Here is a 115,343-nt window from a genome sequence, read left to right on the forward strand (position 1 = left end):
CTACCGGCAGGAGGATCCCGTCAACGACGCGCGCGGCACCAGGCTCGACCGCGCCGCCGCCCGCCCCGACATGCTCACCGACGCGCCCCAGCTCAACATCACCAACGTGATCGCCCCCAACGGCGGCCGCATCTACGTGGACCACGCGCACCCCGAATACTCGGCTCCCGAAACCACCGACCCGTTCCAAGCACTCGCCTACGACCACGCCGGCGACCGGCTCATGCTCGCCGCCGCGCAGGCAGCCAGCGCTGAAACCCCCGAACTCAAGGCGTCCGGGCATCCGGTCGTGCTCCACCGCAACAACGTGGACGGCAAAGGCGCCAGCTGGGGCACACACGAGAACTACATGATGCGCCGCGACGTGCCGTTCACGGACGTGGCCTCCCTGATGACCGCGCACTTCGTCTCCCGCCAGATCTGGGCCGGCTCCGGACGGGTCGGCATCGGCGAGACGAGCGAACGGGCCGGCTACCAGCTGAGCCAGCGCGCCGACTACATCCACGCGAAGATCGGCCTGCAGACCACGTTCGACCGCCCCATCATCAACACGCGCGACGAATCCCACGCCACCGACGACTACCGTCGCCTCCACGTGATCGTCGGCGACGCGAACCGCATGGACGTGCCGCAGGCGCTCAAACTCGGCGTCACCTCGATGCTCCTGTGGACGCTCGAACACGCGCGCGAGACCGACTACGACCTCGACACGCTGCTCGGCTCCCTCCAACTCGCCGACCCGGTCGAGGCGATGCACACCGTCTCCCACGACCTGACGCTCGCCGCGGCTCTCCCGCTCGAAACCGGCGGCACGACCACCGCCTGGCTCATGCAGGTGGCCCTGCGCCGCGCCGTCTACGAGGTCGCCGCCGCCACGCTCGGCACCGACACGGCCGGAGAACCCGCGTGGGAGGACCGCGAGACCCGCAACATCATGGCCATGTGGGGGCAGGCGCTCGCCGACACCGCCGCCATCCGCCATGCCGATGACGACCGGCGTCTCACGATGAAGGCGGAAGGCTCACGCGTCGAATGGCTGCTCAAATGGCAGCTGCTCGAGAAGCTGCGCCGCAAGATCGCCGCCAAAACCGGTGCCGGCGATGGGGACGTCGCCTCATGGGCCGATTCGCGCCTCGCCGCCGTCGACCTCTCCTGGGCGGCGCTCGACCCGACGACATCCGTGTTCGCGAAGCTTGCCGCCGCGGGAAGCGCCGAGCGTCTCGTCGATGACGACGCGCTCGCACACGCCGCGGCGAACCCGCCCGAGACGACACGCGCCTGGCTGCGCGCCGCGCTCGTGCGCACGTTCCCCGCCGACGTGGTCGCCGCCAGCTGGTCGCATCTGACCGTGCGCAAGCCGGGTGCCACCGGAAGCGACGGCGGCGCGACGGCCGCGATGCCGATGCCCGAGATCTACGGCAACGCGTCGCCGGCCGAGGCGACGAGCGTGCGCCCCGGCGACCTCGTCAGCCTCGACATGTCCGATCCGCTCGCATACCGGAAGGAGAACGTCGAGACCGCGCTCGCCGAGGCGGGCGACGCCGCGTCGCTGCTCGAACGGCTCGCATTGCGCCGGTAGCCGACGCGGCGGCACTGGAACGGCGGCGAGCGGCGGTCGGCACCGTTCAGATGCGGCGGCATCGCAGGTCGCACGACACCGCCACAAAACACCGATAAGATGGTGAACCATGGCACAACAGGAGAATCTGCGCGACCTCGCGATGAAGGTCGCCACCATCGCACAGGCCGCCGGCAAACACGCCCTGCAGGATCAGATGGCACCGCACGACATGCTCGTCTCCCGGGAGAACCCCGGCGAACAGGCCAATGTGGAAGTCGACGGCCGTCTGCTGCGCTACATGTCCGGCCGTCTCGCGGACATGGAGCACTTCGACGGCTTCTGGCAGACGCGTCCGTCGAAATCCCGCCCCGGACAGCGCTACTGGTGCGTCGGCAAGATCGACGGCGCCATCAACTTCATCCGCAACATGAGCGAATGGGCGATCACCGTATCGCTGTTCGAGTTCAACGAGGAGGGTTCCGCGCAGCCGATCCTCGGCGTCGTCCACGCGCCGGCGCTCGGCGAGACGTATCTCGCGGCGAAGGGTTCGGGCGCGGTGCGCATCCGCAACACGCCCGTCGGCGAGAAGCGCGAGAAGGTCATGCCGTCCATGACCTCCTCGCTCGACGGCGCGGTCGTGAGCTTCGGCATGTCCTATCTGCCGGGAGAGGCGGACCGTGCGCTCAAGACCGTCGCCGCGCTGGCCGAAGGACGTCCCGCCGACATCAAGCGCGTCGGCCCCGCCTCGCTCGACTTGTGCAAGGTGGCCGACGGCACGTACGACGCGTACTTCGAGCCGATGCTGCACGAATGGGACATTCCCGCGATCTCCGCGGCCGCCGTGGTCGTGTGGGAGGCGCAGGGCACGCTGCGCCGCTGGAACGGCAACGGCATCCACTGGCGTCGGAACAACGACGTCGTCTGCACGAACGGTCTGATCGACCGCGAGCTCAAGCCGTATCTCATCCAGCGCGACGGCGAGTGAGCAAGGGAACGGAAGGAATCATCATGCCTCAGGAATTCGCACGGGCGAACCAGTCGCAGCAGGTCGGGCAGACCGAGGACCAGCAGGAGACGACGACCGCCGCGCAGCAGTCCGACGTCGAGTTCGACGCGCTCGACGCGGTGCTTGACGACATCGAATCCACGTTGGAGACCAACGCCGAGGAGTATGTGAACAGCTTCGTGCAGAAGGGCGGCGAGTGATGCCGCAGCTGCGCGACAGCGGCACGCGCGCCGCCCATGAGGCGGGAGCGACGCCGTCCGTCGAACTCGACGGCTTCATGCGCATCTTCGGCATCGAGACCGAATACGGCGTATCCGTCACGGGCGCGGACCGTCCGGTGGACGCCGGACAGGTCGCGATGACCATGTTCCAGCCGGTCGTCTCCCGCGCCCGTTCGACGAACACGTATCTCGACAACGGTTCGCGTCTCTATCTGGACGTCGGCTCCCACCCGGAATACGCGACCGCCGAGGCGCGCGACCCGCTCGACGCGCTCGCGCAGGATGCCGCGGGCGAACGCGTGATGGCGTCGCTCGCCACCGACGCGCAGCATCGTCTGCGTGAATCGCACGGTGCCGGCGCGACGATCCACGTGTTCAAGAACAACGTGGACTCCGCCGGGCACGCGTTCGGATGCCATGAGAACTATCTCGTGCGCCGGTTCGTGCCGTTGGAGACCATCGAGAAGCAGCTGCTGCCGTTCCTCATCACCCGGCAGCTGTATACGGGTGCCGGACGGTTCACGCCGGACGGCTTCCAGATCACGCAACGCGCCGACTTCCTTGATGAGGCGGTCTCGTCCGCCACCACACGCTCGCGCCCGATGGTGAACACGCGTGACGAGCCGCACGCCGACCCCGAATCGTTCCGCCGTCTGCACGTCATCATCGGCGACTCCAACCGTTCCCAGTGGGCGACGTGGATGAAGCTCGCCGTCACGCATCTCGTCCTGTGCGTGATCGAGGACGCGGTGCGCCGCGGAATCCCCAGCGGATTCGAGGATCTCACGTTCGATGACCCGGCCGCCGCGAACCGTTCGGTCAGCCGGTGGCTGGACGCGGGGGAGCGGGATGCCGGCATGTCCGATCCGCTTGCGATGCAGCGGCGTTACTTCGACGTCGTCGCCGCGTTCGTGCGCGACCGGCATGATGTGGTCGCCGCGTCCCTGCCGAAAACGGATGTCGACGCCGTGCTCGCCGACTGGCAGTGGGCGTTGGATGCGCTGGAACGGCGTGATTTCGCCGCGTTGTCGACGCGCGTCGACTGGGCGGCGAAACACCGGATCGCCGCCGCGATGCGCCGTCGTCGCCCGGATCTGGATTTCGCGCAACTGGAACGGCTGGAACTCGACTATCACGACGTGGCCAACGGTCGGCTCTACGGTTCGCTCGTCGCGCACGGCGGACTGCGTGAGACGCTGGACGGCGCGACCGTGGCCGCCGCGAAGCACGAGCCTCCCGCGGACACGCGTGCCGCCTTGCGCGGCGCATTCGTGCGTCGTGCGCTCGACACGGGCGTGCAGTTCTCCTGCGACTGGACGACGCTGGTCGTCACCGCGCCGACCCGCCGCGAGGTCACGCTGCTCGACCCGTTCAGCGCCGAGCCGACCGACGCCTACGGCAAGCTGATGGCCGCGCTGGGCTGAGACGCGTTCCTTCGCGCGCGTTTCCGCGCAATCTCCGCGCTCCCGCGCACCCCGCGCATATGCAAGGGCCCGCACCGATAGCATGTCGGTGCGAGCCCTTGGAAAACCTATGCTGCTACGCCGTGAGGCGGAAGACTCACTTGTTAGTGACGGCCTTCTTCAGCAGGGAGCCGGCGGAGATGCGCACGCCGTAGGTGGCGGGGATCTCGATGGTCTCGCCGGTGCGCGGGTTGCGGCCCGTGCGAGCGGCGCGCTTGACGCGCTCGGCGGAGAACAGGCCGGTGAGCTTCAGGCCTTCGCCGGACTGCATGGCCTCGACGAACACATCCTGGAAGGCGTTGACGGCGGCCTCGGCCTGGGCCTTGGTCAGGTTGGACTTCTGGGCGATCTTCGAAACGAGATCAGACTTGTTGTATGCCATGAACAGCATCCTTCTTTGTCCGGGGACCGGCAACTTGGCCACCGGTCCGTTTATTTCATCAATGATGATAGCGCATGATGAGGCCAAACGCCGCATTTTTCAACGATTTCACGTGTTCCACAAGCGATTTTCACGGATTTCGCATCTCGCGGCGAAATCACACGAGATTGCGCTTGTCCAGCCACTTCATCGCCAGCGCGCCCAATGGGATGCGCAGCCAGTAGAAGACGACGCGGTGCAGCAGCGTCGCGGACAGGGCGGCGCCTTGCGGCACACCCACCGCGGCGAAGGAGACGGTGAGCGCCGCCTCCACACCGCCCAGGCCACCCGGGGTCGGCACCGCCGAGCCGAGCGCGTAGGCGAGCATGAACACGAACGTCGTCTCGATTGGATTCGTGTTCACGCCGAACGCGAGCAGTGCCGCCCAGAATGCGAGTCCCGTGACCATGTTCTGCAGCAGTGCGCCGGCCACGCTCACCGACAGCTGCGCCGGCTGTCCGAGCACGTCGAGCAGCTGGTTGAGATACCGTTTGACGATCGGCACGACGCGCTGCATGACGAGATGGCGAACCGCCGGAACCATCATCGCGACGGAGAACACGACGACGATGATGCCGAACACGATCGCCAGCGTATTCGTCGGAATCATGCCGGAGAACGTGTTACGCCCGGTGAACAGGCCGATGATCACGACGATCACCGCGTAGGTCGCATAGTAGACGACGAGCGCGGCACTCATGATCGCGGTCGCCGCCGTATTGCGATAGCCGGATCGGCGCAGGAACTGGAGGTTCACGAACGAGGGGCCCACGCCGGCGGGCATCGAGACGGTCGCGAAACCGCCAGCCACCTGGCTCATGAACACGCCCACCGGGTCGCGGCGCTCACGGTCCATGAGCGCGCCGAGCGAAAGCGACGATCCAATCCAGCCGCACAATCCGAACGCCATGCAGACGAGCGCCATGGTCGGATTCGCATTGCGGACGGCGGCGATGATCTCGTCGGGGCGCATCTGCGTGAATACGACGACCGCGGCGACGATGAGCAGCACCATCGTGACCATCGACCGCAGCGAGAACCGTGCCAGCGGCACCGACTCCACGGGAATATCGGCGGCGTCGTCCCGTGGAGTCGTGGCGGACGTCCCCGGCTCGCCGTCCGTCGCGGTGACGGTCGCGGCATCGGTCGTGCCGTCGTCGTGACGCGGCGTGACCGCCTTGCGCAACGCCGCGAGCGTCGACTTGTCCCACGAGTCCAACGTGCGCGTCGGGGAAGGCACCGCGATCTTCTGGATGAACGGCGCGATCGAGGCGAGCGTCGCCTCGTCCCAGGCGTCGCGCGCCGCCGCGACCGCCTCGTCCACGCCGATCAGCGCGGCGAACAGAGCGAGCAGCTGCACCTTGTCCAACGCGATGTTCGCGGGCGAGGACGCGGCGTCGCCGTTCTGCCATCCGGCGATTACCGGAGTGCCGTCCTCGAAGCGCGACAGCACGCCCGGCGTGATGCGCCGGTGCGTGTAGCCGCGCCGGTTCGCAACGGACAGATACCGCATGTAGTCGACGGCATCGGCGCGCGTCATCGTATTGAGGTTCGCCGCTAGTTCCGTCGTATGCGCGTTGAGCACGAGAATCGCGGACTCCTCCGTATCGGCCACGGCATACGGGGTGGGGGCGGGGAGCTTCACGTTGTGCAGGCCGAGCAGCATCGACAGATGATGCTGGACGGCGTCGCGCGCCGAACGGTCGCGGCGCATCGCCACGCCGGAGAAGCGCAGCCAATTCCACAACTGCTTGAGATAGCCGGCCGTATGCGTCTGCGCGTCCAGCACGGACACCGTGTACCGGCCGCCGTCCGCGGTCTGGAGATCGTAGATGCGTGAGCCCTCGACCAGATCGTCGTCCAGCGAGGCGCTGAGCGCGCGCACGCCCGGCGTCGGATCGTCGCGACGTACCAGCGACGACGGGTCAAGCCCCACACCACGCAACGCGGTCGCGAGATCCTCGCCCCACACGCCCTTGTTCTGCGTGCCGACCGCGAATCGGATGAGCATGCCGATGGTGCGTCCGCAGGCGAACGAAACGAGCATGCCGGTGACCGAATGCCATGAGAGCACCACCATGACGGCGGCCACCGCATACATGATGTTCCAACCCCATTTGACGCTCGAACGCGTGCGTCGAGGGCCGGCCACGGTGAGGAACGTCGCCATGCCCGCATACATGTTCGGCAGCAGACCGGAACCGAACGAGGTCGCGGCGGACGCGAGCGACAGGGCGAGCGTCCTGTCCGCAAGCCCGCTGATCGCGACCGACGCCAGCCACGCCGTGCCGTACCCGGCGAACATGGCGAGCGCGGAGACGGCCGCCTGCAGCCATTCGCGGCTGAGCAGCAGCTGGCACAGCACCATGACCACGATGACGAGCGTGGCGAACTGCTGGATCACGGTCGAGGGGATGCCGGCGAGCCAGTTGATGGCCTGGGCGGCGGTGTGCGCGTCGGATTCGACGCCGCGCGTCATGCCGCCCATGTATACGGCGAACACCATGACGACGGCCGCCAGTCCGAGGGACATGGCGGCGCGTGTCAGATCACCGAAGTCGTGTGTGCGCCTTGGCGCCACATCGTCGATGTGCGTGGACATCGGTGGGTACGACTCCTTGCGGAATCAGCGGTCGAAGGCGACGAGCTTCGAGGCGACGCCCGTGTACGTGGCGGGCGTGAGCGCCTTGAGGCGGGCGGCGGTTTCGGGATCGAAGGACTGCTGGTCGATGAACGCCTCGACCTGGGCCTGGTCGATCGTGTGGCCGCGCATGAGCTCCTTGACCTTCTCGTACGGCTTCTCCATGCCCGGCAGGCCACGCAGCTCGCAGGCGCGCATCGCCGTCTGGATGGGCTCGCCGAGCACCTCCCAGTTCTCGTCGAGCTCGCGCGTGATGACGTGCTCGTTCGGGTGGATGGACTTGAGGCCGCCCATGAGGTTGGTCAGGGCGAGCTGCGAGTAGCCGAGCGCGGAGCCGATGTTGCGCTGCGTGGTCGAATCGGTCAGGTCGCGCTGCCAGCGGGATTCCACCAGCGTGGCGGACAGCGTGTCGAGCAGCGAGCAGCTGATCTCGAAGTTGGCCTCGGCGTTCTCGAAGCGGATCGGGTTGACCTTGTGCGGCATCGTGGAGGAGCCGGTGGCGCCCTTGACCGGCACCTGGGCGAACACGCCGCGGGAGATGTACATCCACACGTCCACGCACAGGTTGTGCATGATGCGGTTCGCGTGGGAGATGGTCGAGTAGAGCTCGGCCTGCCAGTCGTGGGATTCGATCTGCGTGGTCAGCGGGTTCCAGGTCAGGCCCATGCGGTTCTCGACGAACTCGCGGGAGACGGCGACCCAGTCGACGTCCGGGCAGGCGGCCAGATGCGCGCCGAACGTGCCGGTCGCGCCGTTGATCTTGCCCAGGTACTCCTGGTTCTCGATGTGCTTGAGCTGGCGGTTCAGACGGTAGACGTAGACGGCGAGCTCCTTGCCGAGCGTGGTTGGCGTGGCCGGCTGGCCGTGCGTGAGGGACAGGAGTGCGAGATCCTTGTGCTCCTCGGCCTTGGCGGCGAGATGATCGATGATCTCCCTGAACGCCGGGGTCCATACGTTCTCGACGGCGTTCTTCACGCAGCGGGCGATCGACAGGTTGTTGATGTCCTCGGAGGTGCAGGCGAAGTGGACGAGCGTCTTGAGACGGTCGTTGATGTGCGTCAGGGAGGCCGGGGCCTTGTCGAACTGGTCGTCGATGTAGTATTCGACGGCCTTCACGTCATGGTGCGTGACGGCCTCGTGCGCGGCGTGCTGCTTGATGCCCTCGGCGCCGAAGTCCTCGGGGATGGACCTCAGGAACGCCTTCTCCTCCTCGGTGAACGGTTCGACGCCGTCGATGATCGGCTGGTCGCCGTTGCCTTCGAAGCCGTTGGCCAGCAGGATCATCCACTCCACCTCGACGCGCATACGCTCGCGGTTGAGGGCCGGTTCGCTCATGTATTCCACGAGCGGGGCGGTGGCGTTGTGGTAGCGGCCGTCGAGCGGCGTCAGTGCGATTGCGGGGGAAATATCGGTAAGCTTCATAACTCTTTAGGGTACTTGCAGCCGTGAACCGCTCGAAACGGTGCGATTTGTGATGTTGTGTGCGGTTTTCCTGTGCGAAGTTGTGCTGTTCGCGGTTCGGGGTCGGCTTGGGGCGGGATGCGGTGGAATGCGGTGGGATATGGTGCCGCCCCACGCAGCCGAGGTCGTTCACGTGTTCGTATCCGAAGCCCGTATACTGACAGACGGCGTTCCCGCCCGAGCCGCGCAGGTCAAGGAACGTCTTCGTGGATCACTGTGCGCGGCCGAGACCGGCAAGGGGAGTACCATGTCCGTTCAGCAAAACAACCATTCATCCAATCGTTCCGATCGTTCCGATCGTTTCGGGCGTTCCGATCGTTCCGTCTCCGCGGCGTCGGTGTCCGATGAGACCCGTCTCAAGTGGCGTCCGCTCGACATCGCCGTCGGTGCCACGCTGGGCGTCGCATGCGGCGTGATTTTCTGGGGATTCAACTTCGCGTACATGCCGATCTCGTCGTTCCTTGGCGCCGTGCTGCCGGGACTTGCGAGCGTGACGCACGCCATGTGGTATTTCTCCGGCACGCTCGCCGTGCTCGTGCTGCGCAAGCCCGGTGCCGCGCTGTACGTGAACGTGGTCGGCACGCTTGTCGAAACCGTGATCGGCAGCCAGTACGGCATCGGATTCGTGATCGTGTCCGCCCTGCTGCAGGGCGTGTTCGCCGAGATTCCGTTCTTCCTGACCCGCTACCGCGTGTTCAACCTGCCGGTTTCGATCGCCTCCGGTGCGATGGTCGCCATCGAATACGGTTTCTACCTGCTGTTCTTCCGCTACCAGGGTGTGGCGATTGCGAGCCCGCGTGGCATCGTGCATCTGATTTCCGAAGTGACCGGTGGCGTGGTGCTGAGCGGCGTCATGCCGTGGTTCCTCATGCTCGCGCTCGCCGCGACCGGCGTGCTCGACCGCCTCGCCTCCGGCCGTGCGCTCCTGCGCGCCCGTCCGCAGGCTTGACCCTCACAGCCGTCCCCCTGATGGTGCGTTGACGCAGCTCGACTGTGCCTGCTGAACTCGGCTCCCACCGATGAAGAGGCTGTCGTCGTAGTTGACTACTAGGGGAGCGACGGTTGGTATGCAAAAGCGGCGGGCCTTCTTCCCAAAGGCCCGCCGCTCGTATCAATGCGATCCGATACGGTCGTTTATAGTCGTTTGGCCGTTCCGGCTCAGATGCCGAGCGCCTCCTTGGCTACGGACTTCACCGAATCGCCGACAAGCTCGGCCGTATCCGACTTCGCCTGTTCGATACGGCCGAAGAACGCATCCGCCTCCTCGTAGGTCAGCGGATGACCCGCCTCCTTGGCGATCGCCATGACCTCGTCGATGGTCTGCGCCGCCGCAAGCTTCTCGTCCAGTTCCTCTTCGCTGATGCCAGTCATAGTAGACTCCTTGCGTTTCGTACCACGGCCGTCGCACGCACGCCATCGGCATCGGCGTATGCCGTGGATTTCAAGAACCCCGCCCTCGGGATTCCCCGGCTGGTTCCTGTTCTAGTCGTTTCCCGCTCCGATGGGTAGCGTTCCCGTCGGCGTTTCCTCTCGTCCCCGTGTTTCCTCCCTACCTCGCGCGGTTTCCTCCCCGTCCTGCACGGTTCCCTCCCTACCGTGCACGGTTCCCTCCACGGTTTGTTACGGATTGTCGTGGCAAGTCAAGGAGCGAGCCGTGATTGCCGGGGAGCGAGTCGTGCAAGGGCCGGAATGAGTCGTGCCGGGCGTGGAACGATGTCGTCAGGCGGGAGTGGGACGTGTTATGCCGGGGTAGGGCACCATCACGGGCGTGCGGTGCTAAAGGCGCGGATGCGAAAGGTGGCAGACGGACATGGATGATGACGAACGGCGGTGGATCGACGGAACGCTGGCACGACTCTCGCATTCCGCGTTCCGTGCGAAATTCGCGTTGACGGACAAGGACCGCGCCTATGCGCGCGCCAAGGGGAAAGCGATCATCGACCGGCATGCGCGCGAGATGCTGCGCGCCCGCGTCGGCGATGCGATTCCGAAGAACGATGGACGGCAGACGCCGTGGCGCGGTCATCCGGTCTTCACCGCGCAGCATGCCACCGCCACCTGTTGCCGCGGCTGCATCGAGAAATGGCATCACATTCCCAAGGGCCGCGAGCTCACCGATGCGGAGGTGAATCGCCTCGCCGACCTCGTCATGGCGTGGATCGAACGCGACCTCGTGAACCATCCGGTGCAGCCGGGCGATACGATGCCGATATGACAATGATGACAACACATGAAGGAACCGATGGGACCGATGGAGCCGGCCGGTCCGCCGTTTCCTCCGCATCCATCAAACCGGTGTCGGATGCATGTGACGTTCCCACGGGCATGACGGTCCGTCACGCGGCGACGGCCGACCTTGACGCGCTCGACGCAATCGAATCCGCGTGTTTCCCGGATGCCGAAGCCGCGTCGCGTGAATCGTTGCGCGCACGGCTCGCCTCCTATCCGGAAGGATTCTGGCTGCTGACACGTGACGGTGACGGCGGAATCGTCGCGTTCGTCAACGGATTCGCCACTGACCGCCCCGATTTGACGGACGACATGTACGACGATGCGGCGCAGCATGACCCGCATGGCGCGTGGCAGATGATCTTCGGCGTGGACACTGCGCCCGCCTTCCGGCATCGTGGATTCGCGAGCCTCGTGATGCGCCGTGTGATCGCGGATTCGCGCGCTGCCGGTCGTAAGGGACTCGTGCTCACATGCAAGGACCGGCTCGTCGGCTTCTACGCGCGCTTCGGATTCGTGGACGAAGGCATCTCCGAATCCACGCACGGCGACGTCGTCTGGCATCAGATGCGCCTGACGTTGAAAAAGTGACCCCGGACGGGCTCGAACCGTCGACCTTGAGATTAGAAGTCACATGCTCTATCCAGCTGAGCTACGGGGCCAAACTCAATGAATTCTAATGGTGGAGCGGGTTTGGCGCAACCCCGGCATCGGTGTGCCGCACCCTCCGTGCACCCTAACGCACCCGTCGTGCCCTCCGCGTGCCCTTAGCGATCGAGCGTTTCGCGGATGCGTCGCACGACCGCCTCCACGGTCAGCCCGTAGCGTGCGTTGAGTTCGGCGAGTGGCACGCGGTCGGTGAACTCCTTCGTCGCGCCGAAGTTGAGCACGCGCATGCGCCCGCCGTCCGCGCCTCCGCGGTCCGCGTCATCAACGGCGGCGCCGGGATGGTTCGCATAGTATGCGGTCACCTTCTCGCCCCAGCCGCCTTCCAGCTGTCCGTCCTCCAACGTGACGACGAGACGATGCCCGTCGCGCAGCGCGTCGAGCGCCGCGATATCAAGCGTCGTGCACTGCCGCGGGTCGATGAGGGTCGCGTCGATGGGGGAGTGGCCGCCGTCGCCTTCACCGACGGCATCGGTCGTGTCCGGCGCAGCCAGCGCCTCTATCACCCGTTCGCCCAACGGATGCGTGTTGCCGAGCGCGAGCACCGCCACGTCGGAGCCCGCGTGGTTCATGCGGTACGCGAGCATGTCCGACGCGCCGTCGCCCGTGAGATCTCCGCGAAGCACCTCTTCGGGCGAGGATTCGCGTCCCAGATTACGTTCGCGGTCGAGGATCGCCTGTCCCGGCACGCGGATCACCACCGGGCCGTCGGGCGGATTCGTCGCGCCTGCGGCACCGATCATGCCGACAGTACCGACAGCGCCGCGAGCGCGACGAGTGCCGTCGCCGTTCGCGGCATCGGTCGGCATGGTCGCCCAGGCCAGCGCGTCGAGATAATCGCGCGTCGAGGTGGGCGCGAGCATCGTCACGCCCGGGATGTTCGCGAACATCGCGATGTCGTATGCACCCGAATGCGTGTTGTCCGAACCGGACAGGCCGCCGAGGAAGTCGAGCACCGTTACGCGGGAACGGTTGAGGCTCATCTCTTGGAAGAACTGGTCGTAGGCGCGCTGGAAGAACGACGCGGTGGTCGCCACCACCGGAGTGCCGCCGGCGCGTGCGATGCCGCAGGCGAACGTGACCGCATGCGATTCGGTGATGCCGCAATCCACGTAGTGCGCGCCCGCGCGTTCGCGGAAATCATGCGTGATGCCGTTCGATCCGGGCGTCGCCGGTGAGATCACGACGAGTCCCGGCTCGTCGGGGAAGCGGCGTTCCAGTGCCGCCATCGCGAGTTTGCCGTAGTGCTTGCGCGGATCGTCCGGGCGGCCCAGCGCCTTGTCCGGTGTCTGCCAGTGCGATGCTTCGCATTGGCCTTCGTGCGGCGCGGAGTCCGGCAGGTCGCAGTGGTCGGATCGCCACGGCTCGGCGTGCGCGACGTTGCCGGTCGTGGCGATGCCGGTGTCGCTCGACGCGCCGTCAAAACCGCCGGTCGCGGCGACAGCGTCCGGGGAGACCTGATCGTCCGGGGAGACCTGAGCGACCGGACCGCCCGCGAATCCGGCGCCCTTCAACGTATGGATGTGCACGACGACCGGGTGCCCGATATGGCGGACCTCCTCGAACGCCGCGACCAGCGCGTCCACGTCGTTGCCGCGCGCCACATACCGGTAGTCGAGGCCGAACGCGCGGAACAGATTGGGTTCGGCGGTGCCGCCCGATTCGCGCAGACGCGCCAAGGGGCCGTACATGCCACCGAAATCGCCGGCGATCGACATTTCGTTGTCATTGAGCACGATGATGAGGTTGCCGCCCTGCTCGGCCGCGTTGTTCAGTCCCTCGAACGCGATGCCGGAGCTCAGAGAGCCGTCGCCGATCACCGCGACCACGTCGCCGATGCCCGCGTCGTCGGTCCCGTCGGAGGCCGCAAGCGCCATGTCGCGCGTCTTCGCGAGACCGCAGGCGAGCGAGATTGACGTGCCGGTGTGGCCGAGCGTGAACTGATCGTGTTCGCTTTCGTCCGGGTTCGTGAACCCGGTCACCTCGTCGAAACGCGCCGGATCGAGGTATGCGCCGGCACGGCCGGTGAGCATCTTGTGCACGTAGCTCTGGTGCGACACGTCGAACACGATGCGGTCGTGAGGGGAATCGAACACGCGGTGCAGTGCGACCGTCGCCTCCACCATGCCGAGGTTCGAGCCGATATGGCCGCCGTGCGCGTGGCCGTAGGCGAGCAGCGTGGACCGGATGTCGCGGCACAGCCCGTGGAGTTCCGCGCGTGAGAGCGCCTTGACGTCGTCGGGCCCCGAAATCCGCTCCAGAATGCCGTTCGTCATACGCGTGTCTCTCCTCCCGACTGACTACCTTCCGCCGACGTAAGCCTAGACGCATCGGCCGCTCCTGTCCGCGTGCCACGCGGCGATACTCCCAACATCTCCGTAAATCGGCGTGTGCGCGTGCGACAATAATGACGGAAAGTGAACCGTCGCGCGGTGGTGCGTGACGGCGCCGCAACGAAAGGAACGCCGATGAAGGCCGTATACGCATCCTGCGTCAACAACGCCGACCCGCTCGCCGCGCTCGCCGTGGGCGAGATGCCCGAGCCGGAGCCGAGACCGTTCTGGTCGACCGTGTCCGTCAAAGCCGCGACCGTCAACCATCACGACGTGTGGAGCCTCAAGGGCGTGGGACTCTCCGACAAGCAGACGCCGATGATCCTCGGTACCGACGCCGCCGGAATCCTCGACGACGACGTGTCGGGCCGCGGCGGGCTCAAAGCGGGAAGCGAGGTCGTGCTCTACACGTTCGTCGGCACCGACGGCGCGGGCGTGGCTCCGGGGGAGCGGCGCACGATCCTGTCCGAGAAGTATCCGGGCACGATGGCCGAACATGTCGCGGTGCCGTCCGCGAACGTGTTCGCCAAGCCCGCGAACCTCGACTTCGCCGAGGCGGCGGCGCTCGGCACCAGCTGGCTCACCGCCTATGCGCTCGTGTTCACGGCGGCGAACGTCAAGCCCGGCGACACGATTCTCGTGCAGGGCGCGGGCGGCGGCGTGTCCACCGCGGCGATCCAGCTCGCGCACGCGGCGGGGCTGGAGGTGTTCGTCACGTCGCGTTCCGAAGCGAAACGCGAACGCGCGCTGGCGCTCGGCGCGGACGCGGCGTTCGAGTCCGGCGCGCGTCTGCCGCGCAAGGTCGACGCAGTCATCGAATCCGTGGGAGCCGCCACGTGGTCCCATTCCGTGAAATCCGTGCGTCCGGGCGGCACGATCGCCATATGCGGCGCGACGACCGGCGACCAGCCGGGCGCGGAGCTCACACGCGTCTTCTTCCAGGACATCCGCGTGCAGGGCAACACGATGGGATCGCGCGAGGACTTCGCACGCCTGCTGCGCTTCGTCGAACACGCCGACCTGCATCCGGCGATCGATTCGACGTTCGCCGGACTCGACGCCGCGCCGGACGCGTTCCGCCGCGCGATCGGCGGCGACGTGTTCGGCAAGGTCGCGCTTACCGTGTGAGCCCGTCGCCGCGCCGGGGTGGCGGGGGAGTACAGTGAAACCACATTCTCAATAACGTGGAGGTAATGATAATGACGGACAGCAAGCCCGAAGTGGCCGTCGTCATGGGATCGTCCAGCGACTGGGAGACCATGAAGCGCGCCTGCGACATCCTCGACCAGTTCGGCGTGGCCTATCACAAGCAGGTGATTTCGGCCCACCGCACCCCGGAGCTCATGGCCGACTTCGCGCATAACGCGCGCGCCAACGGCCTCAAGGTCATCATCGCCGGCGCGGGCGGCGCCGCCCACCTGCCCGGTATGATCGCCGCGCAGACCACGCTGCCCGTCATCGGCGTGCCGGTGCGCTCCCACGCCCTGTCCGGCTGGGATTCGCTGCTCTCCATCGTGCAGATGCCCGGCGGCATCCCCGTCGCCACCACCGCCGTCGGCAACTCCGGCGCCACCAACGCCGGCCTGCTCGCCGTGCAGATGCTCTCCGCGTTCGAGCCCGATCTGGCCGACAAGCTCCAGGACTACCGTGATTCGCTGAAGGAGAAGGTGGCGGAATCCAATGCCCAGCTTGTTTGAGGAAACGCACGGCGCCACGCAGATGCTGCAGCCGGGCGCGACCATCGGCATCATCGGCGGCGGCCAGCTCGGCCGCATGATGGCCCTGAGCGCCAAGTACATGGGCTTCCGCATCGGCGTGCTCGACCCGACCCCCGACTGCCCGACCGCGCAGGTCGCCGACTTCCAGGTCGTCGGCGAGTACGACGACAAGACCGCCATCCACGATCTGGCGGAGAAGTCCGACGTGCTCACCTACGAGTTCGAGAACGTGGACGCCGATTCGATCGACGAGGTGCGCCACCTGGTCGCCGCCCCGCAGGGCACCGACCTGCTGCGCGTCACCCAGGACCGCATCAACGAGAAGACGTTCATCAACAAGCACGGCATCGAGACCGCCCCGTGGCGCGAGGTCAACGACTTCGACGAGCTCGAGGCCGCCATCGACGACCTGCACTACCCGTGCGTGTTGAAGACCCGTTCCGGCGGCTACGACGGCCACGGCCAGCACGTGCTGAGGAACGACATGGATCTGGAGAAGATCCGCGCGCGCGGCGACCGCGGCGGCGGCTTCCCCCCGTCCATCCTCGAAGGTTTCGTCGACTTCGCGTTCGAGGCGTCCATCCTCGTGTCCGGCAACGGCAAGGACTACGTGACGTTCCCGATCGTGCGCAACGACCACCGCAACAACATCCTCCACATGACGATCGCGCCCGCCGAAGTGAGCCCCGAAATCGCGAAGACCGCGCACGAGATGGCGCTCGCGCTCGCGAAGGGCTTCGAACTGGCCGGCACGCTCGCCATCGAGCTGTTCGTCACCAAGGACGGCCGCGTCATCGTCAACGAGCTCGCGCCGCGCCCGCACAACTCCGGCCACTACACGATCGAGGCGTGCTCGTTCGACCAGTTCGACGCGCACATCCGCGGCATCGCCGGCTGGCCGCTCATCCAGCCGAAGCTGCTCAGCCCCGCCGTCATGGTCAACGTGCTCGGCCAGCACGTGCTGCCCACGCGCGCGCAGATCGCCACGCATCCCGAATGGAACGTGCACGACTACGGCAAGGCGCAGCTGCGCCACAACCGCAAGATGGGGCACATCACCGTGCTCACCGACGATACCGCGCGCACCGTGGACGAGCTCGAGGCGACCGGCTGCTGGGACGATCTCAAGCCCTACGCGCGTCCGTTCGTGCAGCCCGCTGTGTCTGGTGTCTCCGATGCGTCCGGCGCAGCCGGATCCGAGACGGAGGCGTGACCCGCGTCCATGGCTGAACACATCGAACGTCAGACCAAGCAGAAGGACGCGATCCACGCGGCGCTCGCCGGGTGCGACGAGTTCATTTCCGCACAGGACCTGCACCGGCGCATGCAGGATGCCGGCTCGCGCATAGGCCTCGCCACCGTGTACCGGCAGCTGAACGCGCTCGCCGACTCGGGCGCGGCCGACACGATCCGGCTCGACGGCCAGCAGCTGTTCCGCCTGTGCGGCGACGACGGGCACCATCACCATCTGGTGTGCCGTGAATGCGGCAAGACCGTCGAGATCGACCCGCCCAGCGAAGCCTGGCTGCGCAAGGTCGCCGAGGGCCACGGCTTCACCGTCGAGCGTCATACGCTCGAGGTCTTCGGCCTGTGCCCGGAATGTCGGGAGAAGGCGAAGGAGACGGTCTGAACGGTTCCGGCCTGTTCCGAACGGCTTCGGCAGGCAGTGGGTTCCAGGCAGTGGATTCCCGTCGATAAGAGGGGTGCGGTTCTTGTGAACCGCACCCCTCCTGCGTTATCGGCGTGTACTGCGATCCGTCCGCTGCGGCGGAGGAGTCGTGGTGGACGATCGTGTCCCGCGAACGGTGGGAATCAGTTGTCGGCGTGTGCGTATTCGTTGGACAGTCCGGCCGTGACGTCGGTGAGCGTGTTGGATCCCCTGTCGTAGGTGAACGTGCGGGTGCCGCCCTCGTTGTCGGTCAGCGTGTAAGTATATCCATCATCGGAGCTCACCTGATAGACGACCGTCTTTCTGTCGGGACTCAGCGACATCCATTGGATGCTCGTCGCCTGCCCGTCCGCGAAGGTGATGCTCTCGCGGTACCCGCCGGCGCCGGCGGCGAAGAAGAACGCGCCCTGCGGCCCCTCCGCGGCCTTGCGCGCCTTCTCCTCGGCGTCCGCCTGCTGCTTCGCGGCGATGGACGAGTTGACCTTGCCGATTGCGTCGGTCAGCGACTTGGTGGCCTTGGTCATCTCCGCGGCGCTGGGCTTGTCCTTGTTCACGGTCTTGCGCGCGTCATCGATCGCGGTCTGCAGATTCGACCGCGTGGATTCGTCGGCGACCTGACCGGCGGAACTGTCGAGCACGTTCTGTGCTTGGTCGATTGCGTCGTTCAGATCGTCTTGGGCGTTCTTCAGCGTCTTGGCGTCGATGCTGGCGTTCACGTCCTTGATGGACGACTCCAATTGCCGCTGCAGCGCGCGGTTGTCGCCGGCGAGATCGTCGAGACGTCCCTTCGTGGATTCCAGTTCGCTGGTAACCAGTCCAGCGTCGCAGATCGGCGGGTTGGTGTCGGTGGCGGTCTTGCTCGCGATGAGCTTCTTGAGCTTGTCGAGCGAATCCGTCGAGCTCATCGTGCTTTCGTCCGTGGAGGAGAGGGATTTCGCCTGTGCGAGGATCTTCGCCATCGCGTCGTGCGTCTTGTCGTATTCCTTGGCCGCGTTCCGGCAGGCGGTCATCGCAGCGTCGCGCCGATGATTCGACCACAGCAGGTAGCCGCCGATTCCGGCGACGATCAAGGCTGCGGCCGTGACGGCGGCGATGATGGTGAGACGGCGCTTGTCGCCGGTGGATGGACCGGAGGCTGCGGGAGTAGGTGCGGAGCCGGGCTGCTGCGCCATCGGCCGTTGCGTCCGCGACGGTGGTTCCGGTTGTGACTGTGGTTCCGGTTCCGGTTCCGGTGTGAGGGTTTCCTCGGTTGCCACGGCGGCGAGCGGTGCGAGCGGCGACGGTTCGATCGCCGCGGGCAATGCCATCAGTGGAGCCGTTTCGGTCGGTGCTGGCGGTTGCTTTCCGATGGCTGCGGCAGCGGCTGCGGGTGCGGGTGGTTGCGGTACGGGAGCCGGCGCGGGGAATGGTACGGGTGTCGGCACGGATGCCGGAGCGAATGCGGGTGCCGGTACCGGTGGAACGGCCTGTTGCGACGCCGGTGCGGGGGCATCGGTGATGGTCGCGTCGCCGACCGGTCGCGATGGGGTCGGCATGGGCGGATCTCCCGCGTTTTGGGGGAGCGGTGCGGGTACAGGCGGCATGGTCGTCGTGGGCGCTGGCGTGGGAGCCGGTGGCAGGTGTCGCATGACTGTGGTCTTCCTTCTTCATCCGCGGTGTGCGGTCTCGCAAGTGATTCTATGGCGATGTGTCGTCGGCGATTGCTGTGCTGATGCGATATGGGCGGCCGGCGGGATTCAGCTGTGTGCTCCGGTGGAAGGCAGCTGCGCGACACGCCGCAAAAGTGCTAATGATAATAGTTCTCAATATGTGTTATAGTGTGATGCGTCACACGAGACGGCCGGGAAGACGGCCGCGTAGAGAGGAATCACCCATCATGCCCATGTCGACCACCATCACGTCCGCCGTCAGGCGAGGATTGGCCGCCGTCGCCGCGATCGCGACGCTCTGTTCCGTCGCCGCCTGCGGTTCGGGAGCATCCGCCGATGGCGCATCCGCAGGCAAACTCGCCGTCGTCGCCTCGATCAACCAGTGGGGCTCCATCGCCGAGGATCTCGGCGGCGACCACGTCGACGTCACCGCCATCATGTCCAAGACCAACGTGGAGGCGCACGACTACGAGCCGACCGCGCAGGACGTCGCCCGGATCGGTTCCGCGAAGGTCGCGATAGTCAACGGCGCCGGCTATGACCCATGGGCGTCCAAGGCCGTGGAATCCACGGACGCCGCGCTCGTCGACGCGGCCGCCGCCGGCGGCGTCAAGGAAGGCGACAACCCGCACGTGTGGTTCTCTTCCAAGGTGCGTTCCGCCGCCGCCGACGCGATCACCGCCGCCTACAGCCAGGCCGACCCCTCCCACAAGGACGACTACGAGCAGCTCAACAAGGACTGGCACGCCAAGGAGGACACGCTCGAATCCAAGATCGAGAAGATCTCCGCCATGACCGCAGGACTGTCATACGCGGCCACCGAATCCGTCGCCTGGTACCTTGCCGACGACCTCGGCATGATCGACGCCACGCCGAAAGGCTACAAGCAGGCGGCCGCCAACGAAAGCGAACCGACTGCGGCCGACATCAAGGCGTTCCAGGATGCGCTGGAGGACGGTTCCGTCAAGGCGCTCGTCCTCAACACGCAGGAAACGAACTCCACCACCGATCAGATCACGTCCGCCGCGAAGGAAGGTGGCGTGCCGGTCGTCGAACTCCCCGAACAGATGCCGCACGAGTACGGCGACCTGATCGACTGGATGGACGCGCTCGTCGACGATTTCGCCTCCGCTGCGAAGTGAGACACGCGAAACGACGCACGCTTCCCGGGTGTCTTGGGCCGTGTTTCGGCCCGAGGCACCCTTTGCGTTAGGGTGAATGGTTGGAAAACGTAAGGAAACCGTCGTCGCACTGGTCATTCCAAGGTTCGACGGCGAAAATGGGCGGTTGTATGTCACACGGAACCGAGCGTATGGGTGAATCAAGCAGTATGAAGCAGCACGAATCGCACGTCAACACCGAACATGACGCCACACGTGAGGCGGATCTCGGGAACGCGCATGGCATGAAATCCGGCATCACGCGCCTGTGGCGCGAGCCGAAGCCGTTCCCCGGCTGGCTGTATGCCGTGCTGTTCCTCGTCTTCGACATCGCCGTCGTCGCGATTCTCGAAGTCGGCGTCACCCTCGGCGCCTCCTCGCGCGTCACCCTGTCCAGCCCGGAGGTCGGCTGGGACTTCGTCGGCAAGATGTTCAACCTGCGCGAACCCAATTTCGTGTTCCTGCTCAACATCCTGCTCGTCGGCATGATCTACCTTGCGCTGCTCATGATCTTCAACCGGTTCTGGATCGCCACGCCGGTGCTCGTGGCCGTCGCGATCGTCGTCGCCGTCATCGAACATTTCAAGATCTCCATCCGCTACGAGGCCGTGCTGCCCTCCGATCTGAACTTCCTCAAGGCGGACGCCGGCAACCTCATGGGATTCATGCCCGCCGGCGCGCATTGGACGATCCTCGCCGCCATCGCCGTGTTCGCCGTGTTCGTCGCCGTGTTCATCGCGCTCGACCACATCGACGCACGCCGCGGGCGCATGTTCCGCGGCTCCGACCGTCAGACGAAGTCCGTGAACGCGGTCGCGCGTCTGCTGCTCGTCCTGCTGCCCGGACTGTTCTTCGGCCTGTACGCGATGCAGGTGAGCACCGTCGGCAGTTGGGCGAAGAATCTCGCCACCGTGATGGGCGACAAGCCGTCCATGTGGGATTCCGTGTACGACGCGCAACGCAACGGTCCGCTCGTCGCGTTCATGCGCCAGGTCCACCCCAAGGTGATGGACAAGCCGTCGGACTATTCCGAGGAGACCATGAAGCAGGTCGCCGCACGGTACCGGAAGGCCGCGCAGAAGATCAACGCCACGCGCGACAACGATCTCACCGACTCGACCGTCATCTACGTGCTGTCCGAATCCTTCTCCGACACCTCGCGCGTGCCCGGACTCAAGGTCAACAAGGATTCGATGCCCCGCATCCGCCAGATCAAGGAGAACACCACCTCCGGTCTCATGCTGTCCTCCGGCTACGGCGGCGGCACCGCGAACCTCGAATACATGGGGCTGACCGGCCTGTCGATGGCGAACTTCGACTCGTCGCTGACCAGCCCCTACCAGCAGCTCGTCCCCGGCGAGCATTGGACGCCGACCATCAACCAGATGTGGGGTGCGCCGAAGAACTCGATCGGCCTGCACCCGTACGAGTCGTCCATGTACTCGCGCGCCACCAACTACAAGAAGTTCGGGTTCTCGCACTTCTACACGTTGACCGGCCCCGACGTCATCTCCCATCAGGACCGCATCGACGACAGCCCTTACGTCTCCGACGCCGCCACCTACCAAAGCACGCTGGAGGAAGTCGGGAAGACCGATGCCGACCAGTTCCTGCAGGTCATCACCATGCAGAACCACATGCCCTACCACGCGTGGTATAAAGACAACGATTTCACCGCCGAATCCACCACCGGCACGCCGCTCGGCAAAGACGAGCAGGAGTCCATCGAGACCTACCAGAAGGGTCAGGCGATCACTGACGAGGCCACCGCCGACTTCCTCGACAAGCTTGACAAGCTCGACAAGCCGATCACCGTCGTCTTCTACGGCGACCACCTGCCCGGCATCTACTCGTCCGCCAGCGAGGACGACGACAACTCGCTCGCCCTCCACCTGACCGACTACTTCATCTGGTCGAACAAGGCGTCCTCGTCGCAGGGCGAGAAAATCGACAACGCCGACTACTCGTCGCCGAACTTCTTCGTCGCGCAGGCCGCCGAACACATGGATGCCAAGGTGTCGCCGTACCTCGCGTTCCTCACGCTCATGCACCAGCGCGTCTCCGCCATGGAACCGCCGGTCGTCAACAAGATCCAAGGCTGGGACCGTATCCCGGAGGGTCAGGCGATCTACCTCGACAATGCGGGCAAGCCGATGGCCGAAAGCGACTTCGACAAGGAGACGAAGCAGCTGCTGGAGGACTACAAGCTCATCCAGTACGACATCACCGACGGCCACGGCTACCTCAAGGACACCGACTTCATGACGTTGCCGTAAGCGGCGCGCATATGAGGGATCGCGAATGAGGAATCGTGGTGAGTCGTATGAATCATGTGAAGGCGTGCGCCCAATGACTTCCGGCATCGAAGCGACGTTCGCCCGTCTCGAATCCGCCTACGCGTCCGGCCGCACGCGTCCTCTCGCGTGGCGGCGCGCGCAGCTCGACGCGTTACGGCGCATGGTGAACGACCACCGGTCCGATCTCGTCGCGGCGATTCGCGCCGACCTCGGCAAACCGGCGGCCGAGACCATGCTCACGGAATTGAACCTGATCGCCGCCGAAACCCGGTTCGTGCGCGATCATCTGCGCGCATGGACCCGGCGTCGGCCTGTCGCGATGCCATTGGCGCTCCAACCGGCCGCAGGCTGGACCGTGGCCGAGCCGAAAGGCGTGACGCTCATCATCGCGCCATGGAACTATCCGGCGCTGCTGCTGCTCGAGCCCTTGGCCGACGCGCTCGCCGCCGGGAATGCGGTTTGTCTCAAACCCTCCGAACTCGCCCCGCGGACATCCGCGCTGATCGCCCGTCTGGTTCCGCGATACCTCGATCCGGACGCGGTGGCCGTGGTCGAAGGCGGAGCCGCTCAAACCGGCATGCTGCTCGCGCAGCCGTTCGACCACGTGTTCTACACGGGAGGCGAACGCGTCGGACGCATCGTGATGAAGGCCGCGGCAGAGCACCTCACGCCGGTCACGTTGGAACTCGGCGGCAAGTCGCCGGTGTTCGTCGACGGTACCTGCGATCTCGCCGTGGCCGCGCGGCGCATCGCGTGGGGGAGGTTCACGAACGCGGGGCAGACCTGTGTGGCTCCCGACTACGTGCTCGCCACACCGGATGTGGCGCATCGGCTGGCGGAACGCATCGCGGTGGCCGTACACGAGTTCTATGGGGAGGATCCGCGGCGTTCCCCCAATTACGGGCGCATCGTCAACGATCGTCATGTCGATCGACTGTGCGGTCTGCTGCCCGCCGGAACGGTTCCCGCGCCGGCCTCGGCTCGTCCGGTGTCGCCGTTGGTCAAAGCGGCGTCCGTGTTCGGTGCCGCCGCGGACATGGTGGGACGTAGGCTCGGCATGGGCGGTGGCGCCTCTCGTGCGGCCGATCCACGTGCGGCTGATCCGGCCGGGCGGGTGGTGTGTGGCGGCGTGGTCGACCGCGAGACGCGCTACGTGGCACCCACCGTGCTGTTCGGCACGTCGCCGGACGCGCCGGTGATGCGTGAAGAGATCTTCGGCCCGATCCTGCCGATTCTGGTCGTGCGTGACGCGGATGCGGCGATCAGGTTCATCAACGCACGGCCGCGCCCGCTCGCCGCATACGTGTTCTCGCGAGATCGTGCGACCCGTCTCGCCTTCGAGCGGCGCACGTCGTCGGGCGCGCTCGGCTTCGGGCTTCCGCTCGGCCATCTCATGTCCGCACGGCTGCCGTTCGGCGGCGTGGGTGCGTCCGGTATGGGTGCCTACCACGGGAAGACCGGATTCGACACGTTCAGTCACATGAAAACGGTGACGGTGAAGCCGTCGCACCCCGACACGTTGCGTCTGGTCTACCCGCCGTTCGACGCGGTGACACGTCGCGTCATCAGGTTGCTGCGCCGATTGGGCTGATTCTTGATTCCGTGCTCATGAATAACGCCGCTGAGTGATATTCAGCGGCGTTATTCAGCGGAGCATTCCTCACTTCAGGGCTTTGAAGCCGATGTCGTGACGGTAGAACATGCCGTCGGTCGGCAGCGCGTCGATGACCGCGTACACCTTGTCCTGCGCGTCCTTGATGGTGGGGGCGGAGGTCTCGACGAACAGCACACGGCCGGAGGAGGCGACGAGCTCGCCATCCTCGTTCTTGGAGACGCCCGCGTAGTAGACGTGGGAATCCTCGTCGACGGGGATGGTGGGGATCTTCGCGCCCTTGACGACGTTGGTCGGGTAGCCGTCGGAGGCAAGGACGACACCGAGTGTGACGCGGTCGTCATCCCACGTGAACTCCGGGGTCTCGCCGTCGAGAATCGCGCTGATGCCGGCGGCCAGGTCGGAGGTGAGCTTCGGGAGGACGACTTCGGTCTCCGGGTCGCCGAAGCGGGCGTTGAACTCGATGACCTTCGGGCCGTCCGCGGTGGCGATGAGACCCGCGTAGAGGATACCGGTGAACGGCGTACCCTCGTCGGCCATGGCCTTGACGGTGGGGCGCACGATCGTCTCGATCGCCTCGTCCACCACGGACTGCGGGATCTGCGGGACCGGGCTGTATGCGCCCATGCCGCCCGTGTTCGGGCCCTTGTCGCCGTCGTAGGCGCGCTTGTGGTCCTGGGAGATCGGCATCGGCCAGAACTCGGTGCCGTTGACGAAGCTCATCAGGGAGAACTCCTGGCCCTCGAGGAAGTCCTCGATGACGACCTTCGCACCTGCGTTGCCGAAACGATGGTCGATGAAGATATCGTCGAGCGCGGCGACGGCGGTCTCGACGTCCATGGCGACGGTGACGCCCTTACCGGCGGCCAGACCGTCGGCCTTGACGACGATCGGAGCGCCGTGCTCACGCACGTAGGCGACGGCCGGATCGAGCGCGTCGAAGGTCGCGTACTTGGCGGTCGGAATGCCGTGTCGCTCCATGAGCTGCTTGGCGAAATCCTTGGAGCCTTCGATCTGGGCGGCGGCCTTGTCCGGGCCGAACGCCTTGAGACCGGCGGCGGCGAAGTCGTCCACCAGGCCGTCGATAAGTGGCACTTCGGGGCCGACGAACGCCCAGTCGTAGCCGTTGTCCTTCATGAAGTCGATGAGCGCCGCGTGATTCGACTCGGCGATGTGCGTGGTGCGGATGCCGTCGAGCTCCATGCCGGGGTTGCCGGGGGCGACGGTCACCTCCTCGACGCTGCCGCCGCGCTGAAGCGCGTGCGCGATGGCGTGTTCGCGCGCGCCGGAACCGATGACCAGAACCTTCTGACCCATTTGCAAAGTCCTTTCACATGGTTGCGGCTCCCCTGGCGAGGGGAGCCGTGGAACGGGTTTTACTTGAGCGTGATCTGCGTGCCGTCGGCATCCTGGACGATGGAGCCGAGACGGTAGCCCTGCTCGCCGTTGGCCTCGAGCAGCGCGATGGTCTCGTCGGCGCGGTCGGCGGGGACGGCGAGCACCATGCCGATGCCCATGTTGAAGATGTTGTACATCTCCATGTGGTCGATCTCGCCGGCCTTCTCCAGCACGTCGAAGATCGGCAGCACGGGCCAGGAGCCGAGGTTGATCTCGGCGGCAAGCCCGTCGGGGATCATGCGCGGCACGTTCTCGATGAAGCCACCACCGGTGATGTGCGCGACGCCCTTGACGACGCCCGCATCGAACAGGGGCTTGAGGGCCTTCACGTAGATCTTGGTGGGGGTGAGGAGCACGTCGCCGAGCTTCGCGCCGCCGAGCTCGTCCAGCTCGGTGTCGACGGTGTAGCCGGCCTGCTCGAACAGGGCCTTGCGCACGAGGGAGAAGCCGTTGGAGTGGATGCCGGTGGACGGCAGGCCGATGAGCACGTCGCCCTTGGCGATGCCGGAGCCGTCGACGATCTTCGACTTCTCGGCCACGCCGACCGCGAAGCCGGCGAGATCGTACTCGTCCTCGTCGTACATGCCGGGCATCTCGGCGGTCTCGCCGCCGATCAGGCCGCTCCCGGCCTGCACGCAGCCGTCGGCCACACCGGCGACGACCTGCTCGAGCAGGGCCGGATCGTTCTTGCCGCAGGCGATGTAGTCGAGGAAGAACAGCGGTTCGGCGCCCTGGGCGGCGATGTCGTTGACGCACATGGCGACGCAGTCGACGCCGATGGTGTCGTGCTTGCCGACCATCTTGGCGACGACGAGCTTGGTGCCCACGCCGTCGGTGCCGGAGATGAGCACCGGCTCCTGGTAGCCGAGGGAGGCGAGGTCGAACAGGCCGCCGAAGCCGCCGATGCCGCCGACCACGCCGGGGCGGTTCGTGCGGGCGACGTGCGACTTGATGCGCTTGACGACTTCGTAGCCGGCTTCGACGCTCACGCCGGCGTTCTCATATGCTTTGGGCATTGGGGTTGGGCCTTTCTTGGGGCTGATGGGGTTGGGGCTTGTTTACTGTCGGACGTTTGTCAGGCGTTGTCCTGCGGACGGTCCTCGGGCTGCACGGTGTACTCGTTGCCGATGTACTTGCTCTTGTACAGCGCGAATTCGGGCAGGCGCACGCGGTCCTCGGGGGTGAGGGACTTGAGGAAGTCCTCCTCGTAGTCGTCGAGCGCGGTCGGGTAGTCGCCGTTGAAGTAGGCGACGCACAGGCCGCCGTACGGGGCGTCCGCGCCGAGGCCGATCGATTCGACCAGGCCGTCGAGCGACAGGAAGGCGAGCGAGTCGGCGCCGATGTACTCGCGGATCTCCTCGACCGACTTGTGGCCGGCGATCAGCTCGCGCGTGGTGGAGATGTCGATGCCGTAGAAGCACGGGTACTTGAGCGGCGGCGAGCTGATGCGCATGTGCACTTCGGCCGCGCCGGCCTCCTTGAGCAGCTGCACGATGCGCTTCGACGTGGTGCCGCGCACGATCGAATCGTCGATGACGACGACGCGCTTGCCCTTGACGACGCTGCGCACGGCGGAGAGCTTCATGCGCACGCCCTGTTCGCGCAGCTCCTGCGTCGGCTGGATGAACGTGCGGGCCACGTACTGGTTCTTGATCAGGCCCATCTCGTTGGGCAGGCCCGCGGCCTCGGCGTAACCGGACGCGGCGGACAGCGAGGAGTTCGGCACGCCGATGACCATGTCGGCGTCCACGCCGGATTCGGCGGCGAGACGCGCGCCCATGCGCTTGCGGGCGGAGTGGACGTTCACGCCGTAGATGTCGGAGTCGGGGCGGGCGAAGTAGATGAACTCCATCGAGCAGATCGCGAGCTGCGTGTTGTTCGTGTACTGGACGATGCGGTAGCCGTGCTCGTTGACGACGACGATCTCGCCCGGGCGGATGTTGCGCACGAGTTCGGCGCCGACCACGTCGAGCGCGCAGGTCTCGGAGGCGAGCACGTAGGCGCCGTTCTTCATCTTGCCGAGGGAGAGCGGGCGGAAGCCGTTCGGGTCGAGCGCGCCGATCATCGCGTCCTCGGTCATGAGCAGGTAGGCGAAGCCGCCGTGGACGGTGTTGAGCGCCTCCTTGAGCTTGTCCATGAAGGTGCGCTGCATGGAGCGGCGGATGAGGTGCATGAGCACCTCGGTGTCCGAGTTGGAGTGGAAGATCGCGCCTTCGTCCTCCAGCTTGCGGCGCAGGGACGGGCAGTTGGTGAGGTTGCCGTTGTGGCACAGCGCCACGTCGCCGTCGTGGAAGCGGAAGATGAACGGCTGGATGTTGTCCGTCGTGCCGGAGCCGGCGGTCGCGTAGCGGACGTGGCCGATCGCGCGGTCGCCCTTGAGGCGTTCGATCTCGCGTTCGTCGCCGAAGACCTGGGTCAGGAGGCCCAGGCCGCGGTGTCCGGTGAGGTGGCCGTTGTCGTTCGCGACGATGCCGGCGCCCTCCTGGCCGCGATGCTGCAGCGCGTGCAGTCCGAAATAGGTGAGTCGTGCGGCGTCGGGATGGCCCCACACGCCGAAGATGCCACATTCCTCATGAATGTCTTCGAGTTCAGCCGACAAGCCAAAGCTCCTTTTCAAACGTGGTCAGACATGGAGTTCACTACCCGTTCACCCTACCAATCGCCGGCTACATCATGGCGGCGCGTCGCGGCTGTGTCCGTGAGATGCGGATGACTGCGGATGACGATGACTTGCGCTGAGAGCATTACCGTTAAGAAGAAGCCCCGGTATCCCGCAGAATACCGGGGCGAGTTTAGGAAACCGTCAATCCCATATCTGGACACGTACCACGTCGACGGTCCCGGACAACTTATTCCATGTCCAAGGGCCTCTTTTTGCCGTGGTCACGTAATGACCGTTCTGGGAATATCGAATCTGGCCTCCGCCAATCGCCAGAGTGCGCCATTGTCCTACATTGCCCCATCGACCGGCTCGGATGCCGGCGTTTTTGAAGCCCGCGACATCGGCTCCGCTTGGAGTCATCAGACACAGCGTGAATGTGTCGCAGTAGCTTTGATAATCAATGTAGGGGGTGCCGGTGTCTTGATGCAAAGCCACCTTGGTAATGGTTCCCGTATCGACATCCTCCCATACGTCCTTTGGTGTGCTTGACAGGAGAAAGTCCGTCAGTTCCTGTTCAGTGTGGATGTTCAGCGAGGATTCAACCAGAGTGGGGCCGACCTGGATGAACTCTGGTTCGTTCGGCTGTGTGGGTTCATCGGCCATGGCTGCGGGTGCCATCAGCAAGGCGATTACACCGATGATGGCCATGATAATGTGTCTGATGTGCTGGTGCATGATTATTCCTTTCATCCGTTGGATGGGTCGTCAGTCCGGATAATCCCGATTCAATTCAATCCTGTTTTCGGTGCGTAGAACAGCGTGTGTAATGAATTCCACTACAGAGGGTGCGTGCAGTGAAAGTGGCGTCCCCATAGGGTATGGATGCGACGAGATGCCAGATTGAAGAATCCTTCTCCTCGATTCGGCAGTGCCCTCCAGCCTTATAGAGAGCATCGCAATAATATTGCATCCCAAGGTGTGTAGACATATACTTTGATTTTATGTCCTTTCTGTGATTTGTTAGAGATATTTGAATACCATTGTCATCGGTTGCTATGATGATTGCATAGCCGAATTCCGGATTTGCATATTTGGCGATGTTGATGAATATTTCGTTCAAAAAATCAGTTAACAGTAGTTCGTTGTGCGGGCTTATCTCATGATTCGATGAGTCGGGGAGTATGGCAATGCCCCGTATATGCAATTGTTCAAGATGGGACTGTTTCGTATTGACTAACGCCTTGAGATGTCGAATCCACGGTACTTCGATACCGTCATCGTATTTCACTTTTTGCTGGGATTCTATATCGTTGAATCTTTTCGGAGGCTGATTGTCGAAAGTGCGGATATTGCCGTTGGAGGGTGAGTGCATGGATTCGATGAGCTCACGTGTGTTGGCTATGGCTCGTAAAAGGATGGTTTTCAGTTCTTTCGTTTCTGACATATAGTCCACGTCATCGGAATCCGAAGCAAGGATGGCGTCGATATGCATCATGGCGTATGAAAGATCATTGGCAACCGAATCGTGGAGTTTATGGGCCGTGGCTGATCGGTGTTGAGCGCTTTGTAGGCGACATTCGGTGCGTAAGGCTCGTTCCCGCCAACGTAGGGAATAGCCCAGCAAGCATACCAGTATATAAACCGTGATGAGCGTTATGATGTTGGAGGTGGAGAGGAAATATATTTTCCCACAGGCGTATGCTGCGGATATGTCAATCGAGATGGCGATGGGGGTCGCGATAATGCCTTGAATGATATCCGTATAGGACAGAACGCCAACCGAGATATATAGGGGAATCGAGAATGTGCTGGCGAATATCACCGGGGTCGGCATGAGAAGGTATGCAATGGCGCTGGATGCTATAACGGCCCATGCTCCCAGTGCGGGTTGGACGCACATTCCCACCAGTGAGGCAATCGCCAGAATCGTCATTATCAGTTGGGGTGTCGCCGAATTTGAGTCAAATGATAGTAGACGACTTTCGTCGCTGATGAGAAGACAGGATGTGATTGTCGCAAGAAGGGTGATCCAACGATGTCTGATACAACGCGTCTTTGCGATTGCATGATTTGCAAGGTCGTTAATCCAGCGAGTGATATTTCGCACAAATTCGCAGTGCCTCATAACGGTTCTTGGCTCCCAATTTTCGTATTGCCCGGGTTACATGGGTGGAAACGGTGTGGGGGTTCATCCCAATGATTTCCGATATTTCCCGTAATGAATAGTGTGCGTTGCATAGACGGAGTATCTGTATTTCCGTTTCCGACAGTTGGCCGATTGTCGGGTTGGGGTTTGAGCAAACCAAATCATGCGCGGTTTTTGCGTCCATGAAGGGGCCGTTGCGGTCGATCGGTAGGCCGTGAGCGGCAATGGGAATCGCCGACAATAGTTTTGCGATGATGCTATTGCTTTTGTCGAGTATGCCTTGGGCTCCGGCGTGCGCCAATTCGGTTTCGTAATGTTCGATTGGATATGCGGTGATGCCAATGATTCCAATGGCTGGAGTTCTTCTTCGGATGGCTTCGCACAGTTGTACGCCCGACATGAGGTTAAGGACGATGTCCGTTATCAGTACATGGGGGACATTCTTTTCGAATAATGTTTTTTGAAGGGCCACGTCCGAGTCCTTCTCCGCCCAGATGACATCGATGCCCATATGTGTGGCCAGCGCCGCTCTCATCCACTGAAGCACGCATGCGTCATTGTCTACCAGCGCGACGCGGATCGGCGTAGCGTCGGAACGTTGGAATGTGCGGTTTGGGTTTGGCTGAGCCATGGCTCCTATGATAACTGCCGGGTAAGCACAGGGGCGTCGACGTGTAGTTATCTGACTTACATGGACCTCGCAACACGAATCGAACAGATGTTTGATTTTATGGTATCGTGGCAGTGTTGAGTTGTGGATATTCGAACGTTTGTTTGATGATGGGAGGTGGCGGTGATGCCGATGGCCGATGATTCCGGGCGGGGCCGCGTCTACCTCGCCATCGACCTCAAATCCTTCTATGCGTCCGTCGAATGTCATGCTCGTGGCCTCGACCCGTTGACGACGAATCTCGTCGTGGCCGACGAGACACGCACCGACAAGACGATCTGCCTCGCCGTGTCGCCGTCGCTCAAGGCGTACGGGCTGCCCGGCCGTCCGCGCCTGTTCGAGGCGAAGGAGCGGCTGCGTCGCGTGAACGCCGACCGCGCGCTCGCGGCCCCCGGCCGCCGGCTGATGGGGGAGTCGTGCGACGCGCGCGATCTGGAACGATCGCCGCGGCTCAAGGCGTCGATGATCATCGCCCCGCCGCGGATGGCGAGATACCTCGCCGTCAGCGGGAGCATCTACGGCATCTACCTCAGATACGCCGCCCCCGAGCACATCCACGTGTATTCGATCGACGAGGTCTTCATCGACGCCACGCCGTATCTCGCCGCGCTCGGCATGACCCCGCACGAGATGGCCATGACCATCGTGCGCGACATCCTGGGCGAGACCGGCATCACCGCGACGGCCGGCATCGGCACGAACCTGTACCTCGCGAAGGTCGCGATGGACATCGTCGCCAAGCATATGCCGGCGGATGCGGACGGCGTGCGCGTCGCCGAACTCGACGAGGCGTCGTACCGCCGCCTGCTGTGGGACCATCGCCCGCTCACCGACTTCTGGCGGGTCGGGCGCGGGTACGCGCGCAAACTCGAGAAGGCGGGGCTCATGACGATGGGCGACGTCGCGCGGTGCTCGGTGGGGCGCGCCTCCGACTACTACAACGAGGATCTGCTCTACCGCATGTTCGGCGTGAACGCGGAACTGCTCATCGACCACGCGTGGGGGTGGGAGCCGTGCACGATCGCCGACATCAAGTCGTATGAGCCGGACGCGCACAGCACCAGCATCGGCCAGGTGCTCACCGGACCGGCCGACTGGAGCACCGCGCGGCTCATCGCCAAGGAGATGGCCGATGCGCTCGCGTTGGACCTCGTCGGCAAAGGCGTGCGCACGAACCGGCTCACGCTCGTCGTCGGATACGACGTCGGCAGCCTCGACGCGGGCCTGCTGGACGATTGCGAGGCGCCGGAGACAAAACGTCTGGCGAGACGCGCCGCCGAGTCCTATCACGGCCCGGTGGCGGTCGACCATTACGGTCGCAAGGTACCCAAACCGTCGGCCGGTTCGATCGGATTGGGGGAGTTCACGTCCTCGTCGGCGCGCATCCGCGAGGCGATGACGCTGCTGTTCGAACGCATCGTGGACCCGAGGCTGCTGGTGCGCCGGCTCACCGTCGTCGCCGACGATCTCGCCACGGACGGGGAGCTCGCCGCCGGCAAACGCTATGAGCAGCCCGACCTGTTCGATGCGGATGCCGCGGCAGGCGGGGATGCCGGGGAATCCGATGCCGTCCGGCCCTGTGGCGATGCCGGCGGGGAATCCGACGCCGGGACCGACCGCGACGCGGTGGACCGCGCGCTGCTGGCGATCAAACGCCGGTTTGGGAAGAACGCGGTCGTCAAGGCCATGAACATGGAACCCGGCGCCACCGGCATCGAACGCAACAACCAGATCGGAGGACATCACCGTTAAGCGGACAACCCGGTGGGTTGTCCGTAGGTGATGTGCGAGCCGACAGGCGAGCCTGCGTATGCGGGTGCAGCCCGTCCTTACCGACAGGAGACCGAGCGCCATGGCATTGCATGAGACACACCGATACGACGACATCATCGATCTGCCACACCACGTGTCGCGACGGCATCCGCCGATGTCGCGGCACAAACGCGCGGCCCAGTTCATGCCGTTCGCCGCGTTGACCGGCTACGAGCAGGTCATCGAGGAGACCGCGCGCCGCGTCGAGGAGACCGTCGCCGCCCGCGACTCCCAGTTCGACCGCGACTTCGGCGCGTGACCATGGAACGGGTGCGGCTCATGCGGTCGCGGTCAAGCATCCGACCGTGGCTCGGCTGCGAACGGTGACGCGGTGTACTCTGTGTCGGCATCGGATCGGACGGGAAAGGAGGCGCGGGAATGACCGAGGCGGTCGTGATGCTCGCGTTCTGCGCGACGCTGTTCGTAAGCGTCGCGCAAGGCTGGTCGATCATCCCCGCGCTGCTGATCGGCATGGTGCTGTTCGTCGGATACGGGTTGGCGCGTGGCCGGAAGCTGTCCGCGATGACGCGCCGTGCCGCCGGCAGCATCCGCGCCGCCGGAATGATTCTCGTGACGTTCGCGCTGATCGGCATGCTGACCTCCCTGTGGCGGGCCAGCGGCACCATCGCGTTCATCGTCGCCCACGCCTCGTCCCTGATCCACGGCGTGACCGTACTGCCGCTGACGTTCCTCCTGTGCTCGGCGATGTCGATGCTGATTGGCTCGTCGTTCGCCAGCGCCGCGACCATGGGTACGATCTGCATGTCATTGGGCTTGTCGATGGGCGCCCATCCGGCGATGCTCGGCGGCGCGGTGCTCGCCGGCGTATACGTGGGGGATCGGTTCTCCCCGGTCTCCACCAGTGCGTTGCTCGTCGCGCAACTCACGCACACAAATCTGTTCTCCAACCTCGGGCGCATGCTGCGTACCGGAGCGGTGCCGTTCGCGTCGAGCTGCATCGTCTATGCGGTGGCCGCCGTGACCGGCATCATGTCCGGGGACGGAACGTCGTCGGCCGTCTCCGGAGGCGTCCCGATCGCCGGATTGTTCGCGAAGGCGTTCGACCTGCATTGGCTCACCGTGACGCCGGCGATCCTCGTGGTCGTCATGGCGTTGCTGCGTGTCGGCGTGCGGCTGACGATGCTGGCAAGCATCGCCGTATCCGCGGTGGTATGCGTCGGCGTGCAGCGCATGACCTGGCCGGAACTGCTGCGTCTCCTCGTTTCCGGATACCATGCCGTCGATCCACATGTCGGCGCGTTGCTCGACGGTGGGGGCATGATCTCCATGGTGAACGTGGCGGCGATCGTATGCATCTCCTCCGCCTACGCGGGCATCTTCGCCGAAACCCGCATGCTCGCCCGATTGCGGCATGCCATCGACGCGTTGGGCTTCCGCATCGGCGCGACCGGCGCGACCACGGCCGTCGCGGCAGGTGCCGCGGCGCTCTCCTGCAACCAGACCCTGACAATCATGCTCACCCACCAGCTCTGCACGGGACTGTACGGTGACGACGAGGCGGCGCGCGGCGCGTTTGCCGTCGACCTGGAGGATTCCGCCGTCGTCATCGCGCCGCTGGTACCCTGGTCGATCGCCGGCGCGGTGCCGTTGGCCACGATAGGCGCGCCCACCGTGAGCATCGCCGCCGCGACGTTCCTCTATCTCCTGCCGCTCACCCGGCTTCTGGCGTCGGCCATACGCAGGCATCGGCGTGCGACGGTTCCCACGGAATGCGGCGAGTCCGGAGAACTGCGGGATGATGACGCTATCATGGCATCCGTATGACGTGATGAGGATTTCCACGAAAGGACGATCGACGATGGGCATGAGAACGGGAACGATGTTGGCCACCATGATGCTGTGCGGTGCGCTCGCCATCGGACTGGGCGCATGCGGGTCGTCGAACGCCTCCGCCGCGAACGGATCGGCGAACGGCTCCGCGAGCAGCTCGCAGACCGACGGGGGCTCCTCCAAGAAGTCCGAACAGTCCGAACAGTCCAAACAGTCCGACAAGACGGATTCCTCCGATTCCTCCGATGCCTCGGCGTCGGCATCCGCCACTCCGGTCGACATCACCGGCACCTACGAGTTCTCTGATTTCGGCAAGGACTGCACGAAGGACTGCAAGATCACCGTCACCGTCAAGGACGGTATGATTTCCGCCGTCATGTCCGACGACTTCGGCAAGTACCCGTACTGGTACGGCACCGTCGATTCGGAGTCCATCGCGAAGACCGGCAAGTGGACGAGCAAGGCCGATTCGAAGTCCGCGCAAGGCAAGAAGGTCACCAAGTCGGAATTCGGCTCCGAGGACTCCACCAAGGTGTTCACCTACGACGCGAAGGCCAAAAGCATCAACTTCGATCTCAAGTTCTACGTGCGCGTCAACCACGTGAAGGCCAAGCTCATCGGCTGAGCCGCCGGCGTCGTGGTCGGCGAGCCGCGTCGATGACGAATCACCCGCCGATGAGCCCCGCCGCGGCGAACGCCTCGCGATAGACGGCGACGAGGTCGTCCAGCCGCATCGACGCGTTCGCCGGACTCGTCGACGGCAGCGGCGTCATCGGCACGTCGAGGCCGGCCGCGTCCAGTAGCGGCGCGATGAGACGCCGATACAGCTGCGCCGCCTTGCCGCCCGTCGTGAAGACATGCGCGATCGGCGCGTCGCGTAGGATCGGAACGATGTCGTTCGGCACCGCATTGCGGATGGTGGAATCGCTCGCCCCCGTGATGTCGCATGAGGCGATCACATCCCACAACGCCACGTGATGCCGCAACGCGAACGCGCGGCGCGAAGCGGGGGAGTCGCCCACACGGTCGGAGGGGTCGGAGGGATCCGCGAACAGCGCCTGAAGCACCGGCCAGAACCGGTTGCGCGGATGCATGTAGTAGAACGCCGCCTCCCGCGACTTCGGACTCGGCATCGACCCCAACACCAACATCCGCGACGAATCATCCCACACCGGCCCGAACCCATGCTCCACACGCACCATGCCGCCCATGATAATCGTGTCGCGTGTTGCTGATGCGTAGGGGACTTTGTTTAGTCGGCTTTGACGGCCTCACGGAGTGTGATTCGTTTACCCGTGGACCACCATGAGCCGGGCGAGACACGTCGAATCATCGGGGAGGATGACGCTCACGCCGCCCGAATACCCCTCGAACGGCAACGTGGCCTTGGGGCCATCTGTCGCCGCGCAGGTCAAGGTGTCCGTCGACAACTACGAGGTCGAGGACTGACGTCCCCCGGTTCATCGACCGAGCCGCAGACCTCATGGGAACACCAACGTAGTCTTGGTGAAAGGTTACGCTTTCATTATCTCGCGCCCAGTAGATGAACGAAGGAGACGTATACATGGGCAAGACCGTCAAAGTAATCATCGGCGTCGTGATTATCGTCGCATGCGTTGCGACGGGAGTGTTCGGACGCAGCATCATCGACGGGTTCCTCAACCCGCATCCGACGCTCACCAACACCGTGGTTGCCAAGCAACTGGAAAAGATCCAGGATCTGACCACGGCGAAGGAGACCGATTTCGGGTTTGAGAAATACGATGAGGGCGGTGTCGCGTTCATCAACAAGAAGTCGTTCACGATGTTCTACTCGTATGAGGCCCGTGCCGGCATCGACCTCGGCAAGGCCGACATCTCCGTCGATAATGAGAAGAAGACCATCGACATCACGCTGCCCGCGCCGACGATCCAGTCGGTGTCGGTCAATCCGGACACTTTGCAGTTCTTCGATCAGCAGTCGTCGATACTCAACTCTTCGGATGTCGGCGATGCGGCGACCGCGTTGCAGGACGCCAAGAAGAGCGCCGAGAAGAAGCTGAACAAGGGCGAGCTGCTGACCACCGCCAACGAGCAGGCCAAGGACGTCATCGAGCGTATGTATTCGCCGATCGCCGAGACGGATGGCTACACGGTGGACGTGACCACCACCGACCCGAAGTCGTGAATCGGGAACCGTAGATATGGAAAAGGGGAGACCTTCGGGTCTCCCCTTTTCCATACGGATGCTAGATCATCAGGCGGCGAAGTAGTCGACGCCGGCCTCGAAGATCGGCTGGTACTTGTCGCCGGGCACGTTCACGTACAGGCCGTTGCCGGAACGCTCCGAATGGCCCATCTTGCCGAACACGCGTCCGTCCGGGCTGGTGATGCCCTCGATGGCGAGCACCGAACCGTTCGGGTTGACGTCCAGGTCCATGCCGGGCACGCCAGCCTCGCTCACGTACTGCGTGGCGATCTGGCCGTTGGCCTTGAGGCGCGCGAGCGTCTCGTCGGAGGCGACGAAACGGCCCTCGCCGTGCGAGATCGCGACCGTGTGCACGTCGCCCACGGAGGTCTTCGCGAGCCACGGGGACAGGTCGGAGGCAACGCGCGTGCGCACGAGACGGCTCTGGTGGCGGCCGATCGTGTTGAACGTCAGCGTCGGGCAGGTCGCGTCCATGTCGACGATGTCGCCGAACGGCACCAGACCCAGCTTGATGAGCGCCTGGAAGCCGTTGCAGATGCCGAGCATGAGGCCGTCGCGGTTCTTCAGCAGGTCGCGCACCGCCTCGGTGACGGCGGGGGCGCGGAAGAACGCGGTGATGAACTTGGCGGAGCCGTCCGGCTCGTCGCCGCCCGAGAAGCCGCCCGGGATCATCACGATCTGGCTCTTGCCGATTTCCTCGACCAGCTTGGCGGTGGACTCGGCCACCGCGGCCGGCGTGAGGTTGTTGACGATCAGCGTGTGCGCCTCGGCGCCCGCGCGTTCGAACGCGGCGGCCGAATCGTACTCGCAGTTGTTGCCCGGGAACACGGGGATGATGACGCGTGGGCGCGCCACGCCGGAGCCGACGTACACGGTCTTCTTCACACCGGCCTCGGCCGCGTGGAAGTCGATGGTCTCGACGGTCTCGGTCTTCTCCGCGCCGTGGGAACGGTACGGGAACACGGATTCGATGCCGCCCTCCCACGCGTCCTGCGTGGCCGCGAGGCCCAGCGTCTCGCCGGCGGCCGTGAACTCGTAGGCCTCGGTGGTCACGCCGATCTCGCCGACCTCGACCAGGTTGGAAACGGCCGGGATCTTCTCGTTGTCCTTGAGCTCGACGATGAACGAGCCGTACGCCGGCTTGAACAGGTCGTCGAGCGCGATGCCGTCGTTGAGCGCGACGCCGATGCCGTTGCCCACGGTCATCTTGAACAGCGCCTCGGCGGTGCCGCCGTAGCCCGGCGTGGAGACGGCCAGCGCGGTGCCGAAGTCGGTGAGCTCTTCGACCAGGCCGAACGTGTCGAGCAGCGCGTCCTTGTCCGGCGTCAGGCCGTCGGCCAGGTAGCGCGGCGCGATGCGCACGATGCGGTGGCCGGCGCCCTTGAACTCGGGGGAGGTGGCGCGCTTCATGTTGCCCACGGCCACGGCGAAGGAGATCAGCGTCGGCGGCACGTCGAGGTCCTCGAACGAGCCGGACATGGAATCCTTGCCGCCGATCGCGCCGGCGCCGAGATCGATCTGCGCCATGAGCGCGCCGAGCACGGCGGCCATCGGCTTGCCCCAGCGTTCCGGCTCGTCGCGCAGCTTCTCGAAGTACTCCTGGAAGCTCAGGTACGCCTTCTCATGCTCGAAGCCGGCGGCGACCAGCTTGGCGAGCGATTCGACGACGGACAGGTAGGCGCCGGTGAACTGGTTCTTCTCCATGATGTACGGGTTGAAGCCCCACGCCATCGCGGAGGCGGTGGTGGTCTCGCCGAACACGGGGAGCTTGGCGACCATCGCCTCGTTCGGGGTGAGCTGCCTGACGCCGCCGAACGGCATGAGCACGGTGCCCGCGCCGATCGTCGAGTCGAAGCGCTCCGACAGGCCCTTGTTGGAGGCCACGTTGAGGTCGGTGACGAGCGCGTGCATGCGCTCGGCGAACGTGCCGGTCGTCCACGCGGCGGGCACCTCGTACGCCTGCTGCGCCTCGATGTGCACGGCCTGGTGCTTCGGCGCGCCGTTGGAGGCGAGGAACTCGCGGGTGAGGTTTACGATCTCGTCGCCGTTCCAGGTCATCACCATGCGCGGGTCCTCGGTCACGGTGGCGATTACCGTCGCCTCGAGGTTCTCCTCGCGCGCGTAGCCGAGGAATTCCTCGACGTCTTCGGCGGCGACGTCCACGGCCATGCGCTCCTGCGATTCGGAGATCGCCAGCTCGGTGCCGTCGAGACCCTCGTACTTCTTCGGGACGGTGTTGAGGTCCACGTACAGGCCGTCGGCCAGCTCGCCGACCGCCACGGACACGCCGCCCGCGCCGAAGTCGTTGCAGCGCTTGATGAGACGGCACGCGTCGCCGCGGCGGAACAGGCGCTGCAGCTTGCGCTCGACCGGCGCGTTGCCCTTCTGCACCTCGGCGCCGTCGAGTTCCAGCGATTCGACGTTGTGGGCCTTCGAGGCGCCCGTCGCGCCGCCGATGCCGTCGCGTCCGGTGCGTCCGCCGAGCAGGATGATCTTGTCGCCGGGGGCCGGGGTCTCGCGGCGCACGTGGTCGGCCGGGGTGGCGGCCACGACCGCGCCCACCTCCATGCGCTTGGCCACGTATCCCGGGTGGTAGATCTCGTCTACCTGGCCGGTGGCGAGGCCGATCTGGTTGCCGTAGGACGAGTAGCCGGCGGCCGCGGTGGTCACGAGCTTGCGCTGGGGGAGCTTGCCCTCCAGCGTCTCGGAGACCGGCACGGTCGGGTCGGCGGCGCCGGTCACGCGCATCGCTTGGTACACGTAGGAACGGCCCGACAGGGGGTCGCGGATGCAGCCGCCGATGCAGGTGGCGGCGCCGCCGAACGGCTCGATCTCGGTCGGGTGGTTGTGGGTCTCGTTCTTGAACAGGAACAGCCAGTCCTGCATCTCGCCGTCGACGTCCACCTTCACCTTGACGGTGCAGGCGTTGATCTCCTCGCTCTCGTCGAGACCGGTGAGGATGCCGTTCTTCTTGAGCCACTTCGCGCCGATCGTGCCCATGTCCATCAGGCACAGCGGCTTGCCTTCGCGGCCGAGCTCGCGGCGCAGTTCGAGGTAGCGCTCGAACGCGGCCTTCACGACCTCGTCGTCGATGGCGACGTCGGTCAGGATCGTGCCGAACGTCGTGTGACGGCAGTGGTCGGACCAGTAGGTGTCGATGACCTTGATCTCGGTGATCGTGGGTTCGCGGCCCGCCTCGGCGAAGTACTTCTGGCAGAACTCGAGATCCGCCAGGTCCATGGCGAGACCGCGCTCGTCGATGAACTTCTGGCCGGCTTCGGCGTCCATCTCGTTGAAGCCGGCGATGACCTCGACCTTGCCGGGCGTCGGCACGGCGGTCTTCAGCGTCTCCTTGACGTCGAGGGACGCTTCGCGCGCCTCGACCGGGTTGATGACGTAATGCTTGATCGCCTCGACGTCCGCCTCGGTCAGGTCGCCTTCGAGGGCGTACAGCTTCGCGGAGCGCACGGTGGGGCGCTCACCCTGCGAGATGAGCTGGATGCATTCGCTGGCGGAGTCGGCGCGCTGGTCGAACTGGCCGGGCAGGAACTCGGTGGCGAACACCTTCGCCGCGCCGAAGTCCGGCAGGTCGTTGGTCACGTCGTCCACCTGCGGCTCGCTGAACACGGTGGGAGTGGCCTGGGCGAACAGCTCGGCGCTGATGCCCTCCACGTCGTAGCGGTTCACGATGCGCACGGACTTGAGGCCGGCGATGCCGAGGATGGTCTTCAGCTCGCCTGCGAGCTGCTGCGCCTCGACGTCGAAGCCGGGCTTCTTCTCCACGTACACGCGGAAAACCATGAGGGTCCTTTCGTTATCAGGTTCTTAAACGGGCTGGGATGGGGAGTGATATGAATATGGCCCCCGCCGGCGGGGCTGTCCGCGAAGCGGACTGGGGGTGGTCTTCCGGTTCGTTCCCGGACAGCCACCCTCAGTCAGCCTGTGGCTGACAGCTCCCGCCGGCGGGAGCCAACGGTGTCACTCGGCGCGTTCGACGCCTTCGGCCTCGGCCAGCTTGACCAGACGGCCGTAGATCTCCTCGTACGCGGGGATGATGTTGCCCAGGTCGCGGCGGAAGAGGTCCTTGTCGAGGTGCTCGATCTTGCCGGACTTGTCCTTGAGGTCCCACAGGCGGCAGGTGTCCGGGGTGATCTCGTCGGCGAGCAGGATGGTGCCGTCGGAGGTCTTGCCCTCTTCGATCTTGAAGTCGACGAGCTGCACGTCGATCTTGGAGAAGATGTCCTTGAGCGCCTCGTTGACGGCGCGGGCGATGCGGGAGATCTCGGCGAGCTCCTCCTCGGTCACGAGGCCGAGCGCGATGAGGCCGTCGTCGTTGATGAACGGGTCGCCCAGATCGTCGGACTTCACGCAGAACTCGAGGATCGGCTTCTTGAGCGGGGTGCCCTCCTCGACGCCGTAGCGCTTCGCGAAGGAGCCGGCCGCGGTGTTGCGCATGATGATCTCGAGCGGGAACATGTCCATCTTCTTGACCAGCTGCTCGGTGTCGGAAATGCGCTTGATGAAGTGGCTGTCCACTCCACGGGCCTTGAGCAGGTCGAAGATGACGGAGGTGATGTGGTTGTTCAGGTTGCCCTTACCGGCGATCTGCTCCTTCTTCTCGCCGTTGAAGGCGGTCGCCTGGTTCATGTATTCGACCCAGAGCACATCGGGGTCGTCGGTTGCATACATCTTCTTGGCCTTGCCCTTGTAGAGCATTTCCAGTTTTTCCATTATCGCCTTCCAAATAGTGCTTGTGAAGCGGAATTTCTGGGTGAACTAACGGTAAAAAGGGTAGCAATCGCCGGTGACACGTCAAAGCGTGTCGTGGCGGGGTTCCGGCGCTGTCCGCCGTCTCATGCGAGCAGCGTTTCGGCCGTCGACTGGTCGGTGACGAGCGCCGAGATGAATCCGCCGACCAGACACGCGCGGATGGCCGGCGCCTTGACCGGTCCCCACGCCACGCCGATGACCAGCGGGATGCGTTTGAGCCGTTCGATGTCGACGGAGATCGTGCGGTCGCATAGGTCGGTCCTCACATGCCGTCCGTCGGCGTCGATGTGATGCCCGCAGATGTGCCCCACCACGCCGGCGCGGTGCAGTTGCGCCGCCTTGCGTTGGTCGATGTACGCGTCGAAGATATGCCCGGAGCGTTCGGTCGTGACCGCGCCCACGCCGACGATCGCCACGTCGGCGCCGCCGCCGAGCGCCAGCGTCGTCGCGATCTGCGGCTCCTTGCGCATCGCGTCCGCCAGCGCCGCGTTGGACAGGATCATCGGCACCGGCAGGATGGTGAACGATCCGCCGATGCGTTGGGCGAGCATACGGCAGATGTCGGGGGAGTCGGTCATCGGATTGTTCGGGCTCAGCGAGCCGATCATCTGCGCCACGTTCGATTTCGGCCAGTCGCATACTGGTATCTCGCGCACGGTGGCGGCCACCGCATTGCCGTTCGACACCGTGATCAGCGAGTCCGGCGCGCACGTCTCGGCGAACAGCGCCGCAGCGTAGCGCGGGATAATCGTGCGGGGGTCCTCGTCGGGCCGGACCTCGGCCACGCGCGCATGCTTGAGGCCGTACTTGCGTTTCAGTCCGTCCTCCAAGGCCCGCATGCGTTCGAGCGTGTGCCCGATGGTGATGTGCACGACTCCCGATTCCCGCGCCTCCTTGAGCAGGCGCGAGACGGTCGGCCGGGAGTATCCGATCTCCTTGGCGATCTCGGATTGCGTGCGGTCGTCCAGGTAGTAGGCGCGGGCCACCTTGAGCATGAGATCGATGTGCCGCCGCGACGTCTCCGTCGCAAGCAAAGTGTCGTCGGTGAACATATGTTCATCATAGCTTGTTATCCGCGGTTTTCTCAACGGGTTTTCGTGAATCCTATTTGTTGAATTTTCTAGGTTTTTCTGTTGGTTGCATCGCTGAACCGTTGTGCTGGTGAACATCGGTTCATCGACGCTCTGGAATCCTCGGCGTGTCGCACGTAGATTGATAACCGTCAACCAAGCCGAGGGGACGATCCCAAGGCGGGAACCCGATACCTCACAGCAGCAGGTACGAGCACAACACAAGACAAAGGAGTACAACCATGGCATTCGCACGTACGATCTTCGGCGACGTCGACCCCAGCACCCTCGGTGTGGTGGACTGCCACGACCATCTGATCCGCGTCGGCGCGGGCGAGGTCTACATCGACGGCGACCACCAGCTCGATTCCGTCGAGAAGGCCATCGAGGAGGGCGGCTACTTCGCCGAGGCGTCCAAGAAGTGGAGCCCCAACGGCGGCACCGTCGTCGACATGTGCCCGATCAACTGCGGCCGCGACCTCAACAAGCTCGCCGAAGTGACCAAGGCCGTCGACGGCCTGCAGGTCATCGCCGCCACCGGCTTCCACCGCGAGCACGTCTACCTGGAGACCCAGTCCCACTGGATCAACCGCTACGACGTGGACGAGGTCGCCGAGCTGGTCATCGCCGACATTCGCGAAGGCATCGACAAGAACGACTACTCCGGCCCGATCGTCGAGCGCACCCCGTACAAGGCCGGCGTCATCAAGGTCGGCACCGCGTACGGCAAGATCACCAAGTTCGAGCGCAAGTGCATGGAGGCCGCCGCCATCGCCGCCATCGAGACCGGCTGCCCGATCAACACGCACACCACCTACGGCACCTGCGGTCTCGAGCAGGCCGAGGGCTTCCTCGAGCTGGGCGTGCCGGCCAACCAGATCGCCATCGGCCACATCCAGCGCAACGCCGACGTGTACTACCTCGAGCAGATTCTCAAGCTCGGCGTCTACCTCGAGATCGACGGCACCAACCGCATCAAGTACCAGCCGGACTCCAACCGCATGATGGAGCTGAAGGCCTTCTACGAGGACGGCTTCGCCGACCGCATCCTGCTCGGCACCGATTCCGGCAAGCGCGGCTACCAGAAGGCGTACGGCGCGACCTCCGGCGTCGACTACAACCCGGCCGTCGACGGCCCGCGCATGGTCGACGAGGGCTTCGACCGCGAGTACATCGACAAGCTGCTCATGAAGAACGCCCAGGAGTTCTTCACCTTCAAGAAGGAAGGCTGATCCGCCATGACCGACGCAACCGCCACCCCCACGCTCGCCCAGCCCCGACTGCAGATCGCCCTCGACACCACCGACATGCCGAGCGCCCTGCGCCCGCTCAACCGGGCCATCAGCCAGATCGACGTCATCGAATGCGGCACCATCCTCATTATCGCCGAAGGCCTCAAGGCCGTGCGTGAGATCCGTGCCCTCTACCCGGACAAGACGATTCTCGCCGACGTGCGCATCGCCGAAGCCGGCGCGCTCATCGCCCGCAACTGCTTCGAGGCGGGCGCGAACTGGGTGTCCGTCGTGGCCGGTGCCTCGCTGACCACCGTCGAGCAGGTCGTCAAGGTCGCCAATGAATACGGCGGCGAGGTGCAGATCGAGCTCGGCGAGGACTACGATGCCGACAAGGCCCGCAAGTGGAAGGAACTCGGCGCCAAGCACGTCATCGTCCACCGTTCGCGCGACGCCGAGGTCGCCGGCACCCTCACGTGGGGGCCGAACGACGTCGAACGCATCAAGGAGCTGCACGCCATGGGCTTCACCGTCACCGTCACCGGCGGCGTGAACGTCAAGGACATCCCGTTCTTCAAGGGCGCGCCGGTCGGCGTGATCATCTCCGGACGAGGCATCGTCAAGGCCGATGACCCGCTCGCCGCCGCCACCGAGCTCAAGAACACCATCAACGAGGTGTGGCCCGTCTGACCGGCGTGAGCTGCCCTTTCCCTACCGAGAAGTCAAAGAAAGGGACATCCCCCTAGCCCGGGGATGTCCCTTACCTGAAAACTCCCGAAACATTCCGATCCCAAGAATTTCCCATCACGATTATAGCCACAAGGAAGTGCGTCATGACCGCAAAAGCCACCGCAAACGCCGACAAGTCCCCCAAGTACGACCTCTCCACCATCGGCGAAGGCCAGATCCGATTCACCGTTGACCGCGGCGAACGACTGATGTTCACCCGCTCCGTCCACATGAACCCCGCCTGCTCCGAGGCCAACGTCGCGGGACTCCTCTCCCAGCTCGGCCGCGAGACCCTGTGGACCAGCTCCCTGCCCGAAGGCGACCTCGGCGACTACATCCTGGCCGAATACCGTTCCGTCGGCGTGCACATGGACACGATGGTCCGACGCCCCGGCGGCCGTACCGCCCTGTACTTCATGGAGCCCGGCGAATACCCGATGCCCGCCAACGTCATCTACGACCGCGAATGGACCACCTTCCGCGCAACCGGCATCGACGACTACGATTGGGACGAGATTCTCAACGCCAAGGTCATCTTCCTGACCGGCATCACCGCGGCCCTGACCGACACCACCGCCGAAGTCGTGCGCTACGCCGCCGAAGAGGCCGTCAGGCGCGGCGTCGAGGTCATTCTCGACGTGAACTTCCGCCGCAAGTTGTGGAGCGGCGAGAAGGCGCGCGAGGTCCTGACCCCCATCGCCGAGAAGGCGAGCGTCCTGTTCTGCTCCATCGCCGACGCGGAGAAGGTGTTCGGCATCACCGGCACCCCCGAGGAGGTCACCGCCGAACTGCAGAACCGCTTCGGCTGCAAGTACATCGTCTCCACCAACCACACCGACGGCCCCTACCTGCGCGGCCGCGAGGGCTTCTACCCCTACCGCACCACCCCGGTGAGCGTCATCGACCGTCCGGGCGCCGGCGACTCCTTCGTCTCCGCTACCATTCACGGCTACCTGTCCGGCAACATCCGCGAAGGCGTCAAGTGGGGACAGTACGCCTCCAAGGTCGCGCTCACCCACAAGGGCGACCTGACCCGCGTGCGTCCCGGCGAACTGGACATCCCGCTCGGCACCGACATCGACCGCTGATCCGCGGGAGGAAACGAACGACATGACCTCCGCGCCCATCACCGCATACGAGCAGATCGACTCGCGCCCGCTCACCGGGCACCAGAAAAGTCTCGTCGCGCTCGCCGTCGTCGGCAACATCGCCGAATTCTTCGACATCTTCATGGTCGGCTTCGTCATCGCCCTGCTGACCGGAGCCTGGAACCTCACCGGCGTCCAGGCTGGCGTCATCACCTCTTGCACCGGATTGGGCACCGTGGCCGGCTCCATCCTGTGGGGACGTATGTCCGACCGCATCGGCCGCCGCGGGTCCTTCCGATGCTGCGTGATCTTCTTCCTCGTGTTCACCGTCCTCACGCTGCTCATCCCCGACGGCGCATGGTATCTGTACGCCATCTGTCGCGTCGGCGTCGGCATGGGCGTCGGCGGTCTCAACATCACCTCCATCCCGTACGTGCAGGAGTTCGTGCCGTCCAAGCAGCGCGGACTGCTCACCGGACTGGCCTCCGTGTTCATCCCGATGGGATTGCTGCTCGGCTCGGTATGCCAGCGCATCGTCGGTGACAACTGGCGCGTGCTGGTCTCGTTGAGCCTGGTGTCCGCGCTGCTGCTCATCTGGATCCACTTCGTGCCCGAGTCGCCGCGCTTCCACCTGCTGCACGGCGATGCCGGTAAGGCCCGCAAGTCGCTCGCCTGGGCGATGGAGATCCCCGAGGGCGAGGTCGGCGCGCTGCCCGAGATCAAGGTCGAGCGCAAGGCCTCCTACGGCGAGCTGTTCTCCCACCATCTGCGCCCGCTCGTCATCGTCTCCCTCGGATCGTTCTGCTTCATCCTCGGCAGCTTCGCCATCCAGTCGTGGGGCCAGACCCTGCTCAAGGACGGATTCGGCTTCGACACCGAGATGGTCGCCTACCTGTTCATGGGCGTGGCCGTGGCCGACTGCATCGGACGCTTCGGTTCCGCGTGGCTCGCCGACCGCATCGGCCGCCGCTGGACGATGTTCATGTACGGCATGATCGGTGCCGCCGCCTGCTTCGCCGCCGCTCTGTTCCACGACTCCGGCTGGGTGTTCTACGTCGAGGTGCTCGTCATCATGATGTTCGCCGACGGCGTGTTCGGCATCATCAACGCCTTCGGCTCCGAACAGTTCTCCAACGACGTGCGTTCCACCGGCATCGGCCTCGGCTACGGTCTCGGCGCGATCGCGAAGATCGTCGGCCCCTCCTTGATGGGCGTGCTCGTCGGCGGCAGCGCCGTCTCGCAGAACATCAGTCTCGGCGTGATCACCACCGCGTTCACCTTCTTCGGCTGCTGTCTCGTCGTCGGCGCGATCGTCTACCTGTTCGCCCGCGAGACCAAGGGCAAGAACCTCGAATCCCTGTGACGGGCTCCCCGCCGATTCCAGATCCGTCATATCCGACGGTATCCGTCATATCCAACCGCACATCTACGAATCATTCCCGTAAGGACTCATCATGACAGTCAATGCCGTAGGCATCTACGAAAAGGCCCTGCCCACCGGGCTTACCTGGGAGGAGACCTTCGATCTCGTCCACGATCTGGGCTTCAACTTCCTCGAATTCTCCATCGATGAAAGCGACGAGCGCCTCGCCCGCCTCGACTGGACCGACAAGGAGCGCGCCGACTTCCGCAACGCGATGTGGAGGACCGGCAGCCGCATCAACACCCTGATGCTCTCCGGACACCGCCGCTTCCCGCTCGGATCGGCCGACCCAGCCGTCCGCGCCAAGGCGCTCGACATGATGGCCAAGGCCATCGACCTCGCCGTCGACCTCGGCGTGCGCAACATCCAGATGGCCGGCTACGACGTCTACTACGAGCCGAAAACCGAATCGAGCCGCGAATGGTTCATCGAGAACCTGCGCACCTGCGTCGAGATGGCCGCCAAGAAGATGGTGATGCTCTCCATCGAGACGATGGACGACCCGTTCCTCAACTCGCTGAGCAAGGTCGACTACCTCAAGACCCAGATTCACAGCCCGTTCCTGCAGGCGTACCCGGACGTCGGCAACCTCACCGCATGGCCCGAGAACGACGTGGCGCACGAGATCGAATCGAACATCGACAACATCGTCGCAGTGCACCTGAAGGACACCAAGCCGGTCACCGCCGACTTCCCCGGACAGTTCAAGGAGGTGCCGTTCGGCGACGGCACCGTCGACTTCGAGGCCGTGCTGCGACTGTTCAACCGTCTCGGATACAACGGCAGCTACACGGTGGAGATGTGGACGTCCAAGGCCGCCGACCCGATCGCCGAGGTTAAGGCCGCCAAGGCCTACTTCGACGGTCTGTTCGACCGGATCGGCATCACCCAGGAGCCTATCCTCCGACGCGCCGCCTGACCCATACCCAACAATCGAAAGGAAAATCCAATCATGGTTACTTTGGCTGATTACGGTCCCGAGGTGCGTGCCGAGGTCAAGCAGGTGCGTGAGGTCGTCGCGAGCCTGCATGAGCAGCTGATCAAGTGGAACCTGGTCGTGTGGACCGCGGGCAACGTGTCGCAGCGTCTGCACACCGCGGATCTGATGGCCATCAAGCCGTCGGGCCTGCGTTACGAGTACCTGACCCCGAGCTCGATGGTCGTGTGCGATCTGGACGGCAACGTGGTCGACGGTTCCGAGGCGCCGAGCTCGGACACCGCGTCGCACGCGTACATCTACCGTCACATGCCGGACGTGTACGGCGTGGTGCACACGCATTCGACGTATGCGACCGCGTGGGCGGCGACGGGCCAGAACATCCCGTGCGGTCTGACGATGATGGGCGACGAGTTCGGCGGCCCGGTGCCGGTGGGTCCGTTCCGTCTGATCGGCTCCGAGGCGATCGGCGAGGGCGTCGTGGAGACGTTGAAGAAGTATCCGAAGTCGCCGGCGGTGCTCATGCAGAACCATGGTCCGTTCACGATCGGCAAGGACGCTGAGGGCGCGGTGAAGGCCGCGGCGATGACCGAGGAGGTCGCGCACACGATGTGGGCGGCCCGCCAGCTGGGCGATATCATCCCGATTCCGCAGGAGGACATCGACAAGCTCAACGACCGCTACCAGAACGTCTACGGCCAGCACTGATCCGGCGGAGTGTCCGCGGCGTTGCTCCTCGGTCGGCGTACCTGTTGCGCTTCGCGCAACCGTCGCGGCAAGCCGCTCCCCTCGCCTATGGACAGTCCACTGGGCTGTCCATTAGACGGCTCGGCGCCTTCCCTCGGTGCGCCTTGTGGACACACGCCAGATAAGTGCTGACTGCGCCAGCGGTGATATGCACTAATTCGTCTTCCATGGAAAATGTGTGCGGATTGACGGGACATCAAACGCGCCTCCCCAACATTAAAAACGCCGGAATCTCAACGATTCCGGCGTTTTCGTCTATGTGCGTTTCCGTGCTATCGGCATGCACAAGTCATGGGCAAGGCCGATTCAGTGCACACGGCGTCGCGCGTCAGCGCACCTCGATGTCGAGCGCATCCGCCACACGGCCCGCCCGCGCCCTCGCATCGGCCTCGTTTTTGCCGGTCGCCAGCGCGACGGCCATGCGGCGATGACCGTGCACCTCCGGCTTGGCGAAGACGCGCAGGTCGGTGCCGGGCTCGGCGAGCGCGCCCGCCAGATTCGAGAATTCCGCCTCGCCGTCGCCCGCGACCACGATCGCATGGCTGGCCGCGACGGAGCCTTCCGGCAGCGACAGCGCGACATGCCCCGCCGTGACCGGCAGGCCGAGGATCGCGCGCGCGTGCAGCGCGAACTCGCTCAGGCGCTGCGAGGCCATCGTCACCATGCCCGTGTCGTGCGGGCGCGGCGAGACCTCGTTGAACAGGACCGAACCGTCGGTCAGTACGAACAGTTCCACGCCGAACACGCCCCAGCCGGTCTCGCCGCTCGCCTGCGCCTTCGCAACCAGTCCCTCGACGGCCGTGCGCGCGATGAGACCGGCCTGCGCGAGCACCTCCTCGGACGAGGTCGCCGGCTGCCAGGACTCGCGGTAGTCGCCTGACTCCTGACGCTGCCCGATCGGCGCGCACGTCACGATGCCGGCGCTCGACGAGACCGTCAGCACGGTCAGCTCGTAGTCGAGCGGCGCCAACGCCTCGACGATCACGCGCGACACGTCGCCCTCGCCGGCGGCGCGGCGACCCTCCTGCGCCTCCGTCCACGCGGCGTCGATCGCGTCGGCGGAACGCACGACGGACTGGCCGTGACCGGACGAGCTCATCACCGGCTTGACGACGCACGGGTAGCCGACCTCATCCGCGCCGGCACGCAGCTCCTCCAAGGAACCCGCGAAACGGTACGGCGTGGTCGGCAGTCCCAGTTCCTCATGCGCGATGACGCGCAGACGCTCGCGGTCCATGCAGATCGCCGCGATCTCGGCGCTCGGCACCACCTGCACGCCACGTGCGGCCGCGTCGGCCAGCTCGGCCGTGGCGATTGCCTCCACCTCGGGCACGACGATGTCCGGCCTGACCTCATCGAACAGGGCCTTGAGCTCGTCGGCGTTCGCCATGTCGAGCACGCGCGCCTCATGCGCCACCTGCTGGGCCGGCGCACCCGCGTAGGAGTCCGCGGCGCACACCCACGCGCCCAGACGCATCAGTTCGATCGTCACCTCCTTGCCGAGCTCGCCCGAGCCGAGGAACAGCACGCGCGTCGGATGCACGCCCAGCGGCGTGCCCAGCACGCGGCCGGAAGCGGGGGAGTGGGAATCGGACAGGGAATCAGGGGAAACATTCACGCTATCGGTCATGCGTCACATTCTCCCATCGTGCCCCGATACGCCGTGCCGTCGCGTGTCCCCGCCACGCCGGCACGACAGGTCCATTCGACGTACGCCCGCTGATAACCCTCCATAACTACCGTGTATAGACACGCCGTTGCCACGCGCCGGTCCGCGGCGTACCGTGAATACCACCGATCGGTTGGGAATAAACGATCGGGCCAACGTTTCCTGAAGGGGAAGAAGGGAGTTGGAGCATGGGGAAAGGGAATCCGTCGCCCGCGGGGAATCCGATCGCGAATCTGATCTCACGCAGGGCGGCGGCGCTCCCTCCGAATCCGTTCGCCCAGGCGGACGCGCGCACCGCCGCCGCGATCCGTGCCGGGCATGACGTCATCGACCTGTCCAAAGGCAATCCCGACGGCGCGCCTCCCGTGTTCATGCAGGACGCGCTCGCCCACGCGGCGCACGACCCGTCACTGTTCCGCTATCCTGCATTCGACGGCATCCCCGCCTATCTCGACGCCATCGCGCACTGGTACGACACGCGTCACGGCGTCACGCTCGACCCGCGCACGCACCTGCTCGCCACCGCCGGCGCGTCGGTGGGCATCGCCACCGTCATCGAAGCGCTCGTCGACGAAGGCGACACCGTCGTGGCCGTCGACCCGTACTATCCGCAATACGAGGGATCCACCGCCGTCGTCAAGGGGCGTTTCGTGACGATTCCCGCGGACCCGGCCCACGGCTACCTGCCCGATCTCGACGCCGTCTCGCCGCGTCTGTGGGACGAGGCGAAACTGCTCATCCTCAACTATCCGAACAATCCGACCGGCGCGGTCGCCACGCCGGAATTCTACGGGCGTGTCGTCGCGCTCGCCCACGAGCATCGGTTCGCGGTGATGAACGACTTCGCCTACGCGGGCATCGAATTCGGCAGCGAACCCTCTCCCAGCATTCTTGAGACGCCCGGCGCGTCCGACGTGGCCGTGGAGCTCGGTTCGTTGTCGAAGATGTTCATGGTCGCCGGGTGGCGAGGCGGCTGGGTCGCCGGCAACGCCGACATCCTTGCCGCCGCGAAGGCCGTCCATCAGCAGACCACCGTGCTCGCCCCCAGCGTCGTGCAGCGGGCCGGCGCGGTCGCGCTGAGCGGCGACCTGCGTTCCGTGACGGCGCTCGGCGCGCGTTATGGTCATCGCGCGCAGGTGCTCGCCGACGGGCTTCGCGACGCGGGAATCGACGTGGCGCCGCCGCGCGGAGGACTGTTCCTGTGGGCGCGAGTGCCGGATGATTTCCGCGTGTCGGATGGAGGCGTATCGGACGGAGACACGTCGGATGGAGGTGTGTCGGGCGGAGGCGTGTCGGACACGTTCACCGCGTGGCTCATCGAGCACGCGGGCGTGGCGGTCATGCCCGGATCGTGCTTCGGCCCCGCATCGGACGGATTCGTGCGCTTCAGTCTGCTGAAACCTGAACGCGACCTCTATCAGGCGATATCGCGCATCACGCACGCGCTGCGCGCGCAGTCCTGACAAGTCCTGACAGGCGTCGGGCGTGGCGTTCCCGCCTCCGCCGCGGCGAGACGCGTAAGTCCCGTGAAGTCATAGACTGGAGCAATGCGCGAACAGGACACGGAGAGGAACGAGAGGTCGTCGATTGATGCAGAGAGCATTGCAATCGGCAACGTGACGGATATCGAGGAGGACATCGACCGTCCGCTGACGATCGCGCTGGTGGTCGACACGGTCGGCAATCAAGGCAACGGCACATCGAATTCGGCGCTCCAATGGGCGGCCGAACTGGAACGGCAAGGGCATCATGTGCGTCTCGTCGGCGTCGGCGCGCCTGAATATCCGGCCCGCGTCAACCGGGTGCCGCTCGTCTCGTGGGTGGCGGCCAAACAGCAGATGCAGTTCGCCGAACCGAGCGACACGCTGTTCCGTACCGCGTTCCAGGGTGTCGACGTCGTCCACATCTACATGCCGTTCAAATTCGGGCGTCGCGCCGCGAAGATCGCCCGTCAGATGCACATCCCCGTGACCGCCGGATTCCATCTGCAACCGGAGAACGTCCTGTATTCCGCGGGACCGCTGCGCTACATCCCCGGCATGGAGAAGTTCCTCTACTGGCTGTTCCGCCAATGGCTGTACAAGCGCGTCGACCACATCCACACGCCCACCGAGATGACCGCGAGCCTGCTGCGCGAACACGGCTACAAGGGCACAATGCACGTGATCTCCAACGGGTATTCGCCGCGGTTCACCGCGCGCGAGCCGCTCGACCCGGACGCGCCTGCGCACGTGCCGTTCCGCGTCGTCGCGTCCGGGCGTCTCGCCCATGAGAAGGACCAGATCACGCTCATCAAGGCGATCTCGATGAGCCGGCACGCCAGCGACATCCAATTGGTGATCGCCGGCACCGGTCCGCTCAAACGCTATCTCACGTTCCGCGCGAACCGTCGCCTCAAGCGCAAGGCGGATATCGGCTTCCACCGCAACGCCGACATGCCGGCGCTGCTGCGTTCATGCGACCTGTTCGTGCACTGCTCGATCGCCGACATCGAATCGGTGAGCGTCATCGAGGCGATGGCGTGCGGCCTCGTGCCGGTGATCGCCGCGTCCGAACTGTCCGCGGCGAGCCAATTCGCGCTGACGGACGCCTCGCTGTTCCCGGTGCGCGACGCGGCGATGCTCGCGCGCCGCATCGACTGGTGGATCGACCATCCGGACGAGCTCGCGCGGTGGGGCGAGGTCTACGCCGAGCACACGCGCGAGCATTATTCGGTGGAGGCGTCCGTCCACCGGTTCGTCGACATGGAACGCGAGGCGATCGCTACAGCAGGGCGATAAGACGATCGGTCTCCTCGTCCGTGGTGGCCCAGCTCGTGCAGATGCGCATCACCGTATGCGCGTCATCCGCCTTCTCCATGAAACCGAGACGCACGTCACGTTCCAGACGTTCGATGGTCGGCTTATCGAGCGTGACGAAGATCTGGTTGGTGGGCGCCTCGAACGTGAGCGTGTAGCCCTTCTCGCGCAACGCGGCGCGGATGCGGTCCGCCTGCACGTTCGCATTGCGGGCGATGCGGAAGTAGAGATCGTCGGTGAACAGCGCGTCGAACTGCGCGCCGAGCAGGAATCCCTTCGCGAGGAGGGCTCCATGCTGCTTGATCTCGGTGAGGAAATGCCGCGGGGCGGCGGAACGTGCGTCGCGATTCGTGAACACGACGGCCTCGCCGAACATCGCGCCGACTTTCGTGCCGCCTATATAAAAGACATCGGCGATGCCGGCAAGCTCGGGCAGGGTCATGTCGCAGCCGGTCGCGGTCAGTCCGTAGCCAAGACGCGCGCCGTCGACGAACAGGGGCATGTCGTAGCGGTGCGCGACGTCGGCAATGGCCTGCAGTTCGGATTTCGCGTAGATCGTGCCGTACTCGGTCGACATGGAGACGTAGACGGAACCGGGGAAGACCATGTGGTCGTGGTTGCCGTCAGCGTAGAAGGTTGCGCAGTATTCATCGAGCTCGTGAGGGTCCATTTTGCCGTCGTGGTGGGGGAGCGTGAGCACCTTGTGACCGGAGTATTCGATGGCGCCCGCCTCATGCACGTTCGGATGCCCGGACTCGACGGCGACGACGCCCGCATACGGCGGCGTAATCGCGTCGATGACGACCTGATTGGCCTGCGTGCCGCCGACCAGGAACCAGATGTCGGCGTCCGGCAACGCGCATGCTTCGCGGATGCGCGTTTTGGCACGCTCGCAGATCGGGTCGGAGCCGTAGCCGGGGTAGAGGCCGTCGTTGAGGCGCGTGATCGCGTCGATGACCGCCGGATGGGCGGCACGGGAGTAATCGTTCTCGAAGGAAAGCATGATGACGAGTGTAGGGCGTGGGGCGTTCCTATCGGGCGTTACGCTCAGCATTCGTCTGCGGACTGTACTTCCGGATGCAGGTCGTGTCTCGTGACGTTGGATTCCCGGATTCGGGGTGATGGCTGCAGGTCGAGTCTTCGCTGAACAACAAAAGACCCCGAGGTTTTCCTCGGGGTCTTAGTGGGGTGGCTAACGTGGCTCGAACACGCGACCTTCTGAACCACAATCAGATGCTCTACCAACTGAGCTATAGCCACCATTGTTCTCGACCCGCTCGCGCCGGTCGGCAACGAGTGAATACAATACAGGACTTTTCGCCGTTGTCCAACTACGGCGTGTCGCGCTTGATTTCAAGGGTTGGGGTCAAATCGGACGGTCGTGGTGTGGCGGGCGATTGTTCGGCCGTTCATGTGGATACCGTTCGTGGGACGGCATCCATGCGGGATCTGCCGCTCGGACGTTCGGCGTATATCCGGTCATGGCCGTCGGCGGGTCGCGGCGGCGCGGCGGCATGGTGGGCCTGCGGCTCGGCCGTGCGGCCGTGTTCGCTTACGTGGATTCGCCGTTCGTCGTTCGCCGTCCGACGTGGTCGCGTATGCCGCCGGCTTGCCGTGCCGTGGGGCTACCGCGCCAACCGCTCGCATGTGCACATGGCAACGGTCACATTGTTCATTTATGTTCATTTCAATAATGACAGCAAGCCCTACTGCTTATTGGTATTTCGGCGTGTCGCCTTACATGCGATGTTCGGTTTTTGGTATACTTCCAAGTGAAGGCCGGAGTTTAAGATCGGCCGGGAATCCGGCAGGTCGCAACGAAGCGCAGAAAGCCGTAAGGCCGCAGGCGCAACGCCTTCGAACTGATAATTGAACAGCGATCGATGGTGAATTCACCGAGGTGCGGCATGGAAGCACGGCGCAGGCGTCGGGCCGCGAAGCAAACACGTGTACTGGTTAATGAGTGGTTCATCATTGCAAAGAGGCCGCGCAAGGTGGCGCGGCGAAACAGATAGCGTACCATCGCCTCCTTCCCCATTACAGATGGCTCCCCGGAACTTCTTCCCTTCGGTTCCGGGGAGCCATCTTCTTGTTGTCGGGCGTATTCTTCGCAGTAGACCTCGAAATAGTGGGATTCTTCACTTTGATGGTTCTTCGGGGTATAGGCAAAATGTGGGGCCAGCGGTTTAGTCGTTCTTCGTATTTTGTCGTGTATGTCCCATACGGCTCCGGCCTTCGTTTCGGCACCGCGTTCTTCGGCCTGTGGGTGCCGGTATGTCCCTTGCGGCTCCGGTCTTCGTATCTTCCTCCCACGGGCGGGGGCGACGTGCACGAGCCGCGCTTTTATTTCCCTCCCGCTGGCGGGAGGTGGCGCGTAGCGCCGGAGGGTGGTCCGACCCAAGGTGTCGGGGCGGTGGAGTCCGGCCCCCGCATTCGGCACCCATCGCCCCACGTATTGTCCGCCACCGAAAATGACGGGCCTGAAGGTTCCCATGGCGTTCTGTGGCTGATTCGGTGCGGCTGATTCGGGATTCCGGGATTCAGGGGCGTGGCCTGTACTCTGTCTGTTCGCGGCCTGGGATGGTGCGTCAGGTTTGGGGGTGTGCGTGGCGGGTGTGTTTCGTCTTGCCGTTGGTGTCCGGCTTGTTCGTCCCGTTCGAGGGGTATCGGGGCTTTTGTGGCGTTCCGGTCTTTCGGTTCCCGTGTTTCCCATTGGAGCGGCCCACGATCCGGAGCCGCTTCCCCTCTTCGGTGGGACGCCGTATCCTCCCCGGTGGGACGACGCATGCCGATATCCGCTTCGGCGTCGCAAATCCCGGAGATGAGCGGCGTCGTCCGGGATTCCTGACGCTGGCAGCTGGTCGGCGTCACAAATCCCGGAGAGCGTCCCATCATCCCGGCAGCGGGACGCTGGGACGCTCTCAGCGTCGCATATCCCGGAGAATGGCCCTGTCGTCCGGGATTTCTGACGCTGGGTTCCGTGCTCAGTGTCCCGGATTCGGGAGATGAGCGGCTTCGTCCGTAATCCGGGATGCTGAGCCGCTCCCAGTGTCCCGGATTCCGGAAACGGGCGGCATCATCCGTAGCCCGGGACGCTGAGCCGCTCCCAGCGTCCCCAATTCGGGAAACGGGCGGCGTCGTCCGTAATCCGGGATGCTGAGCCTCCCCCAGTGTCCCGGATTACGGACGATAGGGCCGTTCTCCCGAATCCGGGACTCCGTACGCTCCCAGTGTCCCGGATTCCGGAGATAAGCGGCGTCGTCCGGGATTTGTGACGCTGGTGGCGAACTCCTGGGGTGATGCGGTGGGCGGCCCTCGGGCCGGGGGACGTTCTCAGGCTAGGGGACGTTCTCGAGCTCCACTCGCTGTGCCGATTCGTGCCGAAGGGCGCGACGATGCTCCACTACACGACGTGCGGAATCCATGCCGAGGGAGCAGTCAGGGGTGACGGTGCTCCACTACGGCATGCGGGGATCGTGATGCGGGACCGCGATGCCCCGCTCGTCGCACCGGTCCGTGCCATGGGGCAGTCGTGGGGATGGCGGTACGCCACGACGGCGTGCGGGGATCATGTTGTGGGGAGGGTGGTGCTCCACAACAGGGTCGTGGAAGGCGGTTCGTGGGAGTTGTGGCGCGATTTGAGGGCCCGGCTGCTCCACAACGCGCGGTGGGAACGATACCGGCGGCTGTTGTGGAGCGGGGCCGCTCCACAACAGGGGCGGGAACCGGGGTTCCGGTGAGTTGTGGCGCACCATACGGGCCCGGAACACTGAAAAACAGGGGTTTCCGCGGGGGTTGCGGCGGGATGCCGCTCCACAACGGGCTCTCCGGCACGTGTTGTGGAGCAGCCCGGCCGGAACGCGGGGCACAGGGGGCCGCGCGCCGCGCGCGTCCGCCGCACGCGCCCCGAAAACGACCAGCCCCATTAACCGAAACTGCCGGCCCATAACCGAAACAGCCGGATTACGACCGAACCGACCGGCCCACGCCTGGAACAACCGGCCCCATGCCGGCGGGCGCATCGGATAGCGACCCGTGACCACCCTCCGACGCTACGCGCCACCTCCCGCCAGCGGGAGGGGAAGAAGAGGACGACGGTCGCATGATCCGACACCACTCCCACGTGACCACCCTCCGACGCCATGCGCCACCTCCCGCCAGCGGGAGGAGAGGTAAGAGGGTTGCAGACGCATGATCCGACACCACGGCACCTCCGACCCGTGACCACCCTCCGGCGCTGCGCGCCACCTCCCGCCAGCGGGAGGAAGATAACGATCATCCCGCAGCGCATCGCGACCTGACCGCCACCTCACGCCAGCGGGAGGAAGATACGAGGGACGGGCTCGAGCACGCGACCTCTTACCGGCGGCGGGGTGATAGCAATCACCCCGTAGTACATCTGCGACCCGGCCGCCACCCCGCCGGCGGGAGGAAGATGACAATCACAGCCGCACGGCCATACACGTCACAAGGCGAAGAACCGGATGTCGTATGTCGTCAGCGTGTCGTTGTCCGGGCGGCCCGTAATATGGATATTCGTGTGTGCCAGCGGTACGCCTTATGTGACAGGAGTACGGCGCTGGGATATCCCGCGAATCGTTTGGATTGCGCGCAGCAATGCGGCGGCGAGAGACGAGCGGGCCATCGGGCCGGTGGGCAGTGGCTGACTTTCCGATTCGGAACAGGTTCCGGATGCTTGGGGGAGTGTGGCTCACGGTGCTGCGGGCCTCACGGAACCAAGAGATAACACTGAATCGGAGAATTCAAGTTGCCTACTATCGAACAGCTCGTCCGTAAGGGACGTTCGCCGAAGCCGAAGAAGTCGAAGACTTTGGCGCTCAAGGGCAGCCCGCTGCGTCGCGGCGTGTGCACCCGTGTCTACACCACCACCCCGAAGAAGCCGAACTCGGCGCTTCGTAAGGTCGCTCGTGTCCGTCTGTCCTCCGGCATCGAAGTCACCGCCTACATCCCGGGCGAGGGCCACAACCTGCAGGAGCACTCCATCGTGCTCGTGCGCGGCGGCCGTGTGAAGGATCTGCCGGGTGTGCGTTACCACATCGTGCGTGGCGCGCTCGATACCCAGGGTGTCAAGGACCGCAAGCAGGGTCGTTCCCTGTACGGAGCAAAGAAGGCGAAGTAAGAGATATGTCACGTAAAGGACCCGCTAAGAAGCACGTCGTGCTGCCCGATCCGATCTACGGCTCGACCGTCGTCGCGCAGCTGATCAACAAGATCCTCCTGGACGGCAAGAAGTCCATCGCCGAGGACATCGTTTACTCCGCGCTCGACATGGTCAAGGAGAAGACCGACCAGGAGCCGGTCGCCGTCCTCAAGCGCGCGCTGGACAACATCCGTCCGTCCCTCGAGGTTCGTTCCCGCCGAGTCGGCGGCGCCACCTACCAGGTGCCGGTCGAGGTCAAGCCGAACCGCGCCAACACGCTGTGCCTGCGCTGGCTGACCGACTTCTCCCGCGCCCGTCGCGAGAAGACCATGGCCGAGCGTCTCGCCAACGAGATCCTGGACGCCTCCAACGGCCTCGGCGCTTCTGTCAAGCGTCGCGAGGATACTCATAAGATGGCAGAGGCCAACAAGGCCTTCGCCCACTACCGCTGGTAATCACTCGCCTGAGGAAGACTAAGGATAAAGATGGCTGCAGAGCTTTCGGACCTTCATTTCGTCCGCAACATCGGCATCATGGCCCACATCGATGCCGGTAAGACCACCACCACCGAGCGCATCCTGTACTACACCGGTAAGAACTACAAGATCGGTGAGACCCACGATGGCGCCTCGACGATGGACTTCATGGCGCAGGAGCAGGAGCGCGGCATCACGATTCAGTCGGCCGCCACCACCTGCTTCTGGAGCCGTCAGTCCCACGACACCAAGGACAAGTTCCAGATCAACATCATCGACACCCCCGGCCACGTGGACTTCACGGCCGAGGTGGAGCGCTCCCTGCGCGTGCTCGATGGCGCCGTCGCCGTCTTCGACGGCAAGGAAGGCGTGGAGCCGCAGTCCGAGACCGTGTGGCGTCAGGCCGACAAGTACGGCGTTCCGCGCATCTGCTTCATCAACAAGATGGATAAGCTCGGCGCGAACTTCTACTACTCCGTCGACACCATCAAGGAGAAGCTGGGCGCGACCCCGCTCGTCATGCAGCTGCCGATCGGCGCCGAGAACGACTTCACCGGCGTCGTCGATCTGGTCGAGATGGTCGCCTACGTGTGGAACGGCACCGACAACCTCGGCGCCAAGTACGACACCACCGAGATCCCGGACGACCTGAAGGACAAGGCCGCCGAGTACCACGAGCAGCTGGTCGAGGCCGCCGCCGAGGCGAACGACGACCTGATGAACAAGTTCTTCGAGGACGGCGACCTCTCCAAGGAGGACATCCGCGCCGGCGTTCGTGAGCTGACCATCTCCAAGCAGGCGTTCCCGGTCTTCTGCGGTTCCGCCTTCAAGGACAAGGGCGTTCAGCCGATGCTGGACGGCGTCGTCGACTACCTGCCGTCCCCGGAGGACGTCCCGGCCATCCAGGGCTTCGATCCGAAGGACGAGTCCATCGAGATCGACCGCAAGCCGACCAAGGAAGATCCGTTCTCGGCCCTCGTCTTCAAGATCTCCACGCACCCGTTCTACGGCAAGCTCGTGTTCGTGCGCGTCTACTCCGGCTCCGTCAAGCCGGGCGACAACGTGCTCGACTCCACGCGCGGCAAGAAGGAGCGCATCGGCAAGATCTTCCAGATGCACGCCGATAAGGAGAACCCGGTTGACGTGGCCGATGCCGGCAACATCTACACCTTCGTTGGTCTGAAGAACGTCACCACCGGCGACACCCTGTGCGCCATGGACGCTCCGATCTCCCTCAACTCGATGACCTTCCCGGATCCGGTTATCCAGGTCGCCGTCGAGCCGAAGACCAAGGCCGACCAGGAGAAGATGGGCATCGCCCTCGCCAAGCTGGCCGAAGAGGATCCGACGTTCCAGGTCACCACGGACGAGGAGTCCGGCCAGACCCTGATCGCCGGCATGGGCGAGCTCCAGCTCGACATCATCGTCGACCGTATGCGTCGCGAGTTCAAGGTCGAGTGCACCCAGGGCAAGCCGCAGGTCGCCTACCGTGAGACCATCCGCAAGGCCGTCATGGACCAGGGCTACACGCACAAGAAGCAGACCGGTGGTTCCGGCCAGTTCGCGAAGGTCCTGATGAACTTCGAGCCGCTCGAGACCACCGAGGGCAAGACCTTCGAGTTCGAGAACGCCGTCACCGGCGGCCACATCTCCCAGGAGTTCATCCCGTCCATCGAGGCCGGCGTCAAGGAGGCCATGGAATCCGGTATTCTCGCCGGCTTCCCGGTCGTGGGCGTCAAGGCCACCGTCACCGATGGCCAGATGCACCCGGTCGATTCCTCCGAAATGGCCTTCAAGCTCGCGGGCTCCATGTGCTTCAAGGAAGCCGCCCCGAAGGCGAAGCCGGTCATCCTCGAGCCGATCATGGCCGTGGAAGTCCGTACCCCGGAGGACTACATGGGCGAAGTCATCGGCGATCTCAACCAGCGCCGTGGCAACATCCAGTCCATGACCGACGCCACCGGCGTCAAGGTCATCGACGCCAAGGTCCCGCTGTCCGAGATGTTCGGCTACATCGGCGACCTGCGTTCGAAGACCCAGGGCCGCGCCATGTTCACCATGCAGATGGACTCCTACGCCGAGGTGCCGAAGAGCGTCTCCGACGAGATCATCAAGGCCCAGCGCGGCGAGTGACACGCGTAGCTACGTTGATTTGCGCCACGTCTCCAGTCAGCGGTAATATCGTGTACCGCTGACTGGGTTCTGGCTCCTTTCAATGTGGCACGAAACCCAGAAACCCAGTAAACCTACGAAACGTCCAGGAGGACAAAGTAATGGCAAAGGAAAAGTACGAGCGTACTAAGCCGCACGTTAACATCGGCACCATCGGCCACGTCGATCACGGCAAGACGACCCTGACCGCGGCCATCTCCAAGGTTCTGCACGAGCAGTACCCGGATGTCAACCCGGAGTACGACTTCAACCAGATCGATTCCGCTCCGGAAGAGGCCGCCCGCGGTATCACCATCAACATCGCCCACATCGAGTACCAGACCGAGAAGCGTCACTACGCTCACGTCGACTGCCCGGGCCACGCCGACTTCGTGAAGAACATGATCACCGGTGCTGCCCAGATGGATGGCGCCATCCTCGTTGTGGCCGCCACCGACGGCCCGATGGCCCAGACCCGCGAGCACGTCCTGCTCGCCCGTCAGGTCGGCGTCCCGAAGATCCTGGTCGCCCTGAACAAGTGCGATATGGTCGACGATGAGGAGCTCATCGAGCTCGTCGAGGAAGAGGTCCGTGACCTCCTCGACGAGAACGGCTTCGATCGTGACTGCCCGGTCATCCACGTCTCCGCCTACGGCGCGCTGCACGACGACGCTCCGGACCACGAGAAGTGGGTTGAGCAGATCAAGAAGCTCATGGACGCCGTCGACGAGTACATCCCGACCCCGGTCCACGACCTCGACAAGCCGTTCCTGATGCCGATCGAGGACGTCTTCACCATCTCCGGCCGTGGTACCGTCGTCACCGGCCGTGTTGAGCGTGGCCAGCTGGCCGTCAACACCCCGGTCGAAATCGTCGGCATCCGCCCGACCCAGAACACCACCGTCACCTCCATCGAGACCTTCCACAAGACGATGGACTCCTGCGAGGCTGGCGACAACACCGGTCTGCTCCTCCGTGGCCTCGGCCGTACGGACGTCGAGCGTGGCCAGGTCGTGGCTGCTCCGGGCTCCGTCACCCCGCACACCAAGTTCGAGGGTGAGGTCTACGTCCTGACCAAGGATGAGGGTGGCCGTCACTCGCCGTTCTTCTCCAACTACCGTCCGCAGTTCTACTTCCGCACCACCGACGTCACCGGCGTCATCGAGCTGCCGGAAGGCGTCGAGATGGTCCAGCCGGGCGATCACGCGACCTTCACCGTCGAGCTGATCCAGCCGATCGCTATGGAGGAGGGCCTGACCTTCGCCGTGCGTGAGGGTGGCCACACCGTCGGCTCGGGCCGTGTCACCAAGATCCTCGCCTGATTCCCATCAGAGAGATCTTCAAGACGCGCTTGAACTAGCGTTCTAAACGAAAGCCTCGGAACCGCAGTGTTCCGAGGCTTTCGTCATATTCAAACCCAATCTCGCTGAGCGAGTCGGCTCTTGTGTGGGTGACCACCCTCAGTCAGCCTGTGGCTGACAGCTCCCGCCGGCGGGAGCAGAGCATCGTCTCGCTTCGCGAGTCTGTTGTTGTGGGGTACTACCCTCAGTCAGCTTGTGGCTGACACAGCTCCCGCCGGCGGGAGCAAAGCATTGCCTCGCGCAGCGAGTCCGGCTCCTGCGGGGATGTCGTCTCGCGGGGCGAGTCCTTCTTTTGCCCCCGCTGGCGGGGGCTGTCGGCGTAGCCGACTGGGGGTGGTCGACGGAAGCGACCAGAGGACTCGTCAAGAAGACCGCGCATCTCATCGCAGAGTTGCGATACTGGCATGGAACCGTTATGACGGTATTCTGGTACTCGTTGTGGTATCGACGAGGGAGCCTGGAAATTGAGTATTGATGAGATCTTCGCGCGTATCGTCACTGAATCGGTAGACAAGCGCGAGCAAGGCACGCGTTTCGAGCATGCCGTGGAGTTCTTTCTCGAACACGATCCCTCATGGCTGGAACGCATCACGCAGGTGTGGTTGTGGGATGAGGCGCCCACGAACGACGGCACGATGGACACGGGCATCGACCTGGTCGCCGAGGATGCGGACGGTTCGTATTGGGCGATTCAGGCGAAATGCTATTCGAAGCCGAAGCTTGCCGCGGGCGACGTGTCCACGTTCTTCATGAACGCCCTCGCCGATGACCGCTACCAGCATTACATGCTCGCCGACACGACCTCCGGGTATACGAGCGTGCTTGAGGATTTCATGCTGTCCCATCCGGACAGGGATATGGTCCGTTTGGATCTGGATACGATGCGCGGGTCGAATCTTGATTGGGACGCGTTCATCGACGGTACGGAATCCTCGACCCGCGTGACTTTTGATCCGCGTCCGCATCAGCGTGAGGCCATCGACGCGGTGAAGACCGAGCTTACCGAGCATGACCGGTGTTCGCTGGTGATGGCGTGCGGCACCGGCAAGACCTTGACCTCGCTGCGGCTCGTGGAGGAGCAGGTGGGGGAGGGCGGCACGGTCCTGTTCCTGGCGCCGTCGATCAGTCTGGTGTCGCAGTCGATGCGTGACTGGGTGAACCAGACGCGTTGCCGTATCAACGTGTACGTGGTGTGCTCGGACGGTAAGGCCAGCAAACTGTCGAAGTCGGACCGGGAATCCTATGGCCAGTTGACGGACATCCCGTTCCCGGCGACCACGAATCCGGAGACGGTCGCCAACCGGTTCAAGCCACGCGAAGACGCGTTGAACGTGGTGTTCTCCACGTACCAGTCGATCCAGGTCATCCACGATGCGCAGGAATTGGGCCTGCCCGCGTTCGATCTGACGATCTGCGACGAGGCGCACCGCACCACGGGCGTGATGGACGGTGAGGCCGCGTTCCAGAAGATTCACGACGCCGGTTTCGTCCATTCCGAGAAGCGTCTGTACATGACGGCCACGCCCCGCATCTACGGTGAGGGGGCGAAGAGCAAGGCCAAGGAAGGCGCGATCGAGATCGCCAGCATGGACGACGAGAACGTGTACGGGCGCATCGCGTACCGGCTGAGCTTCGGCAAGGCCGTGGATCTTGGATTGCTCACGGACTACAAGATCGTGGTCATGCAGGTCGCGGAAAGCATGATGGGTTCGGTCATGCAGAAGCAGTACGGTGCGAAGGACTCCGAGATTCCGTTGGATGATGCAGCCAAGTTCGTGGGCTGTTGGAAGGCCTTGTTCGACCGGCGTCATTCCAAGAGCGTGGACGAGCTTGTCTCGCGCGGCCGGCACGCGGCCGAGACCGCGCCGGACGATTCCAAACGCGTCCTGCATCATGCGATTGCGTTCGCCGCGAGCATCAAGGACTCCAAGGCGCTTTCCGCGAAGTTCCGCACGGTCATCGACGATTACACGCGCAACCTCGAGGACACCGACGCGAACAGGGACGTCATCGCCGCGAACCACGAGGTGCACGTGGAGATCGACCATGTGGACGGCGGTATGGACGCCGCCACCCGCCGCGGCAAACTCGACTGGCTGGCCGCCAAGACCGCGGACAACGAGTGCCACATCCTGTCGAACGCGCGCTGCCTCGCGGAGGGCATCGACGTGCCCGACCTGGACGCGGTCATGTATCTCAACGCCCGGCGCAGCAAGGTGGACATCATCCAGTCCGTCGGTCGCGTCATGCGCAAGTCTCCCGGCAAGGAATACGGATACATCATCATCCCTGTGGTCATTCCGCTGGGCGCCGACCCTGACACGATCCTTTCCTCGGGCGTGTACGAGGTGGTCTGGCAGGTCGTACGCGCCCTGAGAAGCCACGACGAACGGTTGGACGCGATCATCAACGCCGCCGCGCTCGGCGATGAGGACTCGCTGAAGCGCATCATCGAAGTCGAGGTGTTGGACGAGTCGAAGCTGCGCAAACGCAAGCGCGGCGGCAAACCGCTTGACGGCGGCTCCGGCGTCGGTGGCGGCGATGATCCATCGGGAGGAAGCGACAACGGCGACGAACCCGGCGACGGCAACGGGCCGGATGACGGCAAGGGTTTCCAGCCGGAGTTCGATTTCGAACTGGGCGAGATGGCGAAGGCCATCAACGCGCAGATCGTGCGCAAGTGCGGTACGAAGATCTACTGGGGCGAATGGACCGACGACATCGCCGCCATCACCCGCCGCCGCGCCGAAGCCATCTACCAGTTGGTCGACCAGACCGGCCCGGCGCGCGACAATTTCCTCGAATTCGTGGACGGGTTGAAGGACAGCCTCAACCCCGGCTACACGGAGGTGGACGCCATCGCCGTGCTCGCCCAGCACGAGGTCACCAAGCCGATCTTCCAGACCCTGTTCACCAACAAGGAGGTCATCGACCACAACCCCATCGTCCGCGGCCTCGACCGCACCATGGGCGCCCTGTATGCGGCTGGCCTGCCAAGCATGGCGGACAACCCGACGCTGCGTGACCTGTACGCGTCGGTGCGTCTGTCCGCGAGCCAGTTGGAGACGGACGTCGCCAAGCAGAACCTCATCAAGGAGATCTACAACGAGTTCTTCACCAAGGCGTTCAAGGACACCGCCGATTCGCTCGGCATCGTGTACACGCCTGTCGAGGTCGTCGACGCCCAACTGCACATGGTCCAGCGCGCGTTGCAGCGCGAGTTCGGACAGTCATTGGGTTCGCGTGGCGTGCACGTGTTGGACGGGTTCGCGGGCACTGGCACGTACATCTGCCGTCTCATCGAGGACGAGACGCTGATTGACACGGCGGATCTGCCGTACAAGTACGCGCACGACCTGCACTCCAACGAGATCGTGCCCCTGGCCGCCACCATCATGGACATCAACATCGAACAGTCGTACCACAAGCGCGTCGGCGGCGACTACCAGCCGTTCCCGGGCGCGCTGTTGACGGACACGTTCCAGATGCACGAGGACGGCGACACCCTGGACGACGCCGTGTTCACCGAGAACACGGAGCGCATCAAGGAACAGAAAGCCTTGCCGATCAAGGTCATCGTCGGCAACCCGCCATACCGTGCCGGCGACGTCGGCCACACCGGCACCGATACCCAGAAATACCCGACCCTCGACAGACGGGTCGAGGAGACCTACGTCGCGAGCTCCGACGCGAACAACAACAACTCGCTGTACGACCACTACATCCGCGCGTTCCGCTGGGCGTCCGACCGCATCGGCGACTCCGGCATCGTCTGCTTCGTGTCCAACGGAGGATGGCTCACCGGAGCGTCAGGGGCCGGTGTACGTCGATGCTTCGCCAACGAGTTCAACTCGATCTACGTGTACAATCTGCGCGGCAACCAGCGCACTTCAGGAGAGGAATCCCGACGCGAAGGCGGCAAGATCTTCGACTCCGGCTCCCGCGCCACCATCGCCATCACCATGCTCGTCAAGAACCCCGCATCCACCGAGTATGGCGCCATCCACTACCGGGACATCGGCGACTACCTCACCCGCCAACAGAAACTCGACATCCTTAAGGACGCCGTGACCGACGACCCCGAATGGCTTCAGCTCACGCCCGACAAGCACGGCGACTGGATCAACCAACGCGACGACAGCTACACCACCTTCATCCCCACCGGAGTACAGGACGGAAGCAAGAAACTCCCCACCGGCCTGTTCTCCATCTGGTCCAGGGGATTGGCAACATGTCGTGACGTATGGGCATGGAACATGTCACTGCCCGCCCTGCAGTCAAACATGAGCCGTCTGCTCGACGACACCAATCACGCCATCGAACGGCATCACGCGGACGGGACGCCCCTGGAACAGGACACCACTCGGTACAGCTGGACACGACGATTGCAAGACTACGCCGACAAGGGCACCACGGTCCCGTACGATCCGGAACATTGCGTACTAGGCGTGTACCGCCCGTTCTGCAAACAATGGGTGTATTTCGACTCGTTCATGAACGAAAGGACCTACCAGCAGCCACGCATTTTCCCGATCGCCGGAGGCGATCGGGCGAAAGGACCTACCAGCAGCCACATTTCCATTCAAAGCCCCCACCGGGAAAATGCGCCGAACGAAATGACCTACCAGCAGAGTTCCCCTCAATGCTTGGAAAACACAGTCATCATCTCGTCGGTGACGAACAAGCGTGACTACACCTGCTTCATCAGCGACATACTTCCGGACCTGCACGTCGATCCGGATGCTACCCAGTGCTTCCCGTTGTACCGCTATGAGAAGGTCGAACCGTCGGACGATGACAGCCTGTTCTCCGAGTCGGACATGTCCGGTGCGGACGAGCACGGCTATATCCGTCATGACGCGATCACCGACACGGGGCTCAGGGTGTTCCGTGAGGTGTATCCGAACCTGCGCATCGACAAGGAGGATATCTTCTACTACGTGTACGGCGTGCTGCACAGCCCCGAATACCGGCGCCGGTTCGCGAACAACCTCAAGAAGGAACTGCCGCGCATCCCGCTCGCCAAGGACTTCAAGGCGTTCATGAAGGCCGGACGCGCCCTCGCGCACCTCCACCTGGATTACGAGTCGGTGGACCCGTGGCCGGTCATGGAGGTCGGCGATGGCGCGAACCCGGGGCGTACTGAGAAGATGACGTACCCGAAGAAGGTCAAGGACCCGGAGACCGGCAAGAAGGTGCCCGACCGTACGGTGCTCAGGGTCGCGGAGAACCTGACCATCGAAGGCATCCCGTTGCGCGCGTACGAGTACGTGGTCAACGGCAAGAGCGCGATCGGCTGGTTGATCGATAGGTATAAAGTCACGACCGACAAGAAGTCCGGCATCGTCAACGACCCGAACGACTACTCGGACGATCCTCGCTACATCGTGGACCTCGTGGAGCGGGTCGTCCGCGTGAGCATGGAGACGTTGGACATCGTGGATGCGTTGCCAGCCTTGGAGGAACTGCCCCAGCCCGCCGACTGGCCCGCCGCGTGGAAGTGACCAGCGGCGGCAGCCACCCTCAGTCAGCCTGCGGCTGACAGCTCCCGCCAGCGGGAACAGAGCATCGTCTCGCTTCGCGAGTCAGTTTCCTATGGGGGTGACCACCCTCAGTCAGCCTGTGGCTGACAGCTCCCGCCAGCGGGAGCAAAGCTTTGTCTCGCGGTGCGAGTCCGGTTTCTGCGGGGATGCCGTCTCGCTTCGCGAGTCTGTTGTTGTGCCCGACCACCCTCAGTCAGCCTGTGGCTGACAGCTCCCGCCAGCGGGAGCAGAGCATCGTCTCGCTTCGCGAGTCTGTTGTTGTGGGTGACCACCCTCAGTCAGCCTGCGGCTGACAGCTCCCGCCGGCGGGAGCAAAGCTGTGTCTCGCGGTGCGAGTCCGGTTCCTGCGGGGATGTCGTCTCGCTTCGCGAGTCTGTTGTTGTGCCCGACCACCCTCAGTCAGCCTGTGGCTGACAGCTCCCGCCAGCGGGAGCATGATGCCGTCTCGCTTCGCGAGTCAGTTTCCTGCGCGGACACCGTCTCGCGGTGCGAGTCCCTTTTGCCCCCGCTGGCGGGGGCTGTCGGCGTAGCCGACTGGGGGTGGTCGGCGGCTGGTACTTCGGTCGGCAATCGGGACTTCGGCCTGTGGTCCGGAGATTACGGAATCGCCGGCATAGGACGAGATGCTCTTCTCGCTACTACACTTCGGAGCCATGCTTCCCTACAACAAGGCCAACGTGCCTCTCGCACGGCGGCTCCGCTCCAACGCGACCCCGTGGGAACGCAGACTGTGGGCCGAGTATCTCCGCGCGTATCCGCTGCGTTGGCAGCGGCAGAAGCCGATACTTGACTACATCGTCGATTTCTATTGCGATAAAGCCAAGCTCATCGTCGAGCTCGATGGCGGTGGACATTACACCGAAACACAACGCGATGCCGATCTGCGACGTACGCGCGAGTTGAACGGTCTCGGCCTCATGGTGTTGCGCTATACGAATCTCGATGTCGATCGTCACCTCGATTCGGTATGTCACGATATCGACAGGCATGTGCGGGAACGAGTGACGGTGTAGGGACGCCTGGACGGTAGTAATAGGTGCCCGACCACCCTCAGTCAGCCTGTGGCTGACAGCTCCCGCCAGCGGGAGCATGATACTGTCTCGCTTCGCGAGTCTGTTGTGCGTGGGTGACCACCCTCAGTCAGCTTGTGGCTGACAGCTCCCGCCAGCGGGAGCATGATACTGTCTCGCTTCGCGAGTCTGTTGTTGTGAGGTGACCACCCTCAGTCAGCCTGTGGCTGACAGCTCCCGCCAGCGGGAGCGGGATACCGTCTCGCGGTGCGAGTCCGTTTCCGGCGGGAGCGGGGGATTGTCTTGCGCAGTGAGTCCGTTTCCGCGGGGCGAGTCCGTGGCTCCGGTGACGATGCCTGTTTCGGTGGCGTGGCGCGGTAGAGGGGTGGTGGCATAATAGCCAAGGCAAATTTTGGGTAAGCCCTCGAACACTAGAAACATAGGTGAGACATCGTGGCACAGACTACCAATGACATCAAGAACGGTTCCGTCCTGAACCTCGACGGCCAGCTGTGGACCGTCCTCAAGTTCCAGCACGTCAAGCCGGGCAAGGGCCCCGCCTTCGTGCGCACCACCATCAAGAACGTGCTCTCCGGCAAGATCGTCGACAAGACCTTCAACGCGGGCATGAAGATGGAGTTCGAGACCGTCGACAACCGCAACCTCCAGTACTCCTACGAGGACGGCGACAACCTGGTCTTCATGGACATGACCACCTACGATCAGGTCTACGTGCCGAAGTCCATCGTCGACACCAAGTTCCTCCTCGAAGGTACCGACTGCATCGTGTCCTTCCACGATGAGACCCCGCTGAGCGTCGAACTGCCGGCCTCCGTCGTGCTGACCATCACCCACACCGAGCCGGGCCTGCAGGGCAACCGCTCCAACGCCGGCACCAAGCCGGCCACCGTGGAGACCGGCGCCGAGATCCAGGTCCCGCTGTTCATCAACGAGGGCGAGAAGGTCAAGGTCAACACCACCGACGGCTCCTACCTGGGTCGCGAGAACTGATTCGCGTTCCCGCGGATCACGTGAGTTCCAACCGGCAACCAACGATACGAAGGACGAGAGAGCTGCATGGCACGTTCCACCGCCCGTAAGAGGGCTCTGAACACGTTGTACGAGGCTGACGAGAAGGATCAGGACATCCTGTCCCTGCTCGACGAGCGCATTGAGACGCCCGGCGCGCAGACGCCGCTGCCCGAATACGCCATCGAGATCGTCAAGGGCGTGGCCGAGCACCTGAGCGAGATCGACTCCACCCTGGACGAGCACTCCACCGGGTGGAAGGTTCGCCGTATGGGTGTGATCGACCGCAACATCCTGCGTATCGCCGCATGGGAGATTCTCTTCAACGACGACGTGCCCGACAAGGTCGCCATCGACGAAGCGCTCTCCCTCGCGAAGACGCTGTGCGACGGGGATTCCCCCGCGTTCATCCACGGACTGCTGTCCGCTATCTGCACGGCCAAAGAAAAGCCGTTGGATTGATATTTTCTATTGACGCCTCCCCGCAACAAGGGAGGCGTTTTTATGAGGGCGTGGGCCGGGCGCGACAATCCGGCATGACGGCCGACCGGAACGGAAGACCATGCGTGTCCTGCGCGTGTGCGTCGGCGTTGGCCGATAACCTTAAGTACTGACGACCCGAGAACGAAAAGGGGGTTTTGGTGAGCGAGATCGCGAACTACGGCAAGGACGATGCCGTCCTTGTACTGGAAGATGGGCAGGTGTATGTGGGTGAACCCTACGGGGCCCATGGCGCGACCACGGGTGAGATCGTGTTCGCCACCGGCATGACCGGATACCAGGAGACGCTCACCGACCCGAGCTACGACCGTCAGATCGTCGTGCAGACCTTCCCGCACATCGGCGACACGGGCGTCAACCACGAGGATCCGGAATCCTCCCGCATCTGGGTGGCCGGCTACATCGTGCGCGAACCCTCCCCGAACGTGAGCAACTGGCGCGCCGAAGGCAGCCTCGACGGCGACCTCGAAGCCAACGGCATCGTCGGCCTCGCCGACATCGACACCCGCAAGCTGGTGCGCCACTTGCGTTCCGCCGGCGTGATGCGCGCCGGCATCTTCTCCGGCGACGCGCTGCTCGGCGCCGACGGCCGCCTCAAGACCGTCGACGAGCTGCTCGACGCCGTCAAGGCCACCCCGCAGATGCAGGGTCTGAGCCTGTACGACGAGGTCTCCACCAAGGAGGCCTACACGATCGAACCGTGCGGCGAGTTCGAAGGCAAGGAGCCGCTGTACACGGTGGCCGCCGTCGACCTCGGCATCAAGGCGATGACCCCGCACCGCATGGCCGAGCGCGGATGCCGCGTGCACGTCGTGCCCTCCACCATCACGTTCGATGAACTGACCGCCCTCAACCCGGACGGCGTCTTCTTCTCCAACGGCCCGGGCGATCCGGAGCAGGCCGGTCCGGAGGTCGAGCTCCTGCGCAAGGTTCTCGACGCCGGCTACCCGTTCTTCGGCATCTGCTTCGGCAACCAGCTGCTCGGCCGCGCGCTTGGCTTCGGCACCTACAAGCTGAAGTTCGGCCACCGCGGCATCAACCAGCCGGTCAAGGACCTCACCACCGGCAAGGTGGAGGTCACCGCCCACAACCACGGCTTCGCCGTCGACGCGCCGATCGGCGAGACCGTCGACGCACCGTTCGACAACGGCCGTTACGGCAAGGTGTTCGTCAGCCACATCGATCTCAACGACGACGTGGTCGAAGGCCTGCAGTGCGTGGACATCCCCGCGTTCTCCGTGCAGTACCACCCGGAGGCCGCCACCGGTCCGCACGACGCCGCATACCTGTTCGATCGGTTCTGCGATCTTATGAAGAACAATCCGCGCGATTCCCGCGCCGACTCCAAGGAAGGTAAGTGATATGCCGAAGCGCACCGACATCAAATCCGTGATGGTCATCGGCTCCGGCCCGATCGTGATCGGTCAGGCCGCGGAGTTCGATTACTCGGGCACCCAGGCATGCCGCGTCCTCAAGGAGGAAGGCATCCGCGTCATCCTCGTCAACTCGAACCCGGCCACCATCATGACCGACCCCGAGATGGCCGACGCCACGTACATCGAGCCGATCGCCACGCCGATCCTCGAGCAGATCATCGCCAAGGAACGCCCCGACGCGCTGCTGCCGACCCTCGGCGGCCAGACCGCGCTGAACGCCGCGATGGCGCTCGGCGAGGCCGGCGTGCTCAAGAAATACGACGTCGAGCTGATCGGCGCGTCCCTCGACGCCATCGACCGCGGCGAGGACCGTGAGCTGTTCAAGAAGGTCGTCGACGAGGCGGGCGCCGAATCCGCACGCTCCCGCATCGCCCACACGCTCGCCGAAGTGGACCGCATCGCCGACGAGTTCGGCTACCCGCTGGTCGTTCGCCCGAGCTTCACGATGGGCGGCCTCGGCTCCGGCATCGCGCACGACGAGGAGGAGCTGCACCGCATCGCCGGCGCCGGCATCCACTACTCGCCGACCGACGAGGTGCTCATCGAGGAGGGCATCGAAGGCTGGAAGGAGTTCGAGCTCGAGCTCATGCGCGACCGCAACGACAACGTCGTGGTCGTCTGCCCGATCGAGAACGTCGACCCGGTTGGCGTGCACACCGGCGACTCCATCACCGTGGCCCCCTGCTTCACCCTGACCGACCGCGAGTACCAGAAGCTGCGCGACATCGGCATCGCCATCATCCGCGGCGTGGGAGTGGACACCGGCGGCTGCAACATCCAGTTCGCCATCCACCCGGACACCGGCCGCATCATCGTCATCGAGATGAACCCGCGCGTCTCCCGTTCTTCTGCGCTCGCCTCGAAGGCCACAGGTTTCCCGATTGCGAAGATCGCGACCAAGCTGGCCCTCGGCTACACGCTCGACGAGATTCGCAACGACATCACCCAGTCCACGCCGGCCTCCTTCGAGCCGACCATCGACTACGTGGTCACCAAGGTGCCGCGCTTCGCGTTCGAGAAGTTCCCGGGCGCCGATCCGACGCTCACCACGTCGATGAAGTCCGTCGGCGAGGCCATGGCGCTGGGCGGCAACTTCCAGGAGTCCCTCGGCAAGGCGATGCGCTCCATCGACAAGCGCCACATGGGCTTCAACTGGGATGGCCCGAAGCCGACGGCCGACGAGGTCGCCGAACTGCTCAAGGCGATCCACACGCCCACCGAGAACCGCTACCTTGAGCTCATGCGCGCCATCTGGGGCGGCGCCACCATCGAGCAGCTGTTCGAGGCCACCAAGATCGACCCGTGGTTCTTGAAGCAGCTCACGCTCATCAACGAGACCGCGCAGGCGGTGCGCGAGGCGGAGACGCTCACGCGCAAGCTGCTGCGCCGCGCCAAGCTCGCCGGCCTGTCCGATCTGCAGATCGCGCATCTTCGCAACCTCGGCGACGAGGGCGAGAACACGATCCGCGAGCTGCGCTGGACCTACGGCCTCAAGCCCGTGTACAAGACGGTCGACACCTGCGCCGCCGAGTTCGACGCGGCCACGCCGTACTACTACTCCTGCTACGCGGACGAGACCGAGGTCAAGCCGCGCGAGCGTGAGGCCGTGATCATCCTCGGCTCCGGCCCGAACCGCATCGGCCAGGGCATCGAGTTCGACTACACCTGCGTGCACGCGGTGCAGGAGCTCGGCAAGGACTATGACACGATCATGGTCAACTGCAACCCGGAGACCGTCTCTACCGACTACGACATCTCCGACCGCCTCTACTTCGAGCCGCTCACCTTCGAGGACGTGCTCGAGATCTATGAGGCCGAGAAGAAGATGGGCCCCGTCAAGGGCGTCATCGTGCAGCTCGGCGGCCAGACGCCGCTGTCGCTCGCCGCGCGCCTCAAGGCCGCCGGCGTGCCGATCCTCGGCACCACCCCGGAGGCCATCGACCTCGCGGAGAACCGCGAGCTGTTCGGCGAGGTGCTCAAGAAGGCGAAGATGAACGCGCCGCGCTACGGCACCGCGCTGAGCCTCGAAGAGGCCCAGGAGGCCGCGCATTCGATCGGCTACCCGGTGCTCGTGCGCCCGAGCTACGTGCTCGGCGGCCGCGGCATGGAGATCGTCTACGACAACGCGCAGCTTGAGAAGTACGTGAACCGCGCCCTCGCCGAGGCACAGGCCGACACGGTCGTCTCCGGTCGACTGCCCTCCCCGCTGCTCATCGACAAGTTCCTCCAGGACGCCATCGAGATCGACGTCGACGCGCTGTTCGACGGCGAGGAACTGTACATCGGCGGCATCATGGAGCACATCGAGGAGGCCGGTGTCCACTCCGGCGACGCCGCCTGCACGCTGCCGCCGTCCACGCTGTCCGACGACCAGATCCGCCGTCTGCGCGAAGGCACCTACGCCATCGCCAAGGGCTGCAACGTCAAGGGCCTGATCAACGTGCAGTACGCGTTCATGGCGAACACGCTGTACGTCATCGAAGCCAACCCGCGCGCCTCCCGCACCGTGCCGTTCGCGTCCAAGGCGACCGGCGTGGCGCTGGCCAAGGCCGCCGCGCGCATCATGGCCGGCGAGACCATCGCCGACCAGCGTGCCAACGGCCTGCTGCTGCCCAAGGGCGACGGTGGCGTCATGCACCGCGGCCAGCAGGTGGCGGTCAAGGAGTCCGTGCTGCCGTTCAAGCGCTTCCGCACGCCCGTCGGCAAGACCGTCGACATCCTGCTCGGACCGGAGATGCGTTCCACCGGCGAGGTCATGGGCTTCGACCGCGACTTCCCGCACGCGTTCGCCAAGAGCCAGCTCGCCGCGTATGAGGGCGGTCTGCCGACCCACGGCAACGTGTTCATCTCCGTGAACGACACCGACAAGCGCCAGTTGCCGCTCATGGCCGTGCGTCTCGTCGAGCTCGGCTTCACGATCTGGGCGACCGAGGGCACCGCCTCCGTGCTGCGCCGCTACGGCATCGACTCGAAGATCGTCGACAAGATCTCCACGCGCGTGGACTCCGATCCGGAGGCGCCGGTGAAGGTCGTGCACGCCGAGGGTTCGATCGGCAAGAACGTCGTCGAACTCATCGAGGACGGCGCGATCGACATGATCCTCAACACGCCGAACTCGCGCGGATCGCGCTCCGACGGCTACTCCATCCGAGCCGCCGCCATCGCCGCCGACCTGCCGCAGTTCACGACCATCACCGAGTTCTCCGCGGTGCTGCTGGCCATCGAGGCGGTCAAGCGCAACGACTACCAGATCATGAGCATCCAGGAGCACTCCAAGCAGCTGTTCGCGTTGGAAAGCAAGGATTTCTGATCAACGGATTTCCTCTCACACGAAGGAAGGGATCGCGATGAGTGACAGCCCCATTGAGGAACAGGACAAGGAACGGCTCGCGAGGCGTTCGGACTTCGGTCTGCGCCTGCGCAATTCGATGGACAAATACGGTCCGTTGTGCGTGGGCATCGACCCGCACCGAAAGCTCCTGACCGATTGGGGCTACAACGTCGACGCCGACGGCGCGGAGATGTTCGCCATGCGCATGCTGCAGGCCGCGAACGGACGCGCCGCCGCCGTCAAGTTCCAGTCGCCGATGTTCGAGCGTTACGGCTCGAAGGGATTCGCCGCGCTGGAACGCGTGCTGTACGCGGCACGTCAGATGGGCATCATCACGATCGTCGACTGCCTGCATGGAGGACTCTCCACGACGATCTCCGCCATCGCCGACGCCTACTTCAAGCCGGGCGCGCCGCTCAGGGCCGACGCGATCACGCTGCTGCCGTACTACGGCGCACGATCGCTGCAGGGTCTCATCGACGACGCGCTCGACAACGGGCGCGGCGTGTTCATCGCCTCCCTCACCTCCAACGAGGAAGGCAAGAGCCTGCAAAGCTCCATCCGTCAGGTCGGCGAGTACAAGGGCAAGACGGTCGCGTACGGCATCGCCGCGACCGCGCAGAAGAACAACCACAACGTCGACGGCATGGGATCCGTCGGTCTCGTCATCGGCGCGACCATCGGCCAGTGGATCAATGAGACCGGCGTCGATCCAGCGAAGTTCACCGGACCGATCCTGTCTCCCGGATACGGCTGGCAGGGTGCCGACGCGAAGGATCTGCGCACCGTGTTCAAGGGGACGAAGGGCAATGTGCTCGTCACCGTGTCGCGTTTCATCGCCTCGCACGGACCGGACATCGCCGCGTTGAGCGAGGCGACCGAAGCGATTTCGCTCGACGTGCGCCAGGCGCTCATGGAGGCGACGCGCGTCGCCGACCTCCCGCAGGAGTCGGAGCACGTCGAAACCGTCGCATCCGTCGAATCCACTGCGGAGCCGGAGCCGGAACCGCAGACCGATGCCGCAGCGGACAGCCAAACCGCAACATCCGACCGTTCCGACGCCGACACGCCGAGGGAGATCATCACCGTGACCGAAACCGAGCAGCCGACCGCATCCGTCGAATCCGCTGAACCTGTCGACTCGACGCGCGTCGCCGAAACCGTCGATGCAGGGGAGACTTCCGCCGCATCGACGGCCGCCGACGCCGCCGCACAGGACGGTGAGGCGGGCGAAGCCGTTGAAGAGACGCTCCCCGCCACGAACGCGGACGAACAGGCGCTGCGTGGCGGACGGCTGCTCGTGCTCACCGGTCCCGCCGGCGTCGGCAAGGGCACCGTCGAGATCGCGCTGCGCAAGAAGCACCCGGAGGTCTGGGTGTCCGTCTCCGCCACCACGCGAGACCCGCGTCCCGGCGAGGTGAACGGCGTCAACTACTGGTTCATGAGCGAGGAGGAGTTCGCCGCCAAGGAGAAGGCGGGGGAGTTCCTGGAGACCGCGCTCGTGCATGGCATGGCGCATTACGGCACGCCGCTGAAGCCGCTTGAGGATCATATGGCCGTCGGCACGCCGACGATCCTCGAAATCGATCTGCAGGGCGCGCGCCGCGTCAAGGAGAAGGCGAAGGAGCTGGGACTCGAGGTGGTGACCGTGTTCATCGCCCCGCCGAGCTTCGACGAACTCGTGCGTCGGCTCACCGGTCGCGGCACCGAAACCGAGGAACAGCGCGAGCGCCGTCTCGAAACCGCCAAGGTGGAGCTCGCCGCGGAGAACGAATTCGACGTGACCATCGTCAACGAGCACGTCGACGAGGCTGCGGACGAACTCTGGAACCTCATCGCCAAGGAGTACGGCAAGGAGGCGTAAGCCCTCTCCGTATACAACAGCCCCCTCCGTATACAACAGGGTAGGCTCTCTCAAATCTTGAGGGAGCCTACCCTGTTTATTGTTTATTCCGTCGTGGTCTATTCCGCCTTGGCCTTGCGCTCGGCGATGAGCTGGTCGGCGAGCTTCGGTTTTTCGGTGAGCTGGCCGGTGAAGCCGGGGCGGATGTCCAAGTGGAGCACGAGGCTCGTGCGGTAGCCTTGGGTCGCGAGCTTCTTCGCGGCCTCGCCGGCAACGTGCAGCACGTCGTCCAGATTCCCCTCCACGTCGGTGAACAGGGCGTTCGTCTCCTGCGGGAGCCCGGAGTCGCGAATCACCTCGATCGCCTGCGAGACGTAGGGCGACACTTCGGCGCCCGCGCCCGTCACCGACACCTGAATCGCGGCCACCGTGTTGAGATACGGCTTACCGGTCTTCGGATCGATGGGCACCTCCTGTTTCACGGCGAAACGGTCGGTCGCCGTAGCGAGAGCCGAATTCGCGTCGGCACGGTCAGTGTGGCCGATCGTGCCGCCACTTTCGATACGATTGTCGTTCTGCTGCGTCATTCCCATCTCACCTCCACCGCCATGCGTGGTCCATCGGACCGGAGCCATGGCCCAGGTCGAGCATCGCGTTCAACGCGCCCGTCAGATACTCCTTCGCGTGCCGGATCGCGTCGGGCAGCGTCTCGCCCTTCGCGAGATTCGACGCGATCGCGGAGCTCAGCGTGCAGCCGGTGCCGTGCGTGTTCGGATTGTCGACGCGGGAGCCTTCGAACCACGTGACCGTGCCGTCGGCCTCGGCGAGCACGTCGTTCGCATCGTTCGTATGGTGGCCGCCCTTGACGAGCGCCGCGCAGCCGAAACGTTCGACGAGTGCCTTCGCCGCACGCTCCATCGAATCGGCGTCGGTGATGTCGATGCCGGTGAGCACCTGCGCTTCGGGGATGTTCGGCGTGATGACCGTGGCAAGCGGGAACAGTTCGCCGGTGAGCGCGGCGATCGCGTCGTCGCTGATGAGCTTGGCACCGGACGTCGCCACCATCACCGGGTCGAGCACGACGTTACGCGCGTGATGGAATGTGAGTCGGTCGGCGATTACGTCGATGATGTTCGTTGCGGACACCATGCCGATCTTCACCGCCAGCGGCGGAATGTCCTCGAACACCGCGTCGATCTGGTCGGCGAGGATATTCGGCTCCGTGTCCTGGATGGAACGCACGCCGGTCGTGTTCTGCGCGGTGAGCGCGGTGATCGCGCTCATGCCGAACACGCCGTTGGCGAGCATAGTCTTGAGGTCCGCCTGCATGCCGGCGCCGCCGGATGAGTCCGAACCGGAGATCGCGAGCACGGGTGGGAGCGTTGTCGTTGCATGTGTTGGCATACGGCTCAGTTTAGTCGGAAAATGGCGGAATCTCACCTGTTTTCCGCCGTGATTCCCCTTGATTCGCGGCCCGTGGTGTGGTGTGATGGGACAGGCCGAACGGAGTCGAGAAAACGAGGGGGAGTCATGTCCGACAACGACGTGTTGCGCCGCGACGGCGTGCTGGCGCGCATCACCGGATTCGACGAGGGACGCGTCGCCTACTATGCGACGATGCCGAACGGGAGGACCACGCAGCTCACGTTCCCGCGTCAGGAGATCTTCGACGTGGGCGACGTGCTGCTCGTCGGCGACGGCTTCTACACGAAGGTGCCCGCATCCGTATGGCCCGTCAAACCACGCGTGGGCGTCGTGCGCCGCGCGCTGGAGGACTGCGTGGTGTTGGAGACCGGCGACGGGCTCGAACTGCTCGAAGGCGACTATCCGCTCGACATCATGCCCGGCAACACCGTGGAGTTCACCGACTTGTTCGGCATCGAACGCGTGCTGTGGCCGACGGCCATCCGCCCCGGCGAAAGCGACCACGACGACGACGTCAAACAGTACCGGATCACGCCGAGCGCCGACCCGCAGCTCACCTTCGACTCGTTCGGCGGCTACGAGCAGGTCGTCACGCGCGCCAAGGAGCTCATCGAGACGCAGCTCGGCAACAGCGTGCAGATGCGCGCCATCGGCGCCAAGCCGATCAAGGGCGTGATCTTCACCGGCGCGCCCGGCACCGGCAAGACGCATCTGGCGCGCATCATCGCCAACGTGGCCGACGCGCAGTTCTACCTCGTCTCCGGTCCGACCATCGTGAGCAAATACGTGGGCGACAGCGAGGAGACGCTGCGCATGATCTTCGCGGCCGCACAGGCCGACAAGCGCGCCATCATCTTCTTCGACGAGATCGACTCGATCGCGTCCTCGCGCGACACCGACACGAACGGCGTCGGCAAACGTCTCGTCGCCCAACTGCTCACCCTGATGGACGGATTCGCCTCCAAAGGCAACGTGGTGGTCGTCGCCGCCACGAACCGCATCGAGGACGTGGACCCGGCGCTGCTGCGCCCGGGCCGGTTCGACTGGCAGATTCCGTTCCCGATGCCGGGCGAGCACGACCGTCTCGCAATCCTCGAAGTGCAGGAGCGCGCGCTCGCCACCGAAGGGGAACTGCCGCTCGCGGACATCGCGCGGCGCACCGAAGGCTGGAGCGGCGCCGAAGTGTGCGCGATCTGGACCGAGGCGGCGCTCGTCGCCGCCAAGGACCGCCGCGCCGCGATCCGCGCGAACGACCTCATGACCGCGTTCGAACGCGTGGAGCGTCGGCCTGAACTGCGGGCGCATAGGGCGTGATGCCGCGGCCGTAGTGTAGTCTTCCGCAATGGGTGCGTCCGTGCGCGCCGGCGGCATTGGGGAGAGGAATGATGATGGCGTTAGCACCGCTGCGATTGGCTGTAGTCGACAATGATCGGATCGCTCTGGCCGGGTTGTGCTCCATCATCACGCGCGGCATGCCGCGTGTACAGATCGTGTGGAGAGAGACCGACGGGCGGCTGGCGATCGGCAAGGCTCTTGAGCCGATGCAGGCCGTGGACGTGATACTCGTGGATATGAGTCTGGAGCATCTGCCAGGCACGGCCATCTGCCGCGAGATTCGGGCGCATGCGACCGCGCCGATGGCGATTCTGGCCATCACGGCATTCTCGTTGAACCATTACGCGCGGGCGGCGGCCGAGGCAGGAGCGCAGGGTATCGTTGGTAAGACCGACCCTCGGCGGCTGTGCGACGCTGTGACATGCGTGGCTTCCGGCGACGTGTACGCGGAGGGGCTGCTTGACGACACGATTCGATTCGATACGGTGGATGAGGCCGTCAAGCGACTGAGGGAGCCCGCAGACGGCAAGGTGCATTCGCTGTCCGACAGGGAGCATGAGGTCGTGGAGCTGTATGTGAAATCGATGAGGCCCGCCGACATCGGCAGAAAACTCGGGGTCAAGGCGTCGACCATCAAGACGACGCTGGATCGGGCGCAGGAGAAGATGGGTCTCCGTACTCGTGCCGATCTGGTGGATGCGTGGTGGAGTATCCAAGGGTGAACCGGGATTCCCTGAAGCGAAGGATACTGGCCGGTCGGACGCTGTTCCTCGCCACTGTGATGCTGACGGGGTTGCTTGAGATTCTGGCGTGGGTCACTGCGCCGCCGTCGGGGTGGGCGGGCATCGTGTCGTCCGTGGTCTACATCGCCGCGATCTTTGCCCTGCCGTTCGCGGGACGGTATGCGGCATGGGTGATCGTTGCTGTGGCGTGTATCGATGAGGTGCTGCCGGGCGTTATGGCATTGGACGAGGGCATGGGATTGGCGTTGAGTATGCTGCTACTCGGGTATGCGTCCCATCATTGGTCCGATGCCTTGGCTTGGGCCGCCATCGTGGCGAGTGCCGGTTACGATATGTATCGGTTCCCGGAAGATGCGGGATACGCATTCCCGCAGGGGGTGGTCGGCATGGCATTGGGTTATGGATTACCGTACTGCTGCGGAATCATCCTGTGGCAGAGACAGGGCCTACGCAGGGCACAAAAGGACCGGGAATGGCTGAATGCCTATCAGCGTGACATCGCCATCGCGTCCAAAATACACGAATCGCTTTCGGGGAGTATCGCACGCATCATGCTGGAGACGCAACGGTTGTCCGGCGATGAAAATGCGGAACTGAGACGCGGACTCATGGAAATCCGGAGCAGCGCGGAACAGGCCTTGCGGGATACGCATGCCGTCATCGACTATCTTGAAGATGACGGCATGCGCGCAAGCAGGAGACCTCCCCGGTCTTCATACATGGAGACCTTGGAATCCGTCGCGTATTCCGGCGACCGTCGGTTGCGTTCGCAGGGGTTTGACGGGAAGAGCGTCATCCACGGCATACGCTCAATGGACGTCGACGAACAGTGTGCGCTGTCGTTAGAAATACTGCGTGAAGTGTACACCAACATCGAGAAACATGCTGGCCGCAAGGGAGCCGGATACCACGTCAACGTAACGGTGGGCGGAAACCGGTTCATACTGTCGCAGACGAATTCCCTTCTACATGAAGAGAATTGGATGGAGCCGCCGCGGTCTGGCAAAGGGCTGGAACTGTTGGCCAAGCGCGTCCGTGCCTGCGGAGGCGAGATGCGGTGGACCGAAGATGATGACATATGGTCCCTGTTCTGCTCGTTACCTCTTGTGGACCGGGATGCATAGGAGCGGAATCGGGAAGAAAATCGAGGCGGGCGCCGGCTGCGGCCCTTCCGTCGGAGCTGCGGAGGCCGTCAATCCGGTTACGGGCGTGAAGGACAGTATGGCGGCAGTGAGCGCGGCGATGATGGCGTGCATGGTCATTCCTTTCCTACTGGGGGAATGTGCTCCGGTGATATTCATCATCATATGTCCTCAGGGAATCCGACATCGTTTGTCCCCTGACCGGGGGACAAACGATTGGATTGCGCCATGGAAGGTCTCATCATATGTTTTGGTTCCTCAAACGAAGGGATCATCCAACATAAGGAGGCTCGATATGAGCATGAACGAAAAGCAGATCGTCGGCGAATCCTTCGAGGATTTGTCCGATAACGAAATGGCACTGCTGACGGGAAGAGGGAATGATGACGTGGCTCCGGCTTCCTCACCTACGGTGACTATTCCCATCACACCTTATCTTATTACTGGAGGAATTACCGCAACACTGTCGTTGGCGGGAAAGTGCCACAAGTAAGTAATGGAAGATAGTGTTTCGTTTCTCTGTTCGGCATTAAACAGAGAAACGAAACACTATTATTATTTGAATCAAGAGTGTGGATATGTTTCGTGCGATACTGTTTCGCGATTGCAAGCAGATGATAAGTTCCGTCGGTGTTATTATTTGCCTGTCACTATATACGGTCATAGGATGCGGTGTGGAACTGGCGGCGGTAGCAATATCTCGCTATAGCGTCTTTATGATGTTTTATTTGTGCGGGGTTTGGTCGTTTGGTATCGCCGGCGGGTTGACCGAATTAATTGAATATGATAAAAATTCCGGTATATTCAGTTTGCTTCATCAGATTGACGGGGGCTTTGTAAAATATTATTTTGCGAAAATGATTCTTCCAACCATTCTCATGGCAATCGAATGTGCCGTGATGTGGGTGATATATATCCCATATGGATTGAGGAACGGTTTGCGGTTCCAAGATGTTGCGTTGAGTGTGATTGTGGCCGAATGTATGACTGTGTCCCTCGTCTCTCTAAGTCTCCTGGTTATTGGCTGGAGTGGGAAAAAACTTCTTCCTGTCCTTGCAGTCGCCGAGTTGCTTGTTTTGACGATGCTCGTCGTCATTGCGGTGTTTTCTGTACTTGCCGCCGTCGCGCTGACGTTGGTTTTCGCCTGTGGTGTACTGGCGTCTTTGGCTCTGTATGTTCGCAGGCATTATGTATGTGTTCTGAAATGATTTCCGTGGTTGTCTCCCGATTGGGAGACAAATGGTCGGGTTGTGTCATCAATGGCTTCACTATGTGTACCGGTTCCTCAAGTCGAGGAACATGGTCTTCGGGACGGTATTGGTCCAGCGATATCGAGAAGGTTCTCCGTACCGGTCCTATGCAAAGGCACTGCAAGCAAACTTAATGAATTACAGAAAGCGTAATGATATGAATCTAGAGAACGCCTTGACATTGGAAGAACGGTACAAGCTGATGCCAGACGTCACCGTCACCGATGGTGAACAGGTCATCCGCGGTTGGCTGAAGCGTAATACACCGCTCACTATGGACGACTATACGACGATGCTCGCATTGCGCGGATATGACATGAACCGTTACGCATGGTGCTTGGAAACTGATGGCGTGCCTGTCAATGGGCAGTTGCCTTGGGAGCGCGTACTGGATGAGATTCTGAAACATGTCGATGGAATCGATTCCCCTGCAAACGGGGATTACGCGACGTTCATCATGCCGTTCGTAAAGTATGCGATGCGCCACATCCTGGATACCGCGATCCATGGTCCCCTGATGTGGAATGAGGACGCCTGCGTCGAAGCATGTGCTACGGCGTTGTCCGGTAGGCTGCTGCAGATTGCCTTGAAGACGTTGGTATGGGTTTTCCGTCGCGAGATGAATCCCAATGAGGATACCCATATGCTGGGCCGTCCGACGTTCTCCAACCATGATGAATTCATCGTATGGCTGGGAACCCGGGAAGCATACGATGCTGTCTTCGGCTCCTACCCCGTGCTTGCCCGGAAGCTGACGGAAACGACGGTCCGTTTCATCGATTTCATCCGTGAATTCGCCATGCGTGTGGAACACGATGCGGAGGATATCCGTTGCTTCCTGCATATTACGGAGCGACTCCGTGTCGGAGAGATCACACTCGATAGCGGTGATTGCCATGATGGCGGCAGATCGGTCATCCTCTTGACCGTGAATGAGGGGCAACGTATCGTCTACAAACCTCGGCGGTTATCCATTCATGGCTTTTTCCGGAGGCTTGCCGGTGAGTGCGAACGATATGAGGGGTTCCTGCCACTACGTGTTCCCGATATCCTTGATGAAGGCGATTACGCGTTCGAGGAATACGTCGGACACCATGAGTGCCGCGACGGGCATGACATCGAAGATTACTTCACACGGTATGGGGAACTCATCGCTCTGATCTGGTTCCTGAACGGCAACGACATGCATTACGAGAATATCGTGCCTGATGGTGCCTATCCACGCATCATCGACTATGAGACGGTAGCGGCGAACCGGGTATCATTGAGGCGATCGTTGCCGCAAGCCGATGACATGGTCTTGAATCGCTTGAGCTGTTCCACGCTGGCGAACTGTCTGCTGCCATCACGCATGCCGCTCGGCGACCAAGGGCAGAAAGTGGACATCAGCGCTTTGGACCCGCATGACCAAACGATACATGATGGTGCACTGGTGCCGGTCGGCTTGGACTCCGATCTACCGCGGTACGAGCGCCATGACGTGGTCGTGTCGAAGAACGGCATCGCTGTGCGTCAAGGTCGTGACGTGGTGAATCCCGCGGAATATGGAACCTATATCATCAGAGGCTTCGACAAGACGATCGATGTGTTGCAGAGCATTCCCGAGGAGTACATCGACGGGTTGTTCGATACGCATCCCTTCACATCCAGAATAGTCGCCCGATCCACGAGCGGGTACGCCAGATTCCTCGGATTCACCAATCATCCTTCCGTGTTGCGGGATATGCGCAACGTCGAATCGGTATTGGAGAACCTGTATGCATATCCCTATCGGGACAGGCGGATATGCCTCAGTGAATATGACCAGTTGTTGAATGGGGACATCCCCATGTTCACTGCGGAATCGGACTCAAGGTCGATGACCGGTTGTGACGGCACCGTCATCGCGGATGCGTTCGACCGATCGATCAGACAGCTCGTTCTCGAACGTAAGCGAAATCTCATGAAGGAAGTGCCGTTGGAACGCCGTATCCTGCGCAATGCCCTCGGAGGCTTCGACGCGAAGAACCCTGTCTCGTATACGCTATGCGGAGACGATACGTCGGTTAGGTGTGACCGTGCCTCGTATATGAATATGGTGGAACGGTTCGTTCATGCCATGACGGATGACGCTTATGTCGGAGACGACACCATCTCCTGGATGGTTGCCCGTCGCGACGAGGAACAGGGGAGCGAGGAACGTTATTCTCCCGGTATGCCGGACAAGGATCTGTACATGGGGCAAGGCGGGATCTGCCTGCTGATGGCGCAATTGGCTCACGAAAACGGTGATATACGACTCAAGACCCTTACGGATTATTGCCGCCGATCCCTGGTGGGGGTGCGCGCTGCAAACGCTACTCCCTCGGCATTCTCCGGCATGATGTCGCAAGTATATGTCGCAATGCGATTGGACCGCATATGCGGGAATCCGCAGGTGAATGATTATCTGAAACGAGCCGCACATGATTTCCCAATGCTGGTCAACGATATCATCGCACGATTGACGTCCGAGACCACGATAGGCGAGGGAGTGCCGAGTTCGGTGAACCTTGATTATCTGACCGGTGCGTCAGGAGCGATGGCGTTGTATCTGCGCCTTCAGAATATGTATGGGAATGACTCGTTGCGGAATCCGCTATGCAGACTCGCCGATACAGTCATGGATTCGGCAACACGGCTATGGGCGGATACGGTGAATGACGACGTGGAGACGTTCCCCTCCGGTGCCGCGCACGGCATGGAAGGCATGGCCGTCACGTTCTGGCGTTTGTTCCGTCGGATGGGTGAACGGAGATACGGTGAGTTCGCGCATGATCTATGGCGTCATGCCATGGGAAGAAGGGGCGCGCAAGGCGAGCGTTCCGGTATCAAATGGTGTCGCGGCGATATCGGTGTCCTTTGGTCTCAGAACGAACTTGAATCCGTGAACGGTCCGGAGAAAGAGCCGTTCTTCAATACGGATACGCCACCTGCATATCAGGACAAGGAAGGAATCGGCCGTCTGCTGGAGTCGGCGCGGTGGACGGACGACACCGTCTGCCACGGTAGGTGCGGGGCCATCGACACGTTGGTGTCCATGTACCACACACATCAAGATGATTGGTATCTGCGTCAGGCGCGGGGACTATTGGACGACATGGTCGCCGAAGCCAAGCAAGCAGGTCATTTCAGACTCGGCCGCATTCCCGAATTCGTCGATTCATCATATTTCCTCGGACCGGTCGGAATCGCATACACGATGCTTCGTGTTCAAGACCCCTCGATTCCTTCCATCCTCGCATTGGAAATCGGAGAACAGGAGCAAGATAATGAATGATAATACCGCTTGGATGATCCGCGTCGACCACCTGAGCTTCGCCTACAAGCACAAGGTGCCCGTGCTCAAGGACATCGACCTCACGGTTCCCCAAGGCCAGTCGCTCGGCATCCTCGGATACAACGGCGTCGGCAAGACTACGTTGCTCAACCTCATGATCGGCCTGCTGCGCCCGCAGCAGGGGGAATGTGCAATCAACGCCGCACTCGTGCCTGCGATGCGCGATGTGTTCGAGATGACCGAACTGGGCAACCTCATCGATACGATGACCGTACGCGACAACATCCGGTTCCGTGCCATGCTGTTCGCCGACCGGCAATCCGGGCACCGGTTCGATATGGCGGCGCTCGCGGACCAGCCCCTGGTCAAGGCGTTCGAACTCGGCGACCAGCTCGACAAGAAGGTCTCCGAGTTGTCGTCGGGCCTACGCAAACGCGCAGGAATCGTCGCCGGCATGTTGTTCGACCCGCATGTGATCATGCTCGACGAGCCCACCAACGCCATCGACCCGATGACGCGCAAGCTGCTCATCGACTACGTGAACGAGCTGCGCGCCGACGGGCGAACCCTGCTGACCGTCACCCACGACCTCGACTACTGCTGGAAGGTGACGGATCGCATCATCGTGCTCGACCATGGTCGTATCGTGGAGGATGCGCGCATCGCCGACTTCGCGGATTACGCGTCCTTCGAGCATGCGGCCACGCTGGGGCGTGAGGACCGTAAGGTCGACTTCGGCGTCAGGAAGACGACGCAAGCGCATGCGTAGAATCCGTTTCATCGAACAAGGGGAACACAGCGAGTGCGGACTCGCCTGCGCGGCCATGGTGGCCGACGCGTTCGGTGTCCGCATCTCTATGGAGGATCTGCGTGCCCGGTACGGTGCGCCACGAGGCGGACTCAGCATCGGACAGGTCGGCACCGTGCTTGCGGATCTCGGTGTCGATGTGCGAGGGCTCAGGGCTCCCAGTGTGGAATCCATGACAAGGGAAGTGATGGTGCCATGTGTGCTGCATTGGGATGACCATCACTTCGTCGTGCTGGAGCGGTTTGCGCATGGACGATTCCACGTGGTCGACCCCGCCGATGGAAGGCATGTCCATGATTCCAGGCAGATGGCCGAACACTGTTCCGGAGCGCTGCTGGAACCGACTGCAAAGATGTCGGACATGCCGGTGCCGCACCGGCTTTGGCGCAACGCGACGTTGGATATTCTACGGCGGTTCCTATCGGTTCACCCGTGGCTGTCCGTCGCAACACTGCTGTTGGCTCTCGCGGTACAGGGGCTTACGCTCATCGTACCGACGGGAACCCGCTATCTGATCGACCATCGGTCCGTGGTCGGCGACGACGGATTCCTCCACGTGGCCGTGGGCGCACTGCTCGCATCGGTCCTGACGTATTATCTCGTATCCGCGCTCAATACGCTCGTGCTCACCCGTGTGCAAATCGAATTCGGGCGGTATCTGTTCGGCAGATACATGAGCGGTGCGCTCGGCCGTGACTTCACGTTCTTCGTGAACCGTTCCAGCGGCGACATGATCTACCGGGCCAACCTCGTCATGGTCGTCGAACAGATGCTCACCGGCGGGTTGACGAATACGCTGATCTCCTTCGTGTTCCTCGTCGTCTATCTGGTCATGATGATCGCCTACTCGATGCCGCTGACCGTGATGACGCTGGTCATCTGTGCGTTGGTGCTTGTGATATCCATCATGTATGCGCGGTATAACCGCCGGTTGACCGATCTGGAAATCGCCGCGCAATCGGACGTGCAGCGCTCGTTCATCGAAACCTTCTCCGGCATCGAGACGGTGAAGAGCCTGAACCTCGAGAATGAGTTCTACGACCGATGGGCAGACAGGTTCGGCAGACAACTGCATTGGCAGACCGTACGCGGCAGACTTGAAGCGGGACTGTCGTCTCTGTCTTCGGCTCTGGTGTTCGTATTGCCGCTGTGCGTGGTGACGTTCGGCATGGTTCTCGTGCATTCCGGAGACATCGGATTGGGTACCGTCGTCGGTTTTATGACGTTGTCTTCATCGTTTGCCGGTCCGTTCTCCGGCATCGTCACCGCCATCGGTCAGTTCGCGGCCGTCGGTTCATACATCCACAGAATCTGCGAGATCATCCCCGAGCATCTGCCCGTGATCGACGGGGAGAAATCCTTCGGGGTCGTCGCCAAGCAGGGTGATTCCTCCATCGGGACCATGAAATCCTTGAACGCGCGTCGAGTCGGTTATTCGTATACGGCGTTCGAGCCGCCCGTGGTGCATGATGTGGACCTTGATGTTCGTCATGGTGACAAAATCGCCATCGTCGGGGCAACGGGGTCAGGCAAAAGCACGTTGCTGAAGATGCTTGCCGGACTCATCCCGCCCACAAGCGGGCAGATTCTCGTCAACGGGAGCAAGCCGATTGATGACATGGCCGGATGGTGGAAGATGAGTCGTCTCGCATTCGTCCATCAGGATGCGGTCGTGTTCAATGACACGCTGCGGGCGAACATCAAGCTGGAACGTCCTTGGATTCGTGATGAACAGATACATAAGGTATGCCGGATGACCGGTATCGATGATTGCATGATGAATCCGGCGGCAGGACTGGACACCATGATCAGCGAACGCGGCATGAATCTGTCTGGCGGACAGCGGCAGAAGATCTCCATCGCCCGCGCGTTGGTCGATAAGCCTGGATTTCTGCTGATGGACGAACCGACCAGCGCGCTGGACAATGATACGGAACGCCGCATCATGCGCGGCATTCTCGACTCACCGGCCGCCTGCGTGGTCGTGGCGCATCGTCTTGCCTCGATCCGTGATTTCGACCGTATCATCGTAATGGATCGCGGTGTCATCGTCGAATCGGGCTCGCATGACGAACTCATGCGAGCCGGTGGTTTGTATGCACGGCTCTACCGCGCCGACCAGTGAATCTCCGGATATGGTGTGTCCCCTCTCCGAAGAGAGGGGACACACCATATCGACCGGGAACCGAATCATTCGGTGGCGGTGGAGTAGAGCTTGCCGCCCTGTGCGGCGTACTTCGCGCTCATCTCGTCGAGGCCGGCGCGGATCTCCTCCGGGCTCAGCACATTGGCGGAGACGACGCCGTCGGCCGCGGCCGAAGCGGCATCCGCTGTGGCCGGGATGCGGCCGGCGAGCGAGTCCTTGACGATCTGCTCCTGCGCGGCGGCGCCGCCGAACGCCTTGCGGATGTTCTGCGAGATGGCCATCGAGCAGAACTTCGGGCCGCACATCGAGCAGAAGTGCGCCATCTTCGCCGGCTCGGCGGGCAGCGTGTCGTCGTGGAACGCGATCGCGGTGTCCGGGTCGAAGGAGAGGTTGAACTGGTCGAGCCAGCGGAACTCGAAGCGGGCCTTCGAAATCGCGTCGTCACGGTCCTGCGCGTGCGGGTGGTGCTTGGCGATGTCCGCCGCGTGGCAGGCGATCTTGTACGCGATCACGCCCTGCTTGACGTCGTCCTTGTTCGGCAGGCCGAGGTGCTCCTTCGGCGTCACGTAGCACAGCATGGCGGTGCCGTAGCGTGCGATTTCCACGCCGCCGATCGCGGACGTGATGTGGTCGTAGCCGGGGGCGGTGTCGGTGGTGAGGGGGCCGAGCGTGTAGAACGGGGCGCCCTTGCACACGGCCTTCTCGATCTCGATGTTCATGCGCACCGTGTCGAACGGCACGTGGCCCGGGCCCTCGATCATGACCTGCACGTCCTTCGCCCAGGCGCGCTCGGTGAGCTCGCCCAGCGTCATCAGCTCGGAGAGCTGCGCCGCGTCGTTGGCGTCCGCGAGGGAGCCGGGGCGCAGGCCGTCACCGAGCGAGAATGCCACGTCGTACTTGGCGAAGATGTCGCACAGCTCGTCGAAGTGCGTGTACAGGAAGCTCTCCTGATGGTGGCGCAGGCACCAGTCGGCCATGATCGAGCCGCCGCGGGAGACGATGCCGGTCATGCGGTTCGCGGTCAGCGGCACGTAGCGCAGTAGCACGCCCGCGTGGATGGTCATGTAGTCGACGCCCTGCTCGCACTGTTCGATCACGGTGTCGCGGAACAGCTCCCAGGAGAGCTTCGAGGCGTCGTCCTCGACCTTCTCCAGCGCCTGGTACATCGGCACGGTGCCGATCGGGACGGGGGAGTTCCTGAGGATCCACTCGCGGGTGGTGTGGATGTCGTTGCCGGTGGACAGGTCCATCACGGTGTCGGCGCCCCACTTGGTGGCCCACGTGAGCTTCTCGACCTCCTCGTCGATGGACGAGGTGACGGCCGAGTTGCCCATGTTCGCGTTGAGCTTGGTGAGGAAGCGGGAGCCGATGATCATCGGCTCGGCCTCCGGGTGGTTGATGTTGCACGGCATGACGGCGCGGCCGGCGGCCAGCTCGGAGCGCACGAGCTCCACGTCGCAGTTCTCGCGGGTCGCGACGTACTGCATCTCCGGGGTGATGATGCCGTGGCGGGCGTACCACATCTGGGTGACCGGGTGGTCCTTGGCGCGCATCGGCTTGTGCGTGCGTCCACGCCATTCCTTCGTGGCGCGGCCGCGCTTGATGGCGCGCTTGCCGTCGTCCTGGAGGTTGCGGGCGCGGCCCTCGTAGTCCTCGATGTCGCCGCGGTCGCGGATCCAGTCGAGGCGCAGGGGCTTCAAGCCCTCCTTCGGATCGCACTTCGGGCCTTCGGTGTTGTAGTCGATGAACGGCGGGTTCGGGCCGACGCCGGGCGTGTCGGAGAGCTTGATCTCCGTGTACGGCACTTCGAGGTCGTAGGAGCCGTACTGGTAGTCGAAGTGGACGGGCTTGGTCTTGCGGATGTGGGCCTTGTCGCGCTGCTTGGAGCCGCGGGCGGCGATGTCGACGCGCTGCTGCTTGGCGAGCTTCTGCGCCTCCTTCGCCTCCTTGGCGTTCGTGAACTTCTTCTCGGAGGCCTCGGCACCCGGCTTGGCGGCGCCCTCCTGGGCGGCCTGCGTGTCGGCGGCCGGCGTATGGGTCACGATGCGCGGGGCGTAGCCGTGGCGCTTGTCGCCGCGCACAGCCTTCCAGCCTTCGACCATCGCGCGGGTGGCCGCTTCGGGGTTCTCGGCGCCCGCGATGGCGGAGACCGCGAACCAGCCGGCGGCCTTCGTGCCGGCGAGCATCGCCATGTCGGCCGCGGTCACGCCGCCGCCGACCACGACCGGGAACTCGCTGGCGGCGCAGATCGTGTCGATCTGGCGCGCGTCCAGAGTCTTGCCGGAGCCGTCGTTGCCGCCTACCGAGGCTTCGGGCTTGGTGGAGGAGACATGCAGCGGGCCGGCACCGATGTAGTCGATGCAGCCGTCGGGCAGCTCGTTGATGAGACGGACCAGCGATTCGGTTTCGGCGGACAGGCCCACGATCGCCTCGTCGCCGAGCAGGGCGCGGGCTTCGCGCGGTTCCATGTCGGTCTGGCCGATGTGCACGCCGTCCACCTTGATGCCCTTGCGGCGGGCCTGCCAGACGACGTCCGCGCGGTCGTCGATGACGAACGCGACCGAATCGGACTTGCCGGCGTCCTCGATGATCTGCGCCACGTCGCGGGCCATCTCGGTCAGTTCGGAGGCGTCGGCGCCCTTGGCGCGCAGCTGGATGAACGTCGCGCCGCCGTGCAGGGCCTGGTCGACCACGTCGGTCAGCGGTCGGCCCTTGCAGTCGTCCGGCCCGACCACGAAGTACGCGGACAGGTCGAACGCGTCGCGCATGGACGCGTACGGGTATTCGTTGCTCATTTCTTGTTCCTTTGATTGGTTGGTGGATAAGTGTCGAGTGCCGTATGGCGGCGATGGGGAACCACCCCACCCGGATGAGCCGGGAGCCCCGCCGGCGGGCGGGAAGGGGTGATGGAGTTAGTTGACGAGGATTTCGCTGGCGGCGATCTGGTCGGGAGTCGTGTTCCACAGGGCGTCGAGGAAGGCGACCTGGAATGATCCGGGGCCGTTCGAGACCTTGTCGGCGGCTTCGCCGGCGCGGTCGTACAGCGCGGTCGCGGCGAGCGCGGCGGTCAGCGGGTCCGCGACGGCGAGATAGACGGCCGTCACGCCGCCGAGCGAGCAGCCGGCACCGGTGATCTTCGCCATCATCGGGCTGCCGCCGGGAAGACGGTAGACGCGTCGTCCGTCGGTGACGAGGTCGCTTGCCCCGGAGACGGCAACGGCCGCCTCACCGCCGGGCGCGGACCCGGCGAGGAATCGGGCGAGGATCTTCGCCGGGTCGATGGCGGCTTCGACTTCGTCGACGGATTCGACGCCCGCCGGGCGCGTCGCGTCGTCGGGGGAGAAGAGGCCCCACATCGAGGCCAGGGCGATGATCTCGGAGGCGTTGCCGCGCACGATGGTCGGCGGGGCGGCGCGGAAGGCGCGCAGGATCTCGGTGCGGGTGGCGCCGATGCCGGCCGCAACCGGGTCGAGCACCCACTGGTGGCCGGCCTTGTGGAAGGCCCGGGCGATCTTCGGCAAGGCGTCCTTGTAGAAGGGCAGCAGCGTGCCCACGTTGATGTAGTCGGCGCCGGACATGGACGCGGTGTCGATCACATCGTCCGGCAGGAAGCTCATCGCCGCGGCGCCGCCGGCGGCGAGCTGCGCGTTGGCGACGAGGTTGATGGTCACGAAGTTGGTGAACGACTGCGCCATCGGCGTGCGTTCCCTCACCGCCTGCGCGGCCAACCGGATGCGGTCGCGCGTATCGTCGTCGATGGGTTGCGATGGTTCGCTCATATCTCACTGCTCCCTACGCTGGTCTTAACCAACAGGTTCAAAGGGTCGGGCGTGTGCCCATCTCAACCCGCCGAGTGGCTACGGGTTCCCCTGCATTGCGTTATCGGTTTCGACGCTATGCGCCAATATGGACAACCTGTGACGAATCCGCGCGTGGGCACGCCGAACCTCTTGCGTGTCGCGGGTCATCGTGGTAACCACGACGGCTTCTCCCCGCCGGTCGGCGTATACCGGTAGTCTGAACAGGTTGTAAGACCCCAAACCGTTCAAACCAGAAGGTGCATTGTGGCTCAGTCCAAACTTGATGAAGTCGTGTCCCTCGCGAAGCGTCGCGGATTCGTGTTCCCCGCCGGCGAGATCTACGGCGGTACCCGTTCCGCTTGGGACTACGGCCCGCTCGGCGTCGCGCTGAAGGACAATATCAAGCGCGAGTGGTGGCGTTCGATGGTCGTCACCCGTCCCGACGTCGTCGGCGTCGACACCTCCATCATCCTGCCGACCCCGGTGTGGGTCGCCTCCGGCCACGTCGCCGTGTTCAACGACCCGCTGGTCGAGTGCCTCAACTGCCACAAGCGCAACCGCGCCGACAAGCTGCAGGAGTCCTACGCCGAGAAGCACGGCGACAAGCTGCCGGAGAACGGCATGGCCGACATCGTCTGCCCCGATTGCGGCACCCGCGGCAAGTGGACCGAGCCTCGCGACTTCAACATGATGCTGCGCACGCACCTCGGCCCGGTCGAGGACGAGAACAGCCTGCACTACCTGCGCCCGGAGACCGCGCAGGGCATCTTCGTCGACTTCAAGAACGTGATGACCTCCTCGCGCTCCAAGCCGCCGTTCGGCATCGCCAACATGGGCAAGTCCTTCCGCAACGAGATCACGCCCGGCAACTTCATCTTCCGCACCCGCGAGTTCGAACAGATGGAGATGGAGTTCTTCGTCGAGCCCGGCACCGACGAGGACTGGCACCAGTACTGGATCGACGCCCGCACCCAGTGGTACCTGGACCTCGGCGTCAAGCCGGAGAACCTGCGCCACTACGAGCACCCGAAGGACAAGCTCGCCCACTACTCGAAGCGCACCGTCGACATCGAGTACAAGTTCGGCTTCCAGGGCTCCGACTGGGGCGAGCTCGAGGGCGTGGCCAACCGCACCGACTTCGACCTCTCCGCGCACGCCAAGCACTCCGGCGAGGACCTGAGCTACTTCAACCAGGCCACCGGCGAGAAGTACGTCCCGTACGTCATCGAGCCGGCCGCCGGCCTGACCCGCTCCCTCATGTGCTTCCTGGTCGACGCCTACGACGTGGACGAGGCCCCGAACACCAAGGGCGGCGTCGACAAGCGCACCGTCCTGCGCCTCGACCCGCGTCTCGCCCCGGTCAAGGCCGCCGTGCTGCCGCTGAGCAAGAAGCCGCAGCTGCAGTCCGTCGCCCAGGATCTGGCCGCCGACCTGCGTCAGAACGAGTGGATGATCGACTACGACGAGTCCGGCGCCATCGGCCGCCGCTACCGTCGCGAGGACGAGATCGGTACCCCGCTGTGCATCACCGTCGACTTCGACACCCTTGACGACCAGGCCGTGACGATCCGCGACCGTGACACGATGAACCAGGAACGCGTCGCGCTCGACAAGGTCGCCGACTACGTGGCCGCCCGCATCGGCGAGAAGCGCACCCGCGTGCCGATGAAGCCCGTCGCCATGGGCGGCGAGGCGTGGCCCGACTCCGTGAAGATCAACGAGGCCGGCGGTCTGTACTGACCGGCGATTCAGGTGACTCGTTCCCGCTGGCGGAGAGACCGGCGTGAGCTGGATGAGGGCGGTTCGTCGGCTCCGATGACCACCCTCAGTCTCGCCTACGGCTCGACAGCTCCCGCCAGCGGGAGCGGGAATGAGAATAGTCGTTCCGGATGCCGGTGAACGGCTCGACAGCTCCCGCCAGCGGGAGCGAGAGGACATATGGAAACCATCATCAACGCACCGCATGAGACGGACGATCTCGACCCGCGCACGGACGCGCCGCGTCGCGCGGCCGGCGAGCCCGCTCCCGCCATCGCGCCGGTGAGGATCGGGAACATCGACGTGCCCACGCCCGTCGTGCTGTCGCCGATGGCCGGCGTGACCAACTGGCCGTTCCGCGTGATCTGCGAGGAATACGGGCCGGACGGCCTGTACGTCGCCGAGATGATCACTGCACGCGCGCTCGTCGCCCGCAACCCGAAGGCGCTGCGCCTATGCCGGTTCGCGCCCACGGAACGCGTGCGCTCGCTGCAGCTGTACGGCGTGAACCCGGCGATCGTCGAGCAGGCGGCCAGAATCGTCGTCGACGAGCATATGGCCGACCATGTGGACCTCAACTTCGGATGCCCCGTGCCCAAGGTGACGCGCCGCGGCGGCGGCTCCGCCCTGCCATGGAAGACCGACATCTACACGGACCTCATCCGCCGCGTCGTCAAGGTGTGCGGCGAGGCCGGCATCCCGGTCACCGCGAAGATCCGCGTCGGCATCGACCACGATCACGAGACCTTCCTCGAAGCCGGCCATATCGCGCAGGAGGAGGGGTGCGCGGCCGTTACGCTGCACGCGCGCACCACCGCCGAATACTACGGCGGGCATTCCGACTGGAGCCGCATCGGCGAGCTCAAGGAACGACTCGACGTTCCCGTGTTCGGCAACGGCGACATCTGGGGCGCGGATGACGCGCTCGCGATGATCCGCGAGACCGGATGCGACGGCGTCGCCATCGGTCGCGGATGCCAGGGACGCCCGTGGCTGTTCGCCGACATCCGGCACGCCTTCGCAGGGTCGGACGAGCGGTTCAACCCGACGCTCGGAGGGGTGTGCCGCGTGATCCGCCGTCACGCCGAGCTGCTTGTCGAGTTCTACGACGGCGACGAGCGCATGGCCGTGCACGATCTGCGCAAGCACATCGCCTGGTACCTCAAGGGATTCCCCGTGGGGGGAAACACCCGCAAGGCGTTCATGGAATGCGAGTCGCTTGCCGACGTGGATCGCGAGATCGCGCGCCTCGACCCGGCCGTCACATTCCCCGAGCGCGTGGTGGACAAGCCGCGCGGACGCGTGCGCTTCGCCAAGAAGGTGCATCTGCCGTATGGCTGGCTCGAGTCGCGTACCACCAGCCATGAGGAGCGTGAGACGCTCTTCGGAGACGACCCCATGGACGCCAGTTACTGAAAACGTCGTCATCGCCGTAAAATACGCGCTACACGCGCGAAAATATCACACAATACGGGGTAGCCCTGCGCTAGTCTAGGGTGTAACCGTGAAGTGACAGGAGCCAAACGTGAGCGAGAACGCCCAGACTGAGTTCAACGACAAGACCAACATCAAGGTCGTCGGTGTAGGCGGCGGCGGCGGAAACGCCGTCAACCGCATGATCGCCGAAGGTATGCAGAACGTTGAGTTCATCGCCGTCAATACTGATGCCAAGGATCTGCTGCGTTCCGAAGCCGATGTGAAGATCGCCCTGTCCGACCAGTCCAGCCGTGGGCTCGGTGCCGGAGCCGACCCCGAGAAGGGCGCGAAGGCCGCGCAGGACCACCAGTCCGACATCGAGGAGGCCCTCAAGGGCGCCGACATGGTGTTCGTCACCTGCGGCGAGGGCGGCGGCACCGGTACCGGTGCCAGCCCCATCGTCGCCCGCGCCGCCCACCAGCAGGGCGCGCTCACCATCGCGGTCGTCACCCGTCCGTTCTCGTTCGAGGGACCGCAGCGCTCCGCGTCCGCCGAACTCGGCATCGACAACCTGCGTCAGGAGGTCGACGCCCTCATCGTGATTCCGAACGACCGACTGCTTGAGCTGTCGGATCGCTCCATCACCATCATGGACGCGTTCAGGACCGCCGATTCGGCGCTGCTGTCCGGCGTGCAGGGCATCACCGATCTGATCACCTCCAATTCCTACATCCACGTCGATTTCGCCGACGTCACCGCGATTCTGCGCGGAGCCGGCACCGCGCTGTTCGGCATCGGCTCCGCGCGCGGCGAGGACCGCGCCACCCAGGCCGCCGAGCTGGCCATCAGCTCGCCGCTGCTCGAGGAGAGCATCGAAGGCGCCCACGGCGCGCTCATCAACGTCGCCGGTCCGACCGACATCGGCCTGCAGGAGGCGTCCGCGGCCGTCGAGCTCGTGCGCAAGGCCATCCACCCCGAAGCGCAGATCATCTGGGGTCTCGCGCTCGACGACGCCTACGGCGACGAGGTGCGCGTCACCGTCATCGCCGCCGGCTTCGACACCGCCAAGGAGGCCGCCAAGGCCAACGCGGCGCAGCCGCTCGCCGTCGCCGCCCAGCAGGCGCACGCGTCCCACAACGCCGCTCCCGCGCAGCCCGCCGTGCCCGCCCAGCAGCCCCAGCCGGCCGCCACTCAGCCTCAGCCTCAGCAGACCGCTCCCGCTCCGGCTGCTCCCGCGCAGCCCGCTCCGGCCCCTGTGCAGCCGGCCGTGCAGCCGCAGTCCCAGCCGGTCCCCGTCCAGCAGCCCGTGGCCCCGCAGCCCCAGCAGCCCGCACAGACGCCGTTCACCTTCGCCCCGACCACCGGCAACATGCCGGCCCAGCAGCCGTACCAGCAGAACCCCTATCAGGAGTACCCGTACGCGCCCGACGCGAACGATCCGGCCGGGGATCTCGACATCCCCGATTTCCTGCGCTGACGGCACGGCGACGCAACGACGACGAGAAAGGGTTAAGTCATGGCAGGGTTCATGAAGAACGCGATGTCCTATCTGGGCATGTCCGACGTGTCCGAGAACGATGACGACTTCGACATCGACGAGGAACCGGAGACGCCGGAGCCTTCGGGCTCGTTCGACTCCGACCATACGGTGACCCCGATGCCGTCGAAGCCCGTCGTCTCTGCGACGGCGTCGCCGAGCCAGTCTTCCGCGTCCGGCTCGCGTACGGCGAGCCCGTTCCAAGGCAGGCTCAGCCGCATCACCACCATCCACCCGAAGTCCTACGAGGATGCGCAGATGGTCGGTCGTGCCATTCGGGACGGCATTCCCGTCGTGCTCAACCTCACCGGCGTGCCGGAGGCCATCGCCTACCGCATCGTGGACTTCTCCGCGGGCGTCGTGTTCGGCGTGCACGGTTCGATGGAACGCGTCACACCGCGCGTGTTCCTGCTCAGCCCCGCGCAGGTGAACATCAAGGTCGAGGAGCCGTCCAACGCGAACAGTGCCCGCGACCTGTTCGCCGACTGATTCCGGACGTCGAGTCTTTCGTCGAATCCACGCCCCACGGCCATGTCGGTCGCGGGGCGTCTCGCTATGTCCACAGCGAACACACAGGTTGCTCCCAGCGGGGTTGATACGGTGGAAGCATGCTGTTCCTCATCCTGATGCGCATCGTCGATGGCATGATCGACGCGTACATCACCATCCTGTTCATCCGCATGATCCTCGACTGGATTGCCGTGCTCTCCCCGCGCTGGTATCCGCGCGGCGTTGTCGCCAGGCTCATCAACATCGTGTACACCGTGACCGAGCCGCCGCTGAGATGGCTGCGCCGCTACATCCCGCCGCTGCGTCTCGGTGCCGTCGCGCTCGACATGAGCTTCATCGTCCTGTACTTCCTCCTCGTCGTGCTGCGCGCGGTCATCTGAGTTCCTCGCATTCGGGATGTCCGAAGCGCGAAAGCGCGTGTCGGACATCCCATAAACGCGGGAAAACTGCGTGAATGCTGGGGGTACGTGCTAATGTCATATGTTGATACCAACGTAAGCGAGGCACAGCCCCAAAGCGAGGTGTAGATTTATGGCTCTGTTGACGCCTAAGGACATCAGGGAGCGCACGTTCCAGACGGTGCGTTTCAAGGAAGGATACGACGTCGACGAGGTCGACGATTTTCTCGACCAGGTCACCGAGACCGTCGAGGCGCTCGGCAAGCAGGCCGTCGCCGGCCAGTCGACTCAGGCGCTGGGTCCGGACGTGACCGCCCTCAACAAGAAGATCTCCGAGCTCGATGCAACGGTGCAGCAGCTGCAGGGAGAGAACAACCAGCTCAAGGCCGCGGCCGAGCAGGCCGCCGCCGGTGGTGATCAGGCGCAGGCCGTCGCCGCGAAGCTGGCCGAGGCGGAGACCTCCAACAAGACGCTGGCCTCCCAGAACGAGCAGCTCAAGGCCCAGAACGACCAGCTCAACGCGCAGATCGACCAGCTCACCGCGCAGGCCGCGCAGGCTTCCGGCAACCAGGATGCCGTCGCCCAGCAGATCGCCGCGGTCCAGAAGGAGCGTGACAACTTCCGCGCCCAGGCCGAGGACATGGCCCGCAAGATCGCCGCCTTCCAGCAGCAGGCCGCCGGTCTCCAGCAGCAGGCCCAGCAGGTGCAGGAGCTCACCCGTCAGCTCGAGGAGTCCAAGAAGCGCGAGAACCAGCTGCGCGAGCAGGTCGCCAAGGTCGAGCCCGACACCGAGACCGGCTCCCTGCGTAAGATCGCCGGTGCCGCCGCCGGTGCGGGCAGCGAGCCCGAGCGCGCCACCGCCATGCTCACCCTGGCCATGCAGCTGCATGACCAGTACGTGGACAAGGGCAAGGCGAAGGCCAAGGAAGTCACCGAGAAGGCTCAGAACGACTACAACGAGCTCATCGGTAAGGCCAACGACTACTCCAACCGCACCCGCACGGAGGCCGACGAGTACAACAAGCGCGTCCACTCCGATGCCGACGCCTACTCGAAGCGCACCCGTTCCGACGCCGACGCCTACTCGGTCAAGACCCGTCAGGACGCCGACACCTACCTCGGCGCCAAGCACAACGAGGCCGACCAGTACGAGGCCGAGGTCCAGCGCCGTGCCGCCGAATACGACCAGAAGGTCCGCAACGCCGCCGACGAGTACGGCAAGCAGACCCGCAAGGAAGCCGACGCCTACGGCGAGAAGACCCGCAAGGAAGCCGACGCCTACGGCGAGAAGACCCGCAACGAGGCCGAAGGCTACGGCAAGAAGACCCGTACCGCCGCCGATGACTACGCGAACCAGGTGCGCGAGAACCTGACCAACGAGGCGAAGGCCATCGAGGGCAACATTCAGGGCCTCAAGCAGTTCGAGACCGAGTATCGCGCCCGCCTCACCGAGTTCCTCGGCCAGCTGGTCAACCAGGTGTCGGACAACAACACCTACAACCAGACCGAGCAGTCCGGCGACTGATCGCAGGTCCTCATCTCGGTATGAACATGGTTCATCATGGACGGCCGCGCATCCGCGTGGCCGTCTTTGCTTGTGTCACCGTCATCGCGTTGGTCGCCGACCAGCTCACGAAACTATGGGCGTTGTCCGCATTGGCTGATGGCCGCACCGTGCGCGTCATCCCCGGTCTGCTGTCGTTCACGCTGGTCCGCAACCCCGGCGCGTCGCTCGGTTTCGGCTCCGGCGCCACGTGGATGATCTCATTGCTCGCCGTCGCCGCATGCGTGGCGCTCGTCGTGCTCGCATGGCGCACCAGGTCGATGGCATGGTCCGTGGCGTTCGCGTTCGCGTTCGCCGGTGCGTTCGGCAACCTCATCGACCGCGTCGTCTACGCGGAAGGCTTCCTCGACGGCAAGGTCGTCGACTTCCTGAATTACGGGTGGTCGGTCGGCAACGTCGCGGACATCTTCCTCATGGTGGCCGGCATCGCCATCGTGATCATGATCCTCCTCAACGTGCCGTTCGACGCGCCTCATGCGTCCGACTCCGATGCGGAAGGCGGCGTCGCATGAGCCGCCTCGCGCCGGCGCCGGACGCGCTCGTCGGCAAACGGTTCGACGTGGCCGTCTCGAAGATGCTCGGTGTCTCGCGTTCGAAGGCCGCCGAGCTCATCGACACCGGACAGGCGAAGGTGCTCGACCGTTCCATCGCGAAATCCGGCATCCTGCAGGCGGGGGAGACCGTCGAATTCGATCTCGTCGAAGAACGCGACGTGCCGGAGCCGATCGCCACGGACATGGCCGTCGTCTACGAGGACGACGACGTGGTCGTGGTCGACAAGCCAGTCGGCGTGGCCGCGCACGCCTCCGTCGGCTGGACCGGTCCGACCGTGCTCGGTTCGCTGCGCGATCGCGGCGTGCACATCACCTCCTACGGCGCCGCCGGGCGCGAAGGCATCGTCTCGCGCCTCGACGTGGGCACCAGCGGCCTCATGCTCGTATGCAAGTCCGATCTCGCATATGTGGAGATGCGCCGGCAGTTCGCCGAACACGAGGTCGTCAAGACCTATCATGCGCTCGTGCAGGGGTCGCTCAAACAGGACAAGGCCACCATCGAGGCGCCGATCGGGCGCGCGAAGGTCTCCGACTTCCGGTTCTGCGTGACGCCTGCCGGCAAGCCGGCGGTCACGCATTGGGACGTGATGGAGCGGTTCGGCTCCGAGGCGACGCTCGTCTCCGTGAACCTGGAGACCGGACGCACGCACCAGATCCGTGTGCATTTCTCCTCCATCGGGCATCCGCTCGCCGGCGACCACATGTATGGCGCGAATCCGGTGCTGGCCGAGGAGCTCGGGCTCGAACGTCAGTGGCTGCACGCGATGCAATTGGAATTCCGCCATCCGCGCACGCACGTGTGGACGACCGTCACCTCGCAGTATCCCGCCGATCTCGCGCACGCGCTCGACGTGATGCGCGTCCGTCACGCACAGGGCGACGATTCGTCCGCGGCGTCGGTCGTGGCATAGGTGGCGGCGAGCCGCGCGCCCACCTCGCGCAGACGCTCGCGCAGGGACGACGGGGCGATGATTTCGATGTCGCCGCCGTCCGCGTACTGCAACGCCCACCACAGCGTCGCCCGCTCGTTGGCGACGACATGCACCTCGTACACGGGACGGGCCGTGCCGTTGCGCGTCACGGTTCCGGCGCGCGTCACATCCGCGTCGTCGAACCAGTCGTAGAGCGGTTCCAACGGTCCGGTGATGCGCATGCTGATCGGCACCGCCGGACCGTTGACCGGGTAGGGACGTTGCGCCATGTGATGCGTGATATCGAACGGGCGGTCGGGCTCGTCGCTGAAATCGTCGAGCCGTTTGACGATCGAATGGTCGGCCTCGTCGAGCCTCAGGTCGCGGATGCGGTCCACGTGCAGATATGACAGTCCGTCGTAGACGTGCATGTGGCACAGCAGATAGTACAGGTTGTTCTTGTACATGAGATGGTACGGGTCGACGTGGTATTCGCGGATCGTCCCGTCGCCGTCGCGGCGAGGGACGAGTCTGCCGTCGATGTCGTACGTGCAGTAGTGGAACGTGATGGCGCGTTCGTGCGCGATCGCGTCGTTGAGCAGTTCGATGTTGTTGAGGAACTCGGTGTTGTAGTTCTTCGGCGTGTCGAGACGCGTCAGGCCGCGCAGCTGCCCGGAACGTCCGGCGAACGAGTAGATCTTGGCGATGAGGTCGCGCAGATATTCGCCGTCCGGCCGGGAGAGCATGACGCCGTCGGTGAGCAGACGCATCTGCGCGGTGTCGAAGACCGGTTCGATATACCAGCCGGGGCGCGGGTCGGCGCTTTCCGCATGCGCGAGGTCGGCCCGGCCGAGATGACCGACTTTGCGTCCGAGCGGGGTCATGTCGCCGAACGCGCGCAGGTGTGTGCGCACGGTCTTCTCGTTCACGCCGAGTCTGGCCGCGATCTGCGCGGCGGTGAGTCCGTGCTCGCGGTCCGTGTGCGCGGCGAGCAGTTCGAGGATCTCCACCACGATCTGCGCGGTCGGCGTCCGGGGCGTCCGGGACGCCTGAGACATCCGGGACGCCCGCGACGGGTCGTCATCGGCCATGCGGGACATTGTCGGCTCCCTTCATCGAACAAGCGTCATCGACTGTCCATCCTACGCGCGTTCGCTGTCCGCCGTTCGTCGCGGGAGAGGCGGGGGACCACGGTGCATGTGGTGCGCGTGGTGCGCGTGGATGGACGGAACCGGACATGGCGGGACTGAGCAGGGCGTGCGGTAGGGTGGAGCGCATGGCCAATTCGGGAGACTTCGTTCATCTGCACAACCACACGCACTATTCGCTGCTCGACGGGGCGTCCAAGATTCCGGATCTCGCCAAATACACGGCCGAGCTGGGCATGCCGGCCGTGGCGATCACCGACCACGGCAACATGCACGGCGCGTACGAGATGTACACGAACTGCGTGGCCAACGGCGTCAAGCCGATCATCGGCATCGAGGCGTACGTGACGCCGGAGACCGCGCGTCAGGACAAGTCCCGCGTGCATTGGGGCACCGAGGACCAGCGCCGCGACGACGTCTCCGGCGGCGGTCTCATCACCCACATGACGATGTGGGCGGAGAACGACGAAGGCCTCGTCAACCTCATCAAGGCCTCCTCCGTGGCGAATCTCGAAGGCCGCGTCCAGCGCTACCCGCGTATGGACAAGGAGGTGCTCGCCACCTATTCGAAAGGCGTGATCGCCTCGTCCGGATGCCCGTCCGGCATCATCCAGACCAGGCTCCGCCTCGGCCAGTTCGACGAGGCGCTGCGCGCCGCCGGCGAATTCCAGGACATCTTCGGCCGCGACAACTTCTTCATCGAGCTCATGGACCATGGACTCAAGATCGAGAAGGAGGTCACCTCCGGCCTGCTGACCATCGCGAAGAAGCTGGACGCGCCGCTGCTCGCCACGAACGACTCCCACTACGTGCACGCCGAGGACGCGGAGGCGCAGGACGCGATGCTGTGCATCAACTCCGGCTCCCACCTCGACGACCCGGACCGCTTCAAGTTCGACGGCACCGGCTACTACATCAAGCCGGCCGCCGAGATGCGCGAGCTGTTCCGCGAGTTCCCCGAGGCGTGCGACAACACGCTGGAGATCGCCGAACGCTGCAACGTGATCTTCGACGACCACGAGGACGGCGCGTTCATGCCCCAGTTCCCCTGCCCGGAAGGCTGGGACGAGGCCTCGCTGTTCCTCAAGAAGGTCGAGGAGGGACTGGAGCGCCGCTACGACGGCAACGTGCCCGAACACGTGTCGAAGCAGGCGGACTACGAGTGCGGCATCATCTGCCAGATGCAGTTCTGCGGCTACTTCCTCGTCGTCGCCGACTACATCCAATGGGCGAAGGACCACGACATCATGGTCGGCCCCGGCCGAGGCTCGGCCGCAGGCTCGATGGTCGCCTACGCGATGGGCATCACCGAGCTCGACCCGCTGGAGCACGGCCTCATCTTCGAGAGGTTCCTCAACCCGGAACGCGTCTCCCTGCCGGATATCGACGTCGACTTCGACCCGGACGGGCGCCTCGACGTCATCAACTACTGCGGCGAGAAATACGGCCACGACAAGGTCGCCCAGTGCGTGATCTACGGCGTCATCAAGACCAAGCAGGCGCTGAAGGACTCGGCGCGCATCATGGGCTACGAGTTCTCGATGGGCGAGAAGGTCACCAAGGCCTTGCCGCCGTCGAAGAACGGCAAGGACGCGTCGCTCAAGGAGATCTTCGACCCCACGTCGAAGCGCTTCGCCGAGGCCCGCGAGTTCCGCGAGCTGTACGAGTCCGACCATGACGCGCACCAGATCGTCGACAAGGCGAAGACCATCGAGGGCCTGATTCGCCAGACCGGCGTGCACGCCTGCGCCACGATCATGGGAAGCGCGCCGATCACCGACACGTCGCCGCTGCTGGAACGCACGGACGGCACCGTCACGACCACGTTCGAATACCATACGTGCGAAACGCTCGGCCTGGTCAAGATGGACTTCCTGGGGCTTTCCAACTTGACGGTCATCCAGGACACGCTGAAGAACATCGTCGCCAACGGCAAGGAGGCGATCGACTACACGAAGATCCCGCTCGACGACAAGGCCACGTACGAGCTGCTGTCGCGCGGCGACACGCTCGGCGTGTTCCAGCTCGATTCCGACGGCATGCGCTCGCTGCTCAAGATGTTGAAGCCCGACAACTTCAACGACATCTCCGCATTGATCGCCCTGTACCGACCGGGCCCGATGTCGATGGAGTCGCACATCAACTATGCGAAGCGCAAGAACGGCCTGCAGAAGATCACGCCGATCCACCCGGAGCTCGACGAGCCGTTGAAGCAGGTGCTCGACGAGACCTACGGCCTGATCATCTACCAGGAGCAGGTGCAGTCCGCCGCGCGTATTTTGGCCGGCTATTCGCTCGGCAAGGCCGACGTGCTCAGGCGCGCGATGGGCAAGAAGAAGCCGGAGGTGCTGGCCAAGGAGAAGGTGCCGTTCTTCGCCGGCATGAAGGAGCACGGCTATTCGGAGGAGTCCGCGCAGGCCGTGTGGGACATCCTGGTCCCGTTCTCCGGCTACGCGTTCAACAAGGCCCACTCCGCCGCCTACGGCCTGATCTCCTATTGGACCGCGTATCTCAAGACCCACTACCCGGTCGAGTTCATGGCCGCGCTGCTTCAGGGCACGAAGGACAACAAGGACAAGACCGCCCTGTATCTGGGTGAGGCGCGCCGCATGGGCATCCAGGTGCTCTCCCCGGACGTCAACGAGTCGCAGCTCGCGTACTCGGCCGTCGGCGACGTCGTGCGCTTCGGTCTCGGCGCGATTCGCAACGTGGGCGACAAGGCGGTGGACGACATCATCGCCGAACGTTCCGGAAGCCACGGCAAATACGTGAACTTCATGGACTTCATCCGCCGCGTGCCGTTGACCGCGTTGAACAAGCGCCTCGTGGAGTCCCTGATCAAGGCGGGCGCGTTCGACTCGATCGACCCGAACCGCCGCGCCCTGTTCCAGGTCCACGAGACCGCCATCGACTCGGTCGTGGGATTGAAGCGCAAGCAGGCGGAAGGCCAGTTCGATCTGTTCTCCGACGACGAGGACGGCGGCGCCGAGGCGATGGGCGACGCCAACGTCACCGTTCCCGACATCGAGGACTGGGACAAGAAGACCCGACTCAACTTCGAAAGGGAGATGCTCGGCCTATACGTGTCCGACCATCCGCTCTCCGGCATGACGGCCGTGCTCGCCGGCCTGCGCGAGATGTCGATCGCGCATCTCATCGACCGGGCGAAGACGATGGGGGAGGGCCAGCAGGTCACGCTCGCCGGCATCGTCACCAAGGTCGACAAGCGCGTCTCCAAGAAGGGCAACCCGTGGGCGCTCGTCACCATCGAGGATCTGGAGGCGTCCATCCAATGCCTGTTCTTCGGCAAAGTGTACGAGGCGGCCGCGCCGAGCCTCAAACAGGATGAGGTCGTGCAGGTGCGTGGGCAGGTGGAGCTGCGCGACGAGGCCGTCTCGCTCAGGGCCACCGAACTCGACGTACCGTCGCTGGAGGCGGAGGACGAACGCCCGGTCGTCATCACGCTGCCCGAGGTGGCGTTGAACCGCGAACACGTCATGCAGCTCGGGCAGGTACTCACCAATCATCCCGGATACTGCGAGGTGAAACTCGCCATCGTGGACGACGGCGGCAAGGCCGAGGTCCTTACGTTCGGCGACAGGTTCCGTGTGAAACGCGACACGTCGCTGTTCGCCGAACTCAAGATCCTGTTCGGCCCCGGCTGCCTGCCCGCCGCCTGACGTAGCCGTTTCCTCCCGCTGGCGGGTGACGTCGGGAAACGCCGGGCGTACCTGGTCCGTTTCCTCCCGCCGGCGGGAGGTGGCCGGGTCCGCCACAATTGCCGGTATGCCGGGTACGCCGTTTTCCTCCCGCCGGCGGGAGGTGGCGCCTAGCGCCGGAGGGTGATTGCCGGGCTACCGCCGCAGCGGCTTGAGCTCGAACACCTCGTCGGACTGGTCGGCGACGGCGGGGGAGTGCGTCACGATGATCACGCACTTGCCTTCCTCGTGGGCGAGCGAGCGGAAGATCGCCATGATGTCGTCCTGCGTGGCCATGTCCAGATTGCCGGTCGGCTCGTCCGCCAGAATGATGTCCGGATCGTAGCCGAGCGCACGGGCGATGGCCACGCGTTGCTGTTCGCCGCCGGACAGGTGCAGGATGCGTTCGTTCGCGTATTCGGCGGGGAGCCTCACCTTGGCGAGCAGTTCGACGACGAGGTCGTGCTTCGGCTTGTCGAACGTCTTGCCGGACGCCTCCATCGACAGCGTGATGTTCTCCTCGACGGTCAGGGCCGGCAGCAGGTTGAAGCTCTGGAAGATCACGCCGATGTCGTGGCTGCGGAACCGGTAGCGGTCCGTCTTCGCGAGGTCGGCGCCGTCGTGGAGGATGCGCCCCTCGGTCGGCGAGGTGAGTCCGGACAGCAGCGAGAGCACGGTGGTCTTGCCCGCGCCGGACGGGCCGACGATCGCGGTCACGGTTCCGGCGTGGAAGTCACGGCTCAGATCGTTGACGACCTTCTTGCCTCCTTTCGTGTACGAGTAGGAGACGTGATCCATGGCGAGCGCGGTGCGTGGTGCGTCGCCGGAGGCTTCGGTCGTGACGGTTGTGGTGGCTGCGGTGGTTGCGGTGGCCGCGCCGGTTTCGTCGGTGATTTCGGTGGTGGTCTTGTCGATGGTTGCGTCGGTCATGATGATGTCCTTTCGGATGGAGGTCAGGAGCGGTCGGCGAGAATCTGGAGCGGTTCGTAGCGGATGATGGCGATGATGCCGGCCAGTGCGGAGACGAGCGTCAGCGCGAGTCCGATGAGTACGAGCTGGGCGACGACCTTGAGGTTCACGGTCGCGTCGATCTCGCTCACGTAGTCGACCGCACGGGAGAATCCGCCGGGACCGCCGTTGCCGTCGTCCCGCGTCGGCTGGGAGGCCTGCGCATCCGACGAACCGGAGTCGGCGTTCTTCGAGTCGGACGTGTCGGAGTCGGAGGATGCGGAATCCGAGGAGGATGACTCTCCGGATGCTCCCGGCATATCCACGTCACGGCCGAACTGCGCCTGACGGTTCGAGGCCTGGGACTCCTGCGAGGAGACCTGCTGTGCGAGCAGCTGGTTCGAGACGGGCACCGATGCCGCGGCACCGCCGGCCACGCCGAGCGCGATGCCGATCATCGTGACGATGAGCAGTTCGAGAACGAACTGGGCGGCGACCTTAGACTTGCGGATGCCGATGGCGGTGAGCACGCCCACCTCGTATTTGCGCTCGCGCACGTTGAACAGGTTGATGACGACGAGTACCACCGCGCCGACGGCCAGCACGATGACGAGCAGCGTCAGCGCGAACTTGGCGAGATTGTCGAGCGGCACGAGACTGGACTCGTAGTTCTCGACGTCCGCGGAGGAGACGGTGTACGTGTCGTCCAATCCGGCTTTCTCGACGTCCTTCGCGAACGTCTCATAGTCGCTTTCGTTCGCCAGGACGTAGGTGAAGCTCAGTTGGGTGCGGGAGGCGGAGGTCTGTGTGGAGGAGCCGGAGGAGGAATCCGTGGAATCGGTGGAGTCGCTCGACTCGGTGGACAGTCCGAGCTTCTTCAGCGTGCTCACCGACGTGTAAATCGCGTTGTCCGGGTCGGAGGAGGTGCCGCCCATCGGGCCGTTCGCGCCGGTGTTCGACGAGGTCGCGTTCTTGTAGATGCCGACGATGGTCAGCTCGTAGGTCGTGTCGTCGCCGGACAGATCGGCCACGCTGATCGTGTCGCCCACCTTGAGCCCGTTGAAATCGGCGAGCGCCTTGGAAATAATCACCTCGCCGTCGGAGGAGGAGCCGTAGCCGAACACCTTGCCGCTGGACATCGTGAATGTGCCGTTCGCGGCGGCGGCGACGGCCTCGTCGGAGGAGAATCCGACGAGAGAGAAGTCGCCGGAATCCATGCCCATGCCGCCGCCTTGGCCTCCCATGCCGCCCGGGCCTCCCTGACCGTCGCCGCCTTGCGCGCCGCCGTCCGAGGAGGAATCGGTCGAGCCGGTCGACGAGGACGAGCCGGTCGAGTTCGCCTCGTTCGACGTGGTCGATTCGACCGGCTGGAACGCGTCGGTGCCGTTCACGGACGTGGTCTCCGTGTAGTACGTGTCGACGTTCACGCTGGATGCCTTCGCGTATTTCCTGTAGTCGGCGAGGGACAGCGCATTCTGATCGAGCGCGTCGCGCATCGAACCGAAGTCAGGGCGTCCCGACGAGTCGGACGACGAATCGGACGATGCGGCCTGTTTCGCCTTGGTCATCATCGCCTCGCGGTCCACGCCGATCGTCGCGGTGACGCTCGTCGAGGCGAGGCCGGTTTCGCGCGCGGTCTCCGCGGCGTTCCTGATGGACAGTCCGATCGTCGCCGCGGCGGCGATGATCGCCACGATGACGACGATGAGGACGTTGCGTCCTTTGTTGCGCACGACCGACCGCCATGCGTTCTTCAGCACGAACATGGATGTTCCTTTTTGCTTCCATGCGCCGGGCCCTGCGCCCCGCGCCACGGCCTCCAGCATGCGTCTCGGGCTTGGGAGCACCCTTGCCGTGGGCTTGAGACCCGCCGGTGCGCTCGGAGGGGAAACCGGGGGAGTTTCCTGAATGTGCGCTGGAAAGGTGTCGGTACCGGGGTCATTCGACGGGTGTCGTCGTGTCCGGCCCGGGAGCGACGTCGACCTGCGCCTGCGGGGGACGGTATTCGATTCTGCCCTCGTAGTATTGAGTCTCCTTGAGCTCGCCGTCGATGATTTGCGCGAAATGCCGTTCATGCGTGGTCACTGCCGTGCCACCCAGGTCGGAGGCGTTCTGGTAGGCGGCCTGATGGTATTTGAGCCAGTGGGTCATCTCCTTCGTCTCGGCGGGGTCGGTCACGGGGGCGGCCGCGTAGGGGCTGTCGCCCCAGATGCCGGAATCGGTGCCGGGGATGCAGGAGCCGTCCTCGCCGATTCTGGGACCCTCGATGTCGGGCGCGGGGTTGAGCGTGCCACGCACCGTCATCCAATGCTCGTTCGCCGGGTTCTCGGCACCGTCCAGCGCGGCCACGAACTCGTCTTCGATCTCGATGCTCGTCACCCACGTGGTTTCCGGGATCGGGTGGTTGGCGATCGGCGAGCCAGCGGTCACGATGTGTTCGATGTTGAACCGTTCCGATTCGTCGGAGGCGATCGCCGCGGCCACGATGCCGCCCTGCGAGTGTCCGACGATGGCGACCGGCTCGTCGGGGCGGATGCCGGCCTGTTCCATCGCCTCGACCACCATGCGGGCGCTGTCGGCGCGCCTCCGGCGTTCGGGGTCGTCGCTCATCAGCTCGACGTTCTGCTCCCAGCCGAACGGGGAATCCCATTGCCCGTCCGTGCCGGGCACGGTGACGAGCCAGGCGTTCGACCCGTCCGCCTTCTCATAGCGTTGCACCGCCACCGTTCCGTAGGCGAGTCCGGAGTCGAGGTCGATCTTGCCGAGCCGTTCCTCGCCGAGCCGGCGCAGATTCTCCAACGAGTCCCCGACCGACGAGGAGCCGCGTACCACGTCGGCGCGTGCGTCGACGCGTGTGACGGTGAGCGCATTGCCCTGGTAGATGTCCTTGATCGGTCCCGACCATGTGCCGATTTTGCCGGCCGCCTGGTTCGTCTCGTCGGTCGCCAGGACGCCGTCGATGATGGTGACGCCGGCGAGCATCGACGCGATGCCCGACACGTATCCCTCCTGGAACTGGGAGGTGATCCATGAGGAGTATCCGGGGGTGAAGGCGCGTTCGGTGCCCAGACCGTATAGCAGACCACCGGATATGCCGCCGATCATGGCGGCGGTCGCCCATACCGGGAACCGTTCGGTGAGTGCTTGCGTGGTTTCGGTGACGACGCGCCGCGCCGCGCGCTCCGCCTCCGAATACAGCCCGTTGGCGCGGACGAGCAGATCCTCCATGCCACGCACCTTCGCGCAGGTATCGCTGAATTCGGCGGCACGCTGCTGGCATACGCTGATGAGCTGGTCGTAGGGGAGCGTCGTATGCTCCGTGCCGGCCATGGATCGCGCGCCGGAGGCGAGCGTCGTGCACAAGGGGACGCTGGTGCGGTCGGCGGCGATGTCGGTCGCCGCCGTCGACCATGCGAGCGCATGCACGCTCAACTCGGTGTAGGCGTCTTCGAGAACGGTCTGCGCTGTCTGGAACTCCTCGATGGTGGCGGGCGAGGACTGGTGGCCGCCGTGGATCCGCGACGTGATCTGCCATCCCATGTCACGCCTCCACCATGCGAGCCGTGGCGGCCGCGTCGTCGTCGTGCATGTCCAGTGGCGCGCGCAATGACTGCAGCCGGTCACGGAACAGGGAGGCGGCGTTGCCCTCCCAGTCGATCGAGGCGCATGAGGCGAGGGCCGTGCGCACCCGGTCGGTCACGCGCGGCGTGTCCGCGGCGACGGATGCGATGCGTTCGCGACTCGTGCTCACGGCCTCATGGCAGCGGCAGGAGTCGTCGAACATGGTGTTCGGCTGGAGGCCGAACGAGGAGGAGCCGGCGGTGAACGGCGCGAACAGGCGCACCGTGCCCGGAAGAATGATGGTCGACGTGTTCATGCCACCATTGAACGGGAACCGTCGCGGCGGCGTCCAGCCGGAACGGGGGCTGTGGTCGGAGCCCCCGTTATCCACCGTTTGTTAACGGACTTGGCAATGGAACGCTACCACGGTTTGGTGGTCTGGCTCTTGGTGGTGTCCTTGGCAGCCTCGTCCTTCTGCTTCGAGGTCGAATCCGATGGCGTGGACTGCTGGTTCGCTTTGAGCAGCTCCTCGACCTGCTTCTTCTGCTTGGCGGTCAGACCGCCGCCCTTCTTCGCGTTCTTCGACGCGCCGGTGCCCGCCCCGGAACCGCTCGCCGAGCCGTCGGCCGCCGTGGAGTCGCCCTTCTGCCGGGCGATCTCCTTCGTCGTGCGGTTCGTGAGCTGCTTCGACACCTGCTGGTTCTGCCGGATTGACTGCTTCAGCGACGGGACGAGCAGGAAGTCGAGGACTCCGGCATCCGCGAACTGGGCGTCGGCCTGCTGTTGTCCGGCGTTGAGCGCGTCGAGGTCCGCGTCGGATTTCCCGGCGGTCTTCAGGTTCGCGTTCAGCGTGGCGGTCGCCTGGTTGTAGCGCATGACCGCCACGAGGTTCACGCCGGCCACGCCCGCTACACACAGGGAGAGGACGGCCAGCACGGTGAGCAGCACGCGCACGCCCATTGGGGCGCGCGCCGCCGGCATGGAATCTGGCTTCGCACTCATATGAGCCTCCTTGACAGGGCGAACTGCGCTCCCGCCTCCCAGGCGAGCAGCAGCGCGGCGGCGATGGCGATCGGCCAGACGACCGGTGTCACTCTCGTGCGCTCCTTACGCGTGTTCGTCATCTTCCATTTGTCGCTTGTCTTAGCCGACAATCCGGCGGTCATCGTGTCCGACGCGTCCACCTTGAGATAAGTGCCGCCCATCTCGTCGGCGATGTCCTTGAGGTTCCCCTCGTCCATCTTCGACACGCCTGGCTGCCCGGTGTCCGGGTCGGTGACCCACTCCTGGGATCCGGCGTCGCCCGAGGACACGCTGTCGGCGATCTTCGGGATGTTGCCGCCCTGCGTGGAGCCGACACCCACCGTGAACGCGTCATCGAGATAGCTGCGCAGCGTGGAGAACGTGCGTCGTGCCTTCGACGAGGTCTGCTCGCCGTCGGTGATCACATACAGCACGATTGCATCGTCGGGATGCTGGTCGCGGATCTGCTTCAGCGTGGTGACCAGCTGGTCGAGCGGTGCGTCCAGCGACGAACCCGCCGACACGCTCGTCGCCTCGGGAACCAGCGTGTTCGCCCAGCTGCGGATCGCCGGAGCGTCGGGCGTCAACGGCACGTCGAGCGTGCCGGACGCGCCGAACCGCAACGCGGCAAAACTCGAGTCCGCGTACATCGTCGTCAAATCGTCGACCGCCTTGCGGGCGGCTTCCAGCCTCGTGATGGGCGTGTCGGAGCCGTATGCGGCATCGGTGACGGCCATCGAGCCGGTCACGTCGACCGCGACCACCACGTCGGTGGCGTTCACGGCGCGCGACGTGGTCGACGAGACCATCGACGGGGTGAGCACGGCGAACCCGACGAGCAGGCAGATGAGCGTGCGGCGCACACAGGAGGCGACCGTCTCGTCGCCTGCCGTGTGGCGCACATGACGCACGACGCCGATGACGGCGAACACGAGCATCGCCGCGGCGATCGCGCCGCCGACCGGCCAGCCGAGCGCGGGGGAGAGCGTCCATACCGAATTCATCGCCTCAACCTCCAGACCACGAGCAGCCACAGGGCGACGATGACCGCCAGCGCGACCGCGAACCAACCGGGATCGTCGACCATCGCCGCCTGATGCGAGCTGCGGCTTTCCGCCGAACGTCGTTCGTCGATGTCACGCACCAGTTCGTCGACGCTGCCGCCGTTCGACTGCGTGAGGAACACGCCGCCATGCGATTCGATGAGATCCTTCATCCGCGTGGTCGTCTCGTCGCCTTCACTCTGTGTGGGGCCCGAGAACAGTCCGTCCACCGTGATCTTCGCGCTCTTCGTCAGATCCAACGCCTGTTCGAGCGTGTACGTGGGCGTGCCGGACACCACGTTGTCGGTGGCGAGCACGATCGACGCGGCGCGCGTGCGCGTGACGTCGGAACCGTCGTCGGAGGACGATCCGTAGGCGAAGCCGGGGAGCATCGCCGCGCAGGAGACCACGCCGTCGCCGATCAACGACGTCGTGTCCTTGCGGTTCTGCGTGCCCTCCAGCCAGTCGGCGATCCTCTGATAGTCGGCGTCGCTCATCTTGTCGATGTCATCCTGCGATTCGACGCCCTTCAACGCCTTCGAGGCGGCATCGAGCTGCTCGGTGACCAGATCGTAGTCGTCGGTCAGCGGGAACACGGTGCGCGACGTCGAATTGAAGATGCTCATGCCGATGCGTTCGCCCTCGAAATGATCCACCAGGTCACGGTACGTGTCGATGACCTGACGGTCGTAGGGCAGCGTCGAACCGGACACGTCGAGACACAGCACGATGTCGCGGCTCGACGAACGCTCCTCGCTCACATCCACCGTCGCCGGCCGCGCGATCATCGCGACCGCCACGGCGAGCGCGAGCACGACGAGCACGGCGGCGCACCGGTTCAGCCACCGCCACTGGCGGAACAGCTTCGAGGCGCGTTCCGTGTTGAGGTCGTCGTCCAGTGTGAACACGCGCACCGTGTCCATGTGGTGGCGTCGCGACGAGAGCGCGACGATCAATGCGATCAGCGCCGCCGCGACGAGCGAGGCGGCCAGGGCGGCCCACGGCCATTGCCATGACAACTGCATCAGCGTCCCCACCTTTCCACGAGATTCGATACCCATCCGGCCGCCTCCTCGACGCTCGCCTCACGCGCATGCGCGTTCACGGCGGCGTCGGCGAACTCCGGCGGGTAGAGGGCGGCGATCGTCATGCGCAGCAGGTCGAGACCGCTCCGAGTGGATGGGTCGCGCGGTTCGACGCGGATGTCGGTCAACGTGTACGAGGCCAGATCGCGTCCTGTCGCCTCGGAGGCGAAATCGCGCGCGATCGTCGCGAGTTCAGCGAACGCGTCCTCGCGGCCCAGCGCGCCATCCGCATGACGGGCCACCACGTCGTCGATGCGCGCGCGCCACGCGGCCTTGTCGCCGGCACCGCTGTGGGCGCCATGCGGGCGGGTCCTGACACGGTTCCGCCGCGGTCGGGACAACAGCACCACGCCGGTGATGAGCGCGGCGGCGAGCAGCAGGAACGCCACCAGCATCGCGACGAACGGGCCGGTCATGTCGATCTGGCCCGCAGGCGTGAGATCATCCGACTTCAATGCGAGCGTCGCATGGAGGATTCCCGATGCGACGTACGGGGAGAGAAACGCGGTCATGCGGCGCCTCCCATCACGGTCAGATCGGCGGGCGGACGCAGCTGGTTCGCGGTGTTGCCGGCCAGGGAACGGGCGACGAGACGCACGAACGCATCGAACATCGCCTCGCTGGAGGCCGCGTGGATCATATGGCCGCCGGCGCGTCCGAGCTCGCGTTCCAGCGCGGCCGCCATGTAGGCGCGGTGCGTGTCCACCTCGGCCGCGGCGCGCGCGTCCGCGAGGAACGCGGGCAGACGCCGCATGCCCATGCCGTCGAGCACGCCCACGGCCCGGGCCGCGGAGAACGGGTTCACGGTCGCCACGTCGATGACCACGATCGGATGCGTGCGCGCCACCAGACGCAGCGTCTTCAACTGACCGTCGCCCAACGCGTGCTCGTCGGTGGCGAGCACGATCAGCGCGCGCCGGTCCTTGATGCGCCGCGCGTAGGCGAGCAGGGCGTCGATGTTGCGCGGCTGATCCCAGTCGCGATCCAACGCCTCGTCGAGCGTGCGCTCGAACTGGGCGAACCCGCCGTTGAACGGCACGCGCGTGATGCTCGCCGCGTCGGAGAGTACCAACGACAGGTCGTCGGAACGACGCAGCGACAGGGCGGCGAACATGCGCAGCGCGTTCGCCGCGACCTCGAAGGCGCGTTCGCCCGACTCGCAGGCCCCCGTCATCTCACGGCCCACGTCGAGCATCATCCACACGCGCGACGTGACCTGACGC

The 115,343-nt window shown here is 64.4% G+C and carries 88 protein-coding genes, 2 tRNA genes, 3 pseudogenes and 1 riboswitch (2 of these 94 running past the window's edge); of the genes and pseudogenes, 57 read left to right on the forward strand and 36 right to left on the reverse strand.

Going from position 1 to position 115,343, the window contains the following annotated elements:
* From dop to pafA, 4 genes are all read left to right on the forward strand, one after another.
* Positions 1-1,579, forward strand: partial view of a depupylase/deamidase Dop gene (dop, locus tag AC1AYR_RS00420; RefSeq protein WP_476511108.1) — the 3' portion only. It extends 140 nt beyond the left edge of the window; the window shows 1,579 of its 1,719 coding nt (coding positions 141-1,719); its start codon lies off the left edge, out of view; the stop codon is at positions 1,577-1,579.
* A gap of 109 nt (positions 1,580-1,688) precedes the next feature.
* Positions 1,689-2,546, forward strand: coding sequence for an inositol monophosphatase family protein (locus AC1AYR_RS00425; RefSeq protein ID WP_476511107.1), 858 nt, complete (start codon positions 1,689-1,691; stop codon positions 2,544-2,546).
* Between the two features lie 23 nt (positions 2,547-2,569).
* On the forward strand, positions 2,570-2,767 hold the full coding sequence (locus AC1AYR_RS00430) for a ubiquitin-like protein Pup (protein WP_476511106.1): 198 nt from the start codon (positions 2,570-2,572) through the stop codon (positions 2,765-2,767).
* Positions 2,767-4,212, forward strand: coding sequence for a Pup--protein ligase (gene pafA, locus AC1AYR_RS00435; RefSeq protein WP_476511105.1), 1,446 nt, complete (start codon positions 2,767-2,769; stop codon positions 4,210-4,212). The genes AC1AYR_RS00430 and pafA overlap by 1 nt, the downstream gene beginning before the upstream one ends.
* Positions 4,213-4,348: 136 nt before the next feature.
* Here pafA and AC1AYR_RS00440 read toward each other — a convergent pair whose 3' ends face one another.
* The 3 genes from AC1AYR_RS00440 to purB form a co-directional block, all read right to left on the reverse strand.
* Positions 4,349-4,633 (reverse strand): HU family DNA-binding protein, encoded by a 285-nt coding sequence (locus AC1AYR_RS00440; protein ID WP_055426949.1) that lies wholly within the window; start codon positions 4,631-4,633, stop codon positions 4,349-4,351.
* Between the two features lie 157 nt (positions 4,634-4,790).
* Complete coding sequence (locus AC1AYR_RS00445; protein WP_476511104.1) at positions 4,791-7,274, reverse strand: lysylphosphatidylglycerol synthase transmembrane domain-containing protein; 2,484 nt, start codon at positions 7,272-7,274, stop codon at positions 4,791-4,793.
* 24 nt (positions 7,275-7,298) lie between these two features.
* The gene (purB, locus tag AC1AYR_RS00450) at positions 7,299-8,735 is read right to left on the reverse strand and encodes an adenylosuccinate lyase (protein ID WP_101622048.1); all 1,437 of its coding nucleotides are present in this window, start codon (positions 8,733-8,735) and stop codon (positions 7,299-7,301) included.
* A 286-nt stretch (positions 8,736-9,021) separates the two neighbouring features.
* Between purB and AC1AYR_RS00455 the strand changes: the two genes are divergently transcribed.
* On the forward strand, positions 9,022-9,723 hold the full coding sequence (locus tag AC1AYR_RS00455) for an ECF transporter S component (RefSeq protein ID WP_476511103.1): 702 nt from the start codon (positions 9,022-9,024) through the stop codon (positions 9,721-9,723).
* Positions 9,724-9,932: 209 nt separating this feature from the next.
* Here the strand turns inward: AC1AYR_RS00455 and AC1AYR_RS00460 are convergent, their stop codons facing one another.
* Positions 9,933-10,145 (reverse strand): Nif11-like leader peptide family natural product precursor, encoded by a 213-nt coding sequence (locus AC1AYR_RS00460; protein ID WP_101622050.1) that lies wholly within the window; start codon positions 10,143-10,145, stop codon positions 9,933-9,935.
* Positions 10,146-10,584: 439 nt separating this feature from the next.
* Between AC1AYR_RS00460 and AC1AYR_RS00465 the strand changes: the two genes are divergently transcribed.
* Both AC1AYR_RS00465 and AC1AYR_RS00470 read left to right on the forward strand, forming a co-directional pair.
* Entirely contained in the window at positions 10,585-10,989 is a 405-nt protein-coding gene (locus AC1AYR_RS00465; protein ID WP_101622051.1) for a DUF4186 domain-containing protein, read from the forward strand.
* A gap of 110 nt (positions 10,990-11,099) precedes the next feature.
* Positions 11,100-11,594, forward strand: a complete 495-nt coding sequence (locus AC1AYR_RS00470) for a GNAT family N-acetyltransferase (protein ID WP_101622052.1) — start codon at positions 11,100-11,102, stop codon at positions 11,592-11,594.
* Here the strand turns inward: AC1AYR_RS00470 and AC1AYR_RS00475 are convergent.
* Together AC1AYR_RS00475 and AC1AYR_RS00480 are read right to left on the reverse strand one after the other, a co-directional pair.
* A tRNA-Arg gene (locus tag AC1AYR_RS00475) sits at positions 11,592-11,665 on the reverse strand. The genes AC1AYR_RS00470 and AC1AYR_RS00475 overlap by 3 nt on opposite strands.
* 105 nt (positions 11,666-11,770) lie before the next feature.
* On the reverse strand, positions 11,771-13,945 hold the full coding sequence (locus AC1AYR_RS00480) for a 1-deoxy-D-xylulose-5-phosphate synthase (protein ID WP_101622053.1): 2,175 nt from the start codon (positions 13,943-13,945) through the stop codon (positions 11,771-11,773).
* A 192-nt stretch (positions 13,946-14,137) separates the two neighbouring features.
* Here AC1AYR_RS00480 and AC1AYR_RS00485 point away from each other — a divergent pair, with 192 nt between their 5' ends.
* From AC1AYR_RS00485 to AC1AYR_RS00500, 4 genes and pseudogenes are all read left to right on the forward strand, one after another.
* On the forward strand, positions 14,138-15,130 hold the full coding sequence (locus AC1AYR_RS00485) for a zinc-binding dehydrogenase (protein WP_101622054.1): 993 nt from the start codon (positions 14,138-14,140) through the stop codon (positions 15,128-15,130).
* Positions 15,131-15,201: 71 nt separating this feature from the next.
* Positions 15,202-15,699, forward strand: coding sequence for a 5-(carboxyamino)imidazole ribonucleotide mutase (purE, locus tag AC1AYR_RS00490; RefSeq protein WP_476511102.1), 498 nt, complete (start codon positions 15,202-15,204; stop codon positions 15,697-15,699).
* Positions 15,683-16,852 (forward strand): annotated as a pseudogene (gene purK, locus AC1AYR_RS00495) (5-(carboxyamino)imidazole ribonucleotide synthase); the annotation flags it as partial. The gene purE and the pseudogene purK, both read left to right, overlap by 17 nt.
* Before the next feature lie 90 nt (positions 16,853-16,942).
* Positions 16,943-17,350, forward strand: coding sequence for a Fur family transcriptional regulator (locus AC1AYR_RS00500; protein ID WP_101622055.1), 408 nt, complete (start codon positions 16,943-16,945; stop codon positions 17,348-17,350).
* Between the two features lie 182 nt (positions 17,351-17,532).
* Here AC1AYR_RS00500 and AC1AYR_RS00505 read toward each other — a convergent pair whose 3' ends face one another.
* The gene (locus AC1AYR_RS00505; protein ID WP_476511101.1) at positions 17,533-18,561 is read right to left on the reverse strand and encodes a hypothetical protein; all 1,029 of its coding nucleotides are present in this window, start codon (positions 18,559-18,561) and stop codon (positions 17,533-17,535) included.
* A 704-nt stretch (positions 18,562-19,265) separates the two neighbouring features.
* Between AC1AYR_RS00505 and AC1AYR_RS00510 the strand changes: the two genes are divergently transcribed.
* From AC1AYR_RS00510 to AC1AYR_RS00520, 3 genes are all read left to right on the forward strand, one after another.
* The gene (locus tag AC1AYR_RS00510; RefSeq protein ID WP_423734910.1) at positions 19,266-20,180 is read left to right on the forward strand and encodes a metal ABC transporter solute-binding protein, Zn/Mn family; all 915 of its coding nucleotides are present in this window, start codon (positions 19,266-19,268) and stop codon (positions 20,178-20,180) included.
* Between the two features lie 263 nt (positions 20,181-20,443).
* A complete protein-coding gene (locus tag AC1AYR_RS00515) occupies positions 20,444-22,474 on the forward strand; it encodes a sulfatase-like hydrolase/transferase (protein ID WP_243394336.1) in 2,031 nt (676 codons plus the stop codon).
* Positions 22,475-22,547: 73 nt separating this feature from the next.
* The gene (locus tag AC1AYR_RS00520) at positions 22,548-24,086 is read left to right on the forward strand and encodes an aldehyde dehydrogenase family protein (RefSeq protein WP_101622058.1); all 1,539 of its coding nucleotides are present in this window, start codon (positions 22,548-22,550) and stop codon (positions 24,084-24,086) included.
* Between the two features lie 69 nt (positions 24,087-24,155).
* On the opposite strand, the gene purD is transcribed toward AC1AYR_RS00520, so the two are convergent.
* The 6 genes from purD to AC1AYR_RS00550 form a co-directional block, all read right to left on the reverse strand.
* Positions 24,156-25,424 carry a phosphoribosylamine--glycine ligase gene (gene purD / locus AC1AYR_RS00525; protein WP_101622059.1) on the reverse strand — a complete coding sequence of 423 codons (1,269 nt, stop codon included), beginning with the start codon at positions 25,422-25,424 and terminating at the stop codon, positions 24,156-24,158.
* A 59-nt stretch (positions 25,425-25,483) separates the two neighbouring features.
* Positions 25,484-26,521 carry a phosphoribosylformylglycinamidine cyclo-ligase gene (gene purM / locus AC1AYR_RS00530; RefSeq protein WP_476511100.1) on the reverse strand — a complete coding sequence of 346 codons (1,038 nt, stop codon included), beginning with the start codon at positions 26,519-26,521 and terminating at the stop codon, positions 25,484-25,486.
* Positions 26,522-26,580: 59 nt separating this feature from the next.
* Positions 26,581-28,104 carry an amidophosphoribosyltransferase gene (purF, locus tag AC1AYR_RS00535; protein ID WP_101622061.1) on the reverse strand — a complete coding sequence of 508 codons (1,524 nt, stop codon included), beginning with the start codon at positions 28,102-28,104 and terminating at the stop codon, positions 26,581-26,583.
* A gap of 204 nt (positions 28,105-28,308) precedes the next feature.
* Positions 28,309-28,842, reverse strand: coding sequence for a hypothetical protein (locus AC1AYR_RS00540; RefSeq protein ID WP_101622062.1), 534 nt, complete (start codon positions 28,840-28,842; stop codon positions 28,309-28,311).
* 55 nt (positions 28,843-28,897) lie between these two features.
* Positions 28,898-30,040, reverse strand: a complete 1,143-nt coding sequence (locus tag AC1AYR_RS00545; protein WP_165784849.1) for a histidine kinase — start codon at positions 30,038-30,040, stop codon at positions 28,898-28,900.
* Positions 30,041-30,188: 148 nt separating this feature from the next.
* On the reverse strand, positions 30,189-30,884 hold the full coding sequence (locus AC1AYR_RS00550; RefSeq protein ID WP_165784850.1) for a response regulator transcription factor: 696 nt from the start codon (positions 30,882-30,884) through the stop codon (positions 30,189-30,191).
* 171 nt (positions 30,885-31,055) lie between these two features.
* Between AC1AYR_RS00550 and AC1AYR_RS00555 the strand changes: the two genes are divergently transcribed.
* The 4 genes from AC1AYR_RS00555 (at position 31,056) to AC1AYR_RS00570 (ending at position 35,151) form a co-directional block, all read left to right on the forward strand.
* On the forward strand, positions 31,056-32,675 hold the full coding sequence (locus tag AC1AYR_RS00555; protein WP_101622121.1) for a Y-family DNA polymerase: 1,620 nt from the start codon (positions 31,056-31,058) through the stop codon (positions 32,673-32,675).
* 100 nt (positions 32,676-32,775) lie between these two features.
* Complete coding sequence (locus AC1AYR_RS00560; RefSeq protein WP_101622064.1) at positions 32,776-32,994, forward strand: hypothetical protein; 219 nt, start codon at positions 32,776-32,778, stop codon at positions 32,992-32,994.
* Between the two features lie 119 nt (positions 32,995-33,113).
* Positions 33,114-34,520, forward strand: a complete 1,407-nt coding sequence (locus AC1AYR_RS00565; protein WP_101622065.1) for a Na+/H+ antiporter NhaC family protein — start codon at positions 33,114-33,116, stop codon at positions 34,518-34,520.
* A gap of 55 nt (positions 34,521-34,575) precedes the next feature.
* The gene (locus AC1AYR_RS00570; protein ID WP_476544519.1) at positions 34,576-35,151 is read left to right on the forward strand and encodes a hypothetical protein; all 576 of its coding nucleotides are present in this window, start codon (positions 34,576-34,578) and stop codon (positions 35,149-35,151) included.
* A gap of 40 nt (positions 35,152-35,191) precedes the next feature.
* Here the strand turns inward: AC1AYR_RS00570 and AC1AYR_RS00575 are convergent, their stop codons facing one another.
* Positions 35,192-35,728 carry a DNA-deoxyinosine glycosylase gene (locus AC1AYR_RS00575; protein ID WP_101622122.1) on the reverse strand — a complete coding sequence of 179 codons (537 nt, stop codon included), beginning with the start codon at positions 35,726-35,728 and terminating at the stop codon, positions 35,192-35,194.
* Between the two features lie 362 nt (positions 35,729-36,090).
* Between AC1AYR_RS00575 and AC1AYR_RS00580 the strand changes: the two genes are divergently transcribed.
* The gene (locus AC1AYR_RS00580; protein ID WP_243394323.1) at positions 36,091-36,693 is read left to right on the forward strand and encodes a DUF4230 domain-containing protein; all 603 of its coding nucleotides are present in this window, start codon (positions 36,091-36,093) and stop codon (positions 36,691-36,693) included.
* A 69-nt stretch (positions 36,694-36,762) separates the two neighbouring features.
* On the opposite strand, the gene AC1AYR_RS00585 is transcribed toward AC1AYR_RS00580, so the two are convergent.
* From AC1AYR_RS00585 to AC1AYR_RS00595, 3 genes are all read right to left on the reverse strand, one after another.
* Positions 36,763-40,515, reverse strand: a complete 3,753-nt coding sequence (locus AC1AYR_RS00585; protein WP_476511099.1) for a phosphoribosylformylglycinamidine synthase — start codon at positions 40,513-40,515, stop codon at positions 36,763-36,765.
* A 177-nt stretch (positions 40,516-40,692) separates the two neighbouring features.
* Positions 40,693-41,445, reverse strand: a complete 753-nt coding sequence (purC, locus tag AC1AYR_RS00590) for a phosphoribosylaminoimidazolesuccinocarboxamide synthase (RefSeq protein WP_476511098.1) — start codon at positions 41,443-41,445, stop codon at positions 40,693-40,695.
* A gap of 122 nt (positions 41,446-41,567) precedes the next feature.
* On the reverse strand, positions 41,568-42,536 hold the full coding sequence (locus AC1AYR_RS00595; RefSeq protein ID WP_476511097.1) for a sugar-binding transcriptional regulator: 969 nt from the start codon (positions 42,534-42,536) through the stop codon (positions 41,568-41,570).
* A gap of 260 nt (positions 42,537-42,796) precedes the next feature.
* Here AC1AYR_RS00595 and AC1AYR_RS00600 point away from each other — a divergent pair, with 260 nt between their 5' ends.
* The 6 genes from AC1AYR_RS00600 to AC1AYR_RS00625 all read left to right on the forward strand — a co-directional run bounded on the left by AC1AYR_RS00600 (position 42,797) and on the right by AC1AYR_RS00625 (position 48,671).
* Positions 42,797-43,786 (forward strand): phosphotriesterase family protein, encoded by a 990-nt coding sequence (locus AC1AYR_RS00600; protein WP_476511096.1) that lies wholly within the window; start codon positions 42,797-42,799, stop codon positions 43,784-43,786.
* 6 nt (positions 43,787-43,792) lie between these two features.
* The gene (locus AC1AYR_RS00605; protein ID WP_476511095.1) at positions 43,793-44,476 is read left to right on the forward strand and encodes a 3-keto-L-gulonate-6-phosphate decarboxylase UlaD; all 684 of its coding nucleotides are present in this window, start codon (positions 43,793-43,795) and stop codon (positions 44,474-44,476) included.
* A 143-nt stretch (positions 44,477-44,619) separates the two neighbouring features.
* The gene (locus AC1AYR_RS00610) at positions 44,620-45,603 is read left to right on the forward strand and encodes a sugar kinase (RefSeq protein ID WP_476511094.1); all 984 of its coding nucleotides are present in this window, start codon (positions 44,620-44,622) and stop codon (positions 45,601-45,603) included.
* 22 nt (positions 45,604-45,625) lie between these two features.
* Positions 45,626-46,966 (forward strand): MFS transporter, encoded by a 1,341-nt coding sequence (locus AC1AYR_RS00615; RefSeq protein ID WP_476511093.1) that lies wholly within the window; start codon positions 45,626-45,628, stop codon positions 46,964-46,966.
* Between the two features lie 91 nt (positions 46,967-47,057).
* Positions 47,058-47,945 (forward strand): L-ribulose-5-phosphate 3-epimerase, encoded by an 888-nt coding sequence (locus AC1AYR_RS00620; RefSeq protein WP_476511092.1) that lies wholly within the window; start codon positions 47,058-47,060, stop codon positions 47,943-47,945.
* A 33-nt stretch (positions 47,946-47,978) separates the two neighbouring features.
* Complete coding sequence (locus tag AC1AYR_RS00625; protein WP_476511091.1) at positions 47,979-48,671, forward strand: L-ribulose-5-phosphate 4-epimerase; 693 nt, start codon at positions 47,979-47,981, stop codon at positions 48,669-48,671.
* Positions 48,672-49,038: 367 nt separating this feature from the next.
* Here the strand turns inward: AC1AYR_RS00625 and purT are convergent, their stop codons facing one another.
* The gene (purT, locus tag AC1AYR_RS00630; protein WP_476511090.1) at positions 49,039-50,340 is read right to left on the reverse strand and encodes a formate-dependent phosphoribosylglycinamide formyltransferase; all 1,302 of its coding nucleotides are present in this window, start codon (positions 50,338-50,340) and stop codon (positions 49,039-49,041) included.
* A 227-nt stretch (positions 50,341-50,567) separates the two neighbouring features.
* Between purT and AC1AYR_RS00635 the strand changes: the two genes are divergently transcribed.
* A complete protein-coding gene (locus AC1AYR_RS00635; RefSeq protein WP_476511089.1) occupies positions 50,568-51,842 on the forward strand; it encodes a pyridoxal phosphate-dependent aminotransferase in 1,275 nt (424 codons plus the stop codon).
* 153 nt (positions 51,843-51,995) lie between these two features.
* Positions 51,996-53,159: a glycosyltransferase gene (locus AC1AYR_RS00640; RefSeq protein ID WP_476555101.1), complete on the forward strand. Its 1,164-nt coding sequence runs from the start codon at positions 51,996-51,998 to the stop codon at positions 53,157-53,159.
* On the opposite strand, the gene AC1AYR_RS00645 is transcribed toward AC1AYR_RS00640, so the two are convergent.
* Together AC1AYR_RS00645 and AC1AYR_RS00650 are read right to left on the reverse strand one after the other, a co-directional pair.
* Positions 53,143-54,180, reverse strand: a complete 1,038-nt coding sequence (locus AC1AYR_RS00645) for a threonine aldolase family protein (protein WP_476511087.1) — start codon at positions 54,178-54,180, stop codon at positions 53,143-53,145. The two genes, AC1AYR_RS00640 and AC1AYR_RS00645, sit on opposite strands and share 17 nt — an antisense overlap.
* A 181-nt stretch (positions 54,181-54,361) precedes the next feature.
* A tRNA-His gene (locus AC1AYR_RS00650) sits at positions 54,362-54,437 on the reverse strand.
* Between AC1AYR_RS00650 and AC1AYR_RS00655 the strand changes: the two genes are divergently transcribed.
* A complete protein-coding gene (locus AC1AYR_RS00655; RefSeq protein ID WP_476511086.1) occupies positions 54,411-54,953 on the forward strand; it encodes a hypothetical protein in 543 nt (180 codons plus the stop codon). The two genes, AC1AYR_RS00650 and AC1AYR_RS00655, sit on opposite strands and share 27 nt — an antisense overlap.
* Before the next feature lie 10 nt (positions 54,954-54,963).
* Here AC1AYR_RS00655 and AC1AYR_RS00660 read toward each other — a convergent pair whose 3' ends face one another.
* Positions 54,964-55,200 carry a hypothetical protein gene (locus AC1AYR_RS00660; RefSeq protein WP_476511085.1) on the reverse strand — a complete coding sequence of 79 codons (237 nt, stop codon included), beginning with the start codon at positions 55,198-55,200 and terminating at the stop codon, positions 54,964-54,966.
* Positions 55,201-57,945: 2,745 nt separating this feature from the next.
* On the opposite strand from AC1AYR_RS00660, the gene rpsL reads away from it, so the two are divergent.
* From rpsL to gmk, 12 genes and pseudogenes are all read left to right on the forward strand, one after another.
* Positions 57,946-58,317 (forward strand): 30S ribosomal protein S12, encoded by a 372-nt coding sequence (gene rpsL, locus AC1AYR_RS00665; RefSeq protein WP_003825774.1) that lies wholly within the window; start codon positions 57,946-57,948, stop codon positions 58,315-58,317.
* Positions 58,318-58,322: 5 nt separating this feature from the next.
* The gene (gene rpsG / locus AC1AYR_RS00670) at positions 58,323-58,793 is read left to right on the forward strand and encodes a 30S ribosomal protein S7 (protein ID WP_034526982.1); all 471 of its coding nucleotides are present in this window, start codon (positions 58,323-58,325) and stop codon (positions 58,791-58,793) included.
* Between the two features lie 30 nt (positions 58,794-58,823).
* Positions 58,824-60,947, forward strand: coding sequence for an elongation factor G (gene fusA, locus AC1AYR_RS00675; protein ID WP_476511084.1), 2,124 nt, complete (start codon positions 58,824-58,826; stop codon positions 60,945-60,947).
* Positions 60,948-61,087: 140 nt separating this feature from the next.
* On the forward strand, positions 61,088-62,287 hold the full coding sequence (tuf, locus tag AC1AYR_RS00680) for an elongation factor Tu (RefSeq protein WP_476511083.1): 1,200 nt from the start codon (positions 61,088-61,090) through the stop codon (positions 62,285-62,287).
* A 503-nt stretch (positions 62,288-62,790) separates the two neighbouring features.
* Positions 62,791-67,830 (forward strand): type ISP restriction/modification enzyme, encoded by a 5,040-nt coding sequence (locus AC1AYR_RS00685; RefSeq protein ID WP_476511082.1) that lies wholly within the window; start codon positions 62,791-62,793, stop codon positions 67,828-67,830.
* A gap of 692 nt (positions 67,831-68,522) precedes the next feature.
* Positions 68,523-68,882, forward strand: coding sequence for an endonuclease domain-containing protein (locus AC1AYR_RS00690; protein ID WP_034526988.1), 360 nt, complete (start codon positions 68,523-68,525; stop codon positions 68,880-68,882).
* A gap of 450 nt (positions 68,883-69,332) precedes the next feature.
* On the forward strand, positions 69,333-69,890 hold the full coding sequence (gene efp / locus AC1AYR_RS00695; protein ID WP_034526990.1) for an elongation factor P: 558 nt from the start codon (positions 69,333-69,335) through the stop codon (positions 69,888-69,890).
* 66 nt (positions 69,891-69,956) lie between these two features.
* Positions 69,957-70,370, forward strand: a complete 414-nt coding sequence (nusB, locus tag AC1AYR_RS00700; RefSeq protein ID WP_034526993.1) for a transcription antitermination factor NusB — start codon at positions 69,957-69,959, stop codon at positions 70,368-70,370.
* 179 nt (positions 70,371-70,549) lie between these two features.
* Positions 70,550-71,770 carry a glutamine-hydrolyzing carbamoyl-phosphate synthase small subunit gene (gene carA / locus AC1AYR_RS00705; RefSeq protein ID WP_476511081.1) on the forward strand — a complete coding sequence of 407 codons (1,221 nt, stop codon included), beginning with the start codon at positions 70,550-70,552 and terminating at the stop codon, positions 71,768-71,770.
* Position 71,771: 1 nt separating this feature from the next.
* Positions 71,772-75,155 (forward strand): carbamoyl-phosphate synthase large subunit, encoded by a 3,384-nt coding sequence (gene carB, locus AC1AYR_RS00710; RefSeq protein ID WP_476511080.1) that lies wholly within the window; start codon positions 71,772-71,774, stop codon positions 75,153-75,155.
* Between the two features lie 37 nt (positions 75,156-75,192).
* Positions 75,193-76,101 (forward strand): annotated as a pseudogene (pyrF, locus tag AC1AYR_RS00715) (orotidine-5'-phosphate decarboxylase); the annotation flags it as partial.
* Positions 76,102-76,455: 354 nt separating this feature from the next.
* The gene (gene gmk / locus AC1AYR_RS00720) at positions 76,456-77,040 is read left to right on the forward strand and encodes a guanylate kinase (RefSeq protein WP_476511194.1); all 585 of its coding nucleotides are present in this window, start codon (positions 76,456-76,458) and stop codon (positions 77,038-77,040) included.
* 98 nt (positions 77,041-77,138) lie between these two features.
* Here gmk and AC1AYR_RS00725 read toward each other — a convergent pair whose 3' ends face one another.
* Complete coding sequence (locus tag AC1AYR_RS00725) at positions 77,139-77,606, reverse strand: thiamine-binding protein (RefSeq protein ID WP_476511079.1); 468 nt, start codon at positions 77,604-77,606, stop codon at positions 77,139-77,141.
* Between the two features lie 7 nt (positions 77,607-77,613).
* Positions 77,614-78,423, reverse strand: a complete 810-nt coding sequence (gene thiD, locus AC1AYR_RS00730; protein WP_476511078.1) for a bifunctional hydroxymethylpyrimidine kinase/phosphomethylpyrimidine kinase — start codon at positions 78,421-78,423, stop codon at positions 77,614-77,616.
* Between the two features lie 126 nt (positions 78,424-78,549).
* Here thiD and AC1AYR_RS00735 point away from each other — a divergent pair, with 126 nt between their 5' ends.
* The 8 genes from AC1AYR_RS00735 (at position 78,550) to AC1AYR_RS00770 (ending at position 89,145) form a co-directional block, all read left to right on the forward strand.
* On the forward strand, positions 78,550-79,758 hold the full coding sequence (locus AC1AYR_RS00735; RefSeq protein ID WP_476511077.1) for an ATP-binding protein: 1,209 nt from the start codon (positions 78,550-78,552) through the stop codon (positions 79,756-79,758).
* A 74-nt stretch (positions 79,759-79,832) separates the two neighbouring features.
* Positions 79,833-80,501 (forward strand): response regulator transcription factor, encoded by a 669-nt coding sequence (locus AC1AYR_RS00740; protein WP_476511076.1) that lies wholly within the window; start codon positions 79,833-79,835, stop codon positions 80,499-80,501.
* The gene (locus AC1AYR_RS00745; protein WP_476511075.1) at positions 80,498-81,646 is read left to right on the forward strand and encodes a sensor histidine kinase; all 1,149 of its coding nucleotides are present in this window, start codon (positions 80,498-80,500) and stop codon (positions 81,644-81,646) included. The genes AC1AYR_RS00740 and AC1AYR_RS00745 overlap by 4 nt, the downstream gene beginning before the upstream one ends.
* Before the next feature lie 313 nt (positions 81,647-81,959).
* Positions 81,960-82,157: a lichenicidin A2 family type 2 lantibiotic gene (locus tag AC1AYR_RS00750; RefSeq protein ID WP_476511074.1), complete on the forward strand. Its 198-nt coding sequence runs from the start codon at positions 81,960-81,962 to the stop codon at positions 82,155-82,157.
* Positions 82,158-82,338: 181 nt separating this feature from the next.
* Positions 82,339-82,872: a hypothetical protein gene (locus tag AC1AYR_RS00755; protein ID WP_476555103.1), complete on the forward strand. Its 534-nt coding sequence runs from the start codon at positions 82,339-82,341 to the stop codon at positions 82,870-82,872.
* Between the two features lie 199 nt (positions 82,873-83,071).
* On the forward strand, positions 83,072-86,212 hold the full coding sequence (lanM, locus tag AC1AYR_RS00760; RefSeq protein WP_476511072.1) for a type 2 lanthipeptide synthetase LanM: 3,141 nt from the start codon (positions 83,072-83,074) through the stop codon (positions 86,210-86,212).
* Positions 86,205-86,981, forward strand: a complete 777-nt coding sequence (locus tag AC1AYR_RS00765) for an ABC transporter ATP-binding protein (protein ID WP_476511071.1) — start codon at positions 86,205-86,207, stop codon at positions 86,979-86,981. Before lanM ends, AC1AYR_RS00765 begins: the two co-directional genes overlap by 8 nt.
* Positions 86,974-89,145, forward strand: coding sequence for a peptidase domain-containing ABC transporter (locus AC1AYR_RS00770; RefSeq protein WP_476555124.1), 2,172 nt, complete (start codon positions 86,974-86,976; stop codon positions 89,143-89,145). The genes AC1AYR_RS00765 and AC1AYR_RS00770 overlap by 8 nt, the downstream gene beginning before the upstream one ends.
* 65 nt (positions 89,146-89,210) lie before the next feature.
* On the opposite strand, the gene thiC is transcribed toward AC1AYR_RS00770, so the two are convergent.
* Both thiC and thiM read right to left on the reverse strand, forming a co-directional pair.
* Positions 89,211-91,961: a phosphomethylpyrimidine synthase ThiC gene (thiC, locus tag AC1AYR_RS00775; protein WP_476511070.1), complete on the reverse strand. Its 2,751-nt coding sequence runs from the start codon at positions 91,959-91,961 to the stop codon at positions 89,211-89,213.
* Positions 91,962-92,078: 117 nt separating this feature from the next.
* Positions 92,079-92,945, reverse strand: a complete 867-nt coding sequence (gene thiM, locus AC1AYR_RS00780) for a hydroxyethylthiazole kinase (protein WP_476511069.1) — start codon at positions 92,943-92,945, stop codon at positions 92,079-92,081.
* Positions 92,939-93,047, reverse strand: a riboswitch (TPP riboswitch). It overlaps the preceding gene by 7 nt.
* A 183-nt stretch (positions 93,048-93,230) precedes the next feature.
* Here thiM and AC1AYR_RS00785 point away from each other — a divergent pair.
* The 8 genes from AC1AYR_RS00785 to AC1AYR_RS00820 all read left to right on the forward strand — a co-directional run bounded on the left by AC1AYR_RS00785 (position 93,231) and on the right by AC1AYR_RS00820 (position 101,614).
* A complete protein-coding gene (locus AC1AYR_RS00785; protein WP_476511068.1) occupies positions 93,231-94,706 on the forward strand; it encodes a glycine--tRNA ligase in 1,476 nt (491 codons plus the stop codon).
* Positions 94,707-94,904: 198 nt separating this feature from the next.
* Positions 94,905-96,140, forward strand: coding sequence for a tRNA dihydrouridine synthase DusB (dusB, locus tag AC1AYR_RS00790; RefSeq protein WP_476511067.1), 1,236 nt, complete (start codon positions 94,905-94,907; stop codon positions 96,138-96,140).
* Between the two features lie 109 nt (positions 96,141-96,249).
* Positions 96,250-97,617, forward strand: coding sequence for a cell division protein FtsZ (gene ftsZ / locus AC1AYR_RS00795; RefSeq protein ID WP_476511066.1), 1,368 nt, complete (start codon positions 96,250-96,252; stop codon positions 97,615-97,617).
* 39 nt (positions 97,618-97,656) lie between these two features.
* The gene (locus AC1AYR_RS00800; protein WP_101622093.1) at positions 97,657-98,166 is read left to right on the forward strand and encodes a cell division protein SepF; all 510 of its coding nucleotides are present in this window, start codon (positions 97,657-97,659) and stop codon (positions 98,164-98,166) included.
* 119 nt (positions 98,167-98,285) lie between these two features.
* Positions 98,286-98,567, forward strand: a complete 282-nt coding sequence (locus AC1AYR_RS00805) for a YggT family protein (RefSeq protein WP_101622094.1) — start codon at positions 98,286-98,288, stop codon at positions 98,565-98,567.
* Between the two features lie 151 nt (positions 98,568-98,718).
* Positions 98,719-100,110 carry a DivIVA domain-containing protein gene (locus AC1AYR_RS00810; protein ID WP_476511065.1) on the forward strand — a complete coding sequence of 464 codons (1,392 nt, stop codon included), beginning with the start codon at positions 98,719-98,721 and terminating at the stop codon, positions 100,108-100,110.
* Positions 100,111-100,136: 26 nt separating this feature from the next.
* Entirely contained in the window at positions 100,137-100,661 is a 525-nt protein-coding gene (locus AC1AYR_RS00815; protein WP_101622126.1) for a signal peptidase II, read from the forward strand.
* Positions 100,658-101,614, forward strand: a complete 957-nt coding sequence (locus AC1AYR_RS00820; RefSeq protein ID WP_101622096.1) for an RluA family pseudouridine synthase — start codon at positions 100,658-100,660, stop codon at positions 101,612-101,614. Before AC1AYR_RS00815 ends, AC1AYR_RS00820 begins: the two co-directional genes overlap by 4 nt.
* Here AC1AYR_RS00820 and AC1AYR_RS00825 read toward each other — a convergent pair.
* Complete coding sequence (locus AC1AYR_RS00825) at positions 101,569-102,672, reverse strand: WYL domain-containing protein (protein WP_101622127.1); 1,104 nt, start codon at positions 102,670-102,672, stop codon at positions 101,569-101,571. The two genes, AC1AYR_RS00820 and AC1AYR_RS00825, sit on opposite strands and share 46 nt — an antisense overlap.
* 218 nt (positions 102,673-102,890) lie before the next feature.
* Here AC1AYR_RS00825 and dnaE point away from each other — a divergent pair, with 218 nt between their 5' ends.
* Positions 102,891-106,442, forward strand: a complete 3,552-nt coding sequence (gene dnaE, locus AC1AYR_RS00830; RefSeq protein ID WP_476511064.1) for a DNA polymerase III subunit alpha — start codon at positions 102,891-102,893, stop codon at positions 106,440-106,442.
* A gap of 174 nt (positions 106,443-106,616) precedes the next feature.
* Here dnaE and AC1AYR_RS00835 read toward each other — a convergent pair whose 3' ends face one another.
* The 10 genes and pseudogenes from AC1AYR_RS00835 to AC1AYR_RS00880 all read right to left on the reverse strand — a co-directional run.
* Positions 106,617-107,258 carry an ABC transporter ATP-binding protein gene (locus AC1AYR_RS00835; RefSeq protein WP_476511192.1) on the reverse strand — a complete coding sequence of 214 codons (642 nt, stop codon included), beginning with the start codon at positions 107,256-107,258 and terminating at the stop codon, positions 106,617-106,619.
* Between the two features lie 155 nt (positions 107,259-107,413).
* Positions 107,414-107,728 (reverse strand): hypothetical protein, encoded by a 315-nt coding sequence (locus AC1AYR_RS00840; protein WP_476511063.1) that lies wholly within the window; start codon positions 107,726-107,728, stop codon positions 107,414-107,416.
* 7 nt (positions 107,729-107,735) lie between these two features.
* Positions 107,736-108,631: pseudogene (locus tag AC1AYR_RS00845) on the reverse strand (ABC transporter permease).
* Positions 108,632-109,346: 715 nt separating this feature from the next.
* Positions 109,347-110,948 (reverse strand): esterase/lipase family protein, encoded by a 1,602-nt coding sequence (locus AC1AYR_RS00850; protein WP_476511062.1) that lies wholly within the window; start codon positions 110,946-110,948, stop codon positions 109,347-109,349.
* Between the two features lies 1 nt (position 110,949).
* Positions 110,950-111,285, reverse strand: coding sequence for a hypothetical protein (locus AC1AYR_RS00855; RefSeq protein WP_476511061.1), 336 nt, complete (start codon positions 111,283-111,285; stop codon positions 110,950-110,952).
* 104 nt (positions 111,286-111,389) lie between these two features.
* Positions 111,390-111,971, reverse strand: coding sequence for a DUF6466 family protein (locus AC1AYR_RS00860; RefSeq protein WP_476511060.1), 582 nt, complete (start codon positions 111,969-111,971; stop codon positions 111,390-111,392).
* A complete protein-coding gene (locus AC1AYR_RS00865) occupies positions 111,968-112,996 on the reverse strand; it encodes a vWA domain-containing protein (protein ID WP_476511059.1) in 1,029 nt (342 codons plus the stop codon). Before AC1AYR_RS00865 ends, AC1AYR_RS00860 begins: the two co-directional genes overlap by 4 nt.
* A complete protein-coding gene (locus tag AC1AYR_RS00870; RefSeq protein ID WP_476511058.1) occupies positions 112,993-114,060 on the reverse strand; it encodes a vWA domain-containing protein in 1,068 nt (355 codons plus the stop codon). Before AC1AYR_RS00870 ends, AC1AYR_RS00865 begins: the two co-directional genes overlap by 4 nt.
* On the reverse strand, positions 114,060-114,632 hold the full coding sequence (locus tag AC1AYR_RS00875) for a hypothetical protein (RefSeq protein WP_476511057.1): 573 nt from the start codon (positions 114,630-114,632) through the stop codon (positions 114,060-114,062). The genes AC1AYR_RS00870 and AC1AYR_RS00875 overlap by 1 nt, the downstream gene beginning before the upstream one ends.
* Positions 114,629-115,343, reverse strand: the 3' portion of a protein-coding gene (locus AC1AYR_RS00880) for a DUF58 domain-containing protein (protein ID WP_476511056.1). The gene runs 239 nt beyond the window's last position; only the last 715 of its 954 coding nucleotides appear in the window; its start codon lies off the right edge, out of view; it ends in the stop codon at positions 114,629-114,631. The genes AC1AYR_RS00875 and AC1AYR_RS00880 overlap by 4 nt, the downstream gene beginning before the upstream one ends.

The sequence above is a fragment of the Bifidobacterium sp. LH_417 genome, assembly GCF_056357035.1.

What these genes read in the sequence shown, in the direction of transcription:
- AC1AYR_RS00455 (WP_476511103.1), top strand. Translation starts at nt 9,022, where the DNA reads ATGTCCGTTCAGCAAAACAACCATTCATCCAATCGTTCCGATCGTTCC.
- AC1AYR_RS00545 (WP_165784849.1), bottom strand. Translation starts at nt 30,040, where the DNA reads ATGACGATTCTGGCGATTGCCTCACTGGTGGGAATGTGCGTCCAACCC.
- AC1AYR_RS00610 (WP_476511094.1), top strand. Translation starts at nt 44,620, where the DNA reads ATGACCGCAAAAGCCACCGCAAACGCCGACAAGTCCCCCAAGTACGAC.
- AC1AYR_RS00560 (WP_101622064.1), top strand. Translation starts at nt 32,776, where the DNA reads ATGGCATTGCATGAGACACACCGATACGACGACATCATCGATCTGCCA.
- AC1AYR_RS00735 (WP_476511077.1), top strand. Translation starts at nt 78,550, where the DNA reads ATGTCCGACAACGACGTGTTGCGCCGCGACGGCGTGCTGGCGCGCATC.
- AC1AYR_RS00835 (WP_476511192.1), bottom strand. Translation starts at nt 107,258, where the DNA reads ATGGATCACGTCTCCTACTCGTACACGAAAGGAGGCAAGAAGGTCGTC.
- AC1AYR_RS00625 (WP_476511091.1), top strand. Translation starts at nt 47,979, where the DNA reads ATGGTTACTTTGGCTGATTACGGTCCCGAGGTGCGTGCCGAGGTCAAG.
- AC1AYR_RS00520 (WP_101622058.1), top strand. Translation starts at nt 22,548, where the DNA reads ATGACTTCCGGCATCGAAGCGACGTTCGCCCGTCTCGAATCCGCCTAC.
- dusB (WP_476511067.1), top strand. Translation starts at nt 94,905, where the DNA reads ATGGAAACCATCATCAACGCACCGCATGAGACGGACGATCTCGACCCG.
- AC1AYR_RS00575 (WP_101622122.1), bottom strand. Translation starts at nt 35,728, where the DNA reads ATGGTGCGTGTGGAGCATGGGTTCGGGCCGGTGTGGGATGATTCGTCG.
- purM (WP_476511100.1), bottom strand. Translation starts at nt 26,521, where the DNA reads ATGCCCAAAGCATATGAGAACGCCGGCGTGAGCGTCGAAGCCGGCTAC.
- AC1AYR_RS00855 (WP_476511061.1), bottom strand. Translation starts at nt 111,285, where the DNA reads ATGAACACGTCGACCATCATTCTTCCGGGCACGGTGCGCCTGTTCGCG.
- AC1AYR_RS00620 (WP_476511092.1), top strand. Translation starts at nt 47,058, where the DNA reads ATGACAGTCAATGCCGTAGGCATCTACGAAAAGGCCCTGCCCACCGGG.
- tuf (WP_476511083.1), top strand. Translation starts at nt 61,088, where the DNA reads ATGGCAAAGGAAAAGTACGAGCGTACTAAGCCGCACGTTAACATCGGC.
- AC1AYR_RS00655 (WP_476511086.1), top strand. Translation starts at nt 54,411, where the DNA reads ATGCTCTACCAACTGAGCTATAGCCACCATTGTTCTCGACCCGCTCGC.
- purE (WP_476511102.1), top strand. Translation starts at nt 15,202, where the DNA reads ATGACGGACAGCAAGCCCGAAGTGGCCGTCGTCATGGGATCGTCCAGC.
- AC1AYR_RS00660 (WP_476511085.1), bottom strand. Translation starts at nt 55,200, where the DNA reads ATGGTACGCTATCTGTTTCGCCGCGCCACCTTGCGCGGCCTCTTTGCA.
- pafA (WP_476511105.1), top strand. Translation starts at nt 2,767, where the DNA reads ATGCCGCAGCTGCGCGACAGCGGCACGCGCGCCGCCCATGAGGCGGGA.
- AC1AYR_RS00505 (WP_476511101.1), bottom strand. Translation starts at nt 18,561, where the DNA reads ATGGCGCAGCAGCCCGGCTCCGCACCTACTCCCGCAGCCTCCGGTCCA.
- AC1AYR_RS00500 (WP_101622055.1), top strand. Translation starts at nt 16,943, where the DNA reads ATGGCTGAACACATCGAACGTCAGACCAAGCAGAAGGACGCGATCCAC.
- AC1AYR_RS00805 (WP_101622094.1), top strand. Translation starts at nt 98,286, where the DNA reads ATGCTGTTCCTCATCCTGATGCGCATCGTCGATGGCATGATCGACGCG.
- AC1AYR_RS00470 (WP_101622052.1), top strand. Translation starts at nt 11,100, where the DNA reads ATGACGGTCCGTCACGCGGCGACGGCCGACCTTGACGCGCTCGACGCA.
- AC1AYR_RS00460 (WP_101622050.1), bottom strand. Translation starts at nt 10,145, where the DNA reads ATGACTGGCATCAGCGAAGAGGAACTGGACGAGAAGCTTGCGGCGGCG.
- AC1AYR_RS00515 (WP_243394336.1), top strand. Translation starts at nt 20,444, where the DNA reads ATGAAATCCGGCATCACGCGCCTGTGGCGCGAGCCGAAGCCGTTCCCC.
- AC1AYR_RS00485 (WP_101622054.1), top strand. Translation starts at nt 14,138, where the DNA reads ATGAAGGCCGTATACGCATCCTGCGTCAACAACGCCGACCCGCTCGCC.
- purC (WP_476511098.1), bottom strand. Translation starts at nt 41,445, where the DNA reads ATGGAAAAACTGGAAATGCTCTACAAGGGCAAGGCCAAGAAGATGTAT.
- AC1AYR_RS00595 (WP_476511097.1), bottom strand. Translation starts at nt 42,536, where the DNA reads ATGTTCACCGACGACACTTTGCTTGCGACGGAGACGTCGCGGCGGCAC.
- AC1AYR_RS00600 (WP_476511096.1), top strand. Translation starts at nt 42,797, where the DNA reads ATGGCATTCGCACGTACGATCTTCGGCGACGTCGACCCCAGCACCCTC.
- purT (WP_476511090.1), bottom strand. Translation starts at nt 50,340, where the DNA reads ATGACCGATAGCGTGAATGTTTCCCCTGATTCCCTGTCCGATTCCCAC.
- AC1AYR_RS00605 (WP_476511095.1), top strand. Translation starts at nt 43,793, where the DNA reads ATGACCGACGCAACCGCCACCCCCACGCTCGCCCAGCCCCGACTGCAG.
- dnaE (WP_476511064.1), top strand. Translation starts at nt 102,891, where the DNA reads ATGGCCAATTCGGGAGACTTCGTTCATCTGCACAACCACACGCACTAT.
- AC1AYR_RS00870 (WP_476511058.1), bottom strand. Translation starts at nt 114,060, where the DNA reads ATGCAGTTGTCATGGCAATGGCCGTGGGCCGCCCTGGCCGCCTCGCTC.
- AC1AYR_RS00565 (WP_101622065.1), top strand. Translation starts at nt 33,114, where the DNA reads ATGACCGAGGCGGTCGTGATGCTCGCGTTCTGCGCGACGCTGTTCGTA.
- nusB (WP_034526993.1), top strand. Translation starts at nt 69,957, where the DNA reads ATGGCACGTTCCACCGCCCGTAAGAGGGCTCTGAACACGTTGTACGAG.
- AC1AYR_RS00580 (WP_243394323.1), top strand. Translation starts at nt 36,091, where the DNA reads ATGGGCAAGACCGTCAAAGTAATCATCGGCGTCGTGATTATCGTCGCA.
- AC1AYR_RS00810 (WP_476511065.1), top strand. Translation starts at nt 98,719, where the DNA reads ATGGCTCTGTTGACGCCTAAGGACATCAGGGAGCGCACGTTCCAGACG.
- AC1AYR_RS00765 (WP_476511071.1), top strand. Translation starts at nt 86,205, where the DNA reads ATGAATGATAATACCGCTTGGATGATCCGCGTCGACCACCTGAGCTTC.
- AC1AYR_RS00840 (WP_476511063.1), bottom strand. Translation starts at nt 107,728, where the DNA reads ATGCCGGGAGCATCCGGAGAGTCATCCTCCTCGGATTCCGCATCCTCC.
- AC1AYR_RS00615 (WP_476511093.1), top strand. Translation starts at nt 45,626, where the DNA reads ATGACCTCCGCGCCCATCACCGCATACGAGCAGATCGACTCGCGCCCG.
- AC1AYR_RS00550 (WP_165784850.1), bottom strand. Translation starts at nt 30,884, where the DNA reads ATGGCTCAGCCAAACCCAAACCGCACATTCCAACGTTCCGACGCTACG.
- AC1AYR_RS00750 (WP_476511074.1), top strand. Translation starts at nt 81,960, where the DNA reads ATGAGCATGAACGAAAAGCAGATCGTCGGCGAATCCTTCGAGGATTTG.
- AC1AYR_RS00865 (WP_476511059.1), bottom strand. Translation starts at nt 112,996, where the DNA reads ATGAATTCGGTATGGACGCTCTCCCCCGCGCTCGGCTGGCCGGTCGGC.
- purD (WP_101622059.1), bottom strand. Translation starts at nt 25,424, where the DNA reads ATGGGTCAGAAGGTTCTGGTCATCGGTTCCGGCGCGCGCGAACACGCC.
- AC1AYR_RS00820 (WP_101622096.1), top strand. Translation starts at nt 100,658, where the DNA reads ATGAGCCGCCTCGCGCCGGCGCCGGACGCGCTCGTCGGCAAACGGTTC.
- AC1AYR_RS00725 (WP_476511079.1), bottom strand. Translation starts at nt 77,606, where the DNA reads ATGACGCAGCAGAACGACAATCGTATCGAAAGTGGCGGCACGATCGGC.
- AC1AYR_RS00570 (WP_476544519.1), top strand. Translation starts at nt 34,576, where the DNA reads ATGTTGGCCACCATGATGCTGTGCGGTGCGCTCGCCATCGGACTGGGC.
- carB (WP_476511080.1), top strand. Translation starts at nt 71,772, where the DNA reads ATGCCGAAGCGCACCGACATCAAATCCGTGATGGTCATCGGCTCCGGC.
- thiM (WP_476511069.1), bottom strand. Translation starts at nt 92,945, where the DNA reads ATGAGCGAACCATCGCAACCCATCGACGACGATACGCGCGACCGCATC.
- AC1AYR_RS00825 (WP_101622127.1), bottom strand. Translation starts at nt 102,672, where the DNA reads ATGTCTCAGGCGTCCCGGACGCCCCGGACGCCGACCGCGCAGATCGTG.
- fusA (WP_476511084.1), top strand. Translation starts at nt 58,824, where the DNA reads ATGGCTGCAGAGCTTTCGGACCTTCATTTCGTCCGCAACATCGGCATC.
- rpsG (WP_034526982.1), top strand. Translation starts at nt 58,323, where the DNA reads ATGTCACGTAAAGGACCCGCTAAGAAGCACGTCGTGCTGCCCGATCCG.
- AC1AYR_RS00815 (WP_101622126.1), top strand. Translation starts at nt 100,137, where the DNA reads ATGGTTCATCATGGACGGCCGCGCATCCGCGTGGCCGTCTTTGCTTGT.
- thiC (WP_476511070.1), bottom strand. Translation starts at nt 91,961, where the DNA reads ATGAGCAACGAATACCCGTACGCGTCCATGCGCGACGCGTTCGACCTG.
- AC1AYR_RS00740 (WP_476511076.1), top strand. Translation starts at nt 79,833, where the DNA reads ATGGCGTTAGCACCGCTGCGATTGGCTGTAGTCGACAATGATCGGATC.
- AC1AYR_RS00445 (WP_476511104.1), bottom strand. Translation starts at nt 7,274, where the DNA reads ATGTCCACGCACATCGACGATGTGGCGCCAAGGCGCACACACGACTTC.
- AC1AYR_RS00555 (WP_101622121.1), top strand. Translation starts at nt 31,056, where the DNA reads ATGGCCGATGATTCCGGGCGGGGCCGCGTCTACCTCGCCATCGACCTC.
- AC1AYR_RS00440 (WP_055426949.1), bottom strand. Translation starts at nt 4,633, where the DNA reads ATGGCATACAACAAGTCTGATCTCGTTTCGAAGATCGCCCAGAAGTCC.
- AC1AYR_RS00690 (WP_034526988.1), top strand. Translation starts at nt 68,523, where the DNA reads ATGCTTCCCTACAACAAGGCCAACGTGCCTCTCGCACGGCGGCTCCGC.
- AC1AYR_RS00875 (WP_476511057.1), bottom strand. Translation starts at nt 114,632, where the DNA reads ATGACCGCGTTTCTCTCCCCGTACGTCGCATCGGGAATCCTCCATGCG.
- purB (WP_101622048.1), bottom strand. Translation starts at nt 8,735, where the DNA reads ATGAAGCTTACCGATATTTCCCCCGCAATCGCACTGACGCCGCTCGAC.
- AC1AYR_RS00425 (WP_476511107.1), top strand. Translation starts at nt 1,689, where the DNA reads ATGGCACAACAGGAGAATCTGCGCGACCTCGCGATGAAGGTCGCCACC.
- AC1AYR_RS00645 (WP_476511087.1), bottom strand. Translation starts at nt 54,180, where the DNA reads ATGCTTTCCTTCGAGAACGATTACTCCCGTGCCGCCCATCCGGCGGTC.
- AC1AYR_RS00465 (WP_101622051.1), top strand. Translation starts at nt 10,585, where the DNA reads ATGGATGATGACGAACGGCGGTGGATCGACGGAACGCTGGCACGACTC.
- AC1AYR_RS00585 (WP_476511099.1), bottom strand. Translation starts at nt 40,515, where the DNA reads ATGGTTTTCCGCGTGTACGTGGAGAAGAAGCCCGGCTTCGACGTCGAG.
- AC1AYR_RS00800 (WP_101622093.1), top strand. Translation starts at nt 97,657, where the DNA reads ATGGCAGGGTTCATGAAGAACGCGATGTCCTATCTGGGCATGTCCGAC.
- AC1AYR_RS00770 (WP_476555124.1), top strand. Translation starts at nt 86,974, where the DNA reads ATGCGTAGAATCCGTTTCATCGAACAAGGGGAACACAGCGAGTGCGGA.
- AC1AYR_RS00480 (WP_101622053.1), bottom strand. Translation starts at nt 13,945, where the DNA reads ATGACGAACGGCATTCTGGAGCGGATTTCGGGGCCCGACGACGTCAAG.
- AC1AYR_RS00540 (WP_101622062.1), bottom strand. Translation starts at nt 28,842, where the DNA reads ATGCACCAGCACATCAGACACATTATCATGGCCATCATCGGTGTAATC.
- AC1AYR_RS00430 (WP_476511106.1), top strand. Translation starts at nt 2,570, where the DNA reads ATGCCTCAGGAATTCGCACGGGCGAACCAGTCGCAGCAGGTCGGGCAG.
- AC1AYR_RS00850 (WP_476511062.1), bottom strand. Translation starts at nt 110,948, where the DNA reads ATGGGATGGCAGATCACGTCGCGGATCCACGGCGGCCACCAGTCCTCG.
- lanM (WP_476511072.1), top strand. Translation starts at nt 83,072, where the DNA reads ATGAATCTAGAGAACGCCTTGACATTGGAAGAACGGTACAAGCTGATG.
- AC1AYR_RS00635 (WP_476511089.1), top strand. Translation starts at nt 50,568, where the DNA reads ATGGGGAAAGGGAATCCGTCGCCCGCGGGGAATCCGATCGCGAATCTG.
- AC1AYR_RS00510 (WP_423734910.1), top strand. Translation starts at nt 19,266, where the DNA reads ATGCCCATGTCGACCACCATCACGTCCGCCGTCAGGCGAGGATTGGCC.
- AC1AYR_RS00860 (WP_476511060.1), bottom strand. Translation starts at nt 111,971, where the DNA reads ATGAGTGCGAAGCCAGATTCCATGCCGGCGGCGCGCGCCCCAATGGGC.
- thiD (WP_476511078.1), bottom strand. Translation starts at nt 78,423, where the DNA reads ATGCCAACACATGCAACGACAACGCTCCCACCCGTGCTCGCGATCTCC.